Consider the following 110,525-nt stretch of genomic DNA (forward strand, 5'->3'; position numbering starts at 1 on the left):
CAGCGTCGAGCAGGTCGCCGACGTGCTCGAGATCCCGGTCAGCGTGGTGAAGAGCCAGACCCGCCGCTCGCTCGGCAAGCTGCGCGAGCTGCTGGCGGCGGAGCAGCTCGCCTTGTTCGCCTGAATTGAGCCTTCAGTCCGGTTATGGGCGGCGGTGGGGTGGTTGGACGGGGTAACGAGCCGCTAGCCTTTAGGTCATGACAGTTCGGCCTATTCGGATCTTCGGCGACCCGGTGCTGCGCACCGAGGCCGACCCGGTCACCGCGTTCGACGCGGAGCTGCGGCAGCTGGTCGCCGACCTGGAGGACACCGTCCGGGTGCCGGGGCGGGCCGGGGTCGCCGCGCCGCAGATCGGGGTGAGTCTGCGGGTGTTCTCGTACAACGTGGACGGCCAGGTCGGCCACCTGGTGAACCCGGTGCTCGCCGGCTTCGAGGGCGAGCAGACCGACGACGAGGGATGCCTGTCGCTGCCGGGTCTCGGCTTTCCGACCACCCGGGCGATGTCGGTCACGGCGCGCGGCTTCGACCAGTACGGCGAGCCGCTGGTGATCGCGGGGACCGGGTTCCTGGCCCGGGCGCTGCAGCACGAGACCGACCACCTGGCCGGGACGCTCTACATCGACACGCTCAAGGGCGACGCGCGCCGGCAGGCACTGCGTGAGCTGCGCCGGGTGAGTCCGTCGCCGCAGCGTCGCTGACCACACCGAGCTGATCCTCGAGGACCCGGGCGCCGAGGGCGGTCAGCTTGACCGCCCGGCCGGTGCCGATCCGCACGATCCAGCCGGCGTCGAACGCGTGCCGGCACAGGGCCGCCCCGACCTGCCCGGCCAGGTGCGAGCGCCGCTCGGTCCAGTCCAGGCACTCCCGGATCACCGGGCGCTTGCCGGATCTGTCGAGGACGATGCCGAGCGAGGTCAGCCAGGAGCTGCCGCGCGGGGTCACCACCAGGCCGTGTGACCGGCTGACATAGCCGTTGGCGGCCAGGCCGTCGGCGAGCGCCACCCCGACGAACCCCGCTATATGGTCATAACAGGTGCGGGCGTACGCAAGGTTCTTCCGGCGGTGGACGGCCGACATGGACACCACCGGTTCCGGCCGGCCGGGCGGTCCGGCCACGGCCACCGTCTCGATCAGCGCGGCCGTCTCGGCGGAGGCCAGTTGCAGGTAGCGGTGCCGGCCCTGCTTGCGCTGGATCAGCAGGCCACCGGCGACGAGGCGGTCGGCGTGCTCGCTGGCCGTCGACACGGCGACGCCGGCGTGCCTGGCCAGCTCCCCGACGGTCCACGCCCGGCCGTCGAGCAGGGCCAGGCAGAACGCGGCCCGGGTGCGGTCGGCGAGCAGGGCCGCCCACCCGGCCAGGGACTCGGCATTGTCGTCCATGCCCCGATCATGTCCCGCCGACGGTTCGGCGCCCACCGAAGTCCGCCGGCGGACCGGCCGAGCGGGTGTGCCGGCGGACCGGCGGCGTTGCAGAATCGGAGCGATCAAAGCATCGGAGGAGGTCGATCATGCATCGCATCACCCGTCGCTTCGCCGTGGTGGCGGCCGTCGTGCTCCTGACCCTGGGCACCGCGGTCGGGGCATCCGCCGCCACCGTCCTGCACTTCGGCTATCACCAGGTCCGCGCCGGCCTGCCCACCGGCATCAAGCACTTCAAGCTCACCAGCACCGACATCCGGGCCGGCAAACCCATCCCCGCGCGGTTCTGGGGTTGCGCGGACGCCGGCGTCTCGCCGCAGCTCAGCTGGTCGGGGGCGCCGGCCGGCACGCAGAGCTTCGCCATCCAGGTGTTCGACCGGGACGCGCCCACCGGCAGCGGTTTCTGGCACTGGGTCGCCTGGGACCTGCCCGCCGGCACGACGTCGCTGGCCACCGGGGCGCTGCCGCCGGCGCCGGCGGTCAGCGGCACGAACGACGGCGAGACGTCCGGATACACCGGGCCGTGCCCGCCGGCGGGGGACGTCACGCACCACTACACGTTCACGGTGGTCGCGCTATCGGTGCCGAGCCTGGGGCTGCCGGCCAGCACGCACGGCGCGGTCGCGGGCTTCGTGATCGGGCACAACGCGCTGGGCTCCGCCTCGTTCGAGGCCACGGCCAGGCAGTAGGTGCGCCGTCACCTGCCGTCGAGAAGGTCGGCGGCAGGTGACGGGCGGACCCTCAGACGATCACGAAGACCGGCGGGTCGTGGCGCAGGAACTCGTGGTGGGAGATGTCCCAGCCGTACGCGCCGGCCCGGGCGAAGACGAGGATGTCGCCGGCTCGCAGGCGGGTCACGTGCCGGCCGCGGGTGAGGACGTCGCGGGGCGTGCAGAGTTCACCCACGGCGTCGACCTCGGTGTCGGTCACCTCCGGCCGGGGGTACGGGTGCGGCCAGTCGTCGACCGGGACGATCGTGAAGGGGTGGCTGTAACCCCAGGCCGCGGGGAGCCGGAAGTGGTGGGTGCCGCCGCGCAGCACGGCGAAGGTGCGGCCGTGGGTGGTCTTCAGATCCAGCACCGTGGCGGCGTAGGCGCCGGCGTCGGCGGCCAGGTACCGGCCCGGCTCGAAGATCAGGTCGAGGCCGGCCGGCACCACCACACTCGACAAATCCGATAAATCCATTTCGGCGCGGCTCTGGTAGTCGATGCCGAAACCGCCCCCGACGTTGACGACGCGCAGGTCGACGCCGTTGCTGCCGGCCGCCCGCAGAGACCAGTCGAGCGCGTCCCGGACGAAGGCCGCATGCGCCGTACCGTCCAGGTTGTTGGAAACGGCATGCAGGTGGAAGCCGACCACCTCGACGCCCGGGACCCGCAACGCCTCGCCGAGCCGGCTCTCGTCGATACCGAACGGGGTCGGCGCGCCGGTCATCGTGTGGCTGCCGCGCAGCCCGCCGCCGGGACGGTTGACCCGCAGGCACACCTGCGGCGGGCGGGGCGCGATCGCGGCGAGCCGGCGCAGCTCGTGCTCGCTCTCCACGTTGATCAGGGCGCCCGCCGCGACCGCCGCGCGCAGTTCCGCGTCGGTCTTGGCCGGGCCGCCGAAGACGATCCGCCGGGCCCCGGCCGTCACCGCGAGGGCCAGTTCGCCGCCGGAGGCCACCTCGAGACCGTCGCACACCCCGGCGAGGGCCTCGACCACGGCGGGATGGCCGTTCGCCTTCACCGCGTACAGCAAAGTGGCCTTGGGCGGCAATGCTCGCCGGACCATCGCGGCCCGCGCGCGCAGCGCCGCGGTGTCGTAGACGTAGGCGCAGGCCGGCGCGGGCAGCGCGCGGAGCAGATCAGCGTGCATGCAGCGGGTTCCGAACCGGGATGTACACGTCGCCCTCGCCGGCGATCCGCATCCGGACCAGGGCCTTGTGCGGCACCATCGGCGCGGTGAACGCGGCGTGGTCGTCGCCGGCGCAGCACTCGTCGAGCACCTCGCGGACGATCCGCCACGCCCGGTCCTCGTCGATGTCCAGCCGCAGGATGATCTCGCCGAGGTGCGCCTGGAACAGCGTGTACCCGATCTTCGCCCGGAAGATCTCCAGGTCGTCGGTGCCGACCACCGAGCCCGGCCACAGCGTGATGTCGTGCCCGGCCGCGCGCAGCCGGGGCAGGTGCAGCCGCAAGCCGGCGAAGTCGCGCAGCGCCACCCGGTGCGGCCATCCGCCGACGAAGGTGGGCAGGCAGTTCTGCAGGTGCGCCTCGAGCGCGACGCCCTGGGCGGTGAGTCGCAGCAAGGGCGGGAGAAGCATTTCCGCGTACGCCCGCAGCCAGGCGCCCGGATCGCCGGTGACCAGGTCGCCGAGCAGGAACGGCAGCGCCCCGCCGGGGATGACCCGTTCGCCCGGCCGCAGCCGCCGGCCCAGCCCGTCGCGCCGGATCGCCGACAGGTCCCGCCCGGAGCCGACCGGGACGGCCGCGCCCGCGGTCTCGGCCATCAGCATGACCCGGTCGTCGGTCACCAGACGGTGCAGCAACCGGGAGACGGCCGGGCCGTTGCGGGTGCTGGCGACGCTGATGCTGCGCCGGGTCGAGGTGACCTGGATGTCCAGCGAGACCTTGAAGTACTCGCCGAGGCTCGGCACCCAGAGCGTGCGCAGCGCGGCGGTCGGCACCGCCTCGAGCTCGTCGTCGAGGATCGTGATGGTGCCGTCGCGCAGCAGCTCGCGGTAGCGGGTCGGCAGCACCGTGTCCCGCTGCCACGGGTGGACCGGATGCACGCCGCCGGGGAACATGCGGTCGCCGATGCGCAGGTCACCCTCGACCGCCACGAAACCGAGCCGGGTCGTCGGCGTTTCGAGGTCGTACGCGAGCACGTCGCTGGTGTCCCAGCCGAGCCGGGTGCGCCCGCACGGGTGCAGGTTGTGCCCGGCGACGGCGAGCCGTTCGAGGCCGATCGCCTGCCAGTCCGGGTCGTCGCCGACCGGCGCCGGCGGGCGGGCCATCGCGATCGCCAGGTTGACCACGGCGTTGCGCAGCTCGGCCGCGAACCCCGGCGCGTCGATCCCGGCCAGCAGCTCGACCGGGTCGGCCACGCCCGCGGCCGGGTACTCGACCCGGTTGAAGCCGTGCCGCGGTCCCGGCCCCATGTCGCGGATGCCCTCGCGGGTCAGCGCCCCGCGCAGCCGGCGGCCGACCGTGTCCGCGGCCTCCGGCAGCGCCGCGAGGAAGCCGTCGATCAGCTCCGGGGCGTGCACGGCGAGGGCCGCCTCGATGTGGGCGAGGCGTTCCGGCGAGAGGCTTCTCGTCATGCGTGTACCGCCAGGGGGTTGTCCAGACCGGCCCAGATGTCGTCGAGCGGGTCGGCCGCGAGCCGCATCGCGGTGGTCGCCTTGACCGGCAGCGGCTCGCGCAGCAGGTGCGGCACGTCCGCGGTGCCGGTCTCGGTCAGCGCCGCCGCGACGATGCCCCACAGCCGGTGCGGGTCGGCGCCGCGCCGGGTCAGCGCCGCGACGAGCTCGGCGGCGACGGTGCCGAGGGCGGCGGCGGCGAGCTTGGTGCGCAGCACGGCGGGGTCGTCGCTGGGCAGGTCACCGCGCAACGGCGGCGCCTCGAACCCGTGCCCGGCCAGCCGTCGCGCGCTGACCCGCACGCCGCCGAGGTCCCGGTACAGGATCCGGACCGGCCGGCCGTCGCGCAGCACGACCAGGGTGTTCTGCCCGTGCGCCTCCAGCGCGATGCCGCGGTCGAGCACTCTCGCGAGGGGCGCGAACAGCAGGCGGCCGAGCAGACCCATCATCTCGTACGGGTCGGGCACCGTCCCCAGCAGCGCCGGGTGCGCCCCGAACAGGGCGATCGGCACGACGACCTCGCCGGGTGCGAGCCAGGGCGCCTCCCGGACGAGGAAGGCGAGGTGCCGCTGCGGCAGGCCGTCGATCAGCACCACCCCGGCGGCGGTCTCCGCGAGCACGTCGATCGGCAGGTCGTGCAGGACGAGCCGGAGCAGCCGGGACAGGTTCGGCCCGTTCTCCACCGCGGCCGGCGAGACGGTGCGCACGGCCGAGGTCATCTGCACGTCCACGGCGGTCTTGACGTGCGGGCCGCCGCCGGCCGTGGCGACCGTGCGCAGCGACATCAGCGGCCGGACCGGGCCGGTCTCGCCGGCGTCGGCCAGCCACGGGTAGGCGTCCCGGATCCGCTCGGCCTGCCACGGGTGGGCCAGCAGGACCGGCTCGGCGGTGCCGTGCCACCGGTCCGCCGGGACGCGCAGGCGGCGCAGCCGGATCGTGGGGGAGTGCTCGGGCGCGTAGGCGAGCACATCGGCGACGCTCATCCCGCCCCGGGTGCGGCAGCACGGGTGCAGCGGATGACCGTCGACGATGGACTGCTCGGCCCGGGCGAGGCCGTCCGGGTCCGGTGCTTTCAGCAGGGCGGCTGGGTCGTGCCGGGTGGCCGCCGCTCGGGCCAGCGCCAGGTTGGCGACGCTGTTGTCGATCTCGGCGGCCAGGTCGCTGCCCGGCCAGAGCACCCGCACGAGCGTACCCGGATCGGTGATGAACGCCCCCGGCGACAGCTCGTGCACCCAGGCGTCACTGTCCAGCCAGGCCGGTTGTCGGCCCTCGTCCGGCTCGTCGCCCGGCGCGGTGTCGGCCCGGACGGTCACCTCCAGGCCCGCCCCGGCCGGCGCGAACGGTGCGGCCGCCGCCCGCGGGTACCGCACCGTCACCCCGGGGAACGACACCTCCCCGGCGCGGCGCCGGCCCAGCCCCGGCAACGGCTCCCGGTCCAGCGCCCCGAGCAGCCGCCCGAGCACCGCGGCCCGCGCCCCGGCGAGCTCGGCGTCGTACGGCTCGACCAGGTCGGGCCGCAGAACCGCGAGATCCTCGCGGGTCTGCGTGGGATCGGCGGTGTGCCGGATGGGCGGTGATTCGGACGTCGGTCGCGGCACGCCGCCCATTGTGCGCTCCTTTTCCCCCGGTTCCTGCCCCGCTCGCCCCCGCACGTGAGCGACGACGCAGTAACCAAGCAAACATCCAAGGATGCTCTACGGGGTGTGCGCCGCGTCGCCGACGGGCGCCCACCTGAGGCCAAAAAGGAATCAACGACCCTGACCCCTCCGGCGGCATCGGCAATACGGCTGGCCCTTCAGGAGAAAACCGCCGGCCCGGGGGCGCAGGCGAGCGCGATGAGCTGGTCCGCGGTGAGAGGCGGATCCTTGCGGGTGGGCTGGAGGTCGTCGGCGTTGATTGCCTCGCCGGGGGCGGTGACCGGCGGCACCGCGTTCGAGGCGCTCGCCGTGATCATCGTGTTTCCGCGGTAGGCGTGCACCTCGACCTGGTGGTAGCCCGATGCCGCGGTCGTGTCGAGGACGATGACGGTCTCGCCGTGCGGCCCTTGGCGCACGGCGCAGCCTCCGGCACAGTTCGCGGTGGCCTCGGCGGTGCTCTCGTACGCCGGGGTGGCACCGAATCCGATCTCGCCGACGCCCCGGTCGTCGGCGACGGTGGCGCCGGCGGTGATGAACGGCGGTGTGGTGTCGGCGGGGTGGGAGGGGTCGAAGACCCGTGCCGGATACGCCTGGAGGGGCGCGATGTCGTCCGGCGTCGTCGGGGACCGGTGGTAGGTGACATCGGGCAGCAGCGGTGGCACCGCCGTGGCCAGGTAGCAGCTGATCCGGGCGGCGGCGTGGTCGGCCGGTTCCGCCGGGATCCGGATCGGGTAGCCGTTCTTCTCGCTGGTGACGGTGGTGGGCTTGACCAGAGGGCTGGTCGGCCTGGCGCTCGCCGTCCGGCAGTAGGGCGCCGGGTCCAGGGTCGACCAGGACGGCCCGGCCACCGCGTCCGGGGCCGGTGCCCGCTCGGGCCCGCGGTGCGGCAGGCCGAGCGAAACACCGATGGCGGCCACGGCGGTCACGGCCGCGGCGGCGCCGGCCACGACGAGCCGGCGGTGGCGCCGCACGCGGCGGCCGCCGGCCAGGACCTCGTCGAAGGTGAAGGAGAGCGGCGGTTCGGTGCTGGTGTAGGCGACGAGGGCGTCGTGGATCTGGGTGTCGGTGGGGTCGGGCACGGTCTCACTGCTCCTTCGGCTGGGCGGAGCGGCTCATCGCGGCGCGTAACGCGGCGATGCCCCGGGCGGACTGGCTCTTGACGGTGCCTTCGGCCAGGTGCAGCACCTCGGCGACGTCAGCGATCGACAGGTCTTCCAGATGCCGCAGGACTAGGACGGCGCGCTGCTGCGCGGGCAGCCGCCGCAGCGCCTGGCTCAGGTCCTCATGGGTGTCGGCCTGCGGGGCCGGTGTGTCCGGCAGCTCGGCGAGGACCGTCTCGCGCCGGTGCTTGCGCAGGTGGCTCAGGTACGTGTTGACCAGGATCCGGCGTACGTAGGCGTCGACCGACCCGTCCCGCACGCGCCGCCATCGTGGGTACAGCTTGATGAAGGTCGTCTGCACCAGGTCGTCGGCGGTGTGCCAGTCCCCGCACAGGGCGTAGGCGACACGGCGCACGGAGCTCACCTGCCCGGCGAAGTACGCCGCAAAGTCAGCGTCCGGGTCGGTCACTGTCGGCACCTCATTTCTCTCGGCGAAGTGTCAACTCATGCCGGGGGCGAAAAGGTTCAAGCCTTCTCCCTGTTTTCTTCGGTGGCGGTCTCGTACCACGGTCCGATGCGCTCCCGGCCGGGCCGGGCCAAGATGCCGTCATGGCGTTGACAACGGGGTTCACGGAACTGTTCGGCATCCGGCATCCGATCGTGCTCGCCCCGATGGGCGGGTCGGCCGGCGGCGCTCTGACCGCGGCCGTCTCCACCGGGGGAGGGCTGGGGCTGCTGGGCTCCGGCGACGGCGAGCGACAGTGGCTGCGTCGCGAGCTGGCGATCCTGACGGCGGGCACCGAGCGTCCGTGGGGCGCCGGCTTCCTGACGTGGGCGGTCGAGCCGGGCGCCGTCGACCACGTGCTCGAGCGCGGCGCGCGGGCGGTGATGTTCTCGTTCGGCGATCCGAGCCGCCTGGTGGGGCCGGTGCGGCAGGCGGGCGCGGCGCTGATCATCCAGGTGACCGGTCTCGACGAGGCTCGACGTGCGGTCGATCTCGGCGCCGATGTCATCGTGGCCCAGGGCACCGAGGCCGGCGGTCACGGTGCGCGCCACGGCCGGTCCACGGTGTCGTTCGTGCCGCTGGTGGTGGATCTGGCCGCGCCGACTCCGGTGCTGGCCGCGGGCGGCATAGCCGACGGCCGGGGCGTGGCGGCGGCCCTGGCGCTGGGTGCGGCGGGCGCGTTGCTGGGCAGCCGGTTCCAGGCCACGGCCGAGTCGCTGGCCGATCCCGCGGCCACGACGGCGATCGTGGCGGGCAGCGGCGCGCAGACCGAGCGCCACCGCATCCTCGACATCGTGCGCGGCTCCCGCTGGCCCGCTCAGTACACGGCTCGCACCCTGCCCCACCCGCATCTGGACCGGTGGCGTGGCCGGGAGGCCGAGCTGGCCGCCAGCACCCGGGCACGCGCCGACTACAACGCCGACGTGGCTCGCGGCGCGATCCCGCCGCTGCCGGTCTGGGCCGGCGAGGCGATCGACCTCATCACCGATCTGCCGCCCGCAGCAGACCTGGTGGCGTCCCTGGCAGCCCAGGCGGAGGTCGCCCTGGCCCGAGCCGGACGCCGGTGAGTCACGCTCCTCCACCAGCATCCTAGGACGGCTTACAGACGGTGCGCCAGCTCACCGGCGCACCACAAAGTCAAAGGCCAAACCAAAAAGGAATCAACGACATCCCCGCCCGGCTTGGGCTCGCCACCGACCGGGCGGCTCGTCCGGTCTTCGGCTACCGCTCGCGGCAGCCGGTCAGCCTCGCCGACGAGCTTCGTAGGCGCCGATCACCCGGGGCGTGGGATCCGCGCTTTCCGGCGTCCGCAAACGGTCGGCAACAAGAAGCCGGGCAGGGAGAACCGGGCGGCATGCTCGCGCTCGGACAGCAGGAACGTTGGGCCGCGCGTCGACTCGGATCTGCCGCAGCCGCGTCCGCACGTCAGTCACACCCCGGGGCCCGTCCGTAGTTTCCAGACCAAAAACAACGCTAAGAACTGAGGGTTGATCAAGCTCTGTCCCGCGCCCTAGCGTGCCGTCCGTTTGGTGACGGTCGATGCTCAGGCGGTGAGTTCGTGGCGACTCAGGACGTGTTCTCGGCGGAGGAACTGGCGAGGCTTCGGGGCTTCCCGGAGATCAACCGGGCCGAGCTGATCCGGTACTTCACGCTGACCGGTGCGGACGAGGCGTTCGTGCGCCAGTTCCGTACCGGCCGCAACCTGCCGGGCGTGGCGGTCCAGCTGTGCACGCTGCCGTGGCTCGGGTTCGTACCGGACGAGGTCGCGGCGGCGCCGGCCGCGGCGGTGGGCCGATTGTCGCAGCGGCTCGGGATCGCGATGGGTGAGCTGCGCGGGTACGGCGAGCGGGAGCAGACCCGTACGGATCATCTGCGTGAGGTGGCCGGCTACGCCGGCTGGCGGTCGATGGACACCGCCGAGTGGAAGGACCTCGACGAGTTCCTGTTCGCCCGGGCCATGGAGCACGACTCGCCGAAGCTGCTGTTCCGGCTGGCCTGCGAGTACCTGCTGTCGGCGCGGGTGATCCGGCCCGGGGTGATCCTGCTGCTGCGGCGGGTGGCCGCGGCCCGGGCCCGCGCTCGGACGGAGACCTGGACTCGGGTGAAGCACCTGCTCACCGACCGGCGGTGCGCCGAGCTGGACCTGCTTCTGGTCCCGGACGCCTACCTGGGCCGGACCCCGTTGGCCTGGCTGGGCGTGGGCCCGACATCGTCGAGCCCGGCCGCGGTGAAGGCGGAGCTGGAGAAGCTGGCCTACCTGCGCCGCCTTGATGCGCACACCCTGGACCTGTCGATGCTGCCGGCCGAGCGCCGCCGGTTCCTGGCCGGGGTCGGGCGCCGGTTGACCGGGCAGGCGCTGCAACGCCGGGAGCCGGAGCGCCGGTATCCGATCCTGCTCACGCTGCTGGCGCAGTCGGCGGTCGATGTGCTCGACGAGACGCTGCTGCTGTTCGACCAGGCGATCAGCGGCCGGGAGTCCGCGGCGAAGCAGAAGGTCGCCGAGGCTCTCGCGGAGCGGGCCAAGGGCGGGGAGAACCGGCAGGCGCTGCTGGACGAGATCCTGACCATCGTGCTCGACACGGCGATTGGCGACGAGCGGATCGGCGGCCTGCTGCGCACCAGCATCGGCATGGACCGGATGCGGGCGGCGTGGGCCGAGCGCGGCGAGCGGCTGCCCCGCGATCACGGCCAGCTCAGCATGCTCGACGCCTCCATGTCGTACCTGCGCCAGTTCGCCCCGGCCGTGCTGGCCGCCGTCCGGTTCGCCGGAGGGCCGGGCACCGAGCAGCTGCTGCAGGCCGTCGGGATCCTGGCCGGGCTGTACGCCACCGGCGCCAGGAAGGTGCCGGCCGGCGCCCCGGTCGCTTTCGTGCCGACGAAGTGGGCCGGCTATCTCGCCGCCGCGGCGGAGGCCGGTGACGTCACCGCGTACCGCCGGTACTGGGAGCTGGCGGTGCTGGTCGGCCTGCGCGACGGGCTGCGCTCCGGCGACGTCTTCGTGCCCGGCTCGCGCCGGTATGCCGATCCGGCGTCGTTCCTGCTCACCCCGCAGGGGTGGGCGCCGCGGAAGGTGGAGTTCTGCCACCTGGTCGGCAAGCCGGGCGACGCCGTCGATGCGCTCGCGCAGGCCGACGACGAGTTGCACACCGCGCTGGCCGACCTGGAGAGCCAGCTCGCGAAGGGCAACCCGGGCGAGGTCCGGCTCACCGACGATGGCGAGCTGATCATCCCGCCGTTGACCGCCGAGGACGTGCCGGCCGAGGCCGACGCGCTGCGTACTGAGTTGGCCGGGATGCTGCCGCGGGTGCCGATCGCGTCGGTGCTGGTGGAGGTCGACGCCCGGACCGGGTTCACCGACCACCTGGTGCACGCCGGCGGGAAGGTCGCCCGGCCGGCCGAGCTCAAGCGCAACCTGCTGTACGTGATCATCGCGGAGGCCACGAACATGGGCCTGTCCGCGATGGCCGAGTCCTGCGGCGTGCCGTACGACGTGCTCGCCTGGACCGCCGAGTGGTACTTCCGCCCGGAGACCCTGGAGGCGGCGAACGCGGCGATCGTGAACTACCACCACCGACTCCCGCTGACCCAGGCATTCGGCTCGGGCACCCTGTCGAGCTCCGACGGGCAGCGGTTCCCAGTCAAGGGCAAATCCATCACCGCCCGGCACCTGTCCCGGTACTTCGCCCGTGGCCAGGGCGTCTCCACCTACACCCACGTCTCCGACCAGCACTCGACGTTCGACACGAAGGTCATCGTCGCGACCGCGCCCGAGTCGCACTACGTGCTCGACGGGCTCCTGGGCAACGAGACCGACCTGCCGGTCTTCGAGCACGCCACCGACACCCACGGCGCGACCCTGGCCAACTTCGCGCTGTTCGACCTGGTCGGCAAGCAGCTGTCCCCGCGGATCCGGGACCTCGGGAAGATCACCCTGTACCGGACCGGGCCGAACGCCGACTTCCTCGCCCGCTACCCGCGGGCCGGCGGCCTGCTGACCCGGCGCCTGAACACCGACCTGATCACGAGCACCTGGGACGACCTGCTGCGCGTCGCCGCCTCGGTGCAGGGCGGCCATGCGACCGCGGCCCTGGTGGTCGGGAAGCTGTGCTCCTCCAAACGGCAGCAGAACGCGCTGACCAGCGCGATCAAGGAGTACGGGGCGCTGCGCCGCACGGTCTACGCCGCCCGATACCTGGCCGACGAGACCTACCGGCGGCGCATCGCCCGGCAGCTGAACAAGGGCGAGAACCTGCACGCCCTGCGCCGCTCCCTCGCGTACGCCGGCGAGGGCGCGCTGCGGCGCCGGCACCACGAGCAGCAGTCCGAGCAGATGTGGTGCCTGACCCTGGCCACCAACGCGATCGTCTGCTGGTCGACGGAGTACCACGGCCTCGGCGTGGCCGCCCTGCGCCGGGCCGGCCGCGACGTCGACGATGAGGTCCTGGCGCACATCTGGCCGACCCACCACGAGAACGTGCACTTCTACGGCACGCACTCGGTCGACATCGACGGCGAGCTCGCCCAGCTCGACACCGACGGCTACCGGCCGCTGCGCGTCACCGGCTCGGTCACGGCCGGATAAATGACGGGCAGCCGCCGGCGCTCTGCAAGAACACCGACGCTGCCCGCCGTACGAAGGTGGTGCCCGGTCTTAACCGAGTGCGACGATTTCCGGCGCAACCCGAAAGCCGATCGCTCGGCCGGTTACCTGGTCATACGCCGGCACGAACGGGTCGACCGCGTCGCTGGGGATCTCGCCGCTGGCCCGCATCTCGGCAACGATCCGGTTGATCGGCCGGGTGAAGCCCTTCAGGACTCGGTCCGCCGGATAGTTCCCGAGCTCGTACACCTTGTCCCGGGTCACGTATCCGCCCGACGCAAGGGCGGCGGCGAAACTCTGGGCCACCACGTTCGCGCCAGCTGCGGTGAGCCGGCTGAGCAGCAGGGTCCGGCTGGCGCCGGTCCAACCGCCGTGGGCGGCCTGCTCGTCGGCCGCCGCAGCGGCGGCCCGCTTGTTCTGCACCGCGGTGTGGGCGGCCAGCAACTCGGCGCGCTCCGACTCGGTCCAGCCGGTTACGTCGAAGACGATCTGCTCCTTGAAGGAAGCCATGGCAAACTCCTACTCGCTGTGGCCCGAGGTGCAGGTTTCCAGGCTGGGTACCTCGGGTCCGGTTTATCTTTCCGACTGTAACTCTACAGTCGGAAACTGGAGCTCGCCGGCGTGGACCCCCGGTCCCGGCCGGTTGGTCACCAGTCCAGTGGACCCTCGCGCTGGTGGTTCAGTAGCCGTGTTCGCCGGCGTCGGCCGCCCGGGCGCAGGTGGTCGAGCAGATCTTGATCTCCCGAGGGATCGTCGTACCGATCTGCAAAATGCGGCGACGTCGGCGCCGACCACGCGCCCGCAGATCTCGCAGGTGATCTCCTCGCCCGCGGGCCCGCACATCGGGATGCCGTACGGGACCGGCTCCAGGACGACCTCGCCGAGCGTCTGGCCGAGCTGGTGCAAGTGGTGCGAGGCGCGGAACAGGGTGTGCTCGCGCGGCTGCGGGGCGGCACCGCGATCGGCGGTGACCAGCACGCTGCGGTGCAGGTCGGCCTTGATCGTCACGGTCAGGGTGTGCGCTCGGTTTCTAGGAAGTCCGGCGGGGTGAGCTCCACGACGCCGGCATACGCGCGGGCGGTGTCGGCCACGTCCTGCACGAGCGAGTCGTGGTCGAGCAGCCGCTCGCTGGCCTGCTGCAGGTTCAGCCCGTCGGCGACCACGGTTAGCGCCTTGTCGGTGACGAGCGCGGCATCGGCGGCGACCTCCGGTTACCGGACACTACGTCAGCGATCCGCAACACCACCCGCGGCTCCACCCGTGTCACCACCCGCAACGGTATCCACCATTTACTGATGGCGAAGGCCTGCCCCAACAACCGGCGTGCCCTCGCGGTACTTGCCGTTCTGGCCAGGTTGACCAGCGCATATGCCTGCCGGTCCGGGTCGGCGATGGCTCGGGCGATCCGTACGGCCCGGTCGTGATCGCCGGCGGCGGCCACCGCAGCGGCCACCGCGGCCAATGCCTGCTCCTGTCCGTCTGGGTCGGTGATGGACCGGGCGATCTGCTCAGCGTTGACGGTCAACTGCTTAGCCCGGTCGTAATCGCCGGTGGCGGCCACCGCGGCGGCCACCGCGGCCAGCGCCAGCGCCTGCGTGTACGGGTCGGTGATGGCCCGGGCGATCTGTTCAGCGTTGACGGTCAACTGCTCGGCCCGGTCGTAATCGCCGGTGGCGGCCACTGCGGCGGACAGCGTGGCCAACGCCTTTGCCTGACAGTATGGGTCGGTGATGGCCCCGGTGATCTGCTCGGCCCGGTCGTGAGCGCCGGTGGTGGCCAGCGCGGCGGACAGCGCGGCCAGCGCCTCTGCCCGCCATCGCGGGTCGGGAATGGCGTGGGCGAGGGCTTCGGCGCGGGCGGGTTGTCCGAGCTGTGCCCAGACGGCGGGCAGATCGGTGGGCATGGCGGTGTTGCGGTCGGCCAGGTTGTTGCGGTGTATCGAGAGCAGGGCCATGGCTTCGAGGTCGGGTTCGGCTTGGGCCAGGACGAGGTCTTGGCAGGTGGTGATCTCGGTGATGGCGGCGGCGTCGCCGCCGGACAGGTCGAGCATCCGGTCATGGCGGTCCGGGTCGGTGACCAACTCGACCAGCCGGGAGACCTCGCCCGTGGTGGCCAGCATGCGGGGGTAGCCGCGGAGCAGGTATTCCGGGGTGTCGGCCGGCCAGGGAGGGCCGCCGTCGGTGGGGGTGCGGTAGGTGTCGGCCCAGGCGTGCAAGCGGGTGCGGTATTCGGCCAGCCGGGTTCGATCGAGGTAGCTGGTGGCGGCCTGTTGCAGTTCCTCGTGGCCGAGCAGGTACACCTCGGGCCCGGTGGCCGGATCCCACTGCGCGGTGCGGCGGGTGAAGGTCCGCCCGGCTACGGTGTGCAGCACGTTCTCGATTTCGACCAGATCGGCGCTGGTGAGCTCCCGCAGATCGGGCCCGGACAGGCCACCACGAGCCGCGGTCAGCAGCCCGAGCAGGTCCTGCTCGATCGGGCTTCCGTTCACCAGGCGTTTGATCTCGGCCCTGCCGAGGTGCTGCAGATCCTGCGCGTACGCCGACGCGGACAGCCGGCGCACGATGCCCGGATCGCGCAGCGGATGCCAGTGCGGCACGTCGTCCGGGATCGGCGGGTTCGGCCGCCCGGCCACGATCACCCGCATCCCGGCCGGCGGTTCCGCCGGGAGCAGCCCGGCGATGCTGTGCGCGTGGTCGCCGCTGGCCGTGCTGCGGTCCTCGTCCAAGCCGTCGACCAGCAACACCAGCCGCACCTGCCGCTGTCGGCAGGCTTCGGCCGCCTGGGCGAGCAGGTCCAGCAGCCACGCCTCCCGCAACCCCTCGTCCGGTGTGCTCGGCGCCGGTTGCCCAGTCAACGCGGTCAGCTGCTCGGTCACCGCCGCGACGAATGCCGCCCGCGTGTCCTGACCGGCTAGGCGGGCGGTGATGAAGAACGCCACCACCTGCACCTGCGCCCGGACCTCATCCGGCGGATGCAGCACGAACGTCGACAACAACGCCGACTTACCCGCCCACGGCCCCGCCTGCCACCACACATACGGGCCCCGCTGCTCCTGTAGGCAGAACCCGGCCAACTCGGCCAACTCCAGGCCCCGGTCCTGCAACCGGGGCGGGGCGATCCGGCGGACCTGCGCCAGATACGCCGACCGCGGTGTCACCAGCGGCCCCGTCCCGTACAGGAACACGTTCACAAGCTGGGCCATGCCGATCCCGACCCCGCCCTGCTCACCATGCCCGAGCACCCCCGACCCCGGCACGGCATGCCACCCCGGCGCCTTCGCAGAAGCACCGTCGTCGCCGGGTCCGGTCAGTGGCCGGGCCGACCCGGCCGGTGAGGGTCCGGCTCCTCCCGGCGCCGGTTGCCGATATTGACTGTGCCGGCCTGCCCGATCGCGGTCGCATCGTCTTGCGCGGTCGCGGTTACCCCGCCGGTGAACACCGTCGACCCCGGCGCGGCCAGCACCTGCGTACCCGCCGCCCGCTCGGCCTGGCGGATCTGCTCCAACAGCGCGGTCACCGTTTGCGCGAACGTCTCATCCCGACGCGCGGCCGCCGCCACCGCCAACTCGACCTGTTGCCGGGTCAACTCACTGACCTGCCCCGACTCGCTTGCCGCTTCCTCGGCCAGATCGTCCTGAACCGGTCGACCCAGCTTGGCCAGCACCACCTCGTGCAACCGGTCCGCGCCCGCGTCGATCGCCGCATCGACCGTCTCATCCACCCGGCCGCCAGCCCGGCGTGCCTTGCGTACCGCCCACGCGATCACCATCCCAGCGACCACCGACGCCTCCACCACCGGCACCCAGCACCTCCCAGAACAATCCGTCACACTGTGGACCAGACCCGCACCCACCGTAGCGAGCCGCCAACCACCTGCCGTCCCCTGAACAGACGACCGAGTCCACACACCTCAGTGCAGAGGACGTGAGACATCCCGTGCCCACGACTGCGGGAAACGCCAGTTCTAGCCTCTGAGTGTGGCTGCTGACAACGGGGTGACCGCACTGCTGACAACGAGGCGGCCGTTGAGCGCTGACAACGGCGCGGCCGTTCTTAAACAGCACCGTTCCACGCTTGTGACATAGAATCCCGTATTCTGTGTCACATAGCCGCCGGGCGACCCTGTCTGGCCTGCGGTCCGCCGCCGCAGCCGCGGCGGCGACTCGGCCATATTCTCTGTCACATCGCCGCGAGGAGCCCGTTCGAGTGTCCGTGATCCCGCTGCCGACCGCCGGACGCCCCGTGCCGCTCGTCGTCGCCGTCGACGCCTTCCTCGAGCGCTTCCGCGACGACCCCGGCACCCGCACCACCTACACCGAGACCCTGCGCCGGCTGCGCGGGACCGCCGGCGACCAGCTGCCGGTCGCCGCACTCACTCCCGAGCTCTACGCGCAGACCATGGCGCGCTGGGACGAGCGGGCCGCCAACACCTGGAACAAGCACCTGTCCGCGCTCACCTCGTTCACCGCCTACTGCGCTCGGCAGGAGTGGCTGACCGTCGACCCCGGCCGGCGCCTGGAACGGCGCAAGGCCACCCGCCGCCGCGACAAAGCGATCCCGCGGGCCCGCCTCGAACGGCTGTTCACCGACGACCGCAACCCGCTGCGCGAGCGGGTGCTCTGGCGGATGCTCTACGAAACGTGCGCCCGGGCCGAGGAGATCCTCGGCCTCGACGTGCCCGACCTCGACATGGAGTTCCGCCGCGCCCTCGTCACCGAGAAAGGCGGCGACCGCGCGTACGTGCACTGGGAAACCCCGACCGCCCGCCTCCTACCTCGGCTGCTGGCCGGGCGCCGCGACGGGCCAGTGTTCCTCGCCGACCGACGCGCCCCCGCCGCCGGACGGCGGGCGCCGGCGACCGGAGACATCTGCCCCGAGACCGGGCGGGGCCGGCTGTCCTACCCGCGCGCCGAATACCTGTTCAAGCAGGCGTCCAAGCTGCACGACCCCCACGGCGCCGGATTCACCCTCCACCAGCTGCGCCACAGCGGACTGACCCACCTCGCCGCCCGCGGCCGCAGCGCCGCCGAACTCCAGGCCAAATCCCGCCACCGGCACCTGGCCACCCTCGGCATCTACGTCCAACTCGGCGAAGAGACCTCCGCCCGCATCACCGCCGAGAACGACGAGCACCACCGACGGCACCGGCGCTGACCCTCCATCCCACGTAGCGGGATCGCGAAATCGGCGACCGGCGCCCGGCAACCCGGCCGCTCTGCGGCAGCCGCCCCCAGATGGCGCCCTAGATCAACTGCTTACCGTTGTTTTTGGTCTGAAAACTACGGGCGGCCCCCGGGCGAGGATCCTTCAGGGCAGGCGGCCGGTGAGGCAGGGGTCGCCGGGGTCGATCGTGGCGAGAATGCGTCGGCCGATCTCGCCGAGTTGGCGCTGCTGGGCCTTGGTGAGGGCGTCGAAGATCAGCCGTTGGACCTCGGCGACGTGTCCCGGGGCGGTGGCCACGACCGTGTCCCAGCCGGAGTCGGTCAGGATCGCGAGGGTGTAGCGTCCGTCGGCCGGGTCGGGGGTGCGCTCGACCCAGCCGCGTTTCTCCAGCCGGGAGACGACCTGGGAGAGCCGCGGCAGTGACCCTTCGACGAAGCCGGCCAGCACGCTCATCCGCAGGGTGCGCTCCGGTGCCATCGACAGCCCGGCGAGCACCTGGTACTCGAAGTGGCTGAGCCCTGCATCACGCTGCAGTTGGGCGTCCAGCGCCGCGGGCAGCCGCATCATCAATGCGGCCAGCGCCAGCCAGGTGCGGCTCTGGTCCTCGTCCAGCCACCGTGGTTCCTGAGCATCTGCCATGGGTCGAGCATAACTTCACAGCTGAAGTGATCCCACCGCGGAATGACTTGCACATTGAAGTAATCGCGGGCTACGGTTCGACTTAACGCTTGAAGTCATCGCATGCCTGGAGAACCTGGTGAACGTCGTCTTGTGGATCATCGCCGGCCTGCTTGCCGCGGCTTTCGCGGCCGCCGGAGTGATGAAGCTGTCCCAGTCGAAGGAGAAGCTCGCCGCGTCCGGCATGGCCTGGACGGAGGACTTCAGCCCCGGCATGGTCAAGCTGATCGGCGCACTGGAGCTCCTTGCTGCCGTCGGGCTGATCCTGCCCGCGCTGCTCGGCGTCGCGCCGGTGTTGGTCCCGCTCGCCGCGACCGGCCTGGCCCTGGTCATGGTCGGCGCGATCGCGACGCACGCCCGGCGCAAGGAGCACCAGGCCATCGCCGTCAACGTGGTCCTGCTGGTCCTCGCCGTCTTCGTGGCGTGGGGCCGGTTCGGCCCGTACTCGTTCTGACCCGGCACCGGGCCGCCCCCCGGCCATCGCGACGACAGCAGGTGCATCTCGTGACCAGCCACACCGTTGACCCGTTCCGCCCGGCCACCCCGGCCGGTGCCTACGACGACCTGCTCGCCCGGGTCCTGCCGCAGGCGCGTGACCAGCGCATCTGGGAACCGGCCGACGGGCCGCTGCCGGCCCTGTTCGTCAGCCACGGCGCCCCGCCCACCCTCGACGACCCGCAATGGCTCGCCGACCTGTACGCCTGGGGCCGGTCCATGCCCAAACCCCGCGCGATCGTCGTGGTCTCCGCGCACTGGGAGAATGCCCCGGCCGCGGTCACCGGATCCGCGGCCGGTACCCCGCTGTACTACGACTTCGGCGGCTTCCACCCTCGCTACTACACGCTGCAGTACGCCACCCCGGACGCCACCGACCTGGCCCGCCGCGTCGCCGGCACGCTGGGCCGGTACACCCCGGTGCACCAGTTCACCGGCCGGGGCCTCGACCACGGCGCCTTCATCCCGCTGATGGCCATGTACCCGGCCGCGGACGTGCCGGTCGTGCAGCTGTCCATGCCCAGCCTCGACCCGCAGGCCCTGCTGACCCTCGGCCGGCGTCTGCGCGGCCTGCGCGAGGAGGGCATCCTCGTCATCGGCTCCGGGTTCATGACGCACAGCTTCGCCGTCATGCGTAACCCCGCCCTCGCCGGTCACACCGAAGCCTTCGACGGCTGGGCCGCCGACGCGCTCGCCCGCGGCGACCTCGACGCCCTGACCGACTACCGCGCCAAGGCACCCGGCGCCGCGGTCGCCCACCCCACCGCCGACCACTTCGTCCCGCTGCTGCTGACCGCCGGCGCCGCCACCGACCCGGCCACCGCCACCAGCGCCATCGACCGCATCTGGTACGGCAACTCCATCCGCTCCCTCCAGATCGACTGACGCGAACGAGTCGACCCGGGAAGAGGAGATCGCCGGCGCCTCCGCGCGGGTCAGACCGTGAGGGTCGCCCGCGTTGCCTGCCGTACCGCGCGCTCCGCCTCGGTGGGATGGCCGGACGTCGCGGTCTGCGCGACCGCGAAGAGCTCGACGACCACCTTCACCGCCGCGGCGTGCGGTCGGCGGCGGCGAAGAGCTCGCTGAGCAGGATGGCGGCGACGACCTCGCTGAGCAGGATGGCGGCGACGACCTCGCTCAGCGGCAGAGCCGCGCCCTTCAGCGCGCTGCGGGGGGCGCTGACCAGGGCGCGGGGGTGCCGCCCGGCCGGGCGTGACAGAGGTACATCGCCGGGTGCGTGAACTCTGTCGCCGCAGAGCCGGCAGCGTGGTCGACTCGTCGCGGGCGAGCAAGCCCCGGGCGGCGGGTCGGCTACGGGTGCCGGGTTTTGCGGTGCTGGCGGTCGGCGCTGCGGGTGCGTGCCTGGGTGAGCAGCCGGTCCACCTCGTCGGCGGTGGTGGGGCCCGGGTTGACCACGCAGGCCCAGCCCTGTACGGCGTAGGCCGGGTGGGGCAGGAGGCGGTCGGTTTCGGTGAAGTCGAGTTTGTCGCTGTGGGTGGCGAAGTCTTCCGGGCCGTAGCCGAACAGGTTCTGGAACTCGGCGCGTCCTACCTCGATGTTGAGCCGGTAGCGGCCGGGTTCGGCGAGGCGGGATCGTTCGTCGAAGTCGGGGACGTCGTGCCCGACGATGGTGGCGAACGGGCGTTTGCGGTCGTCGCCGGCGAAGAAGAAGCGGTCGCCCCAGGTGAAGGGGGGCATGTCGGAGCCGGGTGGGATGCGGGTCTCGGTGACGCCGGGGAGGCCGGTGATCCGGGCGGCTTGGGCCGCTCCCGGTGCGGTGCCGATGTGCAGGATCGCGTCGCTGGTCTCGATCGTGGCGGTGTCCAGGGGGAAGTGGCCGAGCAGGTCGGTCGTGCGTTCGCGCAGGTCGCTTGCGGTCGGTGGCGGGTAGATGCCGGTGTCGGGGCCTAGGTGGTGCTCGTAGGTGCCGGGTTCCGGCCGGTCGAGGCCGATCGGGCCGCTCGCGCCGAGGCTGCCGGCCACGTAGAGGTATTTGTCGCCGAGCAGTGGGGCGACGATCGAGCCGGCGCCGTTCCACTGTGCTGCCAGGTCCTGGCCGTCCCAGTGGCTGGCCCATCGGCTCGGGTGGCGTTGCAGGTGGGCGTTGTTGGCGGAGACGAGGATCGGCCCGCGGTCGCGTTCGAGGGCGAGGATGTCGAGCAGGTTCTGTGCCATCAGGGCGTCCCGGGCGGCGAGCAGGCGGCCGATGCGCTGCGACTGGGTGCCCGGTTCGGCCATGGCGGCGTGGTAGCTGAGCAGGCCGATGGCGGTGGTGGCGAGCACTCTGGCCCGGTTCCAGGCCGGTGTGGAGGTGTCCTGGATGAGGCGGGGCGCGTCGGCGTACAGCTGGGTTCGGAAGTTTTCGGCGAGGGCGCGCAGGGCGGCGGCCTGCGGTGTGCGGCCGGGGGAGCGGCCGGCGTCGTACATGATTTCCTGGTTGGTCCAGGTGTTGTCGTCGCCGACGAGGTGGTCGAGGTCGGTGGCGGGGGTGCTGAGGTAGTCGCGCAGTTCGCGCAGGATCGGGCCGGGGCTGGGGGCGCCGGTGATCTCGGTGGGTGCGTCGAAGCCGTGGAAGGTGATGCGGTCGCCGGGTGGGTGCTCGGCGTTGTGGGCGCGTAGCCAGTCGATCAGTTCGCGGGTGGCGGGGTGGGTGCCCCAGCCGTGGCTGATGCCGGTGGTCAGGTCGATGTCGTCGCGGCGGCCCTGGACGTAGTCGTCGACGGCGAGGGCGGCGGCCCGGTCGGATTCGATGGCGATGGCGCGGAAGCCGTGTGCGGCGAGTGTTTCGAGGATCCGGTTGCGCAGGCGGGGGAACGCCGGTTCGCCGTGGTAGGGCTCGCCGAGGGCGAGCAGGTGGGGCCGGTGGGTGGCGATGAGGGTCTGCAACGCGGTGTCGAAAGCCATGGCCTCAACCGTATCGTTGAACCGCCCTTTGAAACTTTGGCTCGCTTCTGCTGCTGGGGGGTCCGTTGAAGTCTCAATCCGGGGTGTATCGGCCGGTGGATCTGGCGCGGGCGCACGGGTTGTCGGCGCAGGCGGTCCGCAACTACGAGCAGGGTGGGATGATCCCGCCGGCCGCGCGGACGGCGAGTGGTTATCGCGTCTACACCGACGAGCATGTGGGCGCGCTGGGCGCTTATCTCGCGCTTGTTCGGGGGTACGGCTATCGCGCGGCCGGAGAGATCATGCGGGCGGTGCTGCGGGGTGACCTGCCGGCGGTGTTGGCCGTCGTGGGTGCCGCCCATGTGCGGTTGCAGCGTGATCGGGAGACGGTGGATCGGGTCGCGTCGGCGGCGGTGGTGCTGGCCTCGCACCCGGTGGGTGCTGCGGGGCCGGGTGGCCCGGTGTCGATCGGTGTGGTTGCGCACCGGCTCGGTGTCACCCCGGCCACCTTGCGTAAGTGGGAGCGTGCGGGTGTGCTGGCTCCGGCGCGGTCGCGGGCCGCGCGGGCTTATTCCCCCGATGACGTACGCGACGCGGAGCTCGCTCATCTGTTGCGGCGCGGGGGTTATCGGCTGGAGCACATCGCGGCCGTGCTGGAGCAGGTGCGGGCCGCGGGTGGGCCGGGGCCGCTCGCCGCGTCGATCGAGCAGTGGCGGGAGCGGCTCACGGCTCAGGGCCGGGCGATGCTCACCGGGTCTGCGCGGCTGGCGGATTTCCTGGAGTTACGGTCGCCGCCAGATGGCTTCCCATTGGGTCCATCGGCCGGCGCCGGGTGACGTGCGCGGGGTGTGGTGTGCGCGGAGGCCGAGCAGGGGCGTCCAGTCCTCGAACAGGGCGGCGAGTTCCGGTTCGCTGAAGAAGTGGATCGTCAGTCCGTTCTTCGGGCCGGCGGTGTAGCGGACGGAGAGGCTGCCGTCGGGGTCGCGTTCGACGAGTTCGTGTTCCGGCCGGATGTCGGTTGCGGCGGCGTTGACGCGGACGCACAGCAGGCCGCCCGGCTGGACCCGGGCCTGGGCCGCGCGGATGTGGTGCTGCGCGGTGTGCCGGTCGCCGTGCTGGAAGACCTGGATCGCCACGATCAGCGGCCACCGTTGTCCGGCGGGCAGGGCGGTGAGGTCGCCGTGCACGAGGCGGCCGGCGCGGTCGGGCCGGGCGTGCGTCAGTTGGCGGATGGCTTCGCCGGAGATGTCCAGGCCGAGCAGGTCGAGTCCGGCGTCGACCAGCGGTAGCAGGTTGCGGCCGTTGCCGCAGCCGAGGTAGAGGCCGGCGGTGATCCCGGCGGTGCGGGCGGCGGTCAGGATGTCGGTGACGAAGGCGACCGGGGGTTCGCCGACGTAGCGTCCGCGCCGGTATTCCTCGTTCCAGGCCTCGGCGGCGGTCATGGGCTCAGTCTGGCAGAGCCGCTAATTCGGTTGCCGGTGCCGGGTGGGCGCGGCAGGGTGGGGGTTGCACCTGACACCGCGACAGCGAGGAGTGGTCTCTTCATGTGATAGCGACGCCGGCTCCTGTTTGCGCCTGGTGAGTGCTCCGGGCGTACCCCTGTCGGTTGTCGCCCTTGGAGATCTCCTTGCTGAAAGTTGTTTCGCTCGCCGCGACCCACGACGGTGATCTGCTCTTTTCCGGTTTTGACCTGGTTCTGGGTGCGGGTGACCGGATCGGGGTGGTGGGTCCGAACGGGGCCGGTAAGACGACGTTGCTGCGGCTGCTGGCGGGGCAGTTGCGGCCGGCGGCGGGTTCGGTGACGGCCGGGCCGGGCGTGCGGGTCGGGTATGTGCCGCAGCAGATGCCGGATCCGGACGGGACGGTGGCCGGCTTCCTGGAGGGCGGGCTGGGTGAGCTCGCGGCGGTGACGAGTGAGCTGCGGGTGCTGGAGCGGCGGCTGGCGGCGGGGGAGGACGTCCTCGGCGAGTTCGGCGTGGTGCAGGAGCGGTGGACCGCCCTGCAGGGGTGGACGGCGCAGGCGCGGCTGGCGGAGGTGCGGCAGCGGCTGGGGATCGAGCACCTGCCCGATGATCTGCCGGTGCGCGCGGTGAGCGGTGGTGAGCAGGCGCGGCTGTTGCTGGCGCGGGCGCTGCTGGCTGCGCCGGATGTGTTGCTGCTGGACGAGCCGACCAATCATCTGGATGCCGAGGGCGCGGCGTGGCTGCGGGAGTGGCTGCGGGGGTTCGCCGGTGGGGTGCTGGTGGTCAGTCATGACCGGGCGTTCCTGGATGCGGTGGTGTCGCGGGTCGTGGAGCTGGACGGTATTCACGACGAGCCGCAGGACTTCCCCCATGGCGGATACACCGCGTATCGGGCGGAGAAGCAGCGGCGGTGGGAGCGGCTGTTGCTGGATTTCGAGGCGCAGGAGAAGGACCGCCGGCGGTGGGAGGCGGATATCGAGCGGACGAAGCAGCAGGCCCGCGGGGTGGAGCTGACCACCGGGCTGGGGGTGGCGGCGCCGCACCTGAAGCGGGTGGCGCGGCTGGTGGCGCGCAAGGCGAAGGTCCGCGAGCGGCGGCTGCGCCGGCAGATGGAGTCGGCGCGGTGGATCGCGCGGCCGCGGAGCCGGCCGCCGCTGACCCTGGCCTTCCCGGGCGACGAGGAGCAGGCGGGCGAGGTGGTGCTGAAGGTCCGGGAGCTGACGGTGGCGTTCGGGCAGCGGGTGCTGCTGGACGGTGTGGAGCTGGATGTGCGGCGCGGTGACCGGATTCTGGTGACCGGGCGTAACGGGTCGGGCAAGTCGACGCTGATGCGGGCGCTGGCCGAGGCCGGGGGCGGGGACGAGGTGGCGGTGTTGCCGCAGACCTCGGACGGGATGCGCTCGGAGGCGACGGTGCTGGAGTTCTTCCGGGCGCGGGTGCCGGTGTATGTGGATGATGCGGAGCGGCTGCTGGCGGGGCATCAGTTCGGGCCGGATCAGTGGGATGTGCGGACGCGGAGCCTGTCGGCGGGGGAGTTGCGGCGGCTGATGCTGGCGGTGCTGGTGAACAGTCCGGCGCGGGTGCTGGTGCTGGACGAGCCGACGAACTTCCTGGATTTCGATGCGCTGGACGTGGTGGAGGAGGCGTTGCGGCGGTACCGGGGGACGCTGCTGACGGTGACGCACGACCGGTATTTCGCGGACGCGGTCGGGCACACCCGCCGCTGGCACGTCGAGGCGGGCGCGGTGACCGAGAGCTGACCTGTCTGGCATGTCGCGGACAGTTGCGGCGGGCGGGAGCTGAGACGATGGGCGCCATGCAGGTGGTGCCGAGGCAGGGTGGCGGCGCGCTCGCCGGGTTCGGGGCGGCGGAGCAGGTCACCGAGGCGTGGCTGGCGAATCGGCGGTTGTCGGAGCACACCCGGGCGGCGTATCGGCGGGATGTGGCGGCGTGGCTGGCGTATTGCGCGCAGCGGTCGGTGGAGCCGTTGCAGGCGTCGTTCCTGGAGGTCAACGCGTACGCGCGGGGTCTGGAGGCGCAGCAGCTGGCGCCGGCGACCGTGGCCCGTAAACTGTCGGGCCTCTCGAGCTGGTACGACTTCCTGGTGAAGGTCCGGGCGGTGGAGGCGAACCCGGTGGGTGGCGCGGACCGCCCGTACGTGTCCCGGGATCATTCGGCGACGGTGGGGCTCGCGCCGCAGGAGGTGGATGCGCTGCTCGCGGCGGCCCGGGCGGCGGGTCCGCGGCACCGGGCGGTGGTGACGCTGCTGGCGGATCTCGGGCTGCGGGTCGGTGAGCTGGTCGGCCTGGACCTGACCGACGTCGGCTGGGAGCGCGGTCACCGTACGGTCCGGTTCGTCGCGAAGGGCGGCCGGTCGCGGCGGCGGGTGCTGACCGCCGAGGCGGCCGCGGCGCTCGACGACTACCTGGCCGTGCGTGGCGCCGGGGACGGGCCGCTGTTCGTGACCTCGACGGGCGCGCGGATCGACCGGCACGGCGTGTTCCGGCTGATCCGGCGGCTGGCGCGGGAGGCGGGGATCCCCGCCGCGGAGCAGTTGTCGCCGCACTCGCTGCGGCACGCGTTCGCGACCACGGCCCGCTCCGAGGGCGTGCCCCTGGAGGATGTGCAGGACGCGATGGGCCATGCCGACCCGCGGACCACCCGCCGCTACGATCGGGACCGGCACAACCTCGACCGGGATCCGGCGTACACGATCGCCGCCGCCCGTGCCCGCCGCGCCGGGGCGGGATAGCTGCCCCTATGCTCATCCGCGGTCGGGGTTCGTGACAAAGGCGGTCGGGTGTGAACATTTTCGAGGCGGTGCTGCTGGGCGCGGTGGAGGGGATCACCGAGTTCCTCCCGGTGTCGAGCACCGGTCACCTCACCATCGTGGAGAAGCTGCTCGGACTCGACATCGCCGCGCCCGACATCACCGCGTTCACCGCGATCATCCAGTCCGGCGCCGTGTTCGCGACCGTGATCTTCCTGCGGAAGGATCTACTGCGGATCGTCGCGGCCTGGTTCAAGGGCCTGGTCGGCGCGGACGCCCGTAAGGACCCCGACTGGCGGTTCGCGTGGGCGGTGATCCTCGGCTCGATCCCGATCGGCATCGTCGGCCTGGTGTTCCAGGATGCGATCGAGACGACGCTGCGCAGCCTGTGGGTGGTGGCCGGCGCGCTGATCCTGTGGTCGGGGGTGATGGCGTTCGCCGATCACGCGGCCACGCAGGTGCGGCACGAGGACGACACGACCTGGAAGGACACGCTGATCATCGGCGTGACGCAGTGCCTGGCGCTGATCCCGGGGGTGTCCCGGTCGGGTGCGACGATGTCGGCGGGTCTGCTGCGTGATTTCGACCGGGTCACCGTGACGAAGTTGTCGTTCTTCCTGTCGATCCCGGCGCTGCTGGGCGCGACCGTGCTGCAGATCCACGACGAGGCGGGCAACATCGCCGCCGGGGTCGGCTGGGTGAACACGCTGGTCGCGACGGCGGTGAGTTTCGTGGTCGGGTTCGCGTCGGTGGCGTGGCTGCTGCGGTACGTCGCCAAGCACTCGTACGCCATCTTCATCGCCTACCGGGTGGTGCTCGGGGCGCTGCTGATGGTGCTGCTGGCGACGGGGACGATCGCCGCGAAGTGACCGGGCTCGGCTAGGCTCGGGGACCGTGGCGTGGCGCCGGATCCAGATGAGCCGTCAGCATCCGTGGCGGGCCGAGCATCCTGACGCGGTCCGGGTCGACCGGTCGACCCGGTGGGGCAACCCGTTCTCCATCAAGGAGGAGGGCGGTCGCCCGGCGGCCGTGGCGAAGTACCGGCAGGCCCTGGATGCGGGGACGCTGCCCGGGATCGGCAGGCACGAGCCGGTCACCGTCGACGACATCCGCGCGCACCTCGCCGGGCACGATCTGGCCTGCTGGTGTCCCCTCGACGGGCCGTGCCACGCCGACCACCTGCTGACGATCGCCAACGGCTAGAGGGCGTACGGGTCGCAGAGTCCCGCGGGCGGCGGCGCGCCCGGCGCGGCGAACCAGGCGTCCGGCGAGTCGAGCCGCAGCCGCGACCACTCGTCCAGGCCGGGCAGGGCCGGCCGGTCGAACCAGCCCACCTCAAGCGACTCGTCGCCGTCGGCGCGGGCCGCCCCGCCGACCGGCCGGCAGTGGAACCACACGTGCAGGTAGTTGCAGTCGTCGCCGTTCGGGTAGCGCACCGGGTGGGTGGCGACCCCGCCGAGCCGCTCGACCGTGACGTGGATGCCGGTCTCCTCGAAGACCTCGCGCACCACCGCGTCGGCGGGCTGCTCACCGGGGTCGATCATCCCGGCCGGCAGCGACCAGCGCCCGTTGTCGCCGCGGCGCACCAGCAGCACCCGCCCGGCGTCGTCGTGCACGATCGCGCCGGCCCCCGGCAGCAGGAGCAGGTCATGACCGACGTGAGCGCGCAGCTTCGTCACATACGGGGGCACCGGCACGGCCGCAAGATTAGCCGGGACAACGACCGTACGATATCGTAGTATCCGATATCGTGATACTGCTCGAGCTGCACCGCGCCACCCACGCCACCCTGCACGCGCTGCACGCCCGGCTGCACGACCTCGGCCTCACCTCGGCCGAGATCAACGCGCTCGGGGTGCTCGCCGACGGCCGCGAGCGCACCGCCGGCGAGCTGGCCGGCGAGGTCGGCAGCCGCCCGACCACGCTGACCAGCGTCCTGGACCGGCTCGAAGGCCGCGGCCTGCTCGCCCGGGGCCCGCGCCCCGGCAACCGGCGCGTCGTCGCGCTGACCCTCACCGAGCCCGGCCGGGCCGCCGCCGCCCGCATCCGGAAAACCATGACCGATTTCGAGTACGAGGCCCTGGCCGCCCTCGACGACACGGCCGTCACCGCCTGCCGCGCGGTGCTGCACGCTCTCACGGAGGTACCCCGATGACCACCTTCGAGCAGTTGTCCGCCACCGTCGGCGGACGCTTCGACCATCGCGCCCACGTGCACGTCACCTGGCTGGCCGTCCGCGCGGCCGGCATGCCCGACGCGATCGCCCTGGTCAGCGACGGGCTGCGGGGTACGGCCCGCTACGCCGGGGTCCCGCAGAAATACCACGCCACGGTCAGCCGCGCGTGGGTCGAACTGGTCGCCCACCACACCGCCGAAGACCCGGCCGCCGACTTCGACACGTTCGCCGCCCGCAACCCGGCCCTGCTCGACAAGCGGCTGCTGACCCGCTTCTACCGCAGCACGACCCTGGCGGGCGCGGCGGCACGCAGCGGCTGGGTCGAGCCCGACCTGGCGCCGTTCCCCTGGCACGCCGCCTGACCGGGGCGGGCCGCCTGACCGGCTCGCGCCGGCTGACCGGCTCGCGCTGGCTGACCGGCTCGGGCCGGCTTGAGCGGGGCGGGTTCCCGGCGTACCGGGAAAGCGGTTTTCAAGTGGTCGACGGGGGCGGGAACCAGGCCGGCCCGTCCGGCGCCGCGGTGGTCTCGATGCGCAGCAGGATGCTCTCGCTGAGGCCGGGCGGCAGCGCCGCCGGCTCGAACCAGCCGACCTCCAGGGACTCGTCGCCGTCCGGGCGGGCCTGGCCGCCGACGGCCCGGCACCGGAACCAGACGCTCAGGTACTGGCAGCGGTCGCCGTTCGGGTAGACCGACTCGTGCACGGCGACCCCGCCGACCCGCTCGACCTCGGCGTGCACCCCGGTCTCCTCGAAGATCTCCCGCACCACCGCGTCGGCCGGCTGCTCGCCGGGCTCGATCATCCCGGCCGGCAGCGCCCAGCGCCCGTTGTCGCCGCGCCGCAGGAACAGGATGCGCCCGGCGTCGTCGCGCACGACCGCGCCGGCGCCGGGCAGCAGAAGCAGGTCGTGGCCGATGTGCGCGCGCAGCCGGGTCACGTAGGGGGAAGCAGGCATCCGTCCTTTATAGGAGGTTCGGCTTCGTTCCGGGCCGATCGACACCCCCGCCGGGGCGGATCGACCGGATCGCCGTTCGGGCCGCCCGGGCTGCGGTAGCGTCGCGTCGGGCCGGCCCCCATCGGTGCGGCGCTCGGCGGGCGCTTCGCTGCCAGGCCGCCGACGGGCTGCCGTCCGGCCGCGGGGCCCGCTGGCAGCCTGCCGGGCCGGCGCGGTCGCCGGCTCCCGGTGTGACTGTCGCGAAGCGGAGAGGGCGGATGACCACTGAGGAGACGGCCGATGGCGGCGGCGGGCCGCGGATGCCGGGGCTGGCCGAGCCGGCCCTGGTGCTGCTGGTCGGTGCGTCCGGCTCTGGCAAGTCGACCCTGGCGCGCCGCCACTACCGGGCTTCGCAGATCGTGTCGCTCGACGGGCTGCGGGCCGTGGTGGCCGACGACGAGTGCGACCAGGACGCCACCCGCGACGCGGCCGGCCTGCTGAAGGCGATCATCGCGGCCCGGCTCGCCCGGCGGCTGACCACCGTCGTCGACGCCACCAACGGCGTGCCCGCCGAGCGGGCCGAGCTGATCGCCCTGGCCGCCGCGCACGCGATGCCGGTGGCGGCCGTGGTCGTGGACACCGACCTCGACGTGTGCCTGGCCCGGCAGCACGCCCGGCCCGGCCCGCTGCCCGGCCGCCGGTGGGGACGCGCCGTGCCCGACCCGGTGGTGCGCAACCAGCACGCCCGCACCCGGGCCAGCGTGCCGGCGCTGCCCGGCGAGGGCGTCACCACGGTGCTGCACCTGACCGGCTCCGATCCGGACGGACCAGAGCCGGCCGAAGCGGCAGGACTCGGCGGCTAGCCAGGTCCGAGCTGCGGTCAGCTGCCGCCGGCGGCGACCGCGATCACCAAGACCGGCACGACCGGTCAGCTGCGGCGGCCGCGATCACCAAGACCGGCACGACCGGTCAGCTGCCGCCGGCGGCGACCGCGATCACGAAGACCAGCACGATCAGCGGGATCGCCAAACCGGCGTAGGTCGCGGGGCGGGCCAGCAGGCTCGGGCCGGGGTTCATCGGGGGCCGGCTCGGGCCGTGCGGGTTGGGCTGCGGGGGTGCGAGGCGGGCGACCTTGCCGCGGCGGATGAGATTGATCAGGACCGTGATCGGCGTGATGATGACCGACGCGTAGCCGTACCAGCCCTGCAGCAGGGTGCGGGAGGTCATGTGGCGGTAGACGCCCAGGCCGCAGTCGCGGCAGAACGGGCCCGGGGTGCTGAGGAACCGCATCATCACGATCATGCCCTGGTGCCCGCGGAAGGTGGTGTCCACGGCCGGGACGCTTCCGCAGAGGCGGCACGCCGTGAACTGCATCTGCCCGGGATGGGGCTGCTGGCCGGGGAAGGGCTGGCCGGGAGCGGGTTGCATGGCGGGGGCAGGTGAGTACGGGGCCGGCGGCGCGGCAGGGTACGGCTGTGTGGCCGGGACCGGCGGGCCGGCGTAGCCCTGCGCCGCAGGGCCGGCCGGCGACTGCGGACCGGCGAAATAACCGGGGGCGGCCGGCGCCGGGCCGTGGCCGGCGGGTGCGCCGTAGGCGGGGGCGCTGAAGGCGGGCGGCACCGGGGCAGTCTGGTAGGGGGCCGGCGGCGGGGCGGCGGCCCAGCCCGCCGGCGGGCCGTAGGCCGGGGGAGCGGCCGGCGCGCCGGGGACGGGGTGGGGCTGGGCCGGCTGCTGCGGCTGGGACATGCGGGCGCACCTCGGGAACTCGTCAAGATCAGGGGAAGACGCGTCAGGGTACTTGGTGCGTACGGTTGGCGCTGCCCCGAACGGGGGTCGTCAGCGCAGGGTCATCGGGATCTCCTGATCCACCCGCCTCAGTTGTCTCGGGGTTGCGCACGTCGCACAGCCCGACGTGACCGGCCGTGAGCCAGGTCACCGGCCAGCGCCCGGCGGCGTCCGGGCGTACTGTCGGAGGCCGACGCGAGGAGTCCTATGCCGCTGACGCCGGCCGACATCCACAACATGTCCTTCAAGAAGTCCACGCTCGGGCGGCGCGGCTATGCCGAGGAGCAGGTCGACGCCCTGCTGGACGAGGTCACCGCCGAGATGATCGAGCTGCTGGACAGCAACGACGCCCTGCGCGCGCAGGTCCGCCAGGCCGACGCCGCCGGAAAGCGGGCCGCCTCGGACGAGCTGGACCGGGAGCGGCAGGCCTGCGACGCGGCCGAGACGGCCGCCCGGGGGCTGCGGGGCCGGCTGGACGACGCCCGCGCCGCCGCGGCCGCCGATCGGGCGGGCGACGATGGCGGCCCGATTCTCGCCATGGCCCGGCGCACCGCCGGCCGCGGGGTGGACGACGCCGACCGGCAGGCCCGGCAGCTGCTGGCCGACGCGCGGGAGCAGTCCGAGCGGATCGGCCGGCAGGCCCAGGCGGCCGCGCAGGACATCGCCGAGGAGTCCAGGCGCCGCGACAGCGCCGCGCGGACCGCGCTGCGGGAACGGCACGCGTCGCTGGTGCGGGAGATCGGCGAGCTCACCGAGTTCGCCGAGTCCTACCTCGCCGCGCTGCGCGATCACGTCCGCCATCAGGCCGGGCTGTAGCCGCCAGACCCTTGGCCGGCGTCCTCAGAGGCCGAGGGCGGCCCGCACGAGAGCGAGGGCGGTCTCCGGCGGCACGCCCAGCGACCGGGTCGTCGCGGCGTAGGAGTCGGCGGCCTGCTGGGCCCGGACCGAGGTGCCCGCGGCCCGGGCGGTGATCACCGTGCCGAGCCGGCCGCGGGTCTCGACCAGCCCGGCCGCCTCCAGCTCCCGGTAGGCGCGGGCGACCGTGTTGACGGCCAGCCTCAGGTCGGCGGCCAGGGTGCGTACCGGTGGAAGCTTGTATCCCGCGGGCAGGTCACCGCCGGCGGCCAGCGCGGCGATGCGCAGCCGCACCTGCTCGTAGGGCGGGGTCGGCGAGTCCGGGTCGACGCGGATGTCCATCAGCGCAGTCTGCCGCCGGTGCGGGCGGATCCGCTCGACGACCCGCGGCCGCGCGTCACAGCAGCCTCGGCGGGGTGTTGCCGGCCGCGGTGATGGCGCGCCTAATCGGGACCAGCGCCAGCAGCACGCCGCCGACCAGGAAGAACACGATCAGCGAGACGATGCCGAACCGGTAGCTGTTGGTGATCTGGAAGACCACGCCGAACAGCAGCGGCCCGAGCCAGCTGGTGCCCCGGTCGCTGATCTCGTAGAAGCCGTAGTACTCGCCCTCGCGGCCGGCCGGGATCAGCTGGGAGAACAGGCTGCGGCTCAGCGCCTGGCTGCCGCCGAGGATCAGGCCGATCGCGACGCCGAGCAGCATGAACGGCAGCGGCTCACCGGCCGGCAGCCAGTACGCGGCGATCACCACGGCCAGCCACAGGGCGAGGCTGAGCAGGATGGTCTTGCGGGCGCCGATCCGGGTGGCCAGGTAGCCCAGCAGCAGCGCGCCGCCGAACGCCAGGAACTGCACCAGCAGGATCGTGACGATCAGCGTGGACTGGCCGAGCTTGAGCTCCTCGGTGCCGTACTGGCTGGCCAGCGCGATCACGGTCTGGATGCCGTCGTTGTAGATCAGGTACGCGCCGAGGAAGAACAACGTCAGCGGGTACGCGCGGATGCCCTTGATGGTGTGCCCGAGCTGCCGGAAACCGTCGAGCAGCACGTTGCCGCGCGCCGCGGTCGACTCCTTGCCCGGGTGGTTGCGCAGCCAGGCGAGCGGGACCAGGGTGAACAGCGCCCACCAGACGCCGGCCGAGACGATGCACCAGCGGGCGATGTCCAGGGTGCGCTGGTCGTCGCCCTCGACCTTCAGCACGGTGACGGCGACCAGGTTGAACGCGAGCAGCAGGCCGCCGCCGAGGTAGCCGAGCGCCCAGCCGCGGCTGGAGACCTTGTCCCGCTCGTCGGGGGCGGCCAGCTGCGGCAGGAACGAGTTGTAGACGACGATCGACGCGCCGCCGGAGATGTTCGCGACCAGGAACAGGGCGCCGCCGAGCAGGTACCGGTCGCCGGTGACGAACGCGAAACCCATGGTGGCCGCGGCGGCGATGAACGCGGTGACGGCCAGCAGCAGCTTCTTGCGCGGGGTCCGGTCGGCCACCGCGCCCATCACCGGCAGCACGAACACGGTGAGAAAGACCGAGAGCGAGACGACGTACGGGTAGAACGAGCCCGGCGGGATGGACAGCCCCAGCGGGTGCACCCGCCCGGTGCAGTCGTCAACGTCGGTCGACAGCCGGCACCCGGCGGCGACCTTGGCGATGCTGGTCAGGAACGGGCCGAGGAAGACCGTCAGGACCGTGGTGGCGAACGCCGAGTTGGCGAAATCGTAGAAGTACCAGCCGGTCCGTTCCCGGCGGCCGGCCGCGGGGACGTCGGTGGGGGTGCCGGTGGCTGCGGCCATCGTGGCGGCTCCTGCTCGTCGATCGGGACGGCGACACTATGCCATCCGCGACCTTCCGCCGGGAGGTGGCGCGCGGGGTCAGTTTTGCTGCCACCACTTGGCGAGCGCCGCGGTGGCCGGGTCGTCGGAGTCGGCGAGGGCGGCCCACGGGTCGGCGCCGGGCGGCAGGTCGGTCGCGTTGTACTCGGCCAGCTCGGCCGGGTGCACCGGGTCGGTGGTGTCGAGCTCGGGGTGCAGGTCGGCGACGCCGAGGCTGCCGGTGTCGATCCAGGGGAAGCCGTCCACGGGTTCGGGCAGGTCACCGACGTCCACGGCGGGCGGGAACGGCGGCTCCTCCGGCGGATCGGCGAGCTCGGGTGCCTCGGTGTGTGCGGCCTCCGGCGGCGGCGCGTCGTCGGCGTCGTGCACGGCGTCGTGCGGGACGGTGTCGTGCGGCACCGCCTCGTGCTCGGCGTCGTGGCCGAGGTCGTAGTCGTGCCCGTCCTCCCACGCCAGATGGTCGTCCGGCGGGGTGTGGTCGTCGAACGGCATCGGGTCGTGGCCGTCGAAGTCGTGATGGTCGAAGCCGAAATCGTGGTGATCCGTCATTGAAACTCCTCGTCGTGCGGGACGGGCGTCAGCGCCCGCGCCCGGATCAGCACGTCATCCACCTGTTTGAGCCGCTGCTGCGCCACCGCCAGCTCCGCCTGCGCCCGGGCCCGCAGCTCGGCCCGCCCGGCCGCGTCCTCGGCGGCCGCCGCGTCGATCTCCGCGATGTGCGCGTCGAGGTCCCGCAGCCGCCGCTCGACCGCGTCGTCCACCGCCACCGACAGCGCGTACTGCAGGTCGGTGAACCGGTTGACGACCTCGTCGGCGAGCGCGGCCCGGGCCTCGCCGAGCACGTCGCGCAGCCAGATGCGGGCCTGCTGCCGGTCGGTCTGCACGCGCCGGCGCCACAGCACGTATCCGCCGGCGGCCAGCCCCAAACCTATGCCGGCCACCGGGATCAGCAGCCCGCCCGCCGCGAACACCGACGCGCCGAGGATCGCCCCGCGCCCGGCCATGAACGCGATCCCGCCCGCGGAGAGCGCGATCAGCGCGTTCTCCCCGGAGCCGTCGCGCGGCGGCGCCGCCGACAGCGCGTGCCGCAGGGTGGCGTTGAGCCGGCCGAGCATGCCCGCGCGTTCCTGCTCGTCGAACACCTCGGCCAGGACCTTCTCGGCGACCTGCCGGAAGGTCGCCTCCAGCTCGACCGACATCTGGGCCGCGAGGGCCTGCAACGCGGCGTCGACCGCGTCCGGCAGCCCGGTCAGCGTCTCGCCGCGGCCGGTGTCGATCCGCTCGGAGAACTGCTGCTGCAGGGTGGCGATCCTGGTCCGCAGGTGGCCGGTGGTCTCGACCCGGGCCCGCTGCGTCTCGGTGCTCAGCAGCAGCGTCCACTGCCGGGCCTCGGTGCGCTTGCGGGCGGCCACCGCGGACCGCTCGGCGCGGACCGCGGCGTTGCGGGCCGGGTCGGCCTCGGCCGCCTGCACCCGGGCGGTCGCCGCGGCGGCCAGCCGCTGCAGGTCGCCGCGGGCGGCGCGCAGCACGTTCGCCAGCTGCAGCTGGTGGCCGCGCCCGGCCAGGTCGACCAGGGCGTGCTGCAGGTCGGCGATCTTCGAGGCGTCGACCAGCGCGGCCTGCTCGCCGGCCGGGGCGTCCAGGGCCAGCTCGGCCAGGGCCGAGGAGACCGGGAACCACGGCGCCGCGCCGAAGCGGGGGGCGTGCGCCTGCAGCAGGTTGCGGTTGTCGTCGGCGATGCGCCGCCACCCCGGGTACGCGTCGATCTTGGTGAGCGCGAACACGACCGCGTCGACCCGCTCGCTGGCGGCGACCAGGAAGTCCAGCTCCGGTTTGGACAGCGGGGCGGACGCGTCGGCCACGAACAGCAGCGCGGTCGCCCGGTCGACGGCGGCCAGGGCCACCGTGGCGTGGGCCGGGTCGAGGCCGCCGACGCCCGGGGTGTCGAGCAGGCTCAGGTAGCGCAGCAGCGGCGCCGGGTGGCTGACCTCGATCCGGCGGGCCCGCTGCTCGCCGGTCGCCCACGGGCGCAGGTCGTCGACGTCGATCGGGTCGGCGGCGCCGGGCAGCCAGGCGCGGGCGGCCGGCTCGCCGGGGACGAACTGCAGGTAGGCGGCGGTGGCCACGGCGGCGTCGACCGGGGACAGGCCGGGCACCCCGAGCAGGGCGTTGACCAGCGAGCTCTTGCCCCGCTTGGTCTCCCCGACGATCACCACGGAGGGCCGGACCAGCTGCCGGCGGTGCAGCTCGGCCAGGTCGGCGCCGGCGTCCGGGTCGGTTTTCTTGACGTACGCGAGGGTGTCGCGCACCGCGGTGTCGAGAGCCCGGGTCAGGTCGGCGGTCATCGGCGCACCTGCTGGGCGAGCAGGTGGAAGCCGCGGTGCGCGACCTGCGCGACCCGGGACTGGGCCGGGCCGGCGCCGGCGACCGCGTAGACCCGCCACCGGTTCGCGGCGGCCATCGCGGCGGCGGCCAGCTCGTCGGCGCCGGCCTGCGGCAGCCGCAGGATCCAGCGTGGATCGTCGGAGGTCGCCAGGCGGGTCAGCTCGGCCTCCCAGCCGGCCGGCAGCGGCACCGCGCCGGTCGCCACCCGCTGCGCCGCGTCCAGCAGCCGCAGCCGATGGTAGGCGGGGTCGCGCAGCAGCAGCTCGACCGCGTCGCGCAGGGCTTCCCGGTCGTGGTCGTCGCGGGCGTGCCCGGCCATCCGCTCGAGCCGGCCCAGCGCCCAGCCCGCCTTGATCGCGTCGGCGCGCCAGCGGAACGCCTGGTCCAGGGTGTGCCGCAGGCGCGGGAAGCCGGACGCCTCGCCGAGCCGGCGGACCAGCTCGCCGGTCGCCAGCTGCGGGTCGGCGGCCAGCTGGGCCAGCGCGAACCCGATCCCGTACAGGTCGAGGCGGGTCAGCAGCCGTTCCCGCTGCTCGGCCGGTACCGGCCCGGGCCGGGTGCGGAACAGGTCGGCCGAGGCCAGCATCAGCCGCAGCTCGCCGGCCGGCAGCCCGGCCAGCTCGCGCAGCGCCGCGCCGTCCGCGGCGGTCAGCCGGCCGGCCTCGGCGGTCTCGGCCAGCAGCCCGACCACCGGCACCACGTCCGAGACCGTCCGGGCCAGCAGGCCCGCCTGCTGCTCGGCCAGCGGCCCGGCCACCGGCCACGGGTCGCCGGCCCCGCCGACCAGGGTGTCGACCTTGCCGAACACGCCCAGCGCGTTGATCGGGCTCGACGCCAGCCGGGCCGAGGCGTCCCGGAACGCGTCCAGCGCCCGCAGGTCGTCGGCCCGCACGGCCTGGGTGAACACGTAGACGACGGCCTCGGCCGCGGCGACCTCGGAGGCCGAGTCGGCGTCGATGTCGGCGTCGAACGGCGCGGCCGACACGCCGACCGCCTCCTCGGCGCGGGCCGAGACCACGGTGTCGGCCGAGGCCAGCCCGGGCGTGTCGACGACGGTCAGGTCGCGCAGCTTCTCGCTGGTCAGGGCGACGTCCACGTACGCGACCCGGCCGGCCGGGACGCCCAGGCGCTGCGGGATCATCCCGTCGTCGTCCAGCGGCAGGCTGTGCCGGCGCCCGTCGCGGGCCACCACGTCGACCCGGTCGGCGCTGCCGTAGCGGAACCGGGTGACCACGCGGGTGCATTCACCCACCGCCGTGGGCGCCACCCGGCGCCCGATCAGGGCGTTGACGAGTGTCGACTTTCCGGCTTTCAGACGACCCGCGATAGCAACCCGTAACGGCTCGCCGAGCCGGTCGGAGATCTGTCTGAGCTGGCCACCGGCCTCCGGCCCGAGACGGCCGGCCATCTCGTCACACAGCGTCGCTACGCTGGCGCTCAGTGGGCCGCTCATGACGACTCGTCAGCCGTGCACACTATCGACGACAATGTGACCACGGCTGTCGCCACCTTGCGACCCTCCCCGAGACGAACGGGCGGGCCGGGCGCCCGCCGCACCACAGCCTACGGACCGGCGCGTGGCACGGGATCCCGTGTTCGTGCCACGAGCGCACAAGGGGGAGTACGCAGGTGGCGCAAGCTCACGACCCGGTCGAGGCCGCTGCGCTGCTGCACCGCCCCGCCCTGGTCGTGCTGGCCGGCCCGCCCGGCTGCGGCCGCACCACCCTGCTGCGCCGCGTCGCCGGCCTGGCGCCCGGCCCGGTCCACGCCGGCGGCGGCCTCGCCATGCTGCGCACCACCCCCGCCCTCGCCCTGTCCCGGGCGGTGCGGGCCCGGCTGCCCGCGCACGACGTGCACCTGCTCGCCGAGGCCGTCCGCTCCCGGGTGCGCGGCGGCCTGCTGGTCCTCGACGACCTGCAGTACACCGACCCGGCCACCCTCGCCGCGCTGCCGCTGCTGGCCGCGCACTGCCGGGTCCTGGTGGCCGTGCGCACCCCGCACCGGCTGCCCGAGCCGGTCGCCGCGGCCCTGCAGCAGGCCGCCACGGCCTGGCTGACCGTGCCGCCGCTGACCCGCCCCGAGGCCCTCGACCTGGCCCGGCGCACCGCGGCGCAGCTCGACCCGGCGACGCTCGAGGCGGTGGCCGACCGGGCCGGCGGCAACCCCCTCGCGATCACCGCGCTGGCCCGGCAGGCCGCCGCGGGCCGCGCTCCCGGCGGGTCCGGCATCGACCAGGTGGCGTACGCGATCGCCGCCGCCCTCGCCGACCTGCCGCGTCCCGCCCGCACCGCGCTGGCCGCGCTCGGGCTGCTCGGCCGGCCGGCACCCGCGGGACTGCTCGGCCCGGGCGTGCCCGATCTGCGCGACGCCGGGCTGATCGTGGCCGGGCCGGGCGGTGACCTCGTGCCGTCCTCGACGTATCTGGCGGAGACCGCGGCCGGGCTGCTCGACGCGGCCGGCCGCGTCGAGCTGCACACCCGGCTGGCCGAGCTGACCCCGCCGGCCGAGGCGGCCCGGCACCTGGCCGCCGCCGGTGACCACGCCGCCGCGCACCGGATGGCGCTGACCGCGGCCGACCGGTCCGCCGGCGGCGACCGGGCGGCGCTGCTGCTGTTCGCCTGCGACCTGGACACCCCGATCGACCCGCGGGTGCGGATCGCGGCGGCCGACGCGGCCCTCGCGGCCGGCCGACCCGCCGCGGCCGCCCGGGTGCTCACCACCGACACCCCGCTGGGCGCGGAGGCGGACGTGCTGCGCGGCGAGGCCCTGCTGCAGGCCGCGGCGCCGGCGGCGGCCCGCGCGGCGGTCACCGGTGTGCCGGACGCGGCGCCCGCGCCGGTCTCCGCGGCCCGCGACCGGGTGCTGCTGCTGGCCGAGCTCGCGGCCGACCCGGCCGCCGCGCTAGAGCTGGCCGGGAAGATCTCGGCCCGCTACCCGCACCCGCCGCCGGGGGTGGCGGCCGCGCTCGCCGCCGTGCACGCCCGGCACCGCACCCCGGGCTGGGACCGTGACCTCGCCGCGGCGGCCGCCGCCGGGGACCCCCTCGTTGCCCGGTGGAGCGCCTGGCTGCTGGTCGAGGAGCTGGTCGCCGACGGGCGGCTGACGGAAGCTGCGGGCGCGGCGCAGACCGCGGCCCGCGAGTGCGCCGACGAGCTGGCCTACGGCTGGCAGACCCGGTTCGCGGCGGCCGCCGACTGGGCCCTCGCCCTGCACGGCGCCACCGGCGGTGAGGGCGAGCAGCCGGCCACCCACCGGGCCGGAAGCCGCGCGGATGCGCAACCCGACGCCGGGATCGGCGCTGCGCCGGGTGCGGCCGCACCGGCGGGGGAGCCCGCCGGCGTACGGTATGAGCGCGAAGCGCCCGATCGGCCGGCGCCGGTGCAGCAGGCCGGACCCGACGCGGTCCTGGCCCGCAGCGGAAATCTCGCCGACCGGGCGATCCCGGACGAGGCCCGCGGCTACGCGACGGCCGCGGCCGCGCTGGTGGAGGCCGACACCGGGCTGCTGGGTGCGGCGCGGGCCCGGCTGGACGCCGGGCCGCGGCATGCGGCGACCGCATGGGTGGCCCGGGAAACCGCGTGGCTGGACGGGCAGCCCGACCGGGCGTTGCGGGCCGACGACGCTGCGGACACCCGCGGGCTGATCTCCGGCCTGCACGCGATCACGGCCCGGTGGGCCGCGTTCGATCTGGGCGAGACGGGGACGCCGCCGATTCCGGCCGATCTGCCCGCCCCGGCCCGGCGGACGCTGACCGCCTGGGCCACCGGCACCGGATTCACCGCTGCGGCGCACGGGTGGCGGCCCGTCGCGGCGCGGGAGGAGATCCGGTGCCTGCTCGCCGCCGGGCTCACCGGCGGTGATCCGGCACGCGCCGTCGCGGCGCTGCTGGAGGCCGAACGGCTCGCCGACGCGGCGGGCCTGACCGTGCTGGCCGGGCGCGCCCGTCGCGGCCTGCGCCGGCACAACGTGCACCGCGACGTGCGCAGTCCCCGGTCCGGGGACCAGCTCACCCGCCGGGAGACCGACGTGTTACGTCTGGTCGCGGCGGGGGAACCCACCCGGCGCATCGCCGGGCAGCTCGGCATCTCGGCCGAGACTGTCGACACCCACATCCGCGCCGGCATGCGCAAGCTCGGCGCCCGCACCCGAACGGAAGCCGCCGCCCTCGTCTTCGCCACCTTCCCCTCCGACACGCTGAAGGACGGCCGGTGACCAGACAGTCCGACGCCCCCCGCCATGTCGTCGCCACTCCGGCGGACGCCGACACCGTGCTGCGCCGCCTGATCCGCGACGGCTGGGTGGCCCGCGACGGTTTCGCCCTGCCCGACCCGGCCTGGGACGTCAGCGGCAACCGCCTGGTGCTGCACGGGCGGATCACCGACCCGGAGGCGCTGCAGCTGGCGGTGCTGGCGGCGGCCCGGGGCGCGGGGATCGTGGCGATCTGCGACGCGGAGTCCCCGCTGGGCCGGGCGCTGATCGACGACCTGGCCCGGCTCGGCCCGGTGCGGCAGGGCCCGGCGCCCGAGCCGAACGACCACAGCGCGGTCGCCGACCTGGTGCCCGAGCAGCGCGCCCTGCTCGACCGGCTGGCCGCCGGGGACACGATCGCGGCGGCCGCGGCGGCCGAGTTCCTGTCGCTGCGCACCGCGAACCGGCGCATCGCCGAGGCCCGGCAGTTGTTCGGGGTGCGCACCACCCGCGAGGCCGTGTTGGCCTACCTGCGGCAGCGCGGCCCACAACCGTGATCGATATCGACTAGGGTGACCGGTCGGATCAGGACCGGTACGGGGGGCGGACGTGACCACGGAGGCATGGCCGACAAGCGCCCGGCTCGACGCGCCGAAGGTGCTCGAGCGGATCGCCTCGATCACCGGGGTGCGGCTGGTCCTGGAAGGACCGGCGCCCGGCGGTGAGGTCGGCGCGGCGTTCGTGCGCTGGCCCGACGGGCGGCGCTCGGTGCTGACCGCGGCCCGCACCCGCAGCGCGGTGCTGGTGGACCGGGCCCGCGAGGCCGGGGTGCCGACCCCGCGGCACGAGCTGACCGCCCGGGTCGACGGGGTGCGGGTCGTGGTGCAGCAGCGGCTGCCGGGGGCGCCGCCGTCCAGCGTGGACGCGGGTCTGGTGCGGCAGATGCTGCGGGTCAACGACCAGCTGGCCGGGGTGCTCGCCGGGGAACCGGACCCGCGCCCGGCCGAGCTGTATCTGACCTCGGACGGTCCCGGGTTCTGCCTGCACGAGCCGCTGTCGGCGTTCGACGCGCGCTCGGCGCGGCTGCTGGCCTGGGTGCACGAGGTCGGCGCGGACGGGTCGCACATGGTCGGCGACGACCTGACCCACATGGACTTCCACCCCTGGAACGTGCTGGTCGACCGGGGCCGGCTCAGCGGGGTCGTCGACTGGGACGGGGCGCAGCGCGGGGACCGGCACTTCGATCTGGTCACGCTGCTGTTCTACCTGCGGGCGCACGCGCCGGCGCTGGCGGCGCTGGTCGAGGAGCGGCTGAGGTTGCTGCCCGCGCGGCGGATGCGGGCCTACTGGGCGCACATGAGCCTGCGGCAGGTGGACTGGTCGATCCGGCACCATGACGCGGCGACGGTGCGGCGGTGGCTGACGGTGGCCGAGGAGGGCATCGCGGCGCTGTGAAGCCGGTGGTGGTGGTCGGCGGGGGGATCGTCGGGGCCTGTGTCGCCTACCAGGTCGCGCGGGCTGGAGTTCCGGTGACGGTGATCTTCCGGGACGGTGGGGTCACGCCGCTGTCGTTCGCCTGGATCGGGACCGGTCCGCCGTGGCCCGGCGGCGCCTCCGACCTGTCCGGATTTATCCTGACGGATTGGTTGGCGCTGGCGTCGTCCGTGCCGGGCGTCGACGTGCGGTGGTCGGGCGACGACGGGGCGGTGGACCCGGTCGCGGTGACCCGCGCGCTGCTGCGGGCCGCCCGCGGGCTGGGGGCGCGGACCGTGTCCGGGGCGTCGGTGAGCGCGGTGCGCGACGGCCTGGTGTCGTCGTCGGCCGGGCAGCTCCCGGCGTCGACCGTGGTGGTCGCGGCGGGGACCGGCACGACCGGGCTGTGCCCGTCGGTTGCGGTGCCGGCCTCGCCGGCCTTCCGGCTGCGGGTGCGTGCGCCGCGCGGCCTGGTGCCGGGCATCGTGGCGACAGAGCATTTCGACGTACGCGAGGCGAGCCCCGGGTTGTTGCTGGCGACCGCGCCGCTCGGGGCGGACCGGTCGCCGGCCGGGCTGCGGACCCTCGCCGGGCAGACGACCGACCGGCTGCGGGCGGCGTTCGGCGGCGGGCCGCGGCTTCCCGGCGGCGAGCTGCGGCTTCTCGACTGGGCGGTGGGGCAGCGGCCGATGCCGCCGGGCGGCCCGGTGATCGGGTGGGTGTCGCCCGGCGTGTACGTGGCGGTCATGCACTCGGCGATCTGCCTGGCCCCGGTCGCGGCCCGGCTGATCGCCGAGGAGATCGTCACCGGCCGGCCCTCGCCGGCGCTGGCCGCTTGCCATTCCCGGCCGGTGTGATGCAACCTTCCCGTCCTCCGCGGAGTAGATGCAGTGGTCGAGGAGAGGGGGCGTGGTGGTCCGAGCCGGCTGGGAAGACCAGTTCGTCGAGTATTTCCGCGCACGAGCGCAACCGCTGCGCCGACTTGCCTACGCGTTGTGCGGTGACTGGCACACCGCCGAGGATCTGGTGCAGCTCGCCTTCGTCCGGTTGTACCGGCGCTGGCCCGGCATCCGCGACGAGACGGTGGACGCCTACGCCCGGCGGGTGCTGGTCAACGCGTTCCTGACGCACCGGCGTGCCCGGCGGCGGGAGTCGCTGATGGCCGACCCGCCCGAGCGGGCGGCCGGTGGCGCCGACCCGACCGACCGGCTGGCGGTGCGCCGGGCCCTGGCCGGCCTGGCGCCGCGGCAGCGGGCCGCGGTGGTGCTGCGGTACCTGGAGGACCTGCCGGTGGCCGAGGTGGCCGCGCTGCTGCAGATCAGCGAGGGCACGGTGAAGAGCCAGACCGCGCGGGCCATCCAATCCATGCGGGGCGCGTTCGACGGCTCCGCGCTCACCAGGGAGTAAGCGATGCAGGAAACGGACATGCGCCAGGCGCTGACGGAGTACGTGAGCGACGGCGAACCGGCGATGGGGCTGACCGCCGCCGCGGTCCTGACGGCCGGCCGGCGGTCGCGCCGGACCCGCCGGCTGGCCGGGGTCGCCGGGGCCGGGCTGGCGGCCGCGCTGGTCGGGGCCGGCGTGGTCGTGGTCGCCGGCGGCGGTTTCCCCGGTTCGGACTTCGCGGCGGCCGCGCCGTGCCCGTCCCCGCCCGGATCCCGCCCCGCCGGGTCGGTCGCGGCCGACAAGCCGCTGTCACCGGAGCTGGCGCGGTGGGCGGCCACGAGCCTGACCTGCTACCTCAGGCAAGAGGTGCCGCGGCTGCTCCCGGCCGCGAAATTCGCCCAGGTGCCGGGGGCGAAGGCCGGCCCGCTGACCGGGTTCTCCCTCGGCGGCGAACCGCCCTGGGGCAACCGGGTGGACGCGCTGGCCCTGATCCGCGATGCCGCGGGAACCGGCGACCTGACCGTCACGGTCGGGGTGGTGGACCAGTCGGACGCGGCCCGGGAGAAGGAAAGCTGCCGGACCGAGAAGGCCGCGAAATGCACCGTCCAGCGCGGCCCGAACGGCGAAACCGTGCTGCTGGGCACCGAACGCGACCCGCTGCCCCCCGACAACCCGCGAAACTACGTCGTCCGGGTCTACCGCGGGCACAGCGAGATCTACGTGCAGGTCTCGAACACCGACCGCCAACCGGCGAACGGCGGGGCCCCGGCCGCGACCCGGCCGAAGCCTGTCCTCTCCGCGGACCAGGCCGTCCAGTTGGCCCTCTCGCCCGAGCTGTACCTCTTCCCGTAACGCCCGCCGGTTCCCGTAGTGCCGCCGGCTCAGTCCGCGCGCCGGCCCACCCGCAACACGCTCAGGTACCGGCGGGCCGCCCGGTCGCCCATGCGGGTGCGGATGCGCTCGGCGATAGCGTCGAGCAGCGGCTCACGGACGGCGGGATCGAGCTTGCGGCACAGCGACTGCGTGCGCAGCAGCTCGGCGAACCCCGCACCGTCGAACCACTGAACGGTCGGGTACCAGCGCACGATCGGCGGGTCGAACAGGCCGCCGGGGTCGTCGACCGCACCCCAGCCCCGGTCGCTGCCGCGCACCTCGGCCTCCGTCGGCGGATGACCCCAGTCGGGGTTGCCGGGGGAGAACTTCTCGTGCAGGTCGGCCGTCTCCGCGTACACCTCCGGCTCGCCGGGCCGGCGGACGACCACGTGGCCGAGCAGCACCATCCAGCCCCCGGGGCGAAGCACCTCCCGGGCCCGCCGCCAACCGACCGCCGGATCGACCCAGTGCCACGACGACGCGGCCACGACGACGTCGAAGCGCCGGCCGCGGTCGCCCCACTCCTCGAAGGTCGCCCTCTCGACGGTGACGTTGCCGAACTCGCCGAGCCGCCGGGTCGCGAGCGCGGCCATGCCTTCGCCCGGCTCGACGGCGGTCACCTCGCAGCCGAGCGCGGCCAGTGAACGGGTCGCCTGACCGGTGCCGCAGCCGATCTCGAGAACCGGCGACCCGGCGCCGATGCCGGTGACGGCGACCAGGTCGGCGAAGAGCTCGCCGGGATACCCCGGCCGGACCCGGTCGTACAACTCCGGCACCTCGTCGAACAGCCGGCCGATACCACGCCGGTCCGGGTCCGCCACCACATCACCCCCGCCGAGCCGGCCTGCCGGTATCGGACCAGCCTACGGACCACGCGACGGCGCCGAGAACCCTAGGCCGTGGTCGGGTTGCGGGGCCGGATCCGGGAGTTGTCGACCGCGCGGGTGTGGTCGACCTCGTGCGGCAGCTGCATCTCACCGGGCCGCAGCGCGGCGAGGGTCTCGTCGATCCCGTCCATGATCAGCCGGGTGGACTTCATCGCCCGCGCCCCCGGCGTGCCGGTCACCTGGGACAGGTCGACCGGGTGGTCGCCGAACCGGACGTGCACCACCGGCCGGCGCCGCACCGCCCGCAGCAGCGACCGGCCGATCCCCACCGGCGTCGTGTACGGCAGCACGGTGTGCGTGTTCCACTGCGCGACCGGCAGCACCGGCGCACCGGCCGCGGCGGCCATCCGGGCCACGCCGGTCTTGCCGCGCTCGGGCCACATCCACGGGTCGAGCCCGATCCGGCCCTCCGGATAGACCAGGACCATCGCGCCCCCGCGCAGCGCCTCCACGGCGGCCGGCAACGCGTCGGCGACATGCGCGGTGTTGCGGTCGACCCGGATGTGCCCGGCCGCACGCATCGCCGCCCCGGCGACCGGCGCGTCGAAGATCCCGCCGGTCGCCATGAACTTCGGCGCTATCCCCGCCTTGTGACACGCGGCGGTCATCACGACCGGGTCGAACGGGCTGATGTGGTTGGCCGCCAGGATCAGCGGCCCGCCGCGCAGCGACTCCGGCACCCGCCCGGACACCCGCAGCCGGCACAGCGGCACAATCCCGACCCGGGCCAGGAGCAGCATGAACCGCCACACGAACGGCGCCCGTTGTGCATCTTTCCCCATAAGGCCGCCCATGATGCCATGCCGGCACGGCCGGCCAACCGGCCTCCCCGAACTCGGCCGCCCGGGCCGCTACGGCTTCCCGCCGGCCTCCCCGAACTCGGCCGCCCGGCCGCTACGGTTTCCCGCCGGCCTCCCCGAACTCGGCCAGCCGGGCGCCACCCTCGCCGTTACGGCATCCTGCCGGCCGCCATCTCGCCGCTCCAGCCTCCCTCCGGCCAATCGCCGCTCGCCGCCACGGCTTCCTGCCGGCCGCCGCCTCTCCGCTACGGCCGCCCACCGGGCACTCGCCGCTACGGCTTCCCGCCGGCCTCCCCGAGCTCGGCCAGCCGGGCCTCCACCTCGGCGAGCTCGGCCCGTAACCGCTGGGCCTGCTGCTCGGCCTCGGCCCGCTCGGCGGCCAGGATGTGCTCGACCGCCTCCTGCACGCCGGGCACGTCGACCAGCGACACGATCCGCAGCGCCTCGGCCGGGCGCACCACATACGGCTTGGCGAGCACCTTCGACCCCTGCGACGCCGCCACCGTCCACTCGCCCTCGCCGTACGCGAGGGTGACGGTCAGCGCCGGGGCAGGTTTCGCCTTGACCGGCCGGGTCGCCTTGCGCTGCGCTGGTGGCGCGGTATCCGTCACGGGCCGTTCCTCACTTTTCGGCGCCGCCGGCGGCGCCGGCGGCTTGTCGATCACGAACTCGGGCATCGGGGGAGCGGGCGGCGGCGGGGGAGCGGGCACGGCCTTCTTCGCGGCCGCCCCGCGCGGAGCCACCCGCAGGTCGCCGGGGGAGAACGGCAACTCGTCCTTGCCGAACCGGACCACCACGAAGTCGTCGCCGGCCGCCGGATCCGCCAGGTCCACCACCTGGCCGATCTGCCCGGCGACCTGCCCGGCGGACTCGGTGAACTGCACCCGCGGCCGGCGCCCGGCGGCCAGCCCGGCACGGATCGTCGTCAGTTCTTCGGCGCTCAAACCCCGGGCCACGGCACCCACCCACTTCTCTCGTACGTTTGTGCGAATCTTTCTATCAGGCCCCACCGACAATTCGCTCGTCGCCACACCCGCGAAACCCCTACGGTGTCCACGAAGCCCGGCGAAAGGACATCATGGACATCCTCGCCCAGCAACGCGACTATTACCGGCAACGCGCCCCCGAATACGACCAGTGGTGGCGCCGCGAAGGCCGATACACCCTCGACGACCAGGCCAAGCAGGGCTGGGACGCGGACATCGCCGAGGTCACCCGGGCCCTGGCCGCGTTCGCACCCACCGGCCACGTGCTCGAACTGGCCGCCGGCACCGGCTGGTGGACCGAGCGGCTGACCGCGCACGCCACCCACATCACCGCCGTCGACGCCAGCACCGAGACCCTGGCGATCAACCGCGAGCGCACCGCCGCCACCGGCCAGGTCACCTACCGGCAGGCCGACATCTTCACCTGGACCCCGCCCGAGTCGACGTTCGACACGGTCTTCTTCGCGTACTGGCTGTCCCACGTGCCCGCCGAGCACCTGGACGCATTCTGGGCCAAGGTCGGCCACGCGCTACGCCCCGGCGGCCGGGTCTTCCTGATCGACAGCTACCACCCCGAGCGCATGCCCGACGACCTGCAGCGGCGCCGGCTCAACGACGGCCGCGAGTTCCAGGTCGTCAAACGCTTCTGGCAGCCGGCCGAGCTGGAGGCAACCCCCGGCTGGCGGCTGACCGCCCAGATCACCGCGCACCGCCACGTCATCCACGCCCACGGGGCGCCCGCCCGGTGACGCAATACTCCCGCCCGGCCGGATCCCGCAACGTCGTCCAGTCCCCGGGCACCCGCCGCACCACCCTCGCACCCAGGCCGACATGCCGCTCCACCTCGGCGTCAACCTCATCACAAGCCAGATCCAGATGTACGCCCGCAGCACCCGCACCCAGCCGCTGCAGCAGAAACCGCAACGGCAGCCCCGGCCCGCCGTCCAGGAAACGGAACTCCGGCAGATCCGAGTCACCCAGCCGCCACCCGGTCAGCCCCGCCCAGAACGCCACCTCCGCGTCGTAACCGCCGGCCGGCACGTCCAGGCTCACCTGGTCGACGACGCTGGCCTGCCCGCCCGGCCACCGCACCGCCGGCGGCGGCGTGCTCTCGCCGCGCCACGGCACGACACAGAACACGATCCCGGCCGGCGACCGCAGCACCACCAGGTCGCCGGCCTCGCGCAGCACGGCCGCACCCAGCGACCCGGCCTCGGCCGCCGCCGCCGGCACGTCGTCCACGTGCAGATCCAGATGCGCCCGCGGCGGACCGTCCCGCACCACCTGCACCCGCAGACACGCATCGCCGCCGGCCGGCAGCAGCGTCGCGAACGTACCGCCGTCGCGCCGCGCCGACAGCGTCGAGCCGGTCACCGCCAGCCAGAACCCTTCGGCCTCCCGGCCCGGCGTGTCGAGGAAACCCGTGATCCACCGAATGCGCATGCCGTGGACGGTAAACCAGCACCGTTGTCCACAGGCGCAGCACCACCGCCCCCACCCGACGGCACACCGGTGATAGAACGTCAGGCATGCCACGCCCATGGCGATCAGCGGAATGGCGGATGCTGTTCCACACCCTGCCGCGAGCCCACCCCGGGCTCGCCGCCACCTGGTGGGCGCTCGCCGTCGTCCGCGCCCTGCTGCCCGCCGTTCTGATCGTCGCCACCGGCCTGCTCATCGGCGCGGTCGACGCCGGCACCCCGATCGGCGGCCGGCTCACCCTGGTCGCCGTCTGCTTCGTGCTCACCCAGGTGCTCAGCCCGATCCACGACGCCGTCAGCACCAACCTCGGCGCCCGCGTCGCCGGCCTGCTGCACGAGCGCCTGATCACCGCCGCCACCACCGCCGAGGGCATCGCCCACCTCGAAGAACCCGACCTCGCCGACGACTTCAGCCTGGCCCGCGACTTCGACCTCGGCATCACCGCCCCGCCGATCTCCGTCGCCATGCCGTTCGTCACCAACGGGCTCGTCGAGCTGTGCAGCGGCCTGGCCGCCGCCGCGATCCTGTTCGCCTACCACTGGTGGGCGCCCCTCGCCCTGACCACCGCCTGGCTCGCCACCCACCACCTGCTCCGCGAGAGCACCGTCTGGCAGGCCTGGCGCGACGACGAGGTGGTCGCCCTGCAACGCCAGGCCGACTACGTCTACCGGATGGCCACCGACGCACCCGCCGCCAAGGAGATCCGCCTCTTCGGCCTCGCCGGCTGGGTCGTCGACCGATTCGGCGACCGCCGCCGCAACCTGCTCGCCATCACCGTCGAAGCCCTCCGCATGCGCCAGCGGTCCCTGCTGTGGGCCCTGCTGATCGTCGCCGCCGGCAACGCTCTGATCCTCGGCACCATCGCGCACGACGCCATCACCGGCCGGCTCGACCTCACCACCCTGACCATCTACGCCGGCGCCGCCATCGGCACCGCCGTCCTCGGCGTCGCCGACTTCGACTGGTGGTTCCACACCGCCGCCCGCCCCGGCCCGGTCGTCGACAGCCTCACCCAGAGCATGCCCGAGCACGGCCACCTGCCCACCGGCACCCGGCCCGCCACCGGCCTGCCCCGCCACGAGATCCGCCTGCGCGAGCTCACCTTCGCCTACCGCGCCGGCCCGCCCGTCTTCACCGGCCTCGACCTGACCATCCCGGCCGGCGCCTCCCTCGCCATCGTCGGGCAGAACGGCGCCGGCAAGACCACCCTCGCCAAACTCCTGTGCCGCCTCTACGACCCCACCGGCGGCGCCATCGAGATCGACGGCACCGACCTGCGCGACCTCGACCTCACCGACTGGCGCCGCCGGGTCACCGCCGTCTTCCAAGACTTCATCCGGTACGAGACCACCCTCCGCGACAACGTGGCACCCCTCGGCGCACCCGACGACGCCGTCGACTGGGCCCTGCACCAAGCCGGCGCCGACCGGCTGGCCGCACCAACCACCGTGCTGTCCAAGGCCTACACCGGCGGCACCGACCTCTCCGGCGGCCAATGGCAACGCATCGCCCTCGCCCGCGCCATGGCCGCCGTCCACACCGGCGCCGGCGTCGTCATCCTCGACGAACCCACCGCCCAGCTCGACATCCGCGGCGAAGCCGAGATCTTCCGCCGCCTCCTCGACGCCACCCGCGGCCAGACCACCATCCTCATCTCGCACCGCTTCTCCACGGTCCGCCAGGCCGACCTCATCTGCGTCCTCGACACCGGCCGGGTCGCCGAGCTCGGCACCCACGACGAGCTCATGCAGCGCCAAGGCCGCTACCACACCATGTACACCCTGCAAGCCGCCCGCTTCGAGGACCAGCCATGACCACGGCGACCATCCCCGAACCCCGCACCCTGCCGACGCTCTGGCGCACCCTGCGCCGCGCCTACGACGCCGAACCCCGCATGGCCCTGACCGCCATGCTCGTCACCCTCGTCGCCACCGCACCCGGCGCCCTGCTCGCCCTCTGGATGAAATACCTCGTCGACGGCCTCGCCCAGCACAACCCCACCCTGCTGCGGGCCGGCGCCATCGGCGTCGCCGCCTCCTGCGTCGCCACCTGGCTCCTGCGCCTGATCGCCGTCCGCGTCTCCCGCACCTTCCGCATGCGCATCGCCGTCGCCCTCGAAACCCACGTCGCCCGCATGCAAGCCACCGTCGACACCATCGAGCACCACGAACGCCCCGACTACCTCGACCGCCTGGCCGTCCTGCGCGAAGCCACCTTCCAACTCGACCACCTCTACCAATCCCTGTTCTCCACCATCAGCGCCATCGCCTGCCTCGCACTGACCCTCGCCGTCCTGGCCACCGTCAGCGGCTGGATGATCCTGCTCGCCCTCGTCGCCGTCCCCACCGTCGCCGTCTCCGCCTGGACCAGCGGCAAACTGCGCCAAGCCGAGGAAACCGCCGCACCCGCCAAACGCCGCCAGCGCCACCTGTTCACCCTCGCCACCACCGCCGGCCCCGCCAAAGAGCTCCGCGTCACCGGCAACCAGCACCAGATCGGCGCCGCCTGGCACACCGCCTGGCAAGACTGGTACGCGACCATGTCCCGCGCCACCTGGACCGCCGGCCGCTGGCAGGCCGCCGCCTGGGGACTGTTCGCCGCCGGCTACGCCGCCGCCGTCGCCTGGACCATGCTCGGCCTGCACGCCGGCCCCGCCGACGTCGTCCTAGTCGTCACCGCCGGCGCCCGCCTCGGCCAATACGTCGCCATGACCGCGGGGGAGGCCGACTTCGTCCGCCTCTGGCTCGACGCCTCCCGCCGCCTCGCCTGGCTGGAGGACTACGTCACCCGGCACCGCCGCGACGCCGACCGCACCCCACCCGACCACCTGCACGACGGCATCACCCTCGACCACGTCGGCTTCCGATACCCCGGCACCACCACCAACGTCCTGCACGACGTCACCCTCACCATCCCCGCCGACACCGTCGTCGCCATCGTGGGGGAGAACGGCGCCGGCAAGAGCACCCTCGTCAAACTCCTCTGCGGCCTCTACCCACCCACCGACGGCCGCATCCTCATCGACGGCACCGACCTGCGCCAGATCGCCCCCGACAAATGGCGCGCCAAACTCGCCGGCGCCTTCCAGGACTTCGCCCGGTTCGAGTTCGCCGCCCGCCGCAGCATCGGCCTCGGCGACCTGCCCCGCAGCGACGACCACGACAGCGTGCACACCGCCGTCACCCGGGCCGGCGCCACCGACGTCGTCGACCACCTCACCGACGGCTACGACACCCAACTGGGCGCCGGCTGGCCCGGCGGCGCCGAACTGTCCTTCGGCCAATGGCAACGGGTCGCCCTCGCCCGCGGCTTCATGCGCGACGACCCCCTGCTGACCGTCCTCGACGAACCCACCGCCGCCCTCGACGCCGAAACCGAGCACGCCCTGTTCGAGCGCTACGCCGAACAGAGCCGCACCGGCCGCCGCGACGGCCGGGTGACCCTGCTCGTCTCACACCGCTTCTCCACCGTCCGCATGGCCGACCTGATCATCGTCCTGCAAGGCAACCGGGTGGCCGAGTTCGGCACCCACGACGCCCTGATGTCCCACGGCGGCACCTACGCCGACCTCTACCGCATCCAGGCCCAGGCATACCGATGACCCCATCCACCCACACCCACACGCACCGAATGACGGCGGCCGCCCGCGCGCGGGCCTACCGGACGACCGTGCCCACTCGCGCGCGGGCCTACCGGACGACCCCATCCGCTCCCGCCCGGATGTACGGGGTGACCACATCCTCTCCCGCCCAGGCATGCCGATGACCGCGCCCGCCCGCAGCGCCCGAGCCGTCTACCCCGGAACGTTCGACCCGTTCACCGCCGGCCACCGCGACCTCGTCGACCGGGCACGACGCCTGTTCGACCACCTCACCGTGCTGGTAGCCGTCAACGGCGACAAGCAACCCACCAAACCGGCCGCCGAACGCGCGCTGGACATCCGCGCCGCCATCCCCGCCGACTGGCAGAACGTGACCGTCGCCGCCTGGAGCGGACTGACAGCCACCTACTGCCACCAGCACGACAGCGAAACGATCATCCGCGGCGTGCGCAACGCCGCCGACGCGGTGCACGAATACCAGCTGGCAACCATGAACGAGGCGCTGGGCATCACGACCCTGTTCCTCCCGGCCCGGCCAGAACTGGCAACCATCTCCTCGACCGCAATCCGCGCCGCGTCCCCACCGACGTGACAGAGGGGAGTGCGTCTGAAGGATCCGTCGGCACGGTGCCCGGCAAAGGGCAATCGTTCAGCCCTCGGCGACGAAGGAGCGGATCTCGTCGACGCAGGCCCCGGGCTGGTCCTCCGGCAGGAGGTGAAACCGTCGCCCACCTCGACGAGACGACCCCGCGCCAGCGCCTTGGCGAGGCGATGGCCGTTCTCCGGGCGCATCATCCGGCTTTCCGGGGCCACAGCACAAGCGCAGGCTTGCGAAGCCGGCGAGCCTCGCGGCGGCCTCCACGTATTCGTCACGCCGCGTCGTACGCAGGTATTCAGGAGGTCCCGGCGGACCTCGGCGGAACCCAGAGCCGGCGCCAGCCAACCGTCCATGACGTCGCGGGGCACCGCACGCTTGGACATCAGGCCGAAGTTGACCGGGGAGCGACGCAAGCGGGGCACCCGCAGCGGCTGCAACGCCAGCCACGTCATGCCGGGCACCTTCGACGACAGGTAGAGCGAACGGCCAGGCAACCCAGGCGGGAAGTTGTCGAAAGCCTCCTGGGGGAGCAGGACCAGGCGGGCCAGGCGCTCGTCGAGACCGTACGCGGCAACCAGCTGCGCGCCTCCCCAGTCGCAACCGACCAGCGTCACCTCGCGCAGGTCAAGCACCTGCAGGAACTCGGCCACCAGAGCGGCCAGCCCCCGCGAGCTGAGGTCGGCGTCCGGATTCATCGGCAACCGGTGCGCGCCCAGCGGCACCTCCAGCACCACGCACCGATGGTCGGCTCGCAGGCCGGCAACGACGTGCCGCCAGAGCGTCGCGGCCACGAAGATGCCGGTCAGAAAGACCAGTACCGGTCCGTCGCCGCCGGTGTCCTCGTACTCGACGGTGCCGGCGGACAACACGGCGTTCCGCATGCGTTCCCCCGCTCGCCGGAAAGGGACAGCCGACCCACACCCTCCGCGCAAGTGCAGGGTAGCCAGCGGCCGACACAGCCTCAAGCGGAGACGATCTAGAGTCGCTGTGTGCTGATCGGGGGAGATGACGGCGTCGCGGTACGGCTGCGGCCTCTGCGCTGGCAGTTCCCGGCGGACGCGGGGGCCTGGGACGACCGGTGGCTGGTCATCGGCGGGGCCGTCGAAATCCGCGACCAAGCGTGGTCGTTCACCGACCCCTGTCTGCTCATCGAGGAAGCCCACGAACTGGCCGACTGGCTGCGCACTGCCGCGGCGGGCCGCGGCGAACCGTCGCTCTCGTTCATGGAGCCGGCGCTCGGCTTCGCGATCGCCGGGCGGAGCGACACCGAAGTCGTCCTGCGCGTCCGGTTCACCGCCGAGGCGGCGCCGCCCTGGCTGCGCGCCGACAATCCGCATTCCGCCCAGTGCACGGCCGAGCTGCGCCTGCGACCCGCCCAGCTGCTCGCCGCCGCGACAGCCTGGAGCCGGGAACTGGAAGCCCTCCCGAGCCGGTCGTTCGCAGATCGGGGATGACCCGCGGTGCCCTCGATCCATCGACGTTCCGCCAGGTCGATAATTGACATTATGTCAAGTTGAATCGACGGAGGGGATCACGGCAGAGCGGCACCTGACGGCGAAGTTCCAGGAGCGGCTTTCTGACAGGAAACGCCCGCCCGCTGATTCGCGTGTGACGGCGTCCCTAGGCGCGGACCGAGGTGCTGACAACGCGGACCCGCGCGGGACGCCCGATGTTGGGCCACGCCGGCCGCGGAATCGGTCGCGCGACGACCGTCGTGCACGTCGGCAAGGTGTGAAATGCGTGGCCGGTGCGCCGGTCCGGAACTTCGCATACCGGTCTAAATCCTGCATAATATCACTTATGCAGGACGGACGGGATGTTGCGGTGCTCGAGCTCGTGGACGAGTTTCTGGCGGCTCGGGCGACGCGCAAGCCTTCGGTGCACACGCTTCAGGCGTACCGGCGGGATCTGGTTTTGATCGTTGAGTTGATCGGACCCGAGACAGTTACTCTCGGTGACCTCTCCCCTCGTTCGTTGCGGGGGGCGTTCGCGCGGTTCGCGGCCGGCCGGGCGCCGGCGTCGGTGTCGCGGGCCTGGTCGTCGTGGAATGCGTTCTTCACGTTTCTGGTCGCTGAGCAGGTGTTGCCGGGGAATCCGATGTCGGCGATCGACAAGCCGCGGATGCCGGCCTACTCCCCCAAGCCGTTGCGCGGTGAGGACACTCCGGAGCGGTTACTCTCCGCTGTCAGTCAGCGGGATGAGCGGCAGCGGGATCCGTGGCCGGAGCGGGATCTGGCGGTGCTGGCGTTGGCGCTTTGTGCGGGGTTGCGGCTGTCGGAGATGTTGGCGTTGCGGTCCGGGGACGTGCTGGGCCGGCCGGGTGAGCGGCGGGTGGAGGTGGCGGGCAAGGGCGGCCGGCCGCGGACGGTGCCGATCGAGCCGGAGCTGGACGCGCTGATCGAGCGGTATCAGGACAGCCGGCGGGTGCGGTTCGGGCGGTGTGATCCGCGGGACGCGCTGCTGGTGGATCGGGCCGGTGTGCCGTTGAAGCGGGGTGGGCTGCAGTATCTGGTGGAGTCCTGCTACCGGCGGGCGGGGATCACCGATCGGGTGCCGCGGGGTGCGCAGTTGCATGCGTTGCGGCACACGTTCGCGACGCGGCTGGCCGAGGACGGGGCGAACGCTTCGGAGATCATGCGGTTGCTGGGGCATGCGTCGTTGACGACGTCGCAGGGCTATATCGAGGTGACCGCCGAGCAGCAGCGGGCCGCGGTGCGTGCCAACCGCACGAATCGGGCGCTGCGGGGCCTCTGACCGTCCAGGTTGGAAAGCTTCGTTCGGTCGGGATGAGGAGGATCGGGTGGGTCCGGTGTTTGTCTGGTCCCATGGTGATTCTGTCCGGGCTGCTGGCGGCCACCGGCTATGCCCTCGGTACGGTGCTGCAGCAGAGGGGCGCGTTGCAGACCGGGGACGCGGTCTCCGGCTGGCGGTTTCTGGTGGTGCTGTTTCGCCGGCCGGTCTGGCTGCTCGGCGGGGTGGTGATGGCGGTCGGCTGGGTCTTTCAGGCCGTGGCGCTGCACACCGGGTCGCTGATGCAGGTGCAGAGCCTGGTCACGTTGAGTCTGGTGATCGCGTTGCCGTTCGGGGCGTGGCTGACGGCGCAGCGGATCACGCGGGCGGTGTGGGCGGGCGCGGCGGCGCTGGTGATCGGGATTGTCCTGTTCCTGTCGCTCGGTTCGCCGAGTGGCGGGACGGAGTCGCCGGCGGCCCGGGACTGGTGGATCGCTGGTGGGGTCAGTGCCGGTCTGGCGCTGGTGCTGGCGCGGTTCGGGGCCCGGCGGGGCGGGGCGGTTCGTGCGCTGGCGTATGGGGCGGGGTCGGGTCTGGGGTACGGGTTCGCGACGGCGGTGACGAAGGTGTTCACCGGCATCGTCGGCGGGGGCTTGTCGGCGTTGCTGGGCAGTTGGGAGACGTACGTGATGGTCGGCGCCGGGGTGGTGGGGATGGCGCTGAACCAGTCGGCGTTGCGGACGGGGGCGCTGGCTCCGGCGATGGCCGCGACGAATGCGATGACGCTGCTGACCTGCATCGTTCTGGGGTTGACCGTCTTCGGCGAGTCGATTCAGCACGGTGGCGGGCAGCTGGTGGTGGTCGTGGTGGGCCTGGGTCTCGCGCTGCTGGGCATCGTGCTGTTGGCCGCGGCTCCCGCCGCCCGGCCGGCAGCCGAAGCGTCGCGCGGTGAAGAAGCAAAGCGGTGAAGAAGCAAAGCGGTGAAGAAGCGAGGCGGTGACGAGGTAGAAGCGGTGACGAGGTATATGCGTTGCCGGGCGTCGGGCGGCTGATCGAGTATCGGTCGATGGAGACGATCGCGGCGATCAGCGGGTATTACGAGCGGGGCGGAGAGGTCGACCGGCTGAGTGTCGGCCGTGGCCGGTTGGAGTTTCTGCGGACGCGGGACGTGTTGCGGCGGTTGTTGCCGGCCGGGCCGGCGCGGGTGCTCGATGTCGGTGGCGGCGCCGGGGTGCATGCGCGGTGGCTTGCCGCGGACGGCTATCAGGTGCGTCTTGTCGATCCGATGCCGTTGCATGTCGAGCATGCCGGTGCGATCGCCGGGGTGGAGGCGGTGCTGGGTGATGCTCGGCGGCTGGATGAGGCGGATGCCGCGTATCAGGCGACGCTGCTGCTCGGGCCGTTGTATCACCTGCCCGAGCGCGGGGACCGGGTGACGGCGTTACGGGAGGCGGCGCGGGTCACGGCGCCGGGTGGCCTGGTGGTGGCGGCGACGATCAGCCGGTATGCCGGGTTGTACGACACGTTGGTGCGGGGCCGCTATCTGGAGCCGGACGTGCGGCGGATCACCGATGCCGAGGTCGTGACCGGGGTGCACGAGCCGTTCGACCGGGATCTGTTCACGCTCGCGTATTTCCATCATCCGGACGAGATCGTGGCGGAGTTCGCCGAGGCCGGTCTGGCCCCGGCGACGCGGTACGCGGTGGAGGGCGGTGCCTGGTTGTTCGCCGACCGGGACGGGTGGCTGGAGGGTGACGAGCGTACGGTCGCGTTGCTCGACGCGGTGCGCTCCGTCGAGCAGGAGCCGAGCCTGTTCGGGATCAGCTCGCACCTGCTGACCGTGGCCGTGGTGCGGTAGCGCGTTCCCGGGCGATTCGCAGCGCCCATCCGATCAGCGGGAGTTGCAGCGGCAGCCGGCCGTAGGCGATCGCCCGTTTCCCCGGGGTTGCCCGCCGCCAGTCGTAGGCCATCTGCACGTTGGCCGGGAAGACGGCCGTGAACAGGGCCGCCGCGGCGAGGCCGCCCGCGCGGCGGGTGCGTGGGTGGGTCAGCGCTGCGGCGACCGCGAGTTCGGCGGCGCCGCTGAGGTATGTCCAGGTGCGCGGTTTGCCCGGGAGGCTGCGCGGGACGATCGTGTCGAACGGCTCGGGCTTGGCGAAGTGCAGCGCGCCGGAGGTGGCGAGCAGGGCGGCCAGGCCGTGTGCTTTCTTCATCGGATCTTCCCTTTCGGTCAGTGGTGCAGGGTGCGCGGTGCGGGCGGGACGCCGTCGGCGACGAGGCTGGTCAGGTGGGTGGCGAGCCCTCGCGGGCCGAACAGGTCGGGGCCCGGGTAGGCGGCGATGTCGGCGAGGGTCCACCAGCGGCGGTCGACGATGTTCTCGGCCGCCAGTTGGGCCGGGGTCATGGTGCCGGTCGGGGTGAACCGGGCGGTGCGGATCAGGTAGTAGTCGTTGACGACGCCGTCGTAGCCGGGGAGGTGGGTGCCGGAGATGACGGTGCGGTGCCAGACGTGGGGTGGGTTGCCGGTGAGCGGCAGGCCCACCTCTTCGGCCAGTTCGCGGCGCAGGGCCTGCAGCGGGGTTTCGCCGGGTTCGATGCCGCCGCCGGGGGCGGCCCAGACGGCGGGGCCGGGTTGGCCGGGGGTCAGGTGGCGGCAGAGCAGGATCTGGTGGTCGGTGGTGAGGATGAGGGCGCGGACCGAGTGGCGCAGGTTCGGCGGGGACATGTGGTCATCGTGCCGCGCCACCCGAGAAAGACGCGCCAAACGCGGGAGCCGCACCACCCGAGAAAGACGCGGGAGCCGCGCTACCAGAGCGAGCCGCGCCACCGGAGCGAGCCGCGCCACACGCGAGAGTCGCGCTGCGGCCGCAACCATGCGGGAAGGTCGCGGGGAGCGGCGGGGACGGCCGCCGGTGCGGTCGGGGCGTTGCGGCGCGTACTTTCGGATGGTTTTGGGATGGCCGGTCCCCCGTGACCGGCCATGCCGAGCAGGGGGTCAGGCCAGGCTGAGCTGGACGTCGATGTTGCCGCGGGTGGCGTTGGAGTAGGGGCACAGCTGGTGGGCGGTGTCGAGGAGTTGGCGGGCGGTCGGCTCGTCGACGCCGTTGATCTCGGCCTCGATGGTGGCGCGCAGGCCGTAGCCGCCCTGGTCGTTGCGGCCGACGCCGACGTCGATGGTGACGGCGGTGTCGGTGAGGGTGACCTTGGCGAGGCGGGCGGCGGCCTTGAGGGCGCTGTGGAAGCACGCGGCGTAGCCGGCGGCGAAGAGCTGTTCGGGGTTGGTGTGGGCGCCGCCGGGGCCGCCCATCTCCTTGGGGACGGCGAGGTCGAAGTCGAGGACGCCGTCGGTGGAGCGGACGTGGCCGTTGCGTCCGTCGCCGGTGGCGGTGGCGGATGCGGTGTAGATGGCTTCCATGGGGGCCTTTCAGGTGGTGACGTTGGCGCGGAAGCGCCCGAGCAGGTCGTGCAGTTGGCGGAACTCGTCGAGGGTGAGCCCGGCGGCGCAGGCGACCTGCTGGGGCAGCGACGAGAGTTGATCTTGCAGGGTGTAGCCCGACGGGGTGAGGTGGACCCAGACGGTGCGCTCGTCGGCGGTGCCGCGCTCGCGGCGGATGCGGCCCTGGGTTTCGAGGCGTTTGAGCAGCGGGGACAGCGTGCCGCTGTCGAGGCTCAGCGCGGTGCCCAGGTCACGGACGGTGGTGGCGCCGCGGTGCTGGAGCACGCGCAGGACCAGGTATTGCGGGTAGGTGAGGCCGGCCGCGTCGAGGGCCGGCCGATAGAGGGCGGTCATCGCGCGACTGGCCGCGTAGAGCTCGAAGCAGATCATCTGCTCGAGCCCGGTGCCGGTGTCCACGCCAGAATCATTGCGCACAACTGAATTGCGCGCAACCGACGTGGCATTGATCACCACTGCGTGTGATCATGCGTGGCGTGCCGGAGATCCGATTTGTGAAGCTCTCCCCCGCGGCACTGTCCGCGCTGGTCGAGGGCGACCTGGCGGCCGCGAGCGCCGCGGCGGGCATCGCGCTGAGCCAGTTCATCGTCGACGAGAACTGGCTGTGGGAGATCCGGCTCGAGCAGATCGCCGGCGACCCGGCCAGCCTGGACTGGATCGCCCGGCCGGCCGTCGCCGAGCCGGAGGGCGTGGTCGTCGGGCACGGCGGGTTCCACGGGCCGCCGGACGACGAGGGCGTCGTCGAGGTCGCGTACTCGGTGGATCCGGCGTTTCGCCGGCGCGGGTACGCCAAGGCGATGCTGCGGGCGCTGCTCGAGCGGGCCGACGCGGACCCGGCGGTGACCGCGGTGCGGGCCAGCATCCGGCCGGACAACTCCGGGTCCCGGGCGACGATCGCCGGGTTCGGGTTCAGGAAGATCGGCGAGCAGTGGGATCCGATCGACGGCCTGGAGGACGTATATCTGCGTCCAGCTGCACGATGAGCGGCCGGTGATCGGAGACCGGCGGGTGCGGGGTGCACACCTGCACCACCCGGCCGAGCCTGGTGCGGCCGTGCGGGTCGGCGAGGATGTGGTCGAGTTGCGCGCGCGGCGACGGGCTCGGGAAGGTCGGTGCCTTGCCGAGGGGCTTCCAGCCGGTCACCGCGCGGACCGGGGCCGCGGGCATGTTCAGGTCGCCGAGCAGCACCCGCGGGCCGGGCAGCGACCGCAGATGGCGTACGGCGTGCCGCAGTTGCCGCAGATTCCAGCCCGGGACGAACGACAGGTGCGTGGTGGCCACGGTCACCGGGCCGAGCGGGGTGTCCAGGACGGCCGCGAGCAGGACCCGGGGCTCGTCCGCGAGCAGCCGGAACCCGTCGCTGCCGGTGTAGACCGGGGACCGGACCGGCGCGGCGGGCAGCGCGGTGATCTGCCAGCGGGTCACCGGGTAGCGGCTGACCAGGGCGATCCCGTACAGCGGGTGCACGTTGTCGTCGTCCGAGCGCCACGGCTGCCAGCCCTCCCCCGGCGTGCCGGCGATCGCGGCGGCGAACCGGTGGGTGGGCGCGCGCATGGCGTCCGCGGCGATCCCGGTCAAGTCGAGCAGGCCGCTGCGCGGCTGGGCCCGGTCGACCTCCTGCAGGCCGAGCACGTCGGCGTCGAGGTCCGCGACGGCGGCGTGCACCCGGTCGGCGTGTACCGTGCCGTCGGACAGCGACCGGCCGTGCAGCAGGTTGAAGGTCGCCAGTCGCACGAGTACCGACCCTAACGAACTGTGGGAGGTGACGGTGGTCGCCAAGTTCCTGTGCTGTTCGATGATGGTCTTCCTGGCCGGCGCGGCGTTCGGCCGCTGGCTGCAGAAGGTAAGGCGGAAATGAGCAAAGAACTGATCAGGGAGCTGGAGCGCCAGGAGCGGGAGCTGGTGTTCACGCGCTTCGACAACGAGGACGCGTGGCGGCTGGGGTCGCTGCTGGTGTCGCTGGCTGCCGGGAAGCCGGTCGCGATCGACATCCGGCGCGGGACGCAGCAGCTGTTCCACGCCGCTCTCCCCGGCGCTGTCGCGGACAACGACCGGTGGATCGAGCGGAAAGTCCGGGTTGTCGAGAGATTCGGCGCTTCTTCGTACTTGGTCGGACGACGGCTCGCGGCGAAAGGCCAGAAGCTCGACGCGGACCTGGGCGTGGACCCGGCCGACTACGCCGCGCACGGCGGAGCATTCCCGATCAGAGTCGGACATGTCGGGGTTGTCGCCGTGGTGACGGTGTCCGGACTCCCCCAGGCGGAGGATCACGCGCTCGTGGTGGCGGCACTGGAAACGTTCCGCTCTGAGCGATAGGCACTTCCGCACGGCGAAGCCATCGTGCATGGTCGATCGCCATGAAACTGCTGATTCTGGGCGGCTCCGGTTTCGTCGGCCGCGCGCTCGCCGGCGAGGCGGTCGCCCGAGGCTACGACGTGACCGTGTTCAACCGCGGCTTACGCGGCGCCCCGGCGGGCGTGCGGGTGCTCACCGGCGACCGGCAGGCCGCCGACGGGCTGACCGCGCTGCAGATCGACCAGAGCTGGGACCTGGTCGTGGACACCTGGGCGGCCGGGGCGGGCGCGGTCGGCCGGACCGCCCGGCTGCTGTCCGGCCGGGCGCGGCACTACACGTACGTGTCCAGCCGCTCGGTCTACCGGTGGGGCACCCCGGCGCCGCTCACCGAGGACGCGCCGCTGGCCGACCCGCGCGAGCCCGGTTACGCCGGCGACAAGGTGCGCGGCGAGCTGGCGGCCGCCTCCTTCGGCGGGCCGCTGCTGCTGGCCCGGGCCGGGCTGATCCTCGGGCCGCTGGAGGACATCGGCCGGTTGCCCTGGTGGCTGCACCGGCTGGCCCGCGGCGGCCCGACCCTGGCGCCCGGCCCGCGGATCCTGCCGCTGCAGTACATCGACGTCCGCGACCTGGCGATCTTCCTGCTCGACGCGGCGTCGGCCGGGCTGACCGGCCCGTACAACGTGGTCAGCGAGCCCGGCCACGCCACCATGGGCGAGCTGCTGGAGGCGGGTGTCGCGGTGACCGGCGGGCGGGCGAAGCTGCGCTGGACCGACCCGGCGGTGATCCAGCGGTACGGCATCCAGGCGTGGACCCAGCTGCCGATCTGGCTGCCGCCCGGCCCCGACCACGACTTCCTGCACCGCGGCGACGTCGCCAAGGCGCTCGGCGCCGGGCTGCGCTGCCGGCCGGTGTACGACACGGTCGCCGACACCTGGGCCTGGCTGCAGGGCCTGCGCGGGGAGCCACCCCGGCGCACCGACCGCGACGCCGTGGGCCTGGATCCCGTACTGGAAGCGAAAGTCCTGGCCGGTGAGCCGTAGCCGATGGTTCAGTCGGCGAGCAGTGCGGCCAGGCGGGCCGCGCCGACGTTGCCGCCCGAGATGATCACGCCGATCCGGGCGGGCACCGGCTGGATGCGGCCGGCGAGCAGAGCGGTCAGGCCGCTGGCGCCGGAGGGTTCCATGACCTGCTTGAGCCGGTCGACGGCGAACCGCAGCCCGTCGCGGAGCTCCTCGTCGGTGACCAGCACGATCTCGTCGACCAGCCGTCGGTTGATCGAGAAGGTCAGCTCGCCGGGGGTGGGTGCGGCCTGCCCGTCGGCGATGGTCCGCGGCACCTCGATGCGGACCCGCTCCCCGGCCGCGAGGGAGCGCCGGGTGTCGTCGCCGGCCGCGGGCTCGACGCCGATGACCCGGATCCCCGGGCGCAGGCCCTTGGCGGCGATGGCGCTGCCGGCGATCAGCCCGCCGCCGCCGACCGGCACGACCAGCGCGTCCAGCTCGCCGGCCTCCTCCAGCAGCTCGAGCGCGGCGGTGCCCTGCCCGGCGATCACGTCCGGGTGCTCGTACGGCGGGATCAGCGCGAGCCCCCGCTCGGCGGCCAGCCGCTCGCCGACCTCCTCCCGGTTGCCGGTGTACCGGTCGTACGTGATGATCTCGGCGCCGTAGCCGATCACCGCGTCGAGCTTCGCCGCCGGGGTGTCGGCCGGCATCACGATCACCGCGGAGCTGCCCAGCTCCCGGGCGGCCAGGGCGACCGCCTGGGCGTGGTTGCCGGAGGAGTACGCGGCGATGCCCCGCGCCAGCTGCTCGCGCGAGAGCCGGGCGATGGCGTTGTAGGCGCCGCGGAACTTGAACGCGCCGGCCCGCTGCTGGTTCTCCGCCTTCAGGTACACCCGGGCGCCGGTCAGCGCGTCGAGGGTGCGGGAGCGGATCACCGGGGTGCGATGTGCCACCCCGGCGATCCGCCGCGCCGCGTCCTGGACGTCCTGCAGGCTCACCACCGTCGTATCGGTCACGGGGAGATCCTAGGAGCGGCGGGCCACTGTCCGGCCCCCGCTGTTACGTTCGTCGCAGGACTGCACAAAACCGTCAGGCCGCTTTGCGCAGGCCCTGGACGTCGGTGGCGGCCAGCCGGGTCGCCATCGTGCTGCGGGCGGCGATCTGGGCGGCGTACACGGCACGCCGGCGGGCCACGCAACCGTCCTTGGCCGAACCGGTCGCCTGCTGCTCCATGTGCGTGCTCAGGCCGTCCTTGAGCAGGGCCAGGGCCTCGGTGCGCAGCTGCGACACCCGGGACTCGGTGACGCCCAGCTCGGCGGCGACCTCGGACAGCGGCCGCTCCTGCAGGAACGACGCCTCCACCACGAACCGCAGCCGCTCGGGCAGCACGGCGACCGCGTCGTGCAGGTAGCCGATCCGCTCCCGGTGCAGCAGCATCTCCTCCGGGTTCAGCTCCGTCTCGGTGACCATGTCCTCGGCGGTGCCGACCGCGAAGCCCTGCAGCGACAGGACGGCGGCGCGCTGCACGTCGTCGTCGACGGTCGACAGCTCGCCGACCGCGACGCCGAGCAGCTCGGCCAGCTCGGCCGGGGCCGGGGTGCGGCCCAGCTTGGTGGTCAGCTCCTGCCGGGCCTCCTCGGCGCGGCGGGCCCGGGCCCGGACCGAGCGGGTCGCCCAGTCCATGCTGCGCAGCTCGTCGAGCAGGGCGCCACGGACCCGGACGGCGGCGAACCGGCCGAACGGGATGCCGCGCTCGGCGTCGTACGCCTGGGCGGCGGTCACCAGGGCGGTGTAGCCCGCCGAGGCGAGGTCGTCTCGGTGCACGTGCGGCGGAACCTTGAACAGCATCTCGCGGACCATGTGGCCGACCAGTGCCATGTTCTCGCGGATCAGCCGCTCCTGCTCGCGGGTCACGCTCTTCGTACCGGCGCTCATGTTCGGTTCCCCCCTGTGTGGTTGCGGGGAGAACTATTTGGCGCGGCGGGTGCAACGGACGGTCACTCATGGTTGCCGCCCGGTTGCATCAGGGAATTTGCCTCAAGAAACAGGAAACTTGCCTCACGAAAGCAGCCAGCCGTTGTCCAGGGCCAGCCGGACCGCCTCGGCCCGGGTGCGGGCGCCGGTCTTGCCGATCGCCGCGGACAGGTGGTTGCGCACGGTCCCCTCGGACAGGCGCAGCGCGCGGGCGATGTCGGCCACCGTGCCGCCGTCGCGGGCGGCGCGCAGCACGTCGGTCTCCCGCTCGGTCAGCGGCGACTCGCCCTGCGCGAGGGACTGGGCGGCCAGGTCGGGGTCGACCACGCGCAGGCCCTCGTGCACCCGGCGGACCGCATCGGCCAGCTGCCGGGCGGGGGTGTCCTTGACGATGAAACCGCTGGCCCCGGCCGCCATCGCCTGGCGCAGGTAGCCGGCCCGGCCGAACGTGGTGACCATCAGCACGCGTACGGCCGGAAGGTGTCTGTGCAGCTCCCGGGCCGCGGCGACGCCGTCGATGCCGGGCATCTCGACGTCCAGCAGGGCCACGTCGACGTCGTGGTCGCGGGCCGCGTCGAGGACCTGGTCGCCGCGCCCGACCTCGGCGACGACCTTGATGTCGGGCTCCATGTCGAGCAGGGCGGCCATCGCGCCGCGCACCAGGGCCTGGTCGTCGGCGAGCAGCAACTTGATCATGACGGGACCTCCACTCGTACGCGAAATCCCTGCTGGTCCTCCCGGCCACCCACGGTGAGGCGACCGCCCAGCGCTTCCGCCCGCCGGCGCAGCCCGGCGAGACCCTGTCCGTTGTTCGGTGTTTTGTCCGGTAAATGGCCGACGCCGTCATCGACGATCTCCACGCTCGCCGGTGCGAGCAGCACCGCGACGTGCCGGGCCTTGCTGTGCCGCACGACGTTGGTGACCGCCTCGCGGATGGTCCAGGCGAACAGCTCCCGGTTGCGGCTGGGCACCTCGTCCGCCGCGCCCGGCAGGGTGGCCTGCACGTTCGCGGCCTCCAGCGCCTCCCGGGCGGCGGCGATCTCGCCCGGCAGCGAGATGCCGCGCATGCCCATCGCCGTGGAGCGCACGTCCGCGAGGGCGTCGCGGGCCAGCCCTTCCAGGTCGGCCAGCTCCTTGCGGGCGCGTTCGACGTCCACGTCCAGCAGCCGCTGGGCCAGCTCGGCCTTCACGGTGACGACGGTCAGCGAGTGCCCGAGGATGTCGTGCAGGTCGGCGGCGATGCGGGACCGCTCGTTCTGCACGGCCAGGTCGGCGATCTCCTTCTGCGCGGCGAGCAGCCGGCTCTGCCGTTCGGTCGCCAGCCGGATGCCCCAGGTGGCGAGGGAGCCGAGCACCACGGCCAGGCCGTAGCCGTTGTCGGTCCAGCCCGGCACGATCGCCGGCAGCGCCTCGGCGGTGGTGGCCAGCAGCGCCGCGAACGCGATCGCCCGCGGCAGCGGCAGGCTGACCATCGCGAACGCGGCGATGTACACCAGGCAGGTCAGCGCGTGGCTGCCGGCGCCGGGGACCATCAGCCCGAACAGCCCCAGCATGACGGCGATGCCGACGGTGGAGCGCACCACGTACTCGGGCGGCACGTTGTGCGGCGTGCGCCGCATGACGCTCGACATCTTCACGACCATCAGGTACGTGGCGCCGAACAGCACCACCGCCACCAGGCCGATCACGCGCCACGGCATGCTCGCCCGGGTGAGCAGCGCCGACACCGTGTCGAGCAGGTAGAACAGCCAGACGGCGGCGAAGATCCACCCGTACTTCTCGCCGCGGGTGCGGTCGTTCGCCGCCGTCGTCATGGCCATGAACCTATACCGGGCTCAGACGCGGGCGGTGTCGCGGCGGAACCGCCACATCGCGCCGGCCGAGAAGATCAGCGTCCAGGCCGCCACGTTCAGCACCGCCAGCCACAGGGTGCCGTCGTGGGTCAGCGGGTAGCGGGCCAGCTCGCCGACCCCGTACACCGGGGTGAACTTGGCGATCGTCGCGAAGGTGTGGCCGAAGGTGTCCAGCGGGGCGAACAGCCCACCGGCGAAGGCCAGCACCGCCAGCACCGGGCCGAGGATCTGCATGACGTTCTCGCTGGGCAGCAGATAGCCCATGAACAGGCCGAACGCCGCGAACACCAGCGCGCACACCCAGGCCAGCAGGGCGCACTCGATCCAGGCGTGAACCGGCAGCTTCGCCCCCGACGCCGACCCCACCGCGAAGGTCACCGCCACCGACACCGCACCGATGACCATCGCGAGGACGAGCTTCACGGCGATGTAGGCGGCCGGCTTGAGCGGGGTCAGCCGAAGCTGCCGGCTCCACCCGGCGGCGCGTTCGATGCTGACCATCGCGCCGCCGCTCGTGGTGGCCAGCATCGCGCCGTAGACGGCCATGCTGACCATGATGTAGCCGGTCACGTTCCCGGCGCCGACCGCCTCGTGCTTGGACGCGGCGTTGGTGCCGAACAGCAGGAAGAACACCGCCGGCAGGACCAGCGTGAAGATGACCGTGCGCTTGTTGCGGGACATCCGCCGCAACTCCAGCTTGATCATCCCGAGGTTGAAGCCGCCGAAGCGCGGCAGCGAACGTTGCTGGGCGATGACGGTCATTGTGCCGGCTCCGAATCATCCGCAGTCAGGGCGAGGAAGGCCTCTTCGAGGTTCCGCGAGGTGATCTCCAGGTCGCGGGCCCCGGTCTCGTTCAGCAGGTACCGGGCGATCGCGTCGGTGTCCCGGCCGTGCAGGTAGACCGTGTCGCCGCGGACCTCGACCTTCTCCGCGCCGGTACGCTCGCGAAGGTCCGCCTCGGCGGCGCCGGCCAGCGTCGCCCGCACGGTCCGGCCCGAGGCCAGGGCCTTGACCTCGGCGGCGGTGCCGTCCGCGACGATCCGGCCGCGGCGGACGAAGACCACCCGGTCCGCGTACGCGTCGGCCTCCTCCAGGTAGTGGGTGGCGAAGATGACCGTCCGGCCGCCCTGCGCGTCCCGGCGGATCGCCGACCAGAAGTCGTGCCGGCCGCCGACGTCCATGCCGGTCGTCGGCTCGTCGAGGATCAGCAGCTCCGGGTCGGGCAGCAGGGCCATCGCGAACCGCAGCCGCTGCTGCTGGCCGCCCGAGCACTTGCCGACCATCCGCTTGCCGATGTCGGCGATCCCGGCCCGCTCCAGGGCCTCGCCGACCGCGCTCTGCGGCTTGCCGAACAGCACCGCGGTCAGCCGGACGGTCTCCTCGACCGTGTAGTCCTTGAGCAGGCCGCCGGTCTGCATGACGGCCGAGACCAGGCCGAGGGCGACCGCGTCGTGCGGCTTGCGGCCGTACACCTGCACGGTGCCCGCGCTGGGCTGGGCGAGGCCGAGCAGCATGTCGACCGTGGTGGTCTTGCCCGCTCCGTTCGGGCCGAGCAGGGCCACCACCTCGCCGGGGCGGATCTTCAGGCTGATGCCGTCGACGGCCGTCACGGCGCCGAAGCGCTTGACGACACCGTCGAGGTCGACGGCCGGTTCGGCGGTACCGCGGGCCGCGGTGCCGGGTGAGGCGGTAAGCGTCATGCGACCATCGTGGACGGCGCGGCCCGGCCGGCCCGGGGCCGCGCGTCACGTCCCCGCCATGACATCCGTCAGGGGTGAGACTGTGTCGATGGAGCCGAGCCACAGCGCCCTGATCGTCACCGTCCCCGAGGCCGAGCCGGTCGTCGCGGCCCACCGGCAGCGGCTCGACGCGGCCGCGAGCTGGGGTGTGCCCGCGCACGTGACCGTCCTGTTCCCGTTCCTGCCGCCGGCCGCGATCGACGAGCGGGTCCTGCGGACGCTCGGCCGGGCCGCCGCCACCGTGCCGGCGTTCTTCGTGGCCCTGGAGCGGGTGGGCTGGTTCGGTGATCGGGCGGTGTGGCTGGCGCCGTCGCCGGCCGAGCCGTTCCAGCAGCTCACCGCCGCGGTGACGGCCCGCTTTCCCGGGGTGCGGCCGTACGAGGGCGCCTTCGAGGAGGTGGTGCCGCACCTGACCGTCGGGGCCGACCGGCCGGTCGGCGAGCTGACCGCGGCCGGCGAGGCGGTCGCGGCGCGGCTGCCGATCCGGGCCCGGGTCGACACGCTGCGGCTGATCACCGGCCGGCGCGAGCCCGGCGACTCATGGCTGACCCGCGCCCTGTTCCCCCTCGGCTGAGGCCGCTGACAGGTATTCGTCGACCGCGTCCTTGGCCACGCCCAGGCCGGCCAGGGCCGCCTCCTGCTCCTCCAGCAGCGCGAGCAGGATGTGCCCGGTGGTGACCTCCTGCTGGTTGAGCCGCAGCGCCTCGCGGAAGGTCAGCTCGAGCACCTTCCGCGACGCCGCGTCGTAGGGGATCAGCACCGGCTCCTCGCCCTCGGTCGGCGCCGCCGGCAGGACGGCTTTCGCCGCCGCGCGAACGGCATCGAGGTCGAGACCCTGAGCGGTCAGCGCACGCGCCGCCAGGCCGTCCGGCACATCGAGTACGCCGAGCAGCAGATGCGCCGGAACGATCTCGTGGTGGCCGCCCGCTTTCGCCTGCTTCATCGAGGCGACCACCGCCGAGCGGGCGGTGGCGGAGAAGCGCTCGAAGCCCTGGCCGCCCTTGGGCACGAAGCGCTTCTGCGCGGCCTGCTTGGTGACACCCATGCTGCGGCCGATGTCGGTCCAGGAGGCGCCGGAGCGGCGGGCCTGGTCGACGAAGTGGCCGATCAGGTGGTCGGCGAGCTCGCCCAGATGATCGCCGAGCAGCACGGCGTCGGACAGCTGCTGCAGGGCGTCGTCGGGGCGGGCCCGGTGGATGGCGGTGATCAGGTCGTCGAGGCGGACGGGCGGGTCGATCTGCGTCATGCCGTCAACCTTAGGTTGACGACTGGCTCGGCGTCAACCGTCGGTTGACGACGCGCAGCAGGTACTCCTTGCGGTCGAGCGGGTCCGGCCCGGTCCGCTCCCGCACCGGCGGCTTCCCCCGGACCGGCGCGTAGTGGTCGAACACGCTCTCCAGCACCCCTTCCCCGCGCGTCAGCCCCGGCAGCCGCCGCCGCAGCTCGTGCACCTTCGCCGCCGGGATCTCCCCGTCGATGCCGTGCGCGCCGGTCGCCAGCGGGATCGCCCCGAGCCGCGCCAGCAGCGGCAGCACCGCCGGCACCGTATCCGCCGGCACCTCGGCCGTGAACGCGTGGATCGGCTCGTGCACCACCGTTCCGGCGTCCCGCAGCGCCGCCATCAGCACCAGCGGGGTGAGGTTGCGGAAGTCCCCTGCCGTACTCGACATGCTCTTGTCGAAGACCGCGTGGGCGTGACTCTGCCGCGCCGAATACCCCGAGTGGGTCATGGTGACCGCGCAGTCCGGGACGGGCCAGCCGCGCAGCCCCTGCCGCAGCGTCTCGCGCACGGTCTGCTCGACCGCGACGAAGAACGCCGCCGGCATCGACCCGGGCTCCACCGCGAGCTGGAAGCTCACCCCGTCCCCCGGTCCGACCCGCAGCCCGACGGTGGCCAGGAACGGGTTGGGCGCGACCTTGTTGTACTCGACCGCCGCCCCCGCACCGGCCGGCCGTTCGATGTGCAGGGTGGTGGTCTCCCGGAAGCTGACGTCGAGGCCGTACTGCTCGGCGAGGGTGGCCTGGATGACCTCCTTCTGCACCTCGCCGTAGAGCGACACGTACACCTCGCGGCGCTCGTCGTCCTGCCGCAGGTTGATCAGCGGATCCTGCTCGGCCAGCTCGGCGAGGGCCGCGTGCAGCTCGGCCCGGCGGGACGCGAGCACGGCGGTTTCCAGGCTGGGCGGGGCGAACTGCGCTTGCTGCGCTTTTGCATCCCGTACGCCGATGGTGTCACCGATCCGGACGTGACCGAGCCCGCGGACCGTGCCGATCTGTCCCGCGGTCAGCTCGGCGCGCGGCTGCGTTCCCCCGTCGGTGAACACGCGGATGCCGGTGACCCGATCTTCGCCGACCGTGTCGCGCACCCGCAGGACCCCGTCGAACATCCGCAGGTAGGCGATCCGCTCCCCGGCCGGCCCCCGGTCGACCTTGAAGACCGTGCCGCCCCGGCCGGGCGCCCGGCCGGTCGGCAGCAGATCGACGATCCCGCCGATCAGCGCGTCGATGCCGGCCCCGGTGATCGCCGAGCCGAAGAACACCGGGTGCACGTCGTCGTGCGCGCGCACCGGCGGCGGGGTCCGCTCCTCGACCAGCGCGGCCAGCACCGCGTCGTCGTGGTCGGCCAGCCGCAGCAGATCCACCCGCTCGGTGACCGCCGCGTCCCGGGTGCCCAGGCCGTCGACCCGGCTCATCGGCACCAGCGCCGGCGACACCCGCGCACCCACCTCGTCGAGCAGCTCGTGGAACCGGGCGCCGGCCCGGTCCACCTTGTTCACGAAGATCAGCGTGGGGATGCGCAGCCGGTGCAGCGTGCGCGCGAGCACCCGGGTCTGCGCCTGCACCCCCTCCACGGCGGAGATCACCAGGACCGCGCCGTCGAGCACGCCGAGCACCCGTTCCACCTCGGCGATGAAGTCCGGGTGGCCCGGGGTGTCGATCAGGTTGACCGTGGTGCCGCGCAGCGGGAACGACACCACCGCGGACTTGATCGTGATGCCGCGGCGGCGTTCCAGCTCGAGCGTGTCGGTGCGGGTGCTGCCCGCGTCGACGCTGCCGAGCTCGTCGATGACCCCGGCGGCATACAGCAGCCGCTCGGTGAGACTGGTCTTACCGGCGTCGACGTGCGCCAGAATGCCGAGATTGAGCGTGGCCAAGCGTCCTGTCCCTCATGGTGAGCCGGAATCCTTCCTGGTCGGACAGAAACGCAGCTCGCATCGCAGGACCTCTCCACCGGGCAAACTCGGACCGGACCAGCTCACCAGACCCGCGGGCGCGGCGGCAACCGGTTTACCGGCGGCTTTACCGGCGGTTTTTACCGGCGGCGCTCGGCCTCCCGCTTGCCCCGCTTGCCCAGGGGCACCTCGGACAGGTCGACGGCCTGCGCGCTCAGGTTCTTCACCGGGTACCCCCGCTCGGCCATCCACCCGGCCGCCCGCGCCTGACAGTCGGCGGTGATCGCCGGGATCTGCTCCTGCTCCCCGGCGTCGGCCACGAACCGGAACGTGAAGAACGGCCGGGCCGGCAGGTCGTACGCGAGATACCCCTCCGGCGTGTACGCGGTCTTCAGAAAGTCGTGCTCCGCCCGCGCGGCGACCAGCTCGGCCAGCTGCTGCTCGCTCAGCCCGTCGAAGCTACCCCGCACGGTGACCCGGATCGTCCGGCTCATGTCCCACCCTCCCGATGACAGTTCCGCGCGCCAGTATCCGGCCCGCCGCCCCGCCGGGACACCGAAATACCCGCGCGGAACGCGCCCGGGCGCCGGGCCGTCGAAGCGGCATGGTGACTTCTCGTTCCCTGCTCTGTCTCGCCCTGGCACTCGCCGGCTGCGCCGCACCGCCCGCCGCACCGCCCACCCCGCCGGCGTCGGCAACCGCGCGGCCGTCCGACCCGGCCGTCGCGGGGAAGGCCGCGGTGCGGCAGCAGTCCTGCGGCACCCATGTCGTCGCCGGCGACGCCGACAACGGCGCGTCGGTGTGCGTCGTGGCCGGCAGCGACGTGAGCATCCTGCTGAAGACAGTCGCCGGCTCCCCGTGGGCGGAGCCGGCCGCGACCGGCCACGCCCTCGGCCCGGCGACGGGGCTGCCGACCCCGTACGGCCGGGTCGGTTGGGGGTTCGGGGCCCTGGCCGCCGGCTCGGCCGAGATCAGCACGACCCGGCCGGGCAGCCCGCCGGTGGGCTACCGGCTGCACGTCACCGTGCGCTGACCCGGACCGCCGCTGGGCTAACCTCGTGCCTGTGCGACTTCACGTGGGCTGCCCGATGTGGTCGCTCAAGGCCTGGCAGGGGCGGTTCGTCGACCGGGCGCTGCCGGCCGGCGAGCGGCTGCGGGCGTACGCGGGCTGGTGCACCGCGGTCGAGGGCAACACGACCTTCTACGCGACGCCGCCCCGCGAGACGGTCGCGTCGTGGGCCGCCCAGACGCCGCCGGAGTTCCGCTTCGTCGTCAAGCTGCCGCGAACGATCACCCACGAGCGGCGGCTGACCGGCGGCGACGCCGAGCTCGGCGAGTTCTGGCGGGCGATGGAGCCGCTCGGCGCCCGCGCCCACGCGTACTGGATCCAGCTGCCCGGGTCCTTCGGCCCCGGCGACCTGAGCGTCCTGGAGACCTTCCTGCGCCGGCTTCCGGCCGCCTTCCGGTACGCCGTGGAGGTGCGCCACCGCGGCTTCTTCGACGATCCGGGCGCACTGGAGGCCGTGCTGGCGAAGGCGGACGCCGAGTGGGTCCCGTTCGACACCACGGCGTTCTTCGCGAGCCCGCCGACCAGCGACGCCGAGCGCGACGCGTGGACGAAGAAGCCCCGGATGCCGCCGCGCACGACCGCGGTCACCGACCGGCCGATCGTGCGCTATCTGGGCCGCGACGACACCGCCGCGACGGTGGCGGGCTGGCAGCCGTGGGTCCCGATCGTGGCGGACTGGCTGCGCGAGGGCCGCTCGCCGACGGTGTTCCTGCACACGCCGGACAACGCGGACGCGCCCGAGCTCGCCCGGCGGTTCCACGACGACGTCCGGGCCCGGGTGCCCGCGCTCGAGCCGTTGCCCACGCCGGCGCCGCCCGCCGAGCCGCTGACCCTGTTCTGATCACCGTGTTACCGTTTTCGAGGCCGTGCGAGAGGACGAGGAGGTGGTACCCGTGACCGCAGTATCGACGTGGGTGCTCCCCTCCGGGTTCACGGCCGGGCGATAGGTCGTCCGGGAGCGCCGTTCACGAGCACTCCCGAAAGGCACGACCATGCGACTCACCTCCGAAAAGCGCCTCGACGGCGGCGTCCTCGAACGCGAGTTCACCCTCGGCGAGATCCCCGGCATCCTGTGGACGCCCGGATCCGCCGCCGCGCCCGTCCCGCTGATTCTGCTCGGCCACCCCGGCGGGCTCGCCAAGATGTATCCCCGGCTCGCGGCCCGGGCCCGGCACTGCGCGGCGGACGGCTTCGCCGCGGCCACCATCGAACTGCCCGGCAGCGGCGACCGGCCCCGTGACCCCGCCGCCGAGCAGGCCCGCGCCGACCTGCGCCGGGCGCTGCAGGCCGGCGAGCCGGTCGGCGCCGAGATCATCGACGCCCTCATCCTCCCGCTCGTCGAGAAGTCCGTCCCGGAATGGCAGGCCGCCCTGGACGCCCTGCTCGCACTGCCCGGGATCGCCGGCCCGGTCGGGTATTCGGGCGGGGTGATCTCGATCGGTGTCCGGCTGGCGGTGGTCGAGCCCCGCATCGTGGCCGCCGGCCTGTTCGCCGGCAGTTTCGTGCCCGCCGCCATCGTCGAACAGGCCCGCCAGGTCACCATTCCGCTGCACGTCCTGCTGCAGTGGGACGACGAGGGCAACGACCGGCAGGCCGCCCTGGACCTGTTCGACGCGTTCGGCTCCAAGGAGAAGTCGCTGCACGCCAACATGGGCGGGCACATCGGCGTCCCGGCGTACGCCGGTGAGGACGCGGCCCGGTTCTTCGCCCGGCACCTGGGGTAAGCGCCGGCCCGGGGACCTCAGCGTGACAGCGAGGTCCCCGGGTTCCGGCGGACGATCTCCCGGGCGACCGGCTCCGGCAGGTAGGAGAACCGGACGCCGTGCCGTGCCCGGCGCGGGTGCTGCAACAGCGCCGAGCGGGCGATCAGCTCGTGCAGCACCCACTCGGCGGCGAGGACGACGAGGAAGGCCGACAGCGTCCACAGGGTCAGGCCCCGGGGCGGGTGGTCCACGACGAAGGGCCCGACCGCGCCGGCCACCACCACGGCGGACGCGAGCGCCTTGGCCGGGCGAATCACGTACCAGAGGATCCGGGACAGTCGCTCGGTGCGGCGGGCGGCCACCGCGGACGCGCCGTCGAGCGGCAACCCCACGCGGATCGGCCGCCGGAACAGGCCGCCGCCGATGTCGTGGACGCCGACGGTCTCGACCGCCGCGGTGCCGTCGGCCAGCGACACATCGGGCAACGACAGCGACGCGATCAGCCGCGTCGGAACGGTGACCGACAGCCTGATCGTGGCCGTGCCGGGGACGGTCACGACGACGGCACGAAGTGGAACGCCACCCCGGGCGCCCCCGCGTGCTCGGTCAGCCCGTCGACATCGGTGAACGCCGCAAGGCGCGACAGCGCCGCGGCGGCCGAATCCGCGTCGCCGAGCTGCACCCGGATCCCCCCGAACGACAGCCACGCGTCCACCGTGATCGAGGCCGGCCCCAGCGCGTCGATGTCGCCGGAGACGGTCACCACCACCCGGATCCGCGCACCGTCCTGCTCGGCCACCCGCAGCGAGACCCGGTCGTAGCGGTGATGGCCGTGGTGGTGGATGCTCGCCTCGGCCGGCTCCGCGAACGACGCGCTCTGCGCCGCCTGCCCCGCCATGGCGCGCCAGCCCGGCGCCGCCAGCGGAACCCACTCCACCTCCAAGGCCGCCGGATCGCCGCCGATCGGCGCGAACGGAACCCGGAACGTCCAGGTCAGCGCCGGCGGCAGCCCGACGGCCTGGTTGTCGAACAGCAGCCCGTGCCACTCGCCGCCCGCGGCGGGCACGAGCTCCCGGGCGTTCAGCCCACCCTCGTCGTCACCCACGGCGGCGAGTCTCCCACAGCGCCTTCGGCCGCAGACCGGGCAGGTGGCCGTTCACCGCCTGGGCCTGCGCCGCGAACTCGGCCAGCTCCACCACCTCGACCCCGGCCGCAACCAGCAGCGCCACTCCCTCGCAGGTCACGAAGATGTCCGGCTCCCGCCAGGCGATCACCACCCGCGGAATCCGGGCGGCCAGGATCAGGCTCGTGCACGTCGCGTCGGGCCGGTGCGTGCGTTTGGAGCACGGCTCGAGCGTGCTGTACAGCGTGCAGGCGCCGAGATCCCGGCCGGCCGCCTTGAGCAGCGCCGACTCCTCGGCGTGCACGAGCGGGTCGGTGTCTCGCGACCAGCCGGCCGCGACCTGCCGCCCGCCCGGATCGACGATCACCGACCCGACCGCGAACGCGCTCGCCGACCGGGGGCAGCGCCCGGCCAGCTCGACCGCGTACCTCATCCACCGCGCATCGCCATCACGCATCGCGCCAGCGTAACGGTGCGCCAACCGCGGCAGGGAACAGTCGTCCCGCAGATGATCGGCACGGTGACCGCTCACCCCTCGGGGAGGATGCCCACGTCCCGCAAGATAAGCGGACCGGCATCCTGGCTGGTCTCGATCGGGCGCGGCCTGGCCGGCGCACTGGTCGGGTACGTCATCTTCACCCTCGGGCTGAGCATCGGCGACGACGACATCTTCGACTGGGGCGGAATCCTCAGCGCGATCATCGGCACGCTGATCGTGATCCCGATCGCCGGCTGGCTGCTGCGCCGCTCGGGTCGCGCCTCATAAACCCGCGGCCGCCGTCACGCCCGCACCCTCCGAAGCGCACAAAACCTGCAGGCGCCACCAGGATGACGACCATCGCTGGCCAAACGGAACCCAGCCCGGTAGCTCGTACACGTCGGCGGGAGCCAGGGCGAGGCGGGCCCGGCGGTCGGTGAGGAACACCGGCCCGCGGGTGCGGCCCTTGAGCAGGCGGGGCAGCAGCCGGGCGGTGCCGGTCTGCCAGTCGTCGCGAGCGAGTAGGTCGGCGATCTCGGCCCTGTCCAGGGCTCGGCCGCGGTCGGTGGCCCGGCTGCGGCGGCGCAGCGCGCGGGAGGGATCAGTCGCCAGCCAGTCCTGGTCGCGCCAGTAGCCGATCGCGGAGCGCAGGGTGTCCAGGTTGCGGTTGTACGTGGCCGGCGCCATGTCCGCCCACCGGCCGGATCCGGGTCACACTTCCCACCCGCGTCCACCCTCTACATCGGTTATCAGAAAAGCTGTGTCTGTCGCCCCGGCCGGCCGGTCGGCGGCCCCGTGGTGGCGGGCTCGATCAGGTCAGATCACCGCAGAAAATCATCCCCTTTCTGCGGCAGGGTCGTTGACCCACCGCAAGGGTTCAATCGACGGGTGTCGGAGTTCTGACCCAGGAGGCACCCGTCCGGGCCTTCCGATCATGGGCCGAGATCCCGAAGCTTGTCTCCGCGACGCTCCGTAACCGGCGAACGGGAGACCCCAGCGGTGCCAGACCACAGCCGAGCACTCTCCGTAGACGGCAACACCATCGGACAGTTCGTCACCGGTGACCACAACGTCATGGTGAGCGCCACCCATTCGACTGTCACGGTCATCGGCCAAGGCCAGCAGCCGAGGCCGCAACGCCGGAACCGAATCGAACGGCTGCCCTATCGCGGCAGCGGGCACCTGCTGGGCCGCGACGGCGAGCTGGGCGCCGTCGCCAGCGGCGAACCGGTCCAGGTGTACGGCCCGTACGGAATAGGCAAGAGCGCACCGCGGTCAAACACGGCACCAACACCATGACCGCACTCCGCGACGCCATCACCGGAAACCCGTGGATGCCACCGGCTGCCAACAGCCTCCAGTTCTGACACCCGCCCCGCAAGGGTGAATGTTTACCGCCGAAGGAGGCTAGGAGTGGGTCTTGAAGCTTTAGCTGCGATCACGGTCGCTTTTCTGCTACGGAAGGCTGCCCGTATTGGCGCCCGAGCGAATGTGATGGTCGATGAAGCGTTGGATGCTGGACTCGATCGGCTCGAACTGCTGATTCGTTCCCGACTGGGCAACGACCCTGCCCTTGCCCGCCTTGAGCAAGAGTCGCTCGCCGGTGAACCGGCGAGCGACCAATCACGTCAGGCGATAACAAGTGCCATTTTGCGGCAGGCCGAGTCCGACCCGCACTTTGCCTACCAACTCGAGAGCGCAGTGACGAACCTGCAGCAGATCGTGAGCGCAGCGCCCCACTCCACGACGGCCGTGGGTGGCCGGGATGCGTTCGCAGTCACGGGCGACAACAACTATATCAATTCCCCCGTGGACAAACGAAAATACTTCGGATTAGGCTTCATCGTCAACTTGTTCCAATCACATCCGGTGGTTTCGTCCATTGTCGGGGTGGTAGTCGTACTAGGCGCGACCGCACTGACCGTGCGTGTTGTCACTGAGCCAGATGCGCGTGTGTCCGGGGCTCCGTCCGCCGAAACGGCATCTATCCGGTCAACCGCTGCGGCAACATCAGCCGTCCCCATCCGCGCAGATGTCAGTCGAATGAAAGGAGAGTGGCGGGCAAGAAGTCAGGATCTCAACAAGAACGGCACCGTCTACAGGGACGACGTCGTTACAGTGGCCCCACCACGGGTCACATTCGTAGAGAATGCGTACAATTTAGTTGATAATGCGCATTCCGGCATCCGACTTACCTGCCGCTACCATATCAATACCAACGTCGGCAAGGTCGTCCTGCAGTACGACGGTGGCTCCGTCGAGCCGATCGGTGACTCCGAGAACTACCGCGGCACGTGCGCACAGGAAGTCACCCTAACGCTCCAGGAGAATGGAGCAGTACTTCTATTCGCTGAAGGCAGCAATTTCATTCTTCTGCATCGCAAGTAGACTAGCCTCAGGCGTAGGGGTCCCTCGATTGCCGGAGCGCGATTCCGCCGTCCACCGCGGCCAACTCGACGCAGTGTCCGGCAGGTCGGCCAGCACCGGCCGGTAGTCGAACCCGAGCAGGGTGACGATGCCGAGGACAACGTCCGAATATGAGCCCTGGTCGGTGATTAGCACCTCATGCCGGCGGTCGTTGTCCGGGTTGAACACCAGGTCCACAAAATGCAGCGTGTCCTTCGGCGTGCCCGACACGACCCTGCCGGAGAGGTCAGAAACGTACTCACGGACGGCCGTGACTAGGCCGAATCCACCACCATCACTAGATCATCCTTAACGCGACTTTCCCGAGCGATGGTCGCCAAGCCCCGGTACTCAGGAGCCGGGCACGACCAGGCCCGACTCGTAGGCGACCATCACGGCCTGGGCGCGGTCGCGCAATCCCAGCTTCGCGAACAGGTTGCCGGCGTGCGTCTTGACCGTGTGCTCACTCAGGTGCTCCCGGGCGGCGATCTCCGCGTTGGACAGCCCGGCCGCGATCAGACGCAGGACCTCGGTCTCGCGAGCGGTCAGCGCCGAGATCGCCGCGGCCAGCGACGGCGACGGATGCCCGCGCCGGTGCAGTTCGCCGAGCACCCGTGCGGTCACGGCCGGGGCCAGCAGCGCGTCTCCCGCGGCGACCACCCGCACCGCGTTGACCAGGTCGGCGCGGGGCGCGTCCTTGAGCAGGAACCCGCTCGCGCCGGCCCGCAGCACCGCGTACAGGTAGTCGTCGGTGTCGAACATGGTCAGGGCGAGGACCCGGCTGGCGGTGCGCTCGCAGACCTGCCGGGTGGCGGCAACCCCGTCGAGGATCGGCATCCGCATGTCCATCAACACCACATCGGGCCGGAGCTCGACGGCGGCCCGGACCGCTGCCGCGCCGTCGCCCGCCTCGGCCACCACCGCGATGTCCGGCTCGGCGCCGAGGATCGTGGCGAACCCGGCCCGGAACAGGTCCTGGTCATCGGCGAGAACGACCCGCAGCATCAGGCACTCACCGGCAGCATCGCCGACACGCTGAACCCACGCCCGCCGCCGCCCGCACCGGTGCGCAGCGTGCCGCCGCAGGACTGGGCCCGTTCCCGCATCCCGACGATCCCAAAGCCGGGCCGTCCGTAGCCGGGCCGGGCCGCGCCCCACCCGAGGCCGGAGGGCCGGAGCCGGGCCGGGCCGCGCCCGTCGTCGGTGATCGACACGGTCAGCGACCGGGCCGCGTAGTCGAGCCCGACCCGCACCGATCGGGCCTGCGCGTGGCGCACCACATTGGTCAGCGCCTCCTGCACGATCCGATAGGCGGCCACGCCGACGTCCGCGGGCGGGGTGACCGGGGTCCCCGACACGGCCAGCCGGGCGTCCAGCCCGGTCGCGCGCACCCGGTCGACGAGGGCCGGCAGCTGCGCCAGGCCGGGCTGATCGAGCGGCCCGTCGGCGGGCTCCCGCAGACTCCCCACCGCCCGCCGCAACTGCACCGCCGCGTCTCGCCCGGTCGTCGCTATCGCGGCGAAGGCGGCGTCCGCCCGGCCGGGATCGGCGCGGACCAGCAGCGGCCCGGCCTCGGCCTGCACCACCATCACCCCGACCGCGTGGGTGAGGATGTCGTGCAGGTCCCGCGCTATCCGGGTGCGCTCCCGCAGCACCGCCGCCTCGGCCCGCTCGGCGAAGGCCATCGCCTGGTGGCGACGCGCCCGAGCGCCGGTCCCCAGCGCGTACGCGAGGACGTACGCCACCGCCAGGTAACGCAGCACCTCGACGTCGGGGCGCGGGTAGAGCAGCGAGAGCACCAGGCCGGCCGCGGTGGCCGCGATGCCCAGCGCCCGCATCGGCAGGGACGCCCGGGCCGCGAAGGTGTAGACGCAGACCAGCGGCCCGACCGGCAGCAGCGGCGGCGCGCCGAGCGAGGCCGACACCGTCGTCGCCGTCCCGACCACCAGAGCGACCGGGATCAGCGCCCGGTCGCGCCACAGCACCGGCACCGACGACAGGATCGCCAGCGGCAGCACCCACCACGCGCGCGGCCCGCCGAGCAGCGCGGGCAGCACGGTCGCGGCCACGGCGGTCGCGGCGAGGGCGAGGTTGAGGTACCGGTTCACCCCGGCAGTATCGTCCGGGCCGCCCGCGCGACGCCTCCCTCCACAGGACCAGATGCGAATCCCGCCGCGGGCCGATCCGCCGGTCGTTCTTCCGGCCGAGGCTCGGTCGCATGCTGATCGTCGTCGCCGCGGCGCTGAGCGGCCTGCTGTGGCTGGGCGGGACGGGCCTGCACCCGGTCGCCGCGCTCACCTGGCTCGCCCCGCTGCCGCTGCTGCTGGTGTCCGTCCGCGTCCGCCCCGCCATCGCCCTCGCCGCCACGGCCGCCGCCTGGGTGACCGGCCAGCTGGGCGTGCTGCCCTACTACCACGACACCCTGCGGATCCCGCTTCCGGCCGTGGCCGGGGTCGTCGTTCTCGGTGCCGCCCTGGCGACCGGCACCGTCCTGGCGGCCCGCCATCTGCTGCTGGCCGGACGGACGGTGACCGCCGTCCTGACCGTCCCGTTCCTGTGGGTGCTGGGCGAGTACGCCGCGTCCCTGCTGCTGCCGCACGGCGCGTGGTGGAGCCTCGCCTACACCCAGGCCGCGGTCCGCCCGATCATCCAGGTCACCGCCCTGACCGGGGTCTGGGGCGTCACGTACCTGCTGCTTGCCGTCCCGATCGCGGTGGCCGCCCGCTCGCGGCCGGCCGCGGTGTGCCTGCTGGTGCTGCTGGCCGCCGGCGCGGGCTGGTCCCTCACCCGTCCGGCGGCCGGGCGGGAGACGGTGGCCGTCGGGCTGGTCGCGCTCGAACAGAGCGACGACGGCCTGCCGCTCGACCGGCTCGACGGCCAGGACCTGCTCGCCCGCTACCGCCCGAGGGTGGACAGCCTGATCGCCCGCGGCGCCAGGATCGTCGTCCTGCCGGAGAAGGTGTTCGGCGTGGACAGCGAGAACGACCTGGTCGACGCGTTCCGGCCGGAGACCGGCCGGGGTGTGCAGCTGGTTGTCGGGGCGGTCCTGCGGCAGGGCGCAGTCGCCCGGAACGTCGCGCTGGTCCTGGGTCCCGGCGGGACCGTCACGGCGTACACGAAACGGCATTTGATCCCGGGTTTGGAGGACTGGCTCACACCCGGGCACGCCGACCTGATCGTCGGCGACCGGTTCGGCGTGGCGATCTGCAAGGACCTCGACTTCCCCGGCCTGGTCCGCGGCTACCGGCGCCAGGGCGCGACCGTGCTGCTCGTTCCCGCCCTCGACTTCACCGAGGACGGCCGGCTGCACAGCCGGATGGCCCTGGTCCGCGGCGTGGAGAGCGGCCTGGTCGTGGTCCGCTCCGCCGCCGCCGGCCGGTTGACCGTCACCGACGCGACCGGCCGTGTCCGGGCAGAGGCGCGGGCCGGGAATGCCGACCTGCTCGTCGCCGCACCCCGGACGGAGAAGAGCACGATCTATGCGCGTACGGGAGACTGGTTTCCGTTCCTGGCCATCGCCGCCCTCATCGGGGTGTGCCGAGCAGTCTCCGGTGGTAGCCCTCGGCGACCGCGGCCGCCCGGTCGTTGACGTCGAGCTTCGCGTAGATGTTCAGCAGGTGCGTCTTGACCGTCGCCTCGGTGATGAACAGCCGGGCCGCCGCCTGGCGGTTGGTGTGGCCGGCCGCGACCAGGCGCAACACCTCCAGCTCGCGCCGGCTCAGCGGCCCGGCCGACGGCGCCGGCGTACGCAGCCGGCTGATCAGCCGGGCGGCCACCGACGGCGACAGCGCGACCTCGCCGCGGGCCGCGGACCGCACCGCGCGCAGCAGCTCGTCGCGGGGCGCGTCCTTGAGCAGGTATCCGGTGGCGCCGGCCTCGATCGCGGGCAGCACGTGGCTGTCGGTGTCGTACGTGGTCAGCACCAGCACCCGCGCCGGCACGCCGCGCCGGGTCAGCTCCCCGATCGCGGTCACCCCGTCCATCCCGGCCATCCGCAGGTCCATCAGGATCACGTCCGGTTGCAGCGCCTCGGCCAGCCGCACCGCCTCGGCCCCGTCGGACGCCTCCCCGACCACGCGGAGCTCGGGGTCGCGGGCGAACATGGCGCTCAGCCCGTCGCGTACCACCGGATGGTCGTCCACGACGACCAGCCTGATCGGATCGGTCACCAACCCACCTCCGCCGTCTCCGCGGGCAGGCAGGCCGAGATCCCGGTGCCGCCGCCCACCTCCGACTCGATCCGCACCGTGCCGGACAGCGCCTCGATCCGCTGCCGCATGGCGATCAGCCCGTAACCGCCGGGCCGGCCGTGGTCGAAGCCGGGCCCGTCGTCGCGGATGTCCAGGGCGGTCTGCCGGTCCAGATAGGACAGGGTGATGCCGACCCGGGTCGCGCCGGGCGCGTGCTTGCCCACGTTCGCCAGGCCTTCCTGAGCCGTACGCAGCAGCGCCACCTCCGCCGCCGGCGGCATCGCCCGGGTGTCGCCGACGACGGTGACCTGCACCGGGATGCCGTGCCGGGCCGACCACCGGGCGGCCACCTCGGTGATCGCGTCGGCCAGCCGCCCGGTCTCCAGCGGTTCGGGCCGCAGCTCGTGCACCGACCGGCGGGCCTCGGTCAGGCTCTCCCGCGCGAGGGCCGTCGCCGCCGCGTGGTGCCGCCGCCACGCCGCCGGGTCGCCGGCCGCGTGCTCGGCGGCCTGCAACTGGGTGACGATGCCGGTCAGCCCCTGGGCGAGGGTGTCGTGGATCTCCCGGGCCATCCGGGCCCGCTCGTCCAGCACACCGGCCGTACGGGCCTGCTCGACCAGTCTCTCCTGCAGCGCCGCGTTCTCGGCCAGCGCCGTCTCGAGCCGCGCGTTGACCTCCCGGGCGTCGTGCAGCGCCACCTCCCGGTCCGCGAAGTGCCGCGAGCCGATCTCGCCGATCCAGGCCAGCAGGCACATCGGCACGATGTTGATCAGCAGGATCGCGAGGAACTCGAGCCGGCCCGGCCAGGTGCCGACGTCGGTGCCGGTCGCCTGGGCGGTGCCGGCCACCACCGCGACACCGGCGATGAAGAACAGCTCGCGCGGCCAGCCGATGATCCGGAACGCGTAGAGGTACAGCACCACCGAGTAGAAGCCCCACCACGGATCGCGAACGGCCATGACCAGCCCGAAACCGATCAGCCCGGCCAGGAAGACACCCATCACGGCGGGCCGGTCCCGCCACGCCGGCCGCGCGGTGAACAGCACCAGCGTCCACGCCGCGGCGGCCGCGCAGAGCACCAGGTCGACGGCGAGCGAACCGGGCCGGTCGTGCTTGAAGGCGACGGTCTGGGCCGCCAGCACGGCCAGGAACGGGTACGGCACCACCGTGACCAGGGGCTTGAACCGATGGTCCCAGCCCTGCGGCCCGATCGCCTGCCAACTGTGCATCGCGCTCCCGCCCCCAGCGCCACAATCTAGTCGCCGCCCGCCCGGTCCGGTTGACCGAGCCGTGATCGTCGTCCGGTACGGTCGCCGTCGGCCGGACCCGGCGACGAAGGGAATCTCCACGGTGGCCCGTCTCCTGCTGGTCCGGCACGGCCAGGCGTCGTTCGGCGCCGACGACTACGACGCGCTGTCCCCGGCCGGCCACGAGCAGGCGCGGGTGCTCGGCCGCTCGTTCGCCGCCCGCGGCCTCCGCCCCGGCCTGGTGCTGCGCGGCGCCCTGCGCCGGCACGAGGACACCGTCGCCGGCCTGCTCGACGGGCTGGGCGCCACCCCGCCGGTGGTCACCGACCCGGACTGGAACGAGTTCGACTTCCAGCACGTGGTCGAGATCCACCGCCCGCACTACCGGGACCGGGCGGCGATGATGGCCGAGCTGGCCGGCACGGGCGATCCGGCACGGGCGTTCCAGGAGGTCTTCGAGGCGGCCACCGCCCGCTGGGCGGCCGGCCGGCACGACCCGGAGTACGCCGAGTCGTTCACCGCCTTCCGCGACCGCGTCGCCCGCGCCCTGGCCACGGCCACCGGCCTGCTGCGCGAGCACCGGGACATCGTGGCGGTCAGCTCCGGCGGCCCGATCGCGATGGCGGCGACGCTGCTGACGGCCGGCCCGGCCGCCGGCGCCGCGACCCAGGCGACGGTCTGGGCCGCCCTCAACCGGGTCACCGTCAACACCGGCGTCACCAAGCTCATCGCCGGCCGGCGAGGGCCGTCGCTGTCCACCTTCAACGAGCACCCGCACCTGGAAGCCGACCCGCGCCTGCTGACCTACCGCTGAACCGGCCTGGACCCGGTTTTGATGAGCGGGGCGTCCCGGGAGAGCTCCCGGAACCCGAGGCCGTAGTAGAGCGCCCGGGCCACCGGCCGCCCCGGCGCGCCCAGGCAGACGACCGTCGCGTGGGTGGCCCCGGCCGCCCGCGCCAGGTGCATCCCGTGCAGCATCATCGCCCGCGCCAGGCCGAGCCGCCGGTAGGCCGGATGCGTGCCGACCGGCTCGAACTCGACGGTGGCGTTCCGCGGGTCGAGCCACATGATCGTCGAGGCTGCCATGGTCCCGTCCGGCGCCTGCACCAGCACGTGCAGGTCGCTGCGGTAGGCCGCGGTCTGCCGGACACCGGCGTAGCTCTCGGCCGTGTAGCCCGAGGGTGCCCAGGCGTCCACGTGGGCCCGGACCGCGGCCTCCGGCCCGGCCTCGCCGGCGGTGCGGAACCGGAACCCGGCCGGCAGCACCGGCTGCTCCACGTCGGTGAGGTCCCGCTCGTTGAGCTGGGTCCAGTCGCCGGTGTCGCCGAGCGCCGCCACGTCGGTCGCATAGCCGTGCGCCGCCCAGCGCCGCAGGGCGACCTCGTCGGCGGTCGTCGGCACCGCCGTACGCTCGAGCCCGGCCGCCACCTCGTCGTACCACTCGATCAGTTCGTCGACCAGCCCGGCGTGGCCGGGATGGACCTGATGGCTCAGCGCCGCGCCGGTGACCTCCCGGACCGACCCGTCGGTGCGCCGCACCCGGTGCGGAAGGAAGGCCCAGGCCCACGCCACCAGCTCGGCGCCGGAGAACCACAGCCGGCGCGGCCAGGTCCCGCCGTAGGCGGCGTGCCCCTTACCCCAGATCCAGGACAGTTCCCCGTACGAGGCGCCCGCGCTGATCAGGTCGGGGCGGGCGGCCGTGACCCGCTGCGCCAGCCCCTGCATGAGCGGTATGTCGGCGGCGGTCACCAGCTCGTGGTCGGTCATGGTGTGCCACTGTGCCAGGACGCCGTCCCGGCCGACGAGCCGTTTTCCGGCGGGCGGCCGGCACACCGTCGATCCGGTACGGTCGTCGCCGTGACCTTCCTGCCGGATCTGCAGAGTCGTCTCGACGAGGCCGCCCGCCGGCACGGGGTCCCCGGCGCGGCGATCGCCGTCGGCGCCGGCCCCGACCTGGCCGAGGCGGCCACCGGCGTCGTCAACCTGGACACCGGCGTCAAGACCACGGTGGACAGCGTGTTCCAGATCGGCTCGGTCACGAAGCTGTGGACCGCGTCGCTGGTCATGCAGCTGGTCGACGACGGGCTGGTCGACCTCGACGCGCCGGTCCGGCGCTACCTTCCCGACTTCGCGGTGCCCGACGCGGCGGCGAGCGAGACGGTGACCGCCCGCCACCTGATGTCGCACACCGCCGGCTTCGCCGGGGACCTGTTCGAGGACACCGGCCGCGGCGACGACGCCCTCGACCGGTACCTCGCCTACCTGCACACCGGCGCCACCCAGGTCAGCGCGCCCGGGGAGCTGTTCTCGTACTGCAACTCCGGCTGGTGCGTGCTCGGCGCGCTGGTGGCCAGGCTGCGCGGCGGCACCTGGGAGTCGGTGCTGCGGGAGCGGCTGATCGGGCCGCTCGGCGTCACCCACATGGCCCTGTTCGCCGAGGAGGCGATCCTGTTCCGGACCTCCGCCGGGCATCTGAACGGGCGCGTCTTCCGGGAATGGCTGCTGCCCCGCTCCAACGCCCCGGCCGGTTCGATGCCCTGGGCGGCGCCGCGCGAGCTGGTCCGCTTCGGCCGCATGTTCCTCGCCGACGGCGTCGCCGGGGACGGCGCCCGGGTGCTGCCCGCCGGCACCTTCGCCACGATGCGCGAGCCGCAGGTCGCGCAGCCGCCGATGAGCGAGCGGGCCGCGACCGCGCAGGGTCTCGGTTTCGCGCTGTACGAGTGGGACGGCGTCCCGGTGGTCGGCCACGACGGCGGCACCCCCGGGCAGAGCACCTGCCTGCGCATCGTGCCCGATCGGGGCGTGGTGGTCGCCGTCAACACCAACGGCGGCGCGGCCGGCGCCCTGTTCGACGACCTGCTGACCGCGGTGCTCGCCGAGGTCGCGGGCCTGCGCGTGCCGCCGCGCCCGCTGCCGCCCGCCGAGCCGGTCCCGTTCCGCCCCGACGGCTTCGCGGGCCGTTTCGACGGGCCGCTGGAGGCCTACGAGGTGGCCGCCGACGACGCCGGCCTGGACGTCACCACGATCCCGAAACAGCTGCTCACCGACGCCGGCGAGCGACCGGCGACCACCCGGTACGTGGCGCTGGGCGGCGATCGCTTCATCGCCACCGAGCCGGCCGACGGCGTACACCCGATGCTGGCCTTCATCGACAACGGCCGGTACCTGTACAACTCCCGGCTGCTGCCGAGGGTGTAGTCCCGCGGCGGATGTGACCGATCCGGTGGTCCAGCCAGTCATGCAGAGAGGAAGGCACCACCGGATATCAGGAGAGCGAGCTGTGGAGCAAAACCTGCGAGTCCTGTTCGACCGGGCCCTCGACGACGAGCCCGTACTCCCGCCCGGCGATCCTGCCCGGCTGGCCATGGCCCAGGGCCGGCGGATCCGCCGCCGGCGCGGCCTGCTGGCCGCCGGTGCGGTGGCCGCGGCGGCCGTCGCCGTGGCGGTCACGGTGAACGCGGTCTGGGCACCGGCCGCACCGCCGCCGGGGTTCTCCGCCGCGGCGGAGAACCCCGCCTGCGCGGCTCCGGACGGCGCCTTCGTCGTTGCCGTCTTCCTGACCCAGGGCGTCACGGCGGCCCAGCGCAGCGATCTGCAGGCCGCGTTGCAGGCCTACCCGGCGGTGCGGGATCTGCAGAGGGAAAGCCGCCAGGAGGCGTTCGCCCGGTTCCAGCAACTCTGGAAGGACGATCCGAACTTCGTGCAGTCGGTCGACGCCGACTCGTTGCCGGAATCGTTCCGGGTGACGCTCGCGCCGGCCGCGTACCCGGATTTCGAGGCGAGGTTCCACGGCCGCCCCGGCGTCCAGGACATCGTCGCCCCCAGCTGCCCGGGAGCCGGCCGGTGACCGACATCGTGTCGTCCGAGTCGGGCTGGAGCTTCTCCTGGCGGCGCGAGCGGGCGGCCCGCGACGAGGACTTCGCCGCGTTCGTCGCCGCCGCCACCCCCCGGCTGCGGCGCACCGCCTACCTGATGTGCCGGGACTGGCACCTGGCCCAGGACGTCACCCAGCTGACCCTGGCGAAGATGTACGCGTGCTGGGGCCGGATCTGGCGTACCGCCAACCTGGAGGCCTACAGCCGCCGGGTGCTGCTGAACGCGATCTTCGACCAGCGCAGGCGGCGCAGCGACGCCGAGGTGGTCCTCGCCGACCTGCCCGACCGGCCCGGGCCGCCGCTCGCGCCCACCGCGGACCTGCACGTCACGCTGATGCAGGCACTGGCCACGCTGCCGGTCCGGGATCAGGCCATCGTGGTGCTGCGGCACTGGGAGGACCACAGCGTCGACACCGTCGCCGAGATCCTCGGCCTCTCCGCGTCGGTGGTGAAGATGCGCAACCAGCGCGCGCTGGCCCGGCTGCGGGAGCTGCTGGGCGCCGATTTCCCTGGCGAATGACTGGCGGTAGGCTGCGGTCCTCGCACCGGGGGGACGCATGTACTTCGTCAGTTGGGCCGCGGTGCGCGCGCGTACCGACTCCGCGTTGTCGGTCTTGATCCTGGCCGTCCTCGCCGCCACCGCCGCGGCGGCCGGCCCCTGGTACGGGCTCACCGTGGCGTCCCGGGCGGCCGGCGCCGAGGTCGCCGCCCGGGACGCCGCCGAGCGGGTCGTCACCGTGCACCAGTCCGATGTGGATTTCGCGGGCGACCCGCGCGGCGCGCTCGACCGGCTCGCCTCCCGGGTGCAGCAGCTGCTGCCGCTGCCGGGGGCGACGCCGGCCCTCGGGCTCACCGCGGACACCCAGCACGCCGATGCGCAGGGCACCACCGGTCTGCCGCTGGCCTACCGGGACGGTTTCTGCGCGCATGCCCGGCTCACCGGTGCCTGCCCCGACCAGCCCGGCACGGCGGCGATCAGCGCCGACACCGCCCGGCGCCTCGGCCTGCGGCCCGGCGCGACGCTGGTGGTGCGGGCCGGCGACGACGTGCGGCTGCGGATCACCGGGGTGTACGAGACGACCGGTGGCACCTACTGGACGGACCGGCTGTTCCGCTCGCACGGCGACCTCGACCCCGCGTTCACCTCGCTGGAGACGTTCCGGATGCCGCAGCTGAGCGGGCCTGCGACGCTCGGCTGCACCCTCGCCGTGCCGCTGCCGCTGCTGCGCGGTGACCGTCTCTACGACCTCAACGGCGTGCTCAACGCGGCGGGCGACCGGTTCGCCGCCGCCCAGCTCGACCTGGACAACGGCACCGGCGGGCTGTTCGACGCGGTCCGCGCCGACCGGGTCACCGTGCTGCAGGGCGTGCTCGTCCCGCTCGGGCTGTTCCTGGTGCTCGCCTGGTTCGCCCTCGCGCTGGCGGGGCGGCTCACCGGCCGCGACCGGCGCGAGGACGCGGGCCTGCTGAAGCTGCGCGGCTCGACCGGCGGCCGGGCGTTGCGGCTGGCCGCCGGGCAGCACGTGCCGCCGCTGGCCGCCGGCACGGTCCTGGGCCTGGCGGCCGGCATCGCGGCGGCCGGGCTGATCGGCGGCGCTCCGGTGCCGGGCGAGCGCTGGCTGGCCGCCGGGCTGTCGCTGGCCGCGGCGGCCGCGGCCGGCGTCGGCGGGCTGCTGGTGCTGACCGCCGGCGACGCCCTCGCCCAGCGCGCCCCGGTGGCCGCCCTGCTGCGCCGGGTCCCGGGCGCCCGCCGCGACTGGCGGTCCCGCTTCGTCGACCTGGCCCTGGCCGGGCTGGCCGCGGGCGCCGTCTACCAGGCCCGCACCGGCGGCCCGCGCAGCGGTCTCGGTGTCGCCGCGCCCGCCCTGGTCGCGCTCGCCGTCGGGCTGCTGGCCGCGCGGCTGCTGCGCGCGCTGGCCGACCGGGCGGGCGGGGTCGCCGTGCGCGCGGGGCGGCTGCGCTCCGGGCTGACCGCCGTGCAACTGTCCCGGCAGCCGGGCACCGACCGGGTCTTCGCCCTGCTGGTCGTCGCGGTGGCGCTGCTCGCGCTGACCATCGGGGGCTTCGCCGCCGGCCGGCAGGAGCGAGCGGCCCGCGCCGGCGTCGAGCTCGGCGCGGCCCGGGTCCTCACCGTCACGGCGCAATCCAGGACCCAGCTGCTGTACGCCGTTCGCCGCGCCGACCCGGGCGGCCGGCACGCGATGGCCGCCGTGCTCGACACCAACGCCGCGCCGCCGGTGCTCGCCGTGGACTCCGAAAGGCTCGCCGCGGTCGCCGCCTGGCGCCCCGAGTACGGCCCGATCGGCGCCCTGCCCGCCGCCGCGCGGCTGCCCGCCGCCCTCCCGCTGATCACCGGCGGCACCCTGGTCGTCCGGGTGCACCGTGCCCCGGACGGGCCGGCCCTGCTCGGCGCGGTCCTGCAGCAGGAGGGCACCGGCGCCGGCGTCCGCGTCGAGTTCCGCGGCCTGCGCCCCGGCGACCAGGAGGCCACCGCCCCCGTCCCGGCCTGCGCCACCGCCCCCGGCTGCCGCCTCGTCGGCTGGCAGCTGTTCACCGGCGCCCCCGGCGCGCTCACCGTCTCCGCCCTCGCCCAGCGCGACCCGGCCGCGACCATCCTGGACACCGCCGGCCTGGCCGACGTCGCCCGCTGGCACGGCGACTACGCCACCGTCGCCGCCCGCTACACCGGGTCCGCGGCGGGCCTGACCCTCGCCGTCGACGGGGACTCCGGCACCCGGGTCGACCTGGTCGACGCGCCGCTGCCGCTGCCGGTCGTGCTGGCCGGGCCCGCGCCGGCCGGGTGGCGGTTCGACGACGCCATGTCCGCCCGGTTTGGCGGCACGGTCACCCCGGTGCGGGTCGTCGGCGGCGCCCCGGTGCTGCCCGTGCTCGGCCGTACCGGCATCCTCACCGACCTCGACGCGGCCCGCCGCCTGGCCGGCGACGCGGACCTGGGCGGCACCTTCCAGGTGTGGCTGGCCCCGGCCACCCCGCCCGCGGTCCTGGACGCGCTGCGCGCCACCGGGCTCACCGTCCTCGACGACCGGTCCACGGCCGCCCGGGCCGCCGCGCTGGCCGCCACCGGCGCCGTCATCACGGCGCCGTTCGACCTGTTCACGGCGGCGATGGCGGTGCTGGTGGCGGCGGCCATGGTGTACGTCGCGACGACGGCCGGGCGCGAACCCCGCGCGAGCCTGCTGCAGGCCCTGCGCGCCCAGGGCCTGGCCCGCGACACCGCCGTGACCGCCGGGTACGCCGGCACCGCGGTGCTGGTGCCGGCCGGTGTCGCCGGCGGCGTGCTCGCCGCCGTGGCCGCCCGCCCGATCGCCGCGGTCACCGCACCGGCCTTCACCGACGGGTGGCGGGTCGTGGCGCCGCCGGGGGTGCTCGGCGCGGCGCCGCTGGCCGTCGCCGCGGCGGCCGGGCTGGTCACCTTCGGGCTGGCCGGGTGGCTCGCCCTGCGCGGCTTGCGCGGGAGCGTCCGATGATCGCCCTCGTCCTGCGTGGCTTGCGCGGGAGCGTTCGATGATCGCCCTCGTGCTGGCCATGGTGTGGGCCCGCCGCGGCCAGGCCCTCATTCTCGCCCTGCTCACCATGGCCGGGGTGGCCGCCGCGGTCGCCGCACCCGCCTACCTGCGGGCCGCCGACCGGGCCCTGGCCGACGGGCAGGTCGCCGTCGCCGCGCCCGCCGACCGCAGCCTGTCGCTGCTGGCACCGCAACCCGACCAGCGCCAGCAGCTCGCATCGCCCGGCGTTGCGATCAGCGCGGCCGGCGAGGGCCTGACCGGCCTGCCCGGCTTCGACTTCGTGTACGCGGCCGAGTTCAGCACCGCCGGCCTCGTGCCGGACGACCGGGTCGGCACGAGGCTCGTCTACCGGCAGGACGTCTGCGCCCACCTGACGATGACCGCCGGCCGCTGCCTGATCGGCGAGTCCGACGTGGTCATCGGCGAGCGGACGGCGCGGCAGCTGCGGATCGCACCCGGGCAGAGCATCACCCTCTCGTACGCCAAGCGGGTCAGCAGCCCCGAAGGCGCGCACTACGTGGCCGACGGGACGCCGAAGAGGTTCCTGGTCGCCGGCGTCTACCGGGTGCCCGACCCGGGCGCCGCCTACTGGGGAAACCACTTCTACTTCACGACCGGCTTCACCACCGGCTTCACCACCGGCTTCACCACCGGCGAGCCCGCGTTCGTCACCAACGCCTCGATCACCGGCATGGACCACGGCGTCAGCGAGCTCAGCCTGGACGGCTCGGCGCCGCCGGCCGCGCTGGCCGTGGACCGGCTGCCCGCCGTACGGGCCGGCCTCGAGCGGCTCACCGCCCGGGTCACCGCCCTGGGCCCCGGCATCGACCTGCACGTCGGCCTCACCGGCCTGCTCGGCCGCATCGACGACGGCCGCGCCGCCGCCCACCGCATCGTTCCCGTCCTGGCCGTCTGCCTGGTGCTGCTCACCTGCCTGACCATCTACCTCGCCGTCGGCTACAGCACCGAGGGCCGCCGCCCCGAGCTGGCGGTGGTGGCGCTGCGCGGCGCCCGCTGGGGGCAGCGCTGGTGGCTGGCCACCGGGGAGAGCCTCCTGGCGATCCTGGCCGGCACCCTCGCCGGCTGCCTGGCCGGGCAGCTGCTGGTCGGCGTGTTCGCGGCGTGGCGGTTCCCCGGCGTCGGCGCCGACCCCGGCCTGGCCTCGCTGCGCTGGGCGCCGGTGGCCGCCGCGGCCGCGCTGCTCACCGCGCTGGCCGCCGAACGCCACCAGCTCGGCCGGCCGGTCGCCGAGCTGCTGCGCCGGGTCGCGCCCGCACCCGGCCGGGCCGCCACGATCGCCGCCGAGGCCGTCGTCGTGCTGCTCGCCGTCGTCGCCTGCGCCCAGCTGGCCGTCACCGGCGGCGTCCTGACCGGGGTCGGCACCTTCGCCACCGGCCTGACCGTGGTCGCCGCGGCCCTGATCGCGGCCCGCCTGATCCTGCCCTGGGCCTCCGTCGTGGCCCGCCGGCAACTGCGCCGCGGCCGGGCCGGCGCCGCGCTGGCCGCGTTCCAGCTGTCCCGGCGGCCCGGCAGCGCCCGCCTGTTCGCCCTGCTCACCGCCGCCGTGGCGGTCATCGGCTACGCGGCGTGCGCGGTCGATGTGGGCGCGCACGGCCGCGCCGTCCAGGCGGTCGCCGCCACCGGCACCGCCCGGGTCGTCACCGTCGCCCCGCTCAGCCGGCAGGCGCTGCTCGCCGCGGTCCGCCGCGCCGACCCGGCCGGCACGTACGCGATGGCCGCCGTCCGGCTGCCCGCCCACGGCGGCGAACCGCCGATCCTGGCCGCCGACACGACCCGCCTGACCCGGGTCGCCGGCTGGGGCACCTCGGCACCCGACCCGGCCGCCCTGCGCCGGCTGCACCCCGCCGAGCCGGCACCGGCCGAGGTCCGCGGCCCGCAGCTGCCCTTCGACATCACCGCACCCGGCCCGGCGGTCAGCGTCACCGCCGTGCTCATCCCGCCGGACGGCACCGCGGACCTGGCCGTCCCGGTCGGCCCGCTGCGCGCCGGCCGGCACACGTACCCCGTGGCCGTGCCCGGCTGCGTCCCGGCATGCCAGCTGAAGTCCCTGGTCGTCGGCGCGGCCGGCGGCGCCGACCTGATCGTGCACACGATCGGCGGCACGACACCCGCCGCCGGCTGGCAGATCACCACCGGCAACCGGATCGTCGCCGGCCCCGACGGGCTGCGGATCGAGGCGATCACCCAGGACGCCTGGCTGGACGGCATCGTGGCCCGGCCCGCCGGCCCGCCCGCCCCGCTGCCGGTCGCCGCCGCCGGCGACGCACCGGTCACCGCGGTGACCGGCCTCGACGGGCGGCGGATCCCGGTCGCGTCCACGCTGCGGGTACCCGCCGTGCCCGGTCTCGGCGCCCCCGCCCTGCTGGCCGACCTCGACTACCTCGACCGGGCCGCCGGCGACGCCGACCCGGCCGCCGGGCCCGAGGTGTGGCTCTCCGCCGACGCCCCCGCCGACGCCGTCGCCCGGTTGCACGCCCAGGGCCTGACGGTGGTCGCCGACACCCGGGCCGGGCAGGCCCGCGCCGGCCTCGACCGGCAGGGCGCCGCGCTGGCATTGTGGTTCTACGTCATCGTCGCCGCCCTCGCGACCGTCCTGGCCGCCGGGATGCTGGTGCTGGCCGCCGCGGTCGACCGCAGCCGCGCGGTCGGCGACCTGTCGGCGCTGCGCGGGCAGGGCCTGGCCCGCGCCGCCGTACGCCGGGCCACCCTGTGGACCTATCCGGTGCTGGTCGCCGCCGCCGTCCTGGCGGGCACCGCGATCGCCCTGCTCGGCTGGCGGCTGACCGGCTGGGCGCTGCCCCTGGCCGGCGTCGACCCGCCCCCGTTCCCGCTGCCGACCCTGCCCCGCCCGGCGACCCTGGCGGTCACCGCGGTGTCCGCGTTCGCGATCCTCGCGGGCGCCGCCGTCCTGGCCGGGCGCCGCACCCTGCGCGCCATCCGATGACCTACCGCGGACGCGCGGCTATCTCATCTGGCAGAGAACGTCGACGGTGGTGGTGGAGCCGGCGGTCACCTCGACGGCACCGGTCGCCGGGCTGCACGCCTGCTTGCCGTCCTGGTAGCGGGGGCTGCTGCCGGCCACGGTGTAGCGGCCCGGGCCGAGCGCGATCGAGTAGCTGCCGTCGTCCTTGACGGCGACGTCGGCGTGCGTGCCCCCACCGTCGAACGACACGGTGCCGGTCCAGGCCTGACGCGTGCCGGGCGGGGGGCCGCCCACGCCGTAGAGGTGGCCCTGGACGACGCCCGAACCGGGTGCGGAACCGGACGGCTCGGCGCCACCGGCGCCCGGCGAACACCCGGCCGCGGCGAGCACAATCAGGCCGGCCGCGATCATGAGACGCGTGGAGAGCGACATGGCTCTCTGACGCACCCCGGGCCGGCCCGGTTCCGCGCCGCCTGTCGCAGTTCGGGCGTCTGCGGCGCGATCGACCGGCCGGTGAGCTCACCGGGCGCATCCCGGGACGTTTCTGGGACGGGTTTCTGCTGGTGATCGCGATGCGGTCAGGTGATTGTGGTGCTTGCCCCACATTGCGTGCACGCAATGCAGTCCGTCTCCGTCGCCCGCCCGTGCCCTGCCTTCCCGGCAGATCCGGGCACCAACGTCTCAAGGAGCGAACCAACGTGCGCAAGAATCGGCTTGTCTCGATCGCTATCGGCCTCGCTGCGATCGCCACATCGACCCTCGTGATGGCACCGGCTGCCTCGGCGACCGGCGTAGCTGCCGGCGCAGGCCCGGCTTCAGCACCTGCCGTGTCGACGAACCATCGCATCGCAAGCCTGACCGGTACGAAGCCCGTCCCGGGCTCCGGTGCGGCCCAGGCGGGAAGCGTTCAGCAGCGTGTCGACGCGGTCCTCGCGGCCATTCCCGGCGGTCGCCAGGTCTCGCCGACCAAGATCCAGTACGACGGCCTCGTCGTGACCGTCGACCCGCGGTCGGACGCCACGACCCGGGCCTACGCGCCGTCGGACATCATTTGCAGCCCCGGATGGTTCTGCATCATCGTCCGAGGCACGACCTTCTCCTTCTACGCGTGCAAGTACTGGGACCTGTCGAACTGGTGGGGAAGCTCGCCGTTCAAGAACAACCAGACCAAGGGCACGGTCTTCCGGGCCTACGACAACGACTACAACCAGGTGTGGAGCAACACGGCGTACTCGGACGGCTATGTCGACGTGACCCCGTGGTGGCACCTCAAGCCATGCTGACCTGACACGCCTCGCCCGGGCCGTCCCCGCACCGCGGGGGCGGCCCGCCCTGGTGCCGGTGGCAACCAACGGCCCGGCCCTCGTCAGTGCCGGAGGAGCCCAGCGACCTGGATCGGCTCCACGTGCCCGCTCGGCGGCGCACCGCGGTGCAGCTGAAGGCCGATAGCAACAGGTGTCCATCCCGCAGACACACCCCGTACGCGGCGACCCTCAGCCGTTGCGCAACCACTCCAACTTCCCCGTTGAGACCCGTTCGCAGCGCCCCCAGACCGGCCGCGCTGCTCCGCCATCCTTCCCCGACATCGGCGGTCTCCTAGACTCGGCGGAATGAGTGACCTGGAACGGTTCGTCCGGGCCCAGGACGGGGTCTACGAGCGGGCCCACGCCGAACTGGCCGCGGGTAGCAAGCGCTCCCATTGGATGTGGTTCGTCTTCCCGCAGCTCGCCGGGCTCGGCTCCAGCCCGACCGCGCAGGCGTACGCGATCAGCGACCTCGCCGAGGCCCGCGCCTACCTGGCTCACCCGGTGCTCGGCCCGCGCCTGACCGAGTGCGCGCAGACGCTGCTCGGCGTCGAGGGCCGTACCGCGGAGCAGATCTTCGGATTCCCCGACGACCTGAAGCTGCGCTCGTCGATGACCCTGTTCGCCGAGGCGGCGGCCGATCCCACCCCGTTCCGCCGGGTGCTGGACCGGTACTACGCCGGCCCCGACCCTCGTACGCTGGAACTGCTCGGTCTTTCCGGCCGCTGACGCCTACGGCGTTACCGGCTTCCTGCCGTGTTCGACGGTGCTGCCTACGCTGGGCCTGCCTCGGCCGGCGGTCCCCAATGCGAACGTCCGGGTCGCGGTGACCGCGGTCGACGCGAGCAACAAAACCGATCAGCGAGCCCGGCCGGTCGCCGGTGTTCGGCATCAACCTCCCGCCCAAGCCGGTCTTTGTGGTCAGGTTGCTGGGCGGGCGATGGCGTTCTCGATGAGGGTGACGGTGGCTCGGGGGTCGGCGACCTGGGTAATGAGCCGCCGATGACCTGACCCAGCTACGACCTGAGCCCGCTCGGATCTTGCAAGACGAAGACCCAGCGGCAGCCGATTGACGGCTTGTCGTAGGCGTCGGTCTGTCCGCCGTCTTCCGACAAGGTCGGCGGCGTCTGGGTTTGTCACCTCGGCGTTCTAGCGGTGCCGCTGGAACGGGAGTTCGAAGACGGCCGCGAACAGCCGGGCCGTCGCCAGACAGAGAGGGATCGCTAGAGCCACGGTCGTCCCGAAAGCGGCCAGGTGTGACCCGGTGTGGGGGATCACGATCAGGGTGCTGATCAAGGCGACGATCGGCATGTGCACCAGATAGAGGCTGTAGGAGAAACTGCCGAGAGTCTGTAACGGCCGGCCGTTGAGCAGTCGAATGAGTCGGGCCGGCCGGTGGGTGGCCAGCGCTGCGAGAAACAGGGTGATCGCCGGCCCGATCGTCAGATCCAGCCAGTAGTAGTGGGCAACCGTCCACTGCGAACCCTGAAGAGCGATCAGTGTCAGGACCGGGGCGCCTGCCAGGGCGGCCATGCCGAGCCAGGGTAGCCGCCGGATCCGACGGCCGGCGGAGACGATTCCGGCGGCCAGCACGCCGAGGGTGAACAAGGGCGCCAGTTCCCAGGTGTAACCTGTCGCCCTCGGATTGGCGGGCAGGCCCGGGCGGAGCAAGCCCGCTGCCACGATCGGCACGGTGACCACGGCTAGTGCCGTCAGTGCGCCAGCCTGCCGGCGGATGAACAGCAGCAGAGGGAATGCGAGGTACAGGGCGGCTTCCACCGCGATCGACCAGAACGCGCCGTTGGGTGCGGGCGCGGCGAGGACGTCCTGCAGCAGCAGGCTGTAGACGATCATCGACCGGAAGGTTGGTGGCTCGCTGAGTGGCAGGGCCGGTACAGCGGTTGCGATCAGGGCGCTGGCGGCCAGGGCGGCCCAGTAGGCGGGCAGGATCCGCCGGGCCCGGCGCCGGGCGTATCGCAGTGTGCCGCCAAGCCGCCAGCCGTGGCGGGCTGGTGACAACGCCAGGGAGAAGCCGGACAGGACGATGAACACGACGACTGCGAGCCGGCCGTGGACCAGCCAGCCGAGCCAGCCCGGTCCGGTGTTGACCGGATAGCCGGGGAAGGCCAGTAGCCAGCAGTGATGGATCACCACGTAGAGGGCGGCCAGCCCGCGGATCCCGTCGAGGCCGGGCACCCGGTGGTCGCCGTACAGTGGGCGGGTGCTGGTGGAGGCCGGGCCGGTTACGGGGACGACTGCCAAGATCTACTCCTGCGACGGAACCGGTTTGATACGGCTGCTCTGGGCGCACACCGCCACCGGGCACGGCCTGCGGCCGGCTCGTTGGGAGGTATGAAGTCGGTGAGGAGTTCCTGGTCGGACTAGGGAAGGTCGACCTGCCGCCAGGTCCGGCCGTCTTTGGACAGGTAGGGGCCGTTCTCCGACGTCACCAAGTACCGCGCGGTTGCGTTTTGCGAGTTGATCTGCGGTGTCTGCTCGGGCCCCCCGGGATATCCGGGCAGTTCTACCGGTGTGTATCGGTCAGTGCCGTGAGCGGCGACGAACCCGGTGCCCATCCCGACGACGTGCGCTCCGTCGGCGGTGACGAACGCGGCTGACGGAGCGGCGTCGCGGATGGTGTCGCCGGCACGCCAGGTCTTTCCGCCGTCGGCGGTGTAGTAGGCATCGACTACATCGTCGGCGTGGTAGGTCAGGACGTACGCCGCGTCACCCCGGCCCGCGGCCACATACGCAAGGTGGTCGGGTCCCGCCGGGACCGCGGCGGTGAAGACGTGCGTACGCCAGGTCCGGCCGGCGTCGGAACTGGTGGCCACCGCGGGCTTGTTCGTGACCGGATCGAACCCGGACACCCACAAGCGTCCGTCGGGCGGAGCGTTGACCGCACTCGTCTGCCCCGGCGCGAAAGCGATGCCGGTGGGCTGGTTGGCCAGTACGGCGAGATCACCCTGGGCGGTGAGGATGGCGACCTTGCAGGGTGAGGTCTGCAGAGCGCAGGCAGCTAATCTCGTGCCGTCGAACACGGTGGGAACTGTCGGGTGGAAGTCGGCGTCGTCGTGGGCGCGGTTCCAGGTCTTGCCGCCGTCACTGGTGATCCACGGCCGATCGCGAGAGTCCGACCCGTCGGTGCTCGCCGGGCTGGCCGAGCCGAGAACCTCATCGACGGAAAGGTTCCGGCGTTCGTACCAAGCGATCACCCCCGTGGCGAGCGGGGTGAGCCAGGCCGTACGCGGGTTGTCGGCTCGCTCCGGCGCAGGGGGCGTGGTGCGGCGCTGCCAGGTCGCGCCGCCGTCCGGGGACACGTACAGCTCCGCGTCGCAGTCATCGCAGCGCACCAGGATGCCGTACAGATCGGTGCCGGAGACTGTCACCGAGACCATCCGTGGAACGTCATCCGGCTTGACCGTCGCCGTTGCCGGGCCGGTCATGCCACGGTCATGCGATGCGCTTTGTACGGCATACCCGAGACCGGTCGTGGTCAGCACCGTTGCGAGGAACACCGCGCCCGAGGTGATGGCGCGGCGACGGCGGACCCGGCCGGCTCTGCTGCGTACGGTGCTGAAGTCGGGCTGGCGTACCGCGTCGCCGACTTCGGATCGCAGCCTGTCGAACTGTGACTCAAGCATGGCGTGCCTCCTCGGTCACCAGGACGGGTTCATCGTCGGAGAGGAACCGGGCGAGCGCGGCCCGGCCCCGGGACAGCCGGGCTTTGACCGTGCCCACTGGTATGTCGAGGGTGGCGGCGACCTCCGTTACCGGCAGGTCGGCCAGATGGTGCAGCACCACCACTTCCCTGGTCGGCGGCGCTAGCCGGCGCAACGCGGCGAGCAGCGCCACCCGGTCCCCGGATACTCCGGGTACCGCGGCCGGAGCGATCTCGACCCGGCCCGAACGGACCAGACGGTCGAACAGCCACCGCCGCCGGTAGCGGGTCCGAGCCACGTTGAGAGCCGCGGCCCGTAACCACCGCTCGGCGTCGTCGGCGCGTAGAAAGGATCCGGGCGACCCCAGCACCCGGGCGAACACCTCATGCACGGCGTCCTCCGCCTCGGCCAGGTCACCGACGAGCCCGGCGATCTGCGTCACCAACCGCTGGTAGTAGGCCTCATACGCCTGCCGCACCAAGCCCTCGGCATCCAAATCGCCCTCCCCGTCATGCAACGCTTGTCTTAGAGAGGACAAACAAGTCGACCGTCCGGTTGCATCGACTTCCACTTTTGATCCTAGGAAGGCTGCGATCACCCGGGCCGGTCGAGGCGTCCGCTTACTCTCCGTCGCTGGTCCCGGGGTCGCGGAACGTACGGGGAGTCGGGCGACCTCCTCGTCCAGGACCGGGGCGTCAGCCCGACCGGGAACCGGCCGTACACCGCTCGGGGTTATGAGGTTTCGCGCGACAACATAACAGTCATTATGGTGCGGTCGCGATTTGCCCGTTTCCGGCATTGTTGGATTGCCAGTAACGGTAATTCGATAATTTGCCACAGCGGAAACGCGCGACTGTTCCCCGCGGGTCACGTCCTGGACTCAGCGGCTGAGAGCGGCACTGATCTCGTCAATCAGGTCTGAGAGATCAACCTGCCCGTCCGTCGGGACCATGATCTCGGCGGCGACGCCGAGCGGCTGGGCTTCCGCAGCCCATCGAGGCCAGGACACCACGAGTTGGCGATCGTCGTCATGAAGGGCCGCTCGGCGGCGGTTCCGGTAGCGTTCCCGCGCCAGCGAGGCCGGCACGTCACACCAGATCTCGACGGCCGCGGGGCTGGCGCACCGGCGAAGGCCATTCTGGACGTAGCCGAGATCTCGCGGCTTGAACCACCAGGATTCGAGAATGACGAGACCCGATGTGGCGGCGGCCAGGTCCCACATGGCTTCGCTTGCCACGGCGCCGAACGCCGTCGTGGGGATGCCCGGCAAGGCGGCCGCCATCGCCTCCTTGAGGACGTCTTTACCGATGACCGGGACGTCCATGGCGGCAGCCAGCCGGTTCGCCAGCGTGGTCTTGCCGGAACCGGGCAGGCCGTTGACCAGGACGAGGTAGTCCGCCATGCGGAAAAGGATTCCACGGCCCGTGACTTAAGCGGCACTTAATCAAGCGGCAGCAGAACTAACTGGACCTCACCCATTCTTCCCGGCAGGTTGGTGCGCATGCTCTACGTCCCCGTCATCACCCCGTTCGGCGCCGACGGCGCCGTGGCCTGGCCGGCCCTCGAAGCCCTCGCCCACGACCTGCTCACCGGCGGCGCCACCGGACTGGTCGCGCTCGGCACCACCGCCGAGCCCGCATCGCTGACCCCCGGCGAGCGCCGCGACGTGCTCGACCTGCTGGCCGCGGTCTGCCGGGAACACCAGGCCCCGCTGATCGTCGGCGCCAACGACCCCGACCAGTTGCGCGTGCTCGCCGACCGCCCGGCCGTGCGGGCCGCGCTCAGCCTCGTCCCGCCGTTCCTGCGCCCCGGCGAGGAGGGCGTCATCGCGCACCTGCAGGACCTGGCCGCCCGCTCCCCCGTACCGCTGATCGTCTACCACGTCCCCTACCGCACCGCTCAGCCGCTCACCGCCGCCGCGCTGCACCGCCTCGCCGCCACCCCCGCCATCACCGGGATCAAGTTCGCGCCCGGCGTGATCGACCCCGAGGTGGTCGCCTTCCTGGCCGACCCGCCCGCCGACTTCACCGTCCTGGCCGGCGACGACGTGCTGCTCTCCCCGCTGCTGGCGCTGGGCGCGCACGGCGGCATCCTCGCCTCCGCGCACCTCGCCACCTCCTCCTACGCCGCGCTGATCACCGCCTGGCAGGCCGGCGACCTCGCCGTCGCCCGCCCGCTCGGGCACCGCCTGGCCGCACTCTCCGCCGCCCTGTTCGCCGAGCCGAACCCGACCGTGATCAAAGCCGTCCTGCATGCCGAGGGCCGCATCCCCACCCCCGACGTCCGCCTGCCGCTGCTCCCCGCCTCCACCCGGACGCTCGAGCGGGCGCTGGGCGTGCGCGAGTTCGCCACCACCTAAAAACCTTTTCCGGTACGGGTCGGAAAAGTCCCCGGTGAGCCGGACGGCCTGGCTGCAACACCGGCCCCGACCCCAGCCGCCGGGTGGGCCCGGCCCAAGACCTCGTCCACCTCGGTGAGCGCCGCGGACCAGCACCCGCGCCGGCACGCTGCGCGCGCTCAGCTCCCCGAGAGCGGTCAGTCCGTCCATCCCGGACGCCGTCCCGGGGTCGGCCGCCGAGGGAACGCACCCCGACGATCGCGCCACGGTAGACCCGCCGCCGGCGCCCCTGCGCCGTGCCGGCCCCGCTCCCGGTTCGCGCGCTACACCGCGCCCGGCCCGGCGGGCCGCCAGCCCCGGCTGCGGCCACGCCGCACGATCAGCGCCGCCGCGGCCAGCAGCACCACCAGCCCCGCCCCGCCCGCCGCGAACCACAACGCCATCCGCTGCGACTGCGCACGCCGGTCGGCCAGCGCCACCGCGGCCGGGTCGATCGGGTGGACGACCTGCGGCGCGGCCGGCGCCCGGGTGGCCGGCCCGAGCGTCTCGGTCAGCGCCCGGTACGGGTTGAGCAGCCCCGTGCCGTACTCCTTCGGCCCGCCCGGCGCCGGATCCGCCGTCGCCTGCAGCCGCCTGAGCACGCCCGCCGGCGTGATCCCCGGGAACCGCTCGAGCACCAGCGCGGCCGTCGCCGACACGAACGGCGCCGAGAAGCTCGTGCCCGCCTCGTCGGTGCGGTACCCCGACCCGGCCGCGGCGACGGTGACGTTTGTCCCGTACGCGGCGATCGTCAGGAAATCCCCGCGCTGCGAGAAGTCCGCCCGGGTCCCGTCCTGCTGGACCGCCGCCACCGCGATCACCCCCGGGACGGCCGCCGGCCAGGTCTTGTCCTCGTTGCCGTTCTTGCCGTGGTTGCCGGCCGCGGCCACCACCACGACCCCCGCGTCGAGCGCGCGGCGGACCGCGGCGTCGACCACCTGACTGTCGCCGGGCAGCACCAGCGACAGATTGATCACCTGGACGTGCGCCTGCTCGACGGCGAAGTCGATCGCCTGGGCGAACTTCTGCTGGCTCCCCGACTCGCCGATCAGGTTGCCCTCGGCGTCCTCGGTCTGCTCGCTGACCCGGATCGGCACGATCCGGGCGCCCGGCGCCAGCCCCCGGAACCCGGTGCCGCCCGCCGGGGCCGCCGCGATGATGCTGGCCACCGCCGTGCCGTGCCCGACGCAGTCCTGCTTGCCGTCCGGCCCGCCGTGCAGGAAGTCGGCGCCGTCGAGCACCTGGCCCCGCAGCTGCGGGTGGTCGGGGTCGACCCCGGAGTCGATCACCGCGATCCGGATGCCGCGGCCGGTGGCGAGGGGGGCGAGACGCTCCGGCGCATACACCCGGTCCTCGATCGGGGTGCCCTTGACCGTCTGGGACGTGGGCGGCGCCGGGTCGCACACCGCCTGGGCCGGGGCCGGCGCCACGAGCACGGCGAGCACCGTCACCGCCACAGCCGCCAGGCGAGCCCAGCGCATCCGACAACACCCCCGTCCTCCACGATTGCGATGGATGGTACCGAGGGGGTGCGACAGCCGACGCCCCACGGTGCTCAAGACGATCGGACCCGACGCCCCACGGTGATTCAGGACAACGCCTCCTGTCCCCACCGGGCGATCACGGCCAGAATCGGCGCCCGCCCGGCGAAGACCTCCGCCGGCGCGCGCCGGTCGTAGGCGGCCGCCCCGGCCGGCGCGGACACCGCCGCCACCATCCGCGGGGCCAGCCAGAAGTACTTCGCCGCGCCGGTCGCCTTGATCGCCCGGCGGACGGTGGCCTCGCCGACCGCCCCGGCCATCCCCCGCACGTAGCCGTCGGTCACCGCGTCGAGGACCGCGTCGAGCAGGGCACCGTCGATCAGCCCGTCCAGGAACGCGTCGAGCGCCAGGTTCGCCGCGTCCTCCCCGATCGCGCCCGGCCCGGCGAACGCCCAGTCGAGCAGCACCGGGCCCCGGGGAGCGAGGATCAGGTTCATCGGCCACACATCGTGGTGGCACAACGTACGCGGAAAGTCATCGGCGGCCGCCAGCAGCTCCGCCCGGCGCTCCCACAGTCGTCGCAGGCTGTCGCGCAGCGACGCCGGCCAGGCCGCCGCCACCGACGGGTGGTCCCAGTCCAGCCGCTGCTCGGCGACGGGCTGGGCGAGGGTGTAATCCCGCAGGAAGTCGCGCGCCAGCCACGGCTGCCGCAGCGGGGTCCCCAACCGGCCGGCCTGCCCGGCCCCGAGCCGGAACGCGACGTCGCCGAGCTCGGCCGGGGACGCGGTGATGCCGGGCCGGCCGGCCACGTCCTCGAGCCACAGCGCCACCGACCCGTCCGCGCACTCGGCGGACGAGCGCAGCGCCGGGGCGGAGACCAGCGGAAATGCGGTCGCGGGCAGCCCCGCCTCGTACGCGGAAGGCTCTCGCCGCCAATAGTTGAAGTGGCCTGGATCGTCGCTCGCGGCCAGGTGCGCGGCGGCACCCGCCCGGCGCGGCGTCGCCAGCTTGAGGATCGCCGTTCCGTCGCCGCGCCGGACCCGCCAGACACCGCCGGTGACCTCGTTCGCCCTGCTGTGCGTCAGCTCCGACGCCACCCACCCCGGCTCCAGCAAGTGATCCACGGCAGGCAGCCTAACCTCCGACCACAAATACAGCCTGGACAACTTTTGTTTTCGGTGGCACGCTCGGACCATGCACGACGTAGCCGTCATCGAAGACCCCGCCGCCGCCGAGGTCTCCCTCGACCCGATCCGCAGCCGGCTGCTCGCCGAGCTCGCCGAGCCCGGCAGCGCCACCATGCTCGCCGGCAAGGTCGGACTGCCCCGGCAGAAAGTCAACTACCACCTGCGCACCCTCGAACAGCACGGCCTCATCCACCTCGTCGAGGAACGCCGCAAGGGCAACGTCACCGAGCGCATGATGCAGGCCACCGCCGCCTCCTACGTGATCTCCCCCGCCGCCATGGCCGCCGTCGCCCCCGACCCCGGCCGCGCCCCCGACCGGCTCTCCGCCCGCTGGCTGCTCGCCCTCGCCGGCCGCCTCGTCCGCGACGTCGGCGCCCTGATCACCGGCGCCGGCCAGGCCCAGCAGCGCGTCGCCACCTACGCCCTGGACGGCGAGATCCGCTTCGCCACCCCCGACGACCGCGCCGCCTTCGCCGCCGAACTCACCGACAGCGTCGCCCGACTGATCAGCAAGTATCACCGCGAGACCGGCCGAAAACACCGCATAGTGGTCGCCGTGCACCCGGCCCTCGACTCCCAGGAGAAATGACCATGGGCAAGGAATTCGAGATCCGCCTCGACGCCGGCCTCGACGCCACCCCCGAACAGATCTGGGACGCGATCGCCACCGGCCCCGGCATCTCCACCTGGTTCATCGGCCGCACCGAGATCGACAACGGCGAGGTCCGCACCGCCTTCGGCGACGACTGGATCCCCGCCGGCACCATCACCACCAACGACAAACCACACCATTTCGCGTACGGGTCGCAGCCCGCCCCCGACGGCCGATTCATCGCCTACGACTACCTCATCGAGGGCCACGACCGCTCCGGCACCGTCCTGCGCGCCGTCACCAGCGGCTTCCTCCCCGGCGACGACTGGACCGACGAATACGAGGCCATGCAGTACGGCACCCAGCTCTTCTTCGCCACCCTCGTCGAATACCTGCGCCACTTCCCCGGCCGGCCGGCCACCCCCGTCACCGCCTTCGGCCCACCCGTCACCGACTGGCCCGCCACCTGGGCAGCCCTGCACAAGACCCTCGGCCTCGGCCCCGCACCCCGGCCCGGCGACCCACTCCCCGGCGGCGGCCAGGTCTACTTCGTCAACCCACACACCCTCGGCCTGCGCACCCCCACCGGCCTGCACCGATACCTCCGCGGCTTCCACGGCGCGCTGGTCGCCGGCCACGCGCTGACCGCCCCCGACGACACCGACTGGACCGCTCTCCTCAACCGCCTCTGACGCCGCGCGGCTCCCGAAAGGACACACCCGACATGCCCACCGTCACCTCCACCGACGGCACCACCATCGCCTACGAGACCACCGGCACCGGCCCGGCCCTGATCCTCGTCGACGGCGCCATGTGCTACCGCGACTTCGGCCCCGCCCGCTCCCTCGCCTCGGCCCTCGCCGGCACCTTCACGGTCTGCCTCTACGACCGCCGCGGCCGCGGCGAGAGCGGCAACACCCTCCCCTGGTCCGAGGACCGCGAGATCGACGACCTGGCCGCCCTCCTGGAAGCCGTCGGCGGCGAGGCGGCCCTGCTCGGCGTCTCCTCCGGCGCCGTCCTGGCCGCCGACGCCGCCAACCGGCTGCCCGGCATCACCCAGCTCGCCCTCTACGAGCCGCCGTTCATCGTCGACGCCACCCGGGAGCCACGCGAGGACACCTTCGTCGCCGACACCGAGGCCCTGATCGCCCGCGACGACCGCTCCGGCGCCCTCAAGAAGTTCATGAAGCACGTCGGCATGCCCGCCCCCATGGTCCACGTCATGGCCCTGACCCCGCCGTGGCGCAAGCTCAAGGTGGTCGCCCCGACGCTCCCCTACGACCTGCGCATCCTCGGCGACACCGGCCGGGGCGTCCCGCTCGACGCGGCCCGCTGGTCGAGCGTCACCGCCCCGGCGCTGGTGCTCGACGGCGGCAAGAGCCCGCAGTACATGCGCAACGCCGCCAAGGCGCTGAGCGAGGCGCTGCCCAAGGCGCAGTACCGCACCCTCCCCGGCCAGACCCACATGGTGAAGGCCGCGGCGCTCGCCCCGGTGGTGACGGAGTTCCTGACCGCCCGGCCCTGAGCCCCCAGCAAGAGGCGGGTCGTCGTTGATTCCTTTTTGGTTTTGACCTTGCCTTGTGCCGTGACCGGGTGACGCCGCGCACGTCGCGTAGGGCATCCTAGGATGATTCCTGGCAAGGGAAACGCCGACGGTGTGGTGGCGCCGTCCGGGTGACCGGCCCGCCTAGGGTGAGCAGTCGATGAGCGACAACGACACCACCCCGGACGCCGAGACCCGGCCCTGCGCCCACTGTGGACGCCCCGTGCCGCAGCGGGCCTCGGCCGGCCGCCCGTTCCGGTACTGCCGGGACAACGACGGCGAGTGCCAGCGCGCCTCCCGCAACAGCCGGATGCGGCACCGCGCCTCCCCCGGCCTGGCCGGCGAGGTGGCCCGCACCTGGGAGATCGTCGACCGCCTCGACCAGCTGGTCGGCACCCTGTCCGAGGCCCTGCACGCCGAGCTGTCCCCGGCCGGCGTCGAGCGCCGGCTGGCCGAGCTGCGCGCCGAGACCTCCGGCGCGATCGCCGCCGCCCACACCGAACGCGACGACGCCCGCCGTGACGCCGAACGCGCCACCACCGCGGTGGCCACCGCCCAGCAACTCTCCGCCGCCGCGGCGGCCGAGCGCGACGAGGCCCGTCACCAGGCCGAGGAGGCCGGCCGCCGGGCGAAGGCCGCCACCGAGAGCGCCACCCGGGCCGCCACCGACCGCGACGAGGCCCGCCGCGAGACGACCAGGGCGGTGACCCTGCGCGAACGAGCCGAGTCGGAACGCGACGCCGCCCGGTCCGAGCTCGCCGACGCCCGCGAAGCGGCCCGCGCCGAACTGGCCGACGCCCGCGCCGAACTGGCCGAACTCCGGGAGACCGCCCGCGCCGAGCTGGCCGACCTGCGGGAGACCGCCCGCGCCGAGCTGGCCGCGACCCGCGGCGAGCTGGCCACCGCGCAGGCCGACCTCCAGCAGGCCCGGCGCGACCTGGCCGCCACTGTCGAGCAGGCACAGGCCGCGGCCGCCCGCGCCGAGCAGCTGCGCCGCACGGTCGACCAGCTGAAGACCGCGCAGCGAGACCTGAGCGACCAACTCACGGCCGCCCACAAGACCACCGCCGCCGTACGCGAGGAGGCCGCCACCGCCGGCGCCGAGCTGGTCCGGCTCCGCCGGGTCCTGTCCGAGGCCACCACGGAGCGAGACGCCCTGCGCCGGGCCCGCGAGGACCAGACCCGAGCCGCCGAGCAGGACCGCGCCGACCTGGAACGCCGCCTCACCACCGCCCGCGCCGAAGCCGACGCCGCCCAGACGCGGGCCGGCCAGCTGACCGCCCAGGTGAGCGACCTGGCCTCGGCCCTGGCGGCGCTGGGCGGCACTCGCCCGGCCGCTGCCCCCGCCCAGCAGTCCCGCGCCCAGACCGCCGGCTGACCACCCGGTCAGCTACCCACTCTGCTCGCGGCGCGGCTGCCCAGGACGCCCCCGAGGATGACGAGCACCCCCATCACCAGGACGCCGGCCAGCACGACCCCGTCCGCCTTGTCGCCCTGCACCAGCCCGACGACGCCGGCCACCACCGCGGCGAGCCCGCCGAGGGTCACCACCGGCCCGGCCACCCGGTTGCCGACCGTGAAGGCCTGCTCGCTGCGCATGGTGCTCGCCGTGCGCACCCCGGCGAACCGGTTCCGGTGCAGCTTCCCGGCCCAGCCCAATCCTCCGCTGACCACCACCAGCACGCCGGCGACAACCACGACGATCGCTCCGACCACAACCGGCCCTCTTCCCTGGAGATCGACCCCCCCAGTGTCCGCCTCCGGCGCCGGGGACGCGGGTCAGAGGGGGCGTGCCGGGGTGGTCGATCGGGCGTCCTGCTGCGGGAATGCCCACTTCTTGAGGGCCCAGAGCCGGAACGCCATCGCGAGCAGCGTGCCGAGCAGGATGCCGGCGACGAAGTCGCTGATCTCCTGGGTCAGCTGGCTGACGGCCGGTGCCTGCAGGTGGAACAGGTAGCGCGCGACCCACATGGGCACGTCGTTGAGCACGACGCCGATGCCGCTGATACCGAAGAACAGCGCCGCTTCGTGGCGGCGTTTGCGGCCGCCCCGGGTGCGGAAGGACCATTCGCGGTTCAGGACGTACGACACGATGGTCGCGATGACGGTGGCGATGGTCAGTGCGGTGACCGGCTTGGTCGTCAGGACGGTGAGTTTGAGGGCGTAGTTGACCGCCACGGTGAGCATGAAACAGAAGCCGCCGACGGTGAGGAACTTCACCGTCTCGCGGTGCCGCAGCAGTTGCTGCCCCACCGGTGCCGGGAGGGCACCCACCAGTCGGCGGGTCACGCTGCCGGGCGCGTAGGCCGGGAACAGACCCTCGTGGGGTGCCAACTCCGTTTGGATCATCGCCTGCCTGCCTCGCCGTACGGATCACGTCATGATCAGCATCGGCTGATGCGGGCGCGGGTCGAGGAATCCTGTCCCGCCACTTTCTCGGCCGCCGGGTGCCGGGTGCGATGAAGCGCTCAACTCGCCGCCCGGCGCAACCGAATAGGGGCGGTGGCCACCGTTGCCGGCACGGCGGCCGACCTGAACGGTGCTGCTTCCCCCACGAGCAAGGGCGACGACGTGATCAAGCCGATCGGTGACCCGGTCACCAGCGCGTCGCCGCGTGCGGGGGCCACGATCATCGCCGGGGACTCGACGGGCCGCTTCGGGCTGCGGGCTGCCGTGGGAACGGTGTGGGCCCGCCTGCGCGGCTGGCTGGGTCCGGTGGCCGACCTGGTGCTGCTGATCGTGGCCACGGTGCTGATCGGCCGGTACTGCGGCGCGTTCACCGGCTTTCCGAAGGGCTACGACGTGTGGGGACACATGTCGAAGGTCCGGATGCTGGTCGACGGGTTCCCGCACATCGACTGGAACGACCAGTGGTACGCCGGGCAGCCGGCGTTCCTCGGCTCGTACCCGCCCGGCTACCACCTTCTCGTGGCCGGGCTGAGCTGGGTGACCGGCTGTAGCCTGCCGGACGCCATGCTGGTGGTGGGCGCGGCGGCGGTCATCATGCTGATCGCCGGCTGCTACCTGCTGGTGTTCGGGGTGACCGGCAGCCGGGTGGCCGGGTTGCTGTCGGCCGGGCTGCTGCTGGCCAGCCCGACGATGTGGGACCAGATCGTGGAACTGGGCCTGTATCCGCGGTTCACCGCGATGGCGATCGGCGCGCTGGCCGCCGGCTGTGCGGCGCTGTACCGGCGCTCGCCCAGCCGGTTGCGCGCTACGGCCACCGTTGTGCTGCTCGCCGGGTCGCTGGGCACTCATCCGATTTCCGGCGGCATCTGCAGCGGCGCGGTCGGCCTGGTCCTGCTGTGCGCGGTCGAGCCCGACTTCCGCGCCCGGGTACGCCGGGCCGTGGTGACCGTCGGCGCGGCGTACGCGGTCTGCGGGTTCTTCTACCTGCCGCTGGTGCTGATGAAGCGCTCGCAGAGCGCGTTCACCGACGTCGAGGTGCCGCTGCGCTTCGATGAGCTGGGCTGGCCGAGTCACGGATGGCTGGACACGCTGCCGCCGGTGATGCTCATCGGCTGGGCCGTCGCCGTCGTCGCGGTCGCCCGGGCGTTGGTGGTGTCGCGCCGGCTGGCGCGGCCCACCGGCATCGTCGTGGCCCCCACCGACCGCAGCGGGGGCAGTTGGGTGTCCGCCGGGGCGGCAGCAGGGTTCATCGAGCGGTCCGAGCGCCTCGCGCGGCAGGTGCCCGATGTGTTGATCGCTGCCGGCCTGACCGCCGCCGGGTTCGTGGCCATCGGCTACGGGTTGCTGGGCCATTTCCTCGACCGGTTCCCGTACTACGTCAACGGCCTGCAACCGCGAGACCTGCTGGTCTACCCGGCGTGGCTGCTGTCGGCCGCGCTGGGCATCCTCACCTGCGTCGCGGTGCACCACCGGCGCCGGCTCGCCCGCACGGCGGCCGCGCTGATCTCGACCGTGCTGGTCGGCGCATGCCTGGCCCAAACCGTTCCGCTGCTGCCGACGGGGGTGCGCGACAGCTCCGACGTCGCCACCGACGCGATGATCGGGCTGCTGCCGCCGGAGGCCTACCGCAGCCAGGACTACCGCATCTTCGGCGTGTCCGACCTCACCTCGCGGTGGATCAACGCGGTGACCACCACCCCGCAGCTGCGCGGTTACGACGACCACGGCAACCTGCACCTGGACTGGCAGTACTGGCTCGAACAGACCGTGACCGGCGCACCCACGGACACCAACGCCCAGCAGATGCGCTTCCTGCTGGACTACTACGCCGGCCGGTGGCTGCTCACCGACACCGAGCAGACCCGGTCGAAGCTCGCCGGCGACCCCGCGTTCATCCAGGCCGGTCGCGAACAGGTCTACGCCGACGTGAGCATCTGGGCCTACCGCGACGCGCACCCGATCGCCACCGCGGTGACCGCCCCGACCGTGCTGGTCATCGGTGACGACGTGCACTACGACCTGCTGCTGCGCACCCTCGCCCTGGCCGGCGTCGGCGCCGACCGGCTGCTGCCCGTACGGGGCCCGGCCACCCTCACCGATGTCACCGCCGCCCAGCTGCGCGACTACCCGACCGTGTTCGTCTACGGAGCCGCCCCCGGCAAGCGGCCCGCCACCGCCGCGTTCGCCGCCTACACCCAAGCCGGTGGGAACCTGGTCCTCGACATCGCCGACAATCCGGCCGCCGACGCCGTCGCCAAGGCGGTCGGCGCCCCGGTCGGCGGCACCCGCAGCTCCATCGTGGCCGACCGGTGGTGGTTCACCGGCATCCACGCCGCCACCACCGCGCACTGGTCACCACCGCTGTACGGCGGCAGTGCGCCCTGGGATGTCCTCACCTCCACCACGACCGGCAAGGCCGACGTGCTGCTGGCCTCCGGCGGCACACCGGTGGTCCAACGCGCACCCGTCGGCACCGGCCACGTGACCTGGTCCGGGCTCAACCTGCCCTACCACGCCGCTGCGTTCGCCAACCCCCACGAGGCGGCCTACCTCGGCCGGCTCCTCGGCGCGGCCGAGACCGCCGAGCCCGTCACCCCGGTCACCCGGGTCCGCCACAACGCGGAGCACCGCGACGTCATCCTGCCGCCCGGCGTCAACAAGGTCCTGGTGCGCGAGTACACCAGTGAAAGCTGGCACGCCACCGTGGCCGGCCGCAGCGTGCCGCTGGCATCCGCCGGACCCGGCATGATGTTCGTGCAGGTCCCGGAGCACAGCACCGCGGTCACCATCAGCCTGGAGTATCGGCTGTCGTTCTTCGAACAGGCCGGCATCGGGGTCAGCATCCTCGCCGTGCTCGCGATCCTGGGCTTCGCCGCCGGAGGCGCCCCGCTGCTGCAGAAA

At 73.2% G+C, this 110,525-nt stretch carries 113 protein-coding genes and 2 pseudogenes (2 of these 115 only partly in view); 56 read left to right on the plus strand and 59 right to left on the minus strand.

What is annotated here, in order from left to right; genetic code table 11:
* Both ODJ79_RS01920 and ODJ79_RS01925 read left to right on the plus strand, forming a co-directional pair.
* Window positions 1–124, plus strand: the 3' end of a protein-coding gene (locus tag ODJ79_RS01920) for a SigE family RNA polymerase sigma factor (protein WP_263021525.1). The gene continues 368 nt to the left of window position 1, outside the view; only the last 124 of its 492 coding nucleotides appear in the window; its start codon lies off the left edge, out of view; it ends in the stop codon at window positions 122–124.
* A gap of 73 nt (window positions 125–197) precedes the next feature.
* Window positions 198–698, plus strand: coding sequence for a peptide deformylase (locus ODJ79_RS01925; RefSeq protein WP_263021526.1), 501 nt, complete (start codon window positions 198–200; stop codon window positions 696–698).
* On the opposite strand, the gene ODJ79_RS01930 is transcribed toward ODJ79_RS01925, so the two are convergent.
* Window positions 628–1,380, minus strand: a complete 753-nt coding sequence (locus ODJ79_RS01930) for an ArsR/SmtB family transcription factor (protein WP_263021527.1) — start codon at window positions 1,378–1,380, stop codon at window positions 628–630. The genes ODJ79_RS01925 and ODJ79_RS01930 overlap by 71 nt on opposite strands.
* A 128-nt stretch (window positions 1,381–1,508) precedes the next feature.
* Here ODJ79_RS01930 and ODJ79_RS01935 point away from each other — a divergent pair, with 128 nt between their 5' ends.
* Window positions 1,509–2,108 carry a YbhB/YbcL family Raf kinase inhibitor-like protein gene (locus ODJ79_RS01935; protein ID WP_263021528.1) on the plus strand — a complete coding sequence of 200 codons (600 nt, stop codon included), beginning with the start codon at window positions 1,509–1,511 and terminating at the stop codon, window positions 2,106–2,108.
* Between the two features lie 52 nt (window positions 2,109–2,160).
* Here the strand turns inward: ODJ79_RS01935 and ODJ79_RS01940 are convergent, their stop codons facing one another.
* The 5 genes from ODJ79_RS01940 to ODJ79_RS01960 all read right to left on the minus strand — a co-directional run bounded on the left by ODJ79_RS01940 (window position 2,161) and on the right by ODJ79_RS01960 (window position 7,968).
* Window positions 2,161–3,276: an alanine racemase gene (locus tag ODJ79_RS01940; protein WP_263021529.1), complete on the minus strand. Its 1,116-nt coding sequence runs from the start codon at window positions 3,274–3,276 to the stop codon at window positions 2,161–2,163.
* On the minus strand, window positions 3,266–4,723 hold the full coding sequence (locus tag ODJ79_RS01945; protein ID WP_263021530.1) for an IucA/IucC family protein: 1,458 nt from the start codon (window positions 4,721–4,723) through the stop codon (window positions 3,266–3,268). Before ODJ79_RS01945 ends, ODJ79_RS01940 begins: the two co-directional genes overlap by 11 nt.
* Window positions 4,720–6,360, minus strand: a complete 1,641-nt coding sequence (locus ODJ79_RS01950) for an IucA/IucC family siderophore biosynthesis protein (RefSeq protein WP_263021531.1) — start codon at window positions 6,358–6,360, stop codon at window positions 4,720–4,722. The genes ODJ79_RS01945 and ODJ79_RS01950 overlap by 4 nt, the downstream gene beginning before the upstream one ends.
* Window positions 6,361–6,557: 197 nt before the next feature.
* Complete coding sequence (locus ODJ79_RS01955) at window positions 6,558–7,478, minus strand: hypothetical protein (protein ID WP_263021532.1); 921 nt, start codon at window positions 7,476–7,478, stop codon at window positions 6,558–6,560.
* Window positions 7,479–7,482: 4 nt separating this feature from the next.
* Window positions 7,483–7,968 (minus strand): SigE family RNA polymerase sigma factor, encoded by a 486-nt coding sequence (locus ODJ79_RS01960; RefSeq protein ID WP_263021533.1) that lies wholly within the window; start codon window positions 7,966–7,968, stop codon window positions 7,483–7,485.
* A gap of 140 nt (window positions 7,969–8,108) precedes the next feature.
* Between ODJ79_RS01960 and ODJ79_RS01965 the strand changes: the two genes are divergently transcribed.
* A complete protein-coding gene (locus tag ODJ79_RS01965) occupies window positions 8,109–9,071 on the plus strand; it encodes an NAD(P)H-dependent flavin oxidoreductase (RefSeq protein ID WP_263021534.1) in 963 nt (320 codons plus the stop codon).
* A gap of 491 nt (window positions 9,072–9,562) precedes the next feature.
* Entirely contained in the window at window positions 9,563–12,586 is a 3,024-nt protein-coding gene (locus ODJ79_RS01970) for a Tn3 family transposase (protein ID WP_263021535.1), read from the plus strand.
* 69 nt (window positions 12,587–12,655) lie between these two features.
* On the opposite strand, the gene ODJ79_RS01975 is transcribed toward ODJ79_RS01970, so the two are convergent.
* The 4 genes from ODJ79_RS01975 to ODJ79_RS01990 all read right to left on the minus strand — a co-directional run bounded on the left by ODJ79_RS01975 (window position 12,656) and on the right by ODJ79_RS01990 (window position 16,405).
* Complete coding sequence (locus ODJ79_RS01975) at window positions 12,656–13,114, minus strand: hypothetical protein (RefSeq protein ID WP_263021536.1); 459 nt, start codon at window positions 13,112–13,114, stop codon at window positions 12,656–12,658.
* Between the two features lie 500 nt (window positions 13,115–13,614).
* The gene (locus ODJ79_RS01980) at window positions 13,615–13,767 is read right to left on the minus strand and encodes a hypothetical protein (protein WP_263021537.1); all 153 of its coding nucleotides are present in this window, start codon (window positions 13,765–13,767) and stop codon (window positions 13,615–13,617) included.
* Window positions 13,768–13,769: 2 nt separating this feature from the next.
* Window positions 13,770–15,860 carry a hypothetical protein gene (locus ODJ79_RS01985; RefSeq protein WP_263021538.1) on the minus strand — a complete coding sequence of 697 codons (2,091 nt, stop codon included), beginning with the start codon at window positions 15,858–15,860 and terminating at the stop codon, window positions 13,770–13,772.
* 50 nt (window positions 15,861–15,910) lie between these two features.
* Window positions 15,911–16,405, minus strand: a complete 495-nt coding sequence (locus ODJ79_RS01990) for a chromosome partitioning protein (RefSeq protein WP_263021539.1) — start codon at window positions 16,403–16,405, stop codon at window positions 15,911–15,913.
* 404 nt (window positions 16,406–16,809) lie between these two features.
* Between ODJ79_RS01990 and ODJ79_RS01995 the strand changes: the two genes are divergently transcribed.
* Window positions 16,810–17,757: a tyrosine-type recombinase/integrase gene (locus ODJ79_RS01995; protein ID WP_263021540.1), complete on the plus strand. Its 948-nt coding sequence runs from the start codon at window positions 16,810–16,812 to the stop codon at window positions 17,755–17,757.
* A gap of 153 nt (window positions 17,758–17,910) precedes the next feature.
* On the opposite strand, the gene ODJ79_RS02000 is transcribed toward ODJ79_RS01995, so the two are convergent.
* Window positions 17,911–18,405 (minus strand): MarR family winged helix-turn-helix transcriptional regulator, encoded by a 495-nt coding sequence (locus tag ODJ79_RS02000; RefSeq protein ID WP_263021541.1) that lies wholly within the window; start codon window positions 18,403–18,405, stop codon window positions 17,911–17,913.
* Window positions 18,406–18,523: 118 nt separating this feature from the next.
* On the opposite strand from ODJ79_RS02000, the gene ODJ79_RS02005 reads away from it, so the two are divergent.
* Together ODJ79_RS02005 and ODJ79_RS02010 are read left to right on the plus strand one after the other, a co-directional pair.
* Complete coding sequence (locus tag ODJ79_RS02005) at window positions 18,524–18,898, plus strand: DoxX family protein (RefSeq protein WP_263021542.1); 375 nt, start codon at window positions 18,524–18,526, stop codon at window positions 18,896–18,898.
* Between the two features lie 50 nt (window positions 18,899–18,948).
* Window positions 18,949–19,824, plus strand: a complete 876-nt coding sequence (locus ODJ79_RS02010) for a dioxygenase (RefSeq protein WP_263021543.1) — start codon at window positions 18,949–18,951, stop codon at window positions 19,822–19,824.
* A gap of 426 nt (window positions 19,825–20,250) precedes the next feature.
* Here ODJ79_RS02010 and ODJ79_RS02015 read toward each other — a convergent pair whose 3' ends face one another.
* The gene (locus ODJ79_RS02015) at window positions 20,251–21,843 is read right to left on the minus strand and encodes an erythromycin esterase family protein (protein ID WP_263021544.1); all 1,593 of its coding nucleotides are present in this window, start codon (window positions 21,841–21,843) and stop codon (window positions 20,251–20,253) included.
* Window positions 21,844–21,926: 83 nt separating this feature from the next.
* Here ODJ79_RS02015 and ODJ79_RS02020 point away from each other — a divergent pair, with 83 nt between their 5' ends.
* The gene (locus ODJ79_RS02020; protein WP_263021545.1) at window positions 21,927–22,658 is read left to right on the plus strand and encodes a MerR family transcriptional regulator; all 732 of its coding nucleotides are present in this window, start codon (window positions 21,927–21,929) and stop codon (window positions 22,656–22,658) included.
* Here ODJ79_RS02020 and ODJ79_RS02025 read toward each other — a convergent pair.
* Window positions 22,605–23,264, minus strand: a complete 660-nt coding sequence (locus ODJ79_RS02025) for a class I SAM-dependent methyltransferase (RefSeq protein WP_263021546.1) — start codon at window positions 23,262–23,264, stop codon at window positions 22,605–22,607. The two genes, ODJ79_RS02020 and ODJ79_RS02025, sit on opposite strands and share 54 nt — an antisense overlap.
* A 185-nt stretch (window positions 23,265–23,449) precedes the next feature.
* Here ODJ79_RS02025 and ODJ79_RS02030 point away from each other — a divergent pair, with 185 nt between their 5' ends.
* The 4 genes from ODJ79_RS02030 to ODJ79_RS02045 are packed head-to-tail and all read left to right on the plus strand — an operon-like array spanning window position 23,450 to window position 27,258.
* Window positions 23,450–25,045 carry an ABC-F family ATP-binding cassette domain-containing protein gene (locus ODJ79_RS02030; RefSeq protein WP_263021547.1) on the plus strand — a complete coding sequence of 532 codons (1,596 nt, stop codon included), beginning with the start codon at window positions 23,450–23,452 and terminating at the stop codon, window positions 25,043–25,045.
* Window positions 25,046–25,092: 47 nt separating this feature from the next.
* A complete protein-coding gene (locus ODJ79_RS02035; protein WP_263021548.1) occupies window positions 25,093–26,037 on the plus strand; it encodes a tyrosine-type recombinase/integrase in 945 nt (314 codons plus the stop codon).
* 50 nt (window positions 26,038–26,087) lie between these two features.
* Window positions 26,088–26,924, plus strand: a complete 837-nt coding sequence (locus tag ODJ79_RS02040) for an undecaprenyl-diphosphate phosphatase (protein ID WP_263021549.1) — start codon at window positions 26,088–26,090, stop codon at window positions 26,922–26,924.
* Between the two features lie 25 nt (window positions 26,925–26,949).
* Window positions 26,950–27,258: a DUF4326 domain-containing protein gene (locus ODJ79_RS02045; protein WP_263021550.1), complete on the plus strand. Its 309-nt coding sequence runs from the start codon at window positions 26,950–26,952 to the stop codon at window positions 27,256–27,258.
* On the opposite strand, the gene ODJ79_RS02050 is transcribed toward ODJ79_RS02045, so the two are convergent.
* Entirely contained in the window at window positions 27,255–27,752 is a 498-nt protein-coding gene (locus ODJ79_RS02050; protein ID WP_263021551.1) for an NUDIX hydrolase, read from the minus strand. The genes ODJ79_RS02045 and ODJ79_RS02050 overlap by 4 nt on opposite strands.
* 53 nt (window positions 27,753–27,805) lie before the next feature.
* Here ODJ79_RS02050 and ODJ79_RS02055 point away from each other — a divergent pair, with 53 nt between their 5' ends.
* Window positions 27,806–28,210, plus strand: coding sequence for a MarR family winged helix-turn-helix transcriptional regulator (locus tag ODJ79_RS02055; protein WP_263021552.1), 405 nt, complete (start codon window positions 27,806–27,808; stop codon window positions 28,208–28,210).
* Window positions 28,207–28,593 (plus strand): hypothetical protein, encoded by a 387-nt coding sequence (locus tag ODJ79_RS02060; protein WP_263021553.1) that lies wholly within the window; start codon window positions 28,207–28,209, stop codon window positions 28,591–28,593. The genes ODJ79_RS02055 and ODJ79_RS02060 overlap by 4 nt, the downstream gene beginning before the upstream one ends.
* A gap of 109 nt (window positions 28,594–28,702) precedes the next feature.
* Here the strand turns inward: ODJ79_RS02060 and ODJ79_RS02065 are convergent, their stop codons facing one another.
* Window positions 28,703–29,185 carry an NUDIX hydrolase gene (locus tag ODJ79_RS02065; protein WP_263021554.1) on the minus strand — a complete coding sequence of 161 codons (483 nt, stop codon included), beginning with the start codon at window positions 29,183–29,185 and terminating at the stop codon, window positions 28,703–28,705.
* Between the two features lie 257 nt (window positions 29,186–29,442).
* Here ODJ79_RS02065 and ODJ79_RS02070 point away from each other — a divergent pair, with 257 nt between their 5' ends.
* Window positions 29,443–30,027 (plus strand): AAA family ATPase, encoded by a 585-nt coding sequence (locus tag ODJ79_RS02070; RefSeq protein WP_263021555.1) that lies wholly within the window; start codon window positions 29,443–29,445, stop codon window positions 30,025–30,027.
* Between the two features lie 106 nt (window positions 30,028–30,133).
* Here the strand turns inward: ODJ79_RS02070 and ODJ79_RS02075 are convergent, their stop codons facing one another.
* Window positions 30,134–30,910 carry a hypothetical protein gene (locus ODJ79_RS02075; protein ID WP_263021556.1) on the minus strand — a complete coding sequence of 259 codons (777 nt, stop codon included), beginning with the start codon at window positions 30,908–30,910 and terminating at the stop codon, window positions 30,134–30,136.
* Window positions 30,911–31,156: 246 nt separating this feature from the next.
* On the opposite strand from ODJ79_RS02075, the gene ODJ79_RS02080 reads away from it, so the two are divergent.
* Window positions 31,157–31,765 (plus strand): DivIVA domain-containing protein, encoded by a 609-nt coding sequence (locus ODJ79_RS02080; RefSeq protein WP_263021557.1) that lies wholly within the window; start codon window positions 31,157–31,159, stop codon window positions 31,763–31,765.
* A gap of 24 nt (window positions 31,766–31,789) precedes the next feature.
* On the opposite strand, the gene ODJ79_RS02085 is transcribed toward ODJ79_RS02080, so the two are convergent.
* The 5 genes from ODJ79_RS02085 to ODJ79_RS02105 form a co-directional block, all read right to left on the minus strand.
* Entirely contained in the window at window positions 31,790–32,146 is a 357-nt protein-coding gene (locus ODJ79_RS02085; RefSeq protein WP_263021558.1) for a GntR family transcriptional regulator, read from the minus strand.
* A 55-nt stretch (window positions 32,147–32,201) separates the two neighbouring features.
* Window positions 32,202–33,590 carry an MFS transporter gene (locus ODJ79_RS02090; protein ID WP_263021559.1) on the minus strand — a complete coding sequence of 463 codons (1,389 nt, stop codon included), beginning with the start codon at window positions 33,588–33,590 and terminating at the stop codon, window positions 32,202–32,204.
* Window positions 33,591–33,668: 78 nt separating this feature from the next.
* On the minus strand, window positions 33,669–34,178 hold the full coding sequence (locus tag ODJ79_RS02095; RefSeq protein ID WP_263021560.1) for a hypothetical protein: 510 nt from the start codon (window positions 34,176–34,178) through the stop codon (window positions 33,669–33,671).
* Entirely contained in the window at window positions 34,175–35,974 is a 1,800-nt protein-coding gene (locus tag ODJ79_RS02100) for a dynamin family protein (RefSeq protein ID WP_263021561.1), read from the minus strand. Before ODJ79_RS02100 ends, ODJ79_RS02095 begins: the two co-directional genes overlap by 4 nt.
* Window positions 35,971–37,467, minus strand: a complete 1,497-nt coding sequence (locus ODJ79_RS02105; protein WP_263021562.1) for a dynamin family protein — start codon at window positions 37,465–37,467, stop codon at window positions 35,971–35,973. The genes ODJ79_RS02100 and ODJ79_RS02105 overlap by 4 nt, the downstream gene beginning before the upstream one ends.
* Before the next feature lie 176 nt (window positions 37,468–37,643).
* On the opposite strand from ODJ79_RS02105, the gene ODJ79_RS02110 reads away from it, so the two are divergent.
* Genes ODJ79_RS02110 through ODJ79_RS02135 form a run of 6 tightly spaced genes read left to right on the plus strand, consistent with a single transcriptional unit; the run spans window position 37,644 to window position 43,913 of the window.
* Window positions 37,644–40,226, plus strand: a complete 2,583-nt coding sequence (locus tag ODJ79_RS02110; protein WP_263021563.1) for a LuxR C-terminal-related transcriptional regulator — start codon at window positions 37,644–37,646, stop codon at window positions 40,224–40,226.
* Window positions 40,223–40,759: a LuxR family transcriptional regulator gene (locus ODJ79_RS02115; protein ID WP_263021564.1), complete on the plus strand. Its 537-nt coding sequence runs from the start codon at window positions 40,223–40,225 to the stop codon at window positions 40,757–40,759. Before ODJ79_RS02110 ends, ODJ79_RS02115 begins: the two co-directional genes overlap by 4 nt.
* Window positions 40,760–40,811: 52 nt before the next feature.
* A complete protein-coding gene (locus tag ODJ79_RS02120) occupies window positions 40,812–41,657 on the plus strand; it encodes a phosphotransferase enzyme family protein (protein WP_263021565.1) in 846 nt (281 codons plus the stop codon).
* On the plus strand, window positions 41,654–42,532 hold the full coding sequence (locus ODJ79_RS02125) for an NAD(P)/FAD-dependent oxidoreductase (RefSeq protein WP_263021566.1): 879 nt from the start codon (window positions 41,654–41,656) through the stop codon (window positions 42,530–42,532). The genes ODJ79_RS02120 and ODJ79_RS02125 overlap by 4 nt, the downstream gene beginning before the upstream one ends.
* 52 nt (window positions 42,533–42,584) lie before the next feature.
* The gene (locus tag ODJ79_RS02130) at window positions 42,585–43,082 is read left to right on the plus strand and encodes a SigE family RNA polymerase sigma factor (RefSeq protein ID WP_263021567.1); all 498 of its coding nucleotides are present in this window, start codon (window positions 42,585–42,587) and stop codon (window positions 43,080–43,082) included.
* 3 nt (window positions 43,083–43,085) lie between these two features.
* Window positions 43,086–43,913, plus strand: coding sequence for a hypothetical protein (locus ODJ79_RS02135; RefSeq protein WP_263021568.1), 828 nt, complete (start codon window positions 43,086–43,088; stop codon window positions 43,911–43,913).
* A gap of 29 nt (window positions 43,914–43,942) precedes the next feature.
* Here the strand turns inward: ODJ79_RS02135 and ODJ79_RS02140 are convergent, their stop codons facing one another.
* From ODJ79_RS02140 to ODJ79_RS02150, 3 genes are all read right to left on the minus strand, one after another.
* On the minus strand, window positions 43,943–44,755 hold the full coding sequence (locus tag ODJ79_RS02140; protein ID WP_263021569.1) for a class I SAM-dependent methyltransferase: 813 nt from the start codon (window positions 44,753–44,755) through the stop codon (window positions 43,943–43,945).
* A gap of 71 nt (window positions 44,756–44,826) precedes the next feature.
* Window positions 44,827–45,603: a lysophospholipid acyltransferase family protein gene (locus tag ODJ79_RS02145; RefSeq protein WP_411267249.1), complete on the minus strand. Its 777-nt coding sequence runs from the start codon at window positions 45,601–45,603 to the stop codon at window positions 44,827–44,829.
* Window positions 45,604–45,893: 290 nt separating this feature from the next.
* Window positions 45,894–46,577 carry a hypothetical protein gene (locus tag ODJ79_RS02150; protein ID WP_263021570.1) on the minus strand — a complete coding sequence of 228 codons (684 nt, stop codon included), beginning with the start codon at window positions 46,575–46,577 and terminating at the stop codon, window positions 45,894–45,896.
* Window positions 46,578–46,699: 122 nt separating this feature from the next.
* Here ODJ79_RS02150 and ODJ79_RS02155 point away from each other — a divergent pair, with 122 nt between their 5' ends.
* The gene (locus ODJ79_RS02155; protein WP_263021571.1) at window positions 46,700–47,356 is read left to right on the plus strand and encodes a class I SAM-dependent methyltransferase; all 657 of its coding nucleotides are present in this window, start codon (window positions 46,700–46,702) and stop codon (window positions 47,354–47,356) included.
* Here the strand turns inward: ODJ79_RS02155 and ODJ79_RS02160 are convergent.
* On the minus strand, window positions 47,325–48,050 hold the full coding sequence (locus ODJ79_RS02160) for a VOC family protein (protein WP_263021572.1): 726 nt from the start codon (window positions 48,048–48,050) through the stop codon (window positions 47,325–47,327). The two genes, ODJ79_RS02155 and ODJ79_RS02160, sit on opposite strands and share 32 nt — an antisense overlap.
* Before the next feature lie 119 nt (window positions 48,051–48,169).
* On the opposite strand from ODJ79_RS02160, the gene ODJ79_RS02165 reads away from it, so the two are divergent.
* The 3 genes from ODJ79_RS02165 (at window position 48,170) to coaD (ending at window position 52,282) form a co-directional block, all read left to right on the plus strand.
* A complete protein-coding gene (locus ODJ79_RS02165) occupies window positions 48,170–49,903 on the plus strand; it encodes an ABC transporter ATP-binding protein (RefSeq protein ID WP_263021573.1) in 1,734 nt (577 codons plus the stop codon).
* Window positions 49,900–51,690 carry an ABC transporter ATP-binding protein gene (locus ODJ79_RS02170; protein WP_263021574.1) on the plus strand — a complete coding sequence of 597 codons (1,791 nt, stop codon included), beginning with the start codon at window positions 49,900–49,902 and terminating at the stop codon, window positions 51,688–51,690. The genes ODJ79_RS02165 and ODJ79_RS02170 overlap by 4 nt, the downstream gene beginning before the upstream one ends.
* A 160-nt stretch (window positions 51,691–51,850) precedes the next feature.
* A complete protein-coding gene (gene coaD, locus ODJ79_RS02175; RefSeq protein ID WP_263021575.1) occupies window positions 51,851–52,282 on the plus strand; it encodes a pantetheine-phosphate adenylyltransferase in 432 nt (143 codons plus the stop codon).
* A gap of 587 nt (window positions 52,283–52,869) precedes the next feature.
* Here the strand turns inward: coaD and ODJ79_RS47085 are convergent.
* Window positions 52,870–53,169: pseudogene (locus ODJ79_RS47085) on the minus strand (alpha/beta fold hydrolase); the annotation flags it as partial.
* Window positions 53,170–53,277: 108 nt separating this feature from the next.
* On the opposite strand from ODJ79_RS47085, the gene ODJ79_RS02180 reads away from it, so the two are divergent.
* The 4 genes from ODJ79_RS02180 to ODJ79_RS02195 all read left to right on the plus strand — a co-directional run bounded on the left by ODJ79_RS02180 (window position 53,278) and on the right by ODJ79_RS02195 (window position 56,876).
* Complete coding sequence (locus ODJ79_RS02180; RefSeq protein WP_263021576.1) at window positions 53,278–53,742, plus strand: hypothetical protein; 465 nt, start codon at window positions 53,278–53,280, stop codon at window positions 53,740–53,742.
* 346 nt (window positions 53,743–54,088) lie between these two features.
* On the plus strand, window positions 54,089–55,042 hold the full coding sequence (locus ODJ79_RS02185; protein WP_263021800.1) for a tyrosine-type recombinase/integrase: 954 nt from the start codon (window positions 54,089–54,091) through the stop codon (window positions 55,040–55,042).
* Window positions 55,043–55,113: 71 nt separating this feature from the next.
* On the plus strand, window positions 55,114–55,986 hold the full coding sequence (locus tag ODJ79_RS02190) for a DMT family transporter (protein ID WP_263021577.1): 873 nt from the start codon (window positions 55,114–55,116) through the stop codon (window positions 55,984–55,986).
* Between the two features lie 98 nt (window positions 55,987–56,084).
* Window positions 56,085–56,876: a class I SAM-dependent methyltransferase gene (locus ODJ79_RS02195; RefSeq protein ID WP_263021578.1), complete on the plus strand. Its 792-nt coding sequence runs from the start codon at window positions 56,085–56,087 to the stop codon at window positions 56,874–56,876.
* Here the strand turns inward: ODJ79_RS02195 and ODJ79_RS02200 are convergent.
* From ODJ79_RS02200 to ODJ79_RS02215, 4 genes are all read right to left on the minus strand, one after another.
* Window positions 56,839–57,231: a MauE/DoxX family redox-associated membrane protein gene (locus tag ODJ79_RS02200; RefSeq protein ID WP_263021579.1), complete on the minus strand. Its 393-nt coding sequence runs from the start codon at window positions 57,229–57,231 to the stop codon at window positions 56,839–56,841. The two genes, ODJ79_RS02195 and ODJ79_RS02200, sit on opposite strands and share 38 nt — an antisense overlap.
* A 17-nt stretch (window positions 57,232–57,248) precedes the next feature.
* The gene (locus ODJ79_RS02205; protein ID WP_263021580.1) at window positions 57,249–57,743 is read right to left on the minus strand and encodes an NUDIX domain-containing protein; all 495 of its coding nucleotides are present in this window, start codon (window positions 57,741–57,743) and stop codon (window positions 57,249–57,251) included.
* A 270-nt stretch (window positions 57,744–58,013) separates the two neighbouring features.
* Window positions 58,014–58,433 (minus strand): organic hydroperoxide resistance protein, encoded by a 420-nt coding sequence (locus tag ODJ79_RS02210; protein WP_263021581.1) that lies wholly within the window; start codon window positions 58,431–58,433, stop codon window positions 58,014–58,016.
* Window positions 58,434–58,442: 9 nt separating this feature from the next.
* Window positions 58,443–58,844 (minus strand): MarR family winged helix-turn-helix transcriptional regulator, encoded by a 402-nt coding sequence (locus ODJ79_RS02215; RefSeq protein ID WP_411267251.1) that lies wholly within the window; start codon window positions 58,842–58,844, stop codon window positions 58,443–58,445.
* Window positions 58,845–58,939: 95 nt separating this feature from the next.
* Between ODJ79_RS02215 and ODJ79_RS02220 the strand changes: the two genes are divergently transcribed.
* Window positions 58,940–59,455 (plus strand): GNAT family N-acetyltransferase, encoded by a 516-nt coding sequence (locus tag ODJ79_RS02220; RefSeq protein ID WP_263021583.1) that lies wholly within the window; start codon window positions 58,940–58,942, stop codon window positions 59,453–59,455.
* Here the strand turns inward: ODJ79_RS02220 and ODJ79_RS02225 are convergent.
* Window positions 59,382–60,206, minus strand: coding sequence for an endonuclease/exonuclease/phosphatase family protein (locus ODJ79_RS02225; protein WP_263021584.1), 825 nt, complete (start codon window positions 60,204–60,206; stop codon window positions 59,382–59,384). The two genes, ODJ79_RS02220 and ODJ79_RS02225, sit on opposite strands and share 74 nt — an antisense overlap.
* Window positions 60,207–60,326: 120 nt before the next feature.
* Between ODJ79_RS02225 and ODJ79_RS02230 the strand changes: the two genes are divergently transcribed.
* The gene (locus ODJ79_RS02230; RefSeq protein ID WP_263021585.1) at window positions 60,327–60,788 is read left to right on the plus strand and encodes a heme-degrading domain-containing protein; all 462 of its coding nucleotides are present in this window, start codon (window positions 60,327–60,329) and stop codon (window positions 60,786–60,788) included.
* Between the two features lie 41 nt (window positions 60,789–60,829).
* Complete coding sequence (locus tag ODJ79_RS02235) at window positions 60,830–61,807, plus strand: NAD-dependent epimerase/dehydratase family protein (RefSeq protein ID WP_263021586.1); 978 nt, start codon at window positions 60,830–60,832, stop codon at window positions 61,805–61,807.
* 8 nt (window positions 61,808–61,815) lie between these two features.
* On the opposite strand, the gene ODJ79_RS02240 is transcribed toward ODJ79_RS02235, so the two are convergent.
* The 6 genes from ODJ79_RS02240 to ODJ79_RS02265 all read right to left on the minus strand — a co-directional run bounded on the left by ODJ79_RS02240 (window position 61,816) and on the right by ODJ79_RS02265 (window position 67,295).
* Window positions 61,816–62,784: a pyridoxal-phosphate dependent enzyme gene (locus tag ODJ79_RS02240; protein ID WP_263021587.1), complete on the minus strand. Its 969-nt coding sequence runs from the start codon at window positions 62,782–62,784 to the stop codon at window positions 61,816–61,818.
* A 73-nt stretch (window positions 62,785–62,857) separates the two neighbouring features.
* Window positions 62,858–63,703, minus strand: coding sequence for a sigma-70 family RNA polymerase sigma factor (locus ODJ79_RS02245; RefSeq protein WP_263021588.1), 846 nt, complete (start codon window positions 63,701–63,703; stop codon window positions 62,858–62,860).
* 123 nt (window positions 63,704–63,826) lie between these two features.
* On the minus strand, window positions 63,827–64,438 hold the full coding sequence (locus ODJ79_RS02250; RefSeq protein ID WP_263021589.1) for a response regulator transcription factor: 612 nt from the start codon (window positions 64,436–64,438) through the stop codon (window positions 63,827–63,829).
* Window positions 64,435–65,556 (minus strand): sensor histidine kinase, encoded by a 1,122-nt coding sequence (locus ODJ79_RS02255; protein WP_263021590.1) that lies wholly within the window; start codon window positions 65,554–65,556, stop codon window positions 64,435–64,437. The genes ODJ79_RS02250 and ODJ79_RS02255 overlap by 4 nt, the downstream gene beginning before the upstream one ends.
* A 21-nt stretch (window positions 65,557–65,577) precedes the next feature.
* Window positions 65,578–66,357, minus strand: coding sequence for an ABC transporter permease (locus ODJ79_RS02260; protein WP_263021591.1), 780 nt, complete (start codon window positions 66,355–66,357; stop codon window positions 65,578–65,580).
* Window positions 66,354–67,295, minus strand: a complete 942-nt coding sequence (locus ODJ79_RS02265; RefSeq protein ID WP_263021592.1) for an ABC transporter ATP-binding protein — start codon at window positions 67,293–67,295, stop codon at window positions 66,354–66,356. Before ODJ79_RS02265 ends, ODJ79_RS02260 begins: the two co-directional genes overlap by 4 nt.
* A gap of 88 nt (window positions 67,296–67,383) precedes the next feature.
* Between ODJ79_RS02265 and ODJ79_RS02270 the strand changes: the two genes are divergently transcribed.
* Window positions 67,384–67,908: a 2'-5' RNA ligase family protein gene (locus ODJ79_RS02270; RefSeq protein ID WP_263021593.1), complete on the plus strand. Its 525-nt coding sequence runs from the start codon at window positions 67,384–67,386 to the stop codon at window positions 67,906–67,908.
* On the opposite strand, the gene ODJ79_RS02275 is transcribed toward ODJ79_RS02270, so the two are convergent.
* The 3 genes from ODJ79_RS02275 to ODJ79_RS02285 all read right to left on the minus strand — a co-directional run bounded on the left by ODJ79_RS02275 (window position 67,873) and on the right by ODJ79_RS02285 (window position 71,001).
* Complete coding sequence (locus ODJ79_RS02275) at window positions 67,873–68,580, minus strand: Clp protease N-terminal domain-containing protein (protein WP_263021594.1); 708 nt, start codon at window positions 68,578–68,580, stop codon at window positions 67,873–67,875. The two genes, ODJ79_RS02270 and ODJ79_RS02275, sit on opposite strands and share 36 nt — an antisense overlap.
* 10 nt (window positions 68,581–68,590) lie before the next feature.
* The gene (locus tag ODJ79_RS02280; RefSeq protein WP_263021595.1) at window positions 68,591–70,489 is read right to left on the minus strand and encodes an elongation factor G; all 1,899 of its coding nucleotides are present in this window, start codon (window positions 70,487–70,489) and stop codon (window positions 68,591–68,593) included.
* A 158-nt stretch (window positions 70,490–70,647) separates the two neighbouring features.
* Window positions 70,648–71,001 (minus strand): DUF6204 family protein, encoded by a 354-nt coding sequence (locus ODJ79_RS02285; protein WP_263021596.1) that lies wholly within the window; start codon window positions 70,999–71,001, stop codon window positions 70,648–70,650.
* A gap of 113 nt (window positions 71,002–71,114) precedes the next feature.
* Between ODJ79_RS02285 and ODJ79_RS02290 the strand changes: the two genes are divergently transcribed.
* From ODJ79_RS02290 to ODJ79_RS02300, 3 genes are all read left to right on the plus strand, one after another.
* Window positions 71,115–71,540: a hypothetical protein gene (locus tag ODJ79_RS02290; protein WP_263021597.1), complete on the plus strand. Its 426-nt coding sequence runs from the start codon at window positions 71,115–71,117 to the stop codon at window positions 71,538–71,540.
* 31 nt (window positions 71,541–71,571) lie between these two features.
* Window positions 71,572–72,417 (plus strand): DUF72 domain-containing protein, encoded by an 846-nt coding sequence (locus tag ODJ79_RS02295; protein WP_263021598.1) that lies wholly within the window; start codon window positions 71,572–71,574, stop codon window positions 72,415–72,417.
* 151 nt (window positions 72,418–72,568) lie between these two features.
* Entirely contained in the window at window positions 72,569–73,300 is a 732-nt protein-coding gene (locus ODJ79_RS02300) for an alpha/beta hydrolase (RefSeq protein WP_263021599.1), read from the plus strand.
* A 17-nt stretch (window positions 73,301–73,317) separates the two neighbouring features.
* On the opposite strand, the gene ODJ79_RS02305 is transcribed toward ODJ79_RS02300, so the two are convergent.
* Genes ODJ79_RS02305 through ODJ79_RS02315 form a run of 3 tightly spaced genes read right to left on the minus strand, consistent with a single transcriptional unit; the run spans window position 73,318 to window position 74,859 of the window.
* Window positions 73,318–73,836, minus strand: coding sequence for a hypothetical protein (locus tag ODJ79_RS02305; protein WP_263021600.1), 519 nt, complete (start codon window positions 73,834–73,836; stop codon window positions 73,318–73,320).
* Window positions 73,833–74,384 carry a hypothetical protein gene (locus ODJ79_RS02310; protein WP_263021601.1) on the minus strand — a complete coding sequence of 184 codons (552 nt, stop codon included), beginning with the start codon at window positions 74,382–74,384 and terminating at the stop codon, window positions 73,833–73,835. The genes ODJ79_RS02305 and ODJ79_RS02310 overlap by 4 nt, the downstream gene beginning before the upstream one ends.
* The gene (locus ODJ79_RS02315) at window positions 74,377–74,859 is read right to left on the minus strand and encodes a deaminase (RefSeq protein WP_263021602.1); all 483 of its coding nucleotides are present in this window, start codon (window positions 74,857–74,859) and stop codon (window positions 74,377–74,379) included. The genes ODJ79_RS02310 and ODJ79_RS02315 overlap by 8 nt, the downstream gene beginning before the upstream one ends.
* A gap of 63 nt (window positions 74,860–74,922) precedes the next feature.
* Between ODJ79_RS02315 and ODJ79_RS02320 the strand changes: the two genes are divergently transcribed.
* Window positions 74,923–75,168, plus strand: coding sequence for a GlsB/YeaQ/YmgE family stress response membrane protein (locus tag ODJ79_RS02320; RefSeq protein ID WP_263021603.1), 246 nt, complete (start codon window positions 74,923–74,925; stop codon window positions 75,166–75,168).
* Here ODJ79_RS02320 and ODJ79_RS02325 read toward each other — a convergent pair.
* Window positions 75,163–75,567, minus strand: coding sequence for a hypothetical protein (locus tag ODJ79_RS02325; RefSeq protein ID WP_263021604.1), 405 nt, complete (start codon window positions 75,565–75,567; stop codon window positions 75,163–75,165). The genes ODJ79_RS02320 and ODJ79_RS02325 overlap by 6 nt on opposite strands.
* Before the next feature lie 312 nt (window positions 75,568–75,879).
* On the opposite strand from ODJ79_RS02325, the gene ODJ79_RS02330 reads away from it, so the two are divergent.
* Together ODJ79_RS02330 and ODJ79_RS02335 are read left to right on the plus strand one after the other, a co-directional pair.
* Window positions 75,880–76,179, plus strand: coding sequence for a hypothetical protein (locus tag ODJ79_RS02330; protein ID WP_263021605.1), 300 nt, complete (start codon window positions 75,880–75,882; stop codon window positions 76,177–76,179).
* A gap of 114 nt (window positions 76,180–76,293) precedes the next feature.
* Window positions 76,294–77,268, plus strand: a complete 975-nt coding sequence (locus ODJ79_RS02335) for a hypothetical protein (protein WP_263021606.1) — start codon at window positions 76,294–76,296, stop codon at window positions 77,266–77,268.
* On the opposite strand, the pseudogene ODJ79_RS02340 reads toward ODJ79_RS02335, so the two are convergent.
* The 3 genes and pseudogenes from ODJ79_RS02340 to ODJ79_RS02350 all read right to left on the minus strand — a co-directional run.
* Window positions 77,224–77,565 (minus strand): annotated as a pseudogene (locus ODJ79_RS02340) (Tn3 family transposase); the annotation flags it as partial. The gene ODJ79_RS02335 and the pseudogene ODJ79_RS02340 sit on opposite strands and share 45 nt — an antisense overlap.
* A gap of 72 nt (window positions 77,566–77,637) precedes the next feature.
* The gene (locus ODJ79_RS02345; RefSeq protein WP_263021607.1) at window positions 77,638–78,291 is read right to left on the minus strand and encodes a response regulator; all 654 of its coding nucleotides are present in this window, start codon (window positions 78,289–78,291) and stop codon (window positions 77,638–77,640) included.
* A complete protein-coding gene (locus ODJ79_RS02350; protein ID WP_263021608.1) occupies window positions 78,291–79,394 on the minus strand; it encodes a sensor histidine kinase in 1,104 nt (367 codons plus the stop codon). Before ODJ79_RS02350 ends, ODJ79_RS02345 begins: the two co-directional genes overlap by 1 nt.
* A gap of 110 nt (window positions 79,395–79,504) precedes the next feature.
* Between ODJ79_RS02350 and ODJ79_RS02355 the strand changes: the two genes are divergently transcribed.
* A complete protein-coding gene (locus ODJ79_RS02355) occupies window positions 79,505–80,875 on the plus strand; it encodes a nitrilase-related carbon-nitrogen hydrolase (protein WP_263021609.1) in 1,371 nt (456 codons plus the stop codon).
* Here ODJ79_RS02355 and ODJ79_RS02360 read toward each other — a convergent pair.
* Window positions 80,811–81,455, minus strand: a complete 645-nt coding sequence (locus tag ODJ79_RS02360; protein ID WP_263021610.1) for a response regulator — start codon at window positions 81,453–81,455, stop codon at window positions 80,811–80,813. The genes ODJ79_RS02355 and ODJ79_RS02360 overlap by 65 nt on opposite strands.
* Entirely contained in the window at window positions 81,452–82,705 is a 1,254-nt protein-coding gene (locus tag ODJ79_RS02365) for a sensor histidine kinase (RefSeq protein WP_263021611.1), read from the minus strand. The genes ODJ79_RS02360 and ODJ79_RS02365 overlap by 4 nt, the downstream gene beginning before the upstream one ends.
* A 121-nt stretch (window positions 82,706–82,826) precedes the next feature.
* Between ODJ79_RS02365 and ODJ79_RS02370 the strand changes: the two genes are divergently transcribed.
* The gene (locus ODJ79_RS02370) at window positions 82,827–83,537 is read left to right on the plus strand and encodes a histidine phosphatase family protein (protein WP_263021612.1); all 711 of its coding nucleotides are present in this window, start codon (window positions 82,827–82,829) and stop codon (window positions 83,535–83,537) included.
* Here the strand turns inward: ODJ79_RS02370 and ODJ79_RS02375 are convergent.
* On the minus strand, window positions 83,528–84,490 hold the full coding sequence (locus tag ODJ79_RS02375; RefSeq protein WP_263021613.1) for a GNAT family N-acetyltransferase: 963 nt from the start codon (window positions 84,488–84,490) through the stop codon (window positions 83,528–83,530). The two genes, ODJ79_RS02370 and ODJ79_RS02375, sit on opposite strands and share 10 nt — an antisense overlap.
* Window positions 84,491–84,580: 90 nt before the next feature.
* On the opposite strand from ODJ79_RS02375, the gene ODJ79_RS02380 reads away from it, so the two are divergent.
* From ODJ79_RS02380 to ODJ79_RS02400, 5 genes are all read left to right on the plus strand, one after another.
* Window positions 84,581–85,921: a serine hydrolase domain-containing protein gene (locus tag ODJ79_RS02380; protein WP_263021614.1), complete on the plus strand. Its 1,341-nt coding sequence runs from the start codon at window positions 84,581–84,583 to the stop codon at window positions 85,919–85,921.
* Between the two features lie 82 nt (window positions 85,922–86,003).
* Complete coding sequence (locus ODJ79_RS02385; protein WP_263021615.1) at window positions 86,004–86,570, plus strand: permease-like cell division protein FtsX; 567 nt, start codon at window positions 86,004–86,006, stop codon at window positions 86,568–86,570.
* Window positions 86,567–87,118, plus strand: a complete 552-nt coding sequence (locus ODJ79_RS02390) for a SigE family RNA polymerase sigma factor (protein WP_263021616.1) — start codon at window positions 86,567–86,569, stop codon at window positions 87,116–87,118. Before ODJ79_RS02385 ends, ODJ79_RS02390 begins: the two co-directional genes overlap by 4 nt.
* Before the next feature lie 37 nt (window positions 87,119–87,155).
* Window positions 87,156–90,086: an FtsX-like permease family protein gene (locus ODJ79_RS02395; protein ID WP_263021617.1), complete on the plus strand. Its 2,931-nt coding sequence runs from the start codon at window positions 87,156–87,158 to the stop codon at window positions 90,084–90,086.
* A 37-nt stretch (window positions 90,087–90,123) separates the two neighbouring features.
* The gene (locus tag ODJ79_RS02400; protein ID WP_263021618.1) at window positions 90,124–93,090 is read left to right on the plus strand and encodes an FtsX-like permease family protein; all 2,967 of its coding nucleotides are present in this window, start codon (window positions 90,124–90,126) and stop codon (window positions 93,088–93,090) included.
* An 18-nt stretch (window positions 93,091–93,108) separates the two neighbouring features.
* Here ODJ79_RS02400 and ODJ79_RS02405 read toward each other — a convergent pair whose 3' ends face one another.
* Entirely contained in the window at window positions 93,109–93,501 is a 393-nt protein-coding gene (locus ODJ79_RS02405; protein WP_263021619.1) for a hypothetical protein, read from the minus strand.
* A gap of 266 nt (window positions 93,502–93,767) precedes the next feature.
* Between ODJ79_RS02405 and ODJ79_RS02410 the strand changes: the two genes are divergently transcribed.
* Complete coding sequence (locus tag ODJ79_RS02410) at window positions 93,768–94,352, plus strand: hypothetical protein (protein ID WP_263021620.1); 585 nt, start codon at window positions 93,768–93,770, stop codon at window positions 94,350–94,352.
* A 327-nt stretch (window positions 94,353–94,679) separates the two neighbouring features.
* A complete protein-coding gene (locus ODJ79_RS02415) occupies window positions 94,680–95,102 on the plus strand; it encodes a DUF1810 domain-containing protein (protein WP_263021621.1) in 423 nt (140 codons plus the stop codon).
* Between the two features lie 420 nt (window positions 95,103–95,522).
* Here ODJ79_RS02415 and ODJ79_RS02420 read toward each other — a convergent pair whose 3' ends face one another.
* The 4 genes from ODJ79_RS02420 to ODJ79_RS02435 all read right to left on the minus strand — a co-directional run bounded on the left by ODJ79_RS02420 (window position 95,523) and on the right by ODJ79_RS02435 (window position 99,437).
* Entirely contained in the window at window positions 95,523–96,569 is a 1,047-nt protein-coding gene (locus tag ODJ79_RS02420) for an acyltransferase family protein (protein WP_263021622.1), read from the minus strand.
* A 185-nt stretch (window positions 96,570–96,754) separates the two neighbouring features.
* Window positions 96,755–98,017 carry a glycoside hydrolase gene (locus ODJ79_RS02425; RefSeq protein WP_263021623.1) on the minus strand — a complete coding sequence of 421 codons (1,263 nt, stop codon included), beginning with the start codon at window positions 98,015–98,017 and terminating at the stop codon, window positions 96,755–96,757.
* Window positions 98,010–98,513, minus strand: a complete 504-nt coding sequence (locus tag ODJ79_RS02430) for a sigma-70 family RNA polymerase sigma factor (protein ID WP_263021624.1) — start codon at window positions 98,511–98,513, stop codon at window positions 98,010–98,012. Before ODJ79_RS02430 ends, ODJ79_RS02425 begins: the two co-directional genes overlap by 8 nt.
* Window positions 98,514–98,915: 402 nt before the next feature.
* Entirely contained in the window at window positions 98,916–99,437 is a 522-nt protein-coding gene (locus tag ODJ79_RS02435) for an AAA family ATPase (protein ID WP_263021625.1), read from the minus strand.
* A 99-nt stretch (window positions 99,438–99,536) separates the two neighbouring features.
* Between ODJ79_RS02435 and ODJ79_RS02440 the strand changes: the two genes are divergently transcribed.
* The gene (locus tag ODJ79_RS02440; protein ID WP_263021626.1) at window positions 99,537–100,394 is read left to right on the plus strand and encodes a dihydrodipicolinate synthase family protein; all 858 of its coding nucleotides are present in this window, start codon (window positions 99,537–99,539) and stop codon (window positions 100,392–100,394) included.
* Between the two features lie 302 nt (window positions 100,395–100,696).
* Here the strand turns inward: ODJ79_RS02440 and mycP are convergent, their stop codons facing one another.
* Both mycP and ODJ79_RS02450 read right to left on the minus strand, forming a co-directional pair.
* On the minus strand, window positions 100,697–101,893 hold the full coding sequence (gene mycP / locus ODJ79_RS02445; protein ID WP_263021627.1) for a type VII secretion-associated serine protease mycosin: 1,197 nt from the start codon (window positions 101,891–101,893) through the stop codon (window positions 100,697–100,699).
* A 107-nt stretch (window positions 101,894–102,000) separates the two neighbouring features.
* A complete protein-coding gene (locus ODJ79_RS02450) occupies window positions 102,001–103,017 on the minus strand; it encodes an aminoglycoside phosphotransferase family protein (protein WP_263021628.1) in 1,017 nt (338 codons plus the stop codon).
* Window positions 103,018–103,087: 70 nt separating this feature from the next.
* Between ODJ79_RS02450 and ODJ79_RS02455 the strand changes: the two genes are divergently transcribed.
* From ODJ79_RS02455 to ODJ79_RS02470, 4 genes are all read left to right on the plus strand, one after another.
* A complete protein-coding gene (locus tag ODJ79_RS02455; RefSeq protein ID WP_263021629.1) occupies window positions 103,088–103,669 on the plus strand; it encodes a winged helix-turn-helix domain-containing protein in 582 nt (193 codons plus the stop codon).
* A 2-nt stretch (window positions 103,670–103,671) separates the two neighbouring features.
* Window positions 103,672–104,364, plus strand: coding sequence for an SRPBCC family protein (locus tag ODJ79_RS02460; protein WP_263021630.1), 693 nt, complete (start codon window positions 103,672–103,674; stop codon window positions 104,362–104,364).
* A gap of 32 nt (window positions 104,365–104,396) precedes the next feature.
* Window positions 104,397–105,197 (plus strand): alpha/beta fold hydrolase, encoded by an 801-nt coding sequence (locus ODJ79_RS02465; protein WP_263021631.1) that lies wholly within the window; start codon window positions 104,397–104,399, stop codon window positions 105,195–105,197.
* 178 nt (window positions 105,198–105,375) lie between these two features.
* A complete protein-coding gene (locus tag ODJ79_RS02470) occupies window positions 105,376–106,593 on the plus strand; it encodes a serine/threonine protein kinase (RefSeq protein ID WP_263021632.1) in 1,218 nt (405 codons plus the stop codon).
* Window positions 106,594–106,601: 8 nt separating this feature from the next.
* Here ODJ79_RS02470 and ODJ79_RS02475 read toward each other — a convergent pair whose 3' ends face one another.
* Window positions 106,602–106,931 carry an SdpI family protein gene (locus ODJ79_RS02475; protein ID WP_263021633.1) on the minus strand — a complete coding sequence of 110 codons (330 nt, stop codon included), beginning with the start codon at window positions 106,929–106,931 and terminating at the stop codon, window positions 106,602–106,604.
* Between the two features lie 63 nt (window positions 106,932–106,994).
* Window positions 106,995–107,564 (minus strand): GtrA family protein, encoded by a 570-nt coding sequence (locus ODJ79_RS02480; protein ID WP_263021634.1) that lies wholly within the window; start codon window positions 107,562–107,564, stop codon window positions 106,995–106,997.
* A gap of 153 nt (window positions 107,565–107,717) precedes the next feature.
* Here ODJ79_RS02480 and ODJ79_RS02485 point away from each other — a divergent pair, with 153 nt between their 5' ends.
* A protein-coding gene (locus ODJ79_RS02485) for a 6-pyruvoyl-tetrahydropterin synthase-related protein (protein WP_263021635.1) crosses the window boundary here: on the plus strand, window positions 107,718–110,525 show its 5' portion. 87 nt of this gene lie beyond the right edge of the window; 2,808 of the gene's 2,895 nt are visible here — the first part of the coding sequence; its start codon is at window positions 107,718–107,720; its stop codon lies off the right edge, out of view.

It is taken from the genome of Actinoplanes sp. KI2, from assembly GCF_025630775.1.
Taxonomy (GTDB): domain Bacteria; phylum Actinomycetota; class Actinomycetes; order Mycobacteriales; family Micromonosporaceae; genus Actinoplanes.

Coding starts and splice junctions, on each gene's coding strand:
- ODJ79_RS02095 (WP_263021560.1), bottom strand. CDS start 34,178: ATGACGGATCACCACGATTTCGGCTTCGACCATCACGACTTCGACGGC.
- ODJ79_RS02400 (WP_263021618.1), top strand. CDS start 90,124: ATGATCGCCCTCGTGCTGGCCATGGTGTGGGCCCGCCGCGGCCAGGCC.
- ODJ79_RS02265 (WP_263021592.1), bottom strand. CDS start 67,295: ATGACGCTTACCGCCTCACCCGGCACCGCGGCCCGCGGTACCGCCGAA.
- ODJ79_RS02260 (WP_263021591.1), bottom strand. CDS start 66,357: ATGACCGTCATCGCCCAGCAACGTTCGCTGCCGCGCTTCGGCGGCTTC.
- ODJ79_RS02060 (WP_263021553.1), top strand. CDS start 28,207: ATGACCACCTTCGAGCAGTTGTCCGCCACCGTCGGCGGACGCTTCGAC.
- ODJ79_RS02205 (WP_263021580.1), bottom strand. CDS start 57,743: ATGTCCCCGCCGAACCTGCGCCACTCGGTCCGCGCCCTCATCCTCACC.
- ODJ79_RS01935 (WP_263021528.1), top strand. CDS start 1,509: ATGCATCGCATCACCCGTCGCTTCGCCGTGGTGGCGGCCGTCGTGCTC.
- ODJ79_RS02085 (WP_263021558.1), bottom strand. CDS start 32,146: ATGGACATCCGCGTCGACCCGGACTCGCCGACCCCGCCCTACGAGCAG.
- ODJ79_RS02405 (WP_263021619.1), bottom strand. CDS start 93,501: ATGTCGCTCTCCACGCGTCTCATGATCGCGGCCGGCCTGATTGTGCTC.
- ODJ79_RS02195 (WP_263021578.1), top strand. CDS start 56,085: ATGGAGACGATCGCGGCGATCAGCGGGTATTACGAGCGGGGCGGAGAG.
- ODJ79_RS02325 (WP_263021604.1), bottom strand. CDS start 75,567: ATGGCGCCGGCCACGTACAACCGCAACCTGGACACCCTGCGCTCCGCG.
- ODJ79_RS02000 (WP_263021541.1), bottom strand. CDS start 18,405: ATGGCAGATGCTCAGGAACCACGGTGGCTGGACGAGGACCAGAGCCGC.
- ODJ79_RS02065 (WP_263021554.1), bottom strand. CDS start 29,185: ATGCCTGCTTCCCCCTACGTGACCCGGCTGCGCGCGCACATCGGCCAC.
- ODJ79_RS02345 (WP_263021607.1), bottom strand. CDS start 78,291: ATGCTGCGGGTCGTTCTCGCCGATGACCAGGACCTGTTCCGGGCCGGG.
- ODJ79_RS02165 (WP_263021573.1), top strand. CDS start 48,170: ATGCTGTTCCACACCCTGCCGCGAGCCCACCCCGGGCTCGCCGCCACC.
- ODJ79_RS02075 (WP_263021556.1), bottom strand. CDS start 30,910: ATGTCCCAGCCGCAGCAGCCGGCCCAGCCCCACCCCGTCCCCGGCGCG.
- ODJ79_RS02255 (WP_263021590.1), bottom strand. CDS start 65,556: ATGACGACGGCGGCGAACGACCGCACCCGCGGCGAGAAGTACGGGTGG.
- ODJ79_RS02210 (WP_263021581.1), bottom strand. CDS start 58,433: ATGGAAGCCATCTACACCGCATCCGCCACCGCCACCGGCGACGGACGC.
- ODJ79_RS02190 (WP_263021577.1), top strand. CDS start 55,114: ATGGTGATTCTGTCCGGGCTGCTGGCGGCCACCGGCTATGCCCTCGGT.
- ODJ79_RS02185 (WP_263021800.1), top strand. CDS start 54,089: ATGCAGGACGGACGGGATGTTGCGGTGCTCGAGCTCGTGGACGAGTTT.
- ODJ79_RS02285 (WP_263021596.1), bottom strand. CDS start 71,001: ATGAGCCGGACGATCCGGGTCACCGTGCGGGGTAGCTTCGACGGGCTG.
- ODJ79_RS02465 (WP_263021631.1), top strand. CDS start 104,397: ATGCCCACCGTCACCTCCACCGACGGCACCACCATCGCCTACGAGACC.
- mycP (WP_263021627.1), bottom strand. CDS start 101,893: ATGCGCTGGGCTCGCCTGGCGGCTGTGGCGGTGACGGTGCTCGCCGTG.
- ODJ79_RS02270 (WP_263021593.1), top strand. CDS start 67,384: ATGGAGCCGAGCCACAGCGCCCTGATCGTCACCGTCCCCGAGGCCGAG.
- ODJ79_RS01975 (WP_263021536.1), bottom strand. CDS start 13,114: ATGGCTTCCTTCAAGGAGCAGATCGTCTTCGACGTAACCGGCTGGACC.
- ODJ79_RS02155 (WP_263021571.1), top strand. CDS start 46,700: ATGGACATCCTCGCCCAGCAACGCGACTATTACCGGCAACGCGCCCCC.
- ODJ79_RS02435 (WP_263021625.1), bottom strand. CDS start 99,437: ATGGCGGACTACCTCGTCCTGGTCAACGGCCTGCCCGGTTCCGGCAAG.
- ODJ79_RS02250 (WP_263021589.1), bottom strand. CDS start 64,438: ATGATCAAGTTGCTGCTCGCCGACGACCAGGCCCTGGTGCGCGGCGCG.
- ODJ79_RS02470 (WP_263021632.1), top strand. CDS start 105,376: ATGAGCGACAACGACACCACCCCGGACGCCGAGACCCGGCCCTGCGCC.
- ODJ79_RS01930 (WP_263021527.1), bottom strand. CDS start 1,380: ATGGACGACAATGCCGAGTCCCTGGCCGGGTGGGCGGCCCTGCTCGCC.
- ODJ79_RS01940 (WP_263021529.1), bottom strand. CDS start 3,276: ATGCACGCTGATCTGCTCCGCGCGCTGCCCGCGCCGGCCTGCGCCTAC.
- ODJ79_RS02425 (WP_263021623.1), bottom strand. CDS start 98,017: ATGCTTGAGTCACAGTTCGACAGGCTGCGATCCGAAGTCGGCGACGCG.
- ODJ79_RS02245 (WP_263021588.1), bottom strand. CDS start 63,703: ATGAGCGCCGGTACGAAGAGCGTGACCCGCGAGCAGGAGCGGCTGATC.
- ODJ79_RS02455 (WP_263021629.1), top strand. CDS start 103,088: ATGCACGACGTAGCCGTCATCGAAGACCCCGCCGCCGCCGAGGTCTCC.
- ODJ79_RS02090 (WP_263021559.1), bottom strand. CDS start 33,590: ATGGCCGCAGCCACCGGCACCCCCACCGACGTCCCCGCGGCCGGCCGC.
- ODJ79_RS01945 (WP_263021530.1), bottom strand. CDS start 4,723: ATGACGAGAAGCCTCTCGCCGGAACGCCTCGCCCACATCGAGGCGGCC.
- ODJ79_RS02235 (WP_263021586.1), top strand. CDS start 60,830: ATGAAACTGCTGATTCTGGGCGGCTCCGGTTTCGTCGGCCGCGCGCTC.
- ODJ79_RS02480 (WP_263021634.1), bottom strand. CDS start 107,564: ATGATCCAAACGGAGTTGGCACCCCACGAGGGTCTGTTCCCGGCCTAC.
- ODJ79_RS02415 (WP_263021621.1), top strand. CDS start 94,680: ATGAGTGACCTGGAACGGTTCGTCCGGGCCCAGGACGGGGTCTACGAG.
- ODJ79_RS02145 (WP_411267249.1), bottom strand. CDS start 45,603: ATGGGGAAAGATGCACAACGGGCGCCGTTCGTGTGGCGGTTCATGCTG.
- ODJ79_RS02355 (WP_263021609.1), top strand. CDS start 79,505: ATGCTGATCGTCGTCGCCGCGGCGCTGAGCGGCCTGCTGTGGCTGGGC.
- ODJ79_RS02440 (WP_263021626.1), top strand. CDS start 99,537: ATGCTCTACGTCCCCGTCATCACCCCGTTCGGCGCCGACGGCGCCGTG.
- ODJ79_RS02365 (WP_263021611.1), bottom strand. CDS start 82,705: ATGCACAGTTGGCAGGCGATCGGGCCGCAGGGCTGGGACCATCGGTTC.
- ODJ79_RS02220 (WP_263021583.1), top strand. CDS start 58,940: ATGCGTGGCGTGCCGGAGATCCGATTTGTGAAGCTCTCCCCCGCGGCA.
- ODJ79_RS02275 (WP_263021594.1), bottom strand. CDS start 68,580: ATGACGCAGATCGACCCGCCCGTCCGCCTCGACGACCTGATCACCGCC.
- ODJ79_RS02015 (WP_263021544.1), bottom strand. CDS start 21,843: ATGGCTTTCGACACCGCGTTGCAGACCCTCATCGCCACCCACCGGCCC.
- ODJ79_RS02105 (WP_263021562.1), bottom strand. CDS start 37,467: ATGAGCGGCCCACTGAGCGCCAGCGTAGCGACGCTGTGTGACGAGATG.
- ODJ79_RS02300 (WP_263021599.1), top strand. CDS start 72,569: ATGCGACTCACCTCCGAAAAGCGCCTCGACGGCGGCGTCCTCGAACGC.
- ODJ79_RS02375 (WP_263021613.1), bottom strand. CDS start 84,490: ATGACCGACCACGAGCTGGTGACCGCCGCCGACATACCGCTCATGCAG.
- ODJ79_RS02460 (WP_263021630.1), top strand. CDS start 103,672: ATGGGCAAGGAATTCGAGATCCGCCTCGACGCCGGCCTCGACGCCACC.
- ODJ79_RS01965 (WP_263021534.1), top strand. CDS start 8,109: ATGGCGTTGACAACGGGGTTCACGGAACTGTTCGGCATCCGGCATCCG.
- ODJ79_RS02160 (WP_263021572.1), bottom strand. CDS start 48,050: ATGCGCATTCGGTGGATCACGGGTTTCCTCGACACGCCGGGCCGGGAG.
- ODJ79_RS01925 (WP_263021526.1), top strand. CDS start 198: ATGACAGTTCGGCCTATTCGGATCTTCGGCGACCCGGTGCTGCGCACC.
- ODJ79_RS02170 (WP_263021574.1), top strand. CDS start 49,900: ATGACCACGGCGACCATCCCCGAACCCCGCACCCTGCCGACGCTCTGG.
- ODJ79_RS02200 (WP_263021579.1), bottom strand. CDS start 57,231: ATGAAGAAAGCACACGGCCTGGCCGCCCTGCTCGCCACCTCCGGCGCG.
- ODJ79_RS02230 (WP_263021585.1), top strand. CDS start 60,327: ATGAGCAAAGAACTGATCAGGGAGCTGGAGCGCCAGGAGCGGGAGCTG.
- coaD (WP_263021575.1), top strand. CDS start 51,851: ATGACCGCGCCCGCCCGCAGCGCCCGAGCCGTCTACCCCGGAACGTTC.
- ODJ79_RS02135 (WP_263021568.1), top strand. CDS start 43,086: ATGCAGGAAACGGACATGCGCCAGGCGCTGACGGAGTACGTGAGCGAC.
- ODJ79_RS02100 (WP_263021561.1), bottom strand. CDS start 35,974: ATGACCGCCGACCTGACCCGGGCTCTCGACACCGCGGTGCGCGACACC.
- ODJ79_RS02215 (WP_411267251.1), bottom strand. CDS start 58,844: ATGATCTGCTTCGAGCTCTACGCGGCCAGTCGCGCGATGACCGCCCTC.
- ODJ79_RS02315 (WP_263021602.1), bottom strand. CDS start 74,859: ATGCGTGATGGCGATGCGCGGTGGATGAGGTACGCGGTCGAGCTGGCC.
- ODJ79_RS02035 (WP_263021548.1), top strand. CDS start 25,093: ATGGGCGCCATGCAGGTGGTGCCGAGGCAGGGTGGCGGCGCGCTCGCC.
- ODJ79_RS02395 (WP_263021617.1), top strand. CDS start 87,156: ATGTACTTCGTCAGTTGGGCCGCGGTGCGCGCGCGTACCGACTCCGCG.
- ODJ79_RS02080 (WP_263021557.1), top strand. CDS start 31,157: ATGCCGCTGACGCCGGCCGACATCCACAACATGTCCTTCAAGAAGTCC.
- ODJ79_RS02070 (WP_263021555.1), top strand. CDS start 29,443: ATGACCACTGAGGAGACGGCCGATGGCGGCGGCGGGCCGCGGATGCCG.
- ODJ79_RS02025 (WP_263021546.1), bottom strand. CDS start 23,264: ATGACCGCCGCCGAGGCCTGGAACGAGGAATACCGGCGCGGACGCTAC.